Origin of the sequence: Streptantibioticus rubrisoli, from assembly GCF_024436055.1 — a bacterium.
Lineage (GTDB): Bacteria > Actinomycetota > Actinomycetes > Streptomycetales > Streptomycetaceae > Streptantibioticus_A > Streptantibioticus_A rubrisoli.
Map to the genome: position 1 here is coordinate 1 of NZ_JANFNH010000020.1, position 99644 is coordinate 99644.

Sequence of the window (99644 nt, forward strand, 5' to 3'; positions counted from 1 at the left end):
GGACGAGTACGTCCAGCACTACAACGGGCGAAGACCCCACCGCGGACAACAGCTGCACCCGCCGCGGCCCGACCACCCCACCGCCGACCTCACCCAAGAAAGGATCAAGCGCCGCCTGGTCCTCGGCGGACTCATCAACGAGTACGAGCGAGCGGCGTAGCGATGCAAGTCATCGCAGGCGGCCGTGTTCTGGAACCCCACACGCTCCGGCGCACGCCGCCTGCAACCGGGCCAAGAGCGATCGGCTGCCCGCACAGGCCGAACTCGCCCGCCTGGCCGCCCGCAACGAAGCAATCATGCAATCGCCCCATCCACTGCGCCGCACCCTGCAACTCAGCCTGAAGAGTGCCCTGACCGGCCGGAAGGTGTCTTCCTGGTCAGATTTCTTGAGGGCAGTGCAGACGGCTATCTGAATTGAGCGCCCCGCCGTGAGACCGTCAAAGTTGTACAGCGACCGGCGAACACGACTGCGGAGAGCCTTCGATGAGGTTTGCTTCACTGTGAGTCGGGTTCGCGATGCTCCATTGCGACTGGTCTGCGCTCGGTAGCCCACTGGGAAATCGAGCGATATGGTCTGTGGCGCTGAGGAATTGAGGGCTTTTAGGTCGCTATGTCAGTTTCGGTGAAAGTGTTGAAGGATGGCTCGCTGGTTGGATGAACATGCAGGTCAGTGAGTCTGCTCCCCGCGCACGCGGGGATGGTCCCGTCGTCACCACTCGCCGAGCTGGTCCCCGTGCACGGGCCGGTCCTGGCGTACCTCGGTGGTGTGCTACGGCAATTCCCGCGGTGACGTAGTTACGGGCGGCTGGCCCGGCTGTGGGCGTGTCGGACGGCTGCGGTTATACCGATCATGCCGAGCATCCACATCTGGCATCCGGCTTTGGGGTTTCGGCCGCTGACGTTGGTGCCTCGGACGAAGGTGCCGTCTTTGCGCCGGTAGCTGCGGCGGTGGTGCCGTGCCATGGTTCCCCCTCGTGTTGGCGTGTTCGGTCCACGATCAGGTCCGGCCGCCGGGCTGGGGTAGCTGTATTCCGGCCGGGTGGCGCAGGCCGGGGTGGTGTCAGGGGGGTTGGAACGTGTCGGCAGGTGGTCGTGCGCCGAGCTGGGCGATCGGCGCGGGGCACGAAGTTGCTTCGTGTGTGGCAACGAACCGGCCTGAGCGATGGGCTCCTCTCGCTACGCTGCGGTGCTAGGACCCGGCATGGAGGTTGTGCGATGGCTGATCTGCGGAGTAAGCAGGAGTTCGAGGTTGGCGTCGAGTTCTACTCGTTCGCCTTGCAAGAGGCCGACGATAGTCTCGTTCCTGTGGCGTATCCGGAAAGAGCTTCGGACGCCGATGAGTTCGTGTCTTTCTTTCAAGGGCGGGTTGACATCCGAAGTGGCGGTCATACCCATACAGCCACCCTCGCTGCAGAAGTCTGGGACGCCGCTCCGCCGGAAGACCACAGTAGGGACTGGGAGGTCAAGGGCGAAGGCGAGATAGCGTCCCAAACGGGAGAGCTTTCCATCTGCGAGATGGGCGGAAGCCCTGGAAACTACATTCAGCTCGGGGAAACCGAAACCCGCTGGAAGTTGCGCGTGTACTGCTCAGGGCGCACGGCTGTACGCGACCTTGCTCAGGTAGAAGTTCCCAGTTACGTCGAGCACTACCTCGTCCAGCTTTGGCCCGCTGACTAAGGGTGTGCGGAGTGGAGTCGGTGTCGGCTCCACTCCGCAATAGTGTCCTCCTAGCTGATGGCGACGATGAAAGCGTCTAGTTCCTGCCCGTTAGCGTCTCGCCCTTGTATGATGCGGTTTTTGTCCATGAACAAGGACAGTATGGTGCCGGCCGCGCCGTTGTCGGCCTTCGCGAGAGCCATCGCTGAAAAGTTGTCTTTAGGGGCTGACGGCTCGTAAATCGATTGTGCAGCCCCCTCATAGGTTGAGGCGAAGGGGTACTCGTCGCATTCGCGTGGTCCCGAAGGGTCGCTCTTTGCGTAGTCCTTCCCCCAGTACTTAACGCACACACTGATGGCCTGCGATCGGTTCTTGCGGCGACGTTTTGTGTCGTAGAAGAGGCGATGGAGGGGGTGGTTGTAGTCGAAGCCCGGGACGTTCTTGTGGGGGTTTGGCGGCTTGGTCGCGCCGGGCTTGGTGTGAGCGAGTAGTAGGTGGTCAGCCACGGCCTTCTCTGGCGATCCTTGCTGTGAGCTGTAGACCAGGGTCGGCATGATTGTGAACGCTGCGCCTCCTCTCTTCTTTGGGTCGCTTGCTTTCGCGTTTGCAAGGTATGGGGCTGCATCCCAGTTCATGCCCGCGAAGGTCACTCTCTGCGGCCCCGGAACAGTTCCTACGACGTACTGCGGTGGGTACTTGACGGACAGGTAGGGAACGTAAGCCATCGTGATCAGGTCGTCGGGCTTAGTTCCCTGACCGGCATCGAAAACGACGGTGTGGGTATAGCTTGGTTCGCGTTCGAGTGCGTCGAAGGACACGGTGGGCGGGATACTCCCGCCTTCGCGGTCCTTCGCATGTGATATTAGGACTCTCTTGTCTACCTCGGTCTTGACGGTCAGCTCACTGGTCTTGGTCTCCCCGCTCGCCGAGAAGTGCGAGAAGTGATAGTTGAACCGCACGGTGCGGTCTTGGGGGTCAGGGATGGTGCCGAGCACGGTGAGCGCGAAGCCGGACTCGCCTACCGGTTTTCCGTTGTCGCCCCAGACTTGAAGAAATTGCATGGCGCCGCACATGGCGAAGCGTGATTTTGCCCAGAACAGTGCGTTGTTGAGGTTCCTTTGGCACTCGTCATCGGTGATGGAACGCGGCGGGTCCGGGTACGTGGGCCCCGATGCGGCTTGCGTCGGAGGATTTGCGGGCGTCACTTCTGCCTGACGTGACTTGGGCAGAAGCGAGGCAGCTGCCCCTACCACCTGGCTGCCTACTGCGCTTTGGGGCTCCTCAGCTTTGGCCGCGTTGAGCAGTCGTGCCATGCCTCTGGGGCGCTGGAGTTCGTCCAGCGTTGGCACCTCGGCGTTGATGGGGAGAGTGTAGGTACTGATGGTTAGGCGGTGAGTCGTGGCGCTTGCTGGTGCTGGCGCACTTGAGGCTGCGATGAACCCGATCGCAACCAGTGCGGCGCAAGCCCGACCTCGACCGATAGGCCTTGACATGCTTTCCCCTCTGCTGCCGCGGTTCCCCCCTCCGGGCCCCCTGCCCGGGGTGTGGCGGCAGTTGCGAAGTGACGCTATGGCAGGGGGCTGACAAGCCGGCTTTGGCGTAGGCGCGTTGACTAGATCCACTGGTATGTCTGATTCCGCAGCAGTCACTTGCTGCTCACTCGTATAGCGCCCCAGACGAGGTTGAAGCTGGCCTGTGCCGCGTAGAAACCTCGGTTCGCTGGGATGACCAGGGTGTTCGCTGGGGGTGGTCAGGCTGCAGATTGGTACTCGTTGATGAGGCCGCCGAGTACTTGGGTGCGCCGGATGCGGTTCCCGGGCGGGATCACCCGCGCTGTCTCGGCGGTTCCCACGGCTTGAGGAGGTTGTTGGTGGAGAGACTGGTGGGGGCGGTGCCGGTTGTAGTGGTCGGTGTAGGTGTTCAGAACGGTTTGCAGGTGCTGCTCGTTGAGGATGAGCAGGCGGTCGGTGCACTCGCGGCGGACGGTGCTGACCCAGCGTTCCGCGAAGGCGTTCGCCTTCGGTGATCTCGGCGGTGTGAGGAGGACCTGTACGCCCGCGCCGACGAGGACCGCATCGAAGGTGTCGGAGAACTTCCCGTCCCGATCGCGCAGGAAGAACCGGAACTGGTCGACCCGGTCATCGAGATCCATCATCAGGTTGCGGGCCTGCTGGGTCGCCCAGTCCCGGTTTGGGTGCGCGGTGATGCCGAGGATGTGCACCCGGCGAGTTGGAATTTCCATGACGAACAGCACGTACAAGCGGCGGCAGAACGCGGTGTCGACGTGGAAGAAGTCGCACGCGAGTAGTCCGGAGGCTTGGGCGCGCAGGAAGGTGGCCCAGGCGTCACGTGCCCGCTGGGGCGCGGGCGGGATGTTTCCCTTCCGCAGTACTGACCGGACGGTAGCGGCGGAAACGGTGATGCCCAATCGGGCCAGCTCGCCTTGTACGCGCCGATGTCCCCACATCGGGTTCTCCCTCGCGAGGCGTAGGATCAACTCCCGCGTCTCCTCTGATATCGGTGGTTGACCCGGTCTCTTGTGAGGGTAGGTCCACTTGTCGGCGATCAGCTCCCGGTGCCAGCGCAGCAGTGTCGCCGGGGTGACGAAGAAGCTGTTCCAACACTCCCTGGGCAACAGCCTCGACAGTGCCGCCAGCAAAACCCGATCATCTGGTTCCAACTGCGGTCGGCCGACTTGTCGTTGGAGCACGGCGAGCTGATGCCGCAGCACGAGTAGTTCGACGTCTTTGGCCGCGCTGCCCATCAGCCGTAGGCCTGCCAGCTCCAGCGCCCTCCGTGTCAGCAGGTAGATCCATGACCACCGTATGGAGTCCGATCATCCTCGGTCTGACACCGCTCCCGCAGAAGAATGCACCAGCTCAGTGGCCCGAACCCGAATTTTCACGCGGCACAAGGTTGCTCAGGCAGGTGAGCGATGCGGGGGGTGCCTCTATAGTCTTTCGTCAAGCGAGGTGGGGGGTTCGGGGTTCGTAGAAGGTGCCGTCGCGGAGCATCGCGAAGAGCACGCTGATGCGGTGCCTGGCGAGGCGGAGAAGGGCCTCGTCGTAGGCCTTGTCGGCATGGAGACGTTGGGGCTTGAAGTGTCGGCCGCGGTGGGGTCGTGTTTCGTTTGGTGCCCGGCCACCATCGGCTTCAGCGCTTCGCTGTCGTGGACGTTGGCGGCTGAGACACCGACGAGTAGGGGCAGCCCGTTCGCGTCCGACAGGACGTGCATCTTGGAACCCGGCTTGCCCCGGTCCACGGGGCTCGGACCTGTGTGTTCGCCCCCCTTTTAGCCCTGACATGGGCGGAGTCGAGGACGACGCGGGTGACATCGACCAGGCCCGCGTCGTCGAGCCGGTGCAGCACGGCTTCGTGTAAGCGGCCCCAGACCCCGGCTCTGGACCAGATGAGGAACCGGCGGTGGGCGGTCGACTTGGAGATACCGAAGCAGGGTGGCAAGGCCCGCCAGGCACAGCCGCTGACCAGGACGTAGATGATGGCTGCGAAGAGCGTCTCATCAGGCGTGTCCTGCGTCCCGCCGCCCTGCGGCCGCGCCTTCGACGGCGGGATCAGCGGCTTCGCGATCTCCCACAGCCCGTCCGGAACAATCCAACTCCACGTACCCTGCCCCATGCCGAGACCAACGACCGCCTCACCACATAGGACACGGTCTTAGACCGTGTCCTACATGGTCAGTTGTCAGTTGTGCGGGATATGGGGAGTGGGCGGTGGGGATGGATTGTTCCGGACGGGCTGTGGGAGATCGCGAGGCCACTGCTGCCGCCAGCGCGAGTGCGTCCGCAGGGGGGCGGGGTCGCGAACATCGATGACGAGGCGGTCTTCGCCGCGATCATCTACGTGCTGGTCAGTGGCTGCGCCTGGCGGGCTCTGCCGCCGTGCTTCGGGGCGTCGAAGTCGACCGTGCATCGCCGGTTCCTCATCTGGTCCCGGGCCGGCGTGTGGGGACAGCTGCACCAGAAGGTGCTCCAGCTCCTGGACGGCCAGGACCTGGTCGATTTATCGCGCGCGGTCCTCGACTCCGCTCATGTCCGCGCTAAAAAAGGGGCGAACTTGCAGGTCCGAGCCCCGTGGACCGGGGTAAGCCGGGTTCCAAGGTGCACGTCCTGTCGGATGCGAACGGATTGCCCCTACGCGTCGGACTCTCCGCAGCCAACACCCACGACAGCCTTGCTCTGAAGCCGATGCTGTCCCATTTCCACATGGGACACGAATCCCATGCGACCGATTCCAAGCCTCAACGCCTGCACGCGGACAAGGCATACGACATCCCTCACCTGCGACGATGGCTATGGGGCAAACGCATTGGCGTCCGCATCGCACGCAGGGGAATCGACTCCAGCGAACGGCTGGGCCGCCGACGGTGGGTCATTGAACGCACCATGTCCTGGCTAACCGGCTACCGTCGACTCAACCACCGCTACGAACGGCAACCAGGCAACTACCTGGCCTTCCTCGGACTCGCCGCCGCCCTGTGCTGCTACAAGCGACTCCTCAAACTGACCAAGTAGGACACGGTCTTAGTCCGAGGGATGCGGCGAAGGCTTGGGGCGTGCCGCCGGAGGGGCTGAGGAACGCGGCGGAGCAGATTAGTCAGATCCGGCCCGGCAGTCATCGGTCGCTGGCCAAGGACCGTCCGGGCTGCCCGGAGCCGGTGACCTCGTTCTACGGCTTTCCGTGCAAGTACCCGGTGGAGGAGGGAATGGACGTCTGCGCGATGCATCGGCGGGCCAAGGCACATCCGGATACGGACAGCACCTCCTATGCCCTCGCCGCGGTTCAGATGCACGAGGGCTGGGCGGAGCTCCGCGCGCGTGTCTGGAACTTGGACAAGCGGGCGCTCCAAAGTGAGCGACTGCGCTTGTTTCCGAGCGCTCGAAGCGCGGGCCACCCGGTGAGCGCGGCGTGCCAGATCGCGGTACGAATCCCGGTCCCGTACGACGTGCGACACATCTAAAAGGTGAACTCCACCCAGCAGACCGTCGGCATTATCCGGCAGCGCCATCTGCTGCCCGCGCGGCTGCCGGTGTCGTCGGCTTGCCCGTCCCCGCGGGCGGGCGCCCGACGAGCCATGAAGCGGTTCGGTATGTCACCTGGCAGTCAGTTGTTGCAGCGGTACATCCGGGTCGGCGAGCCTGTCCCGGTCGATCTGCTCGCCGGAGCGGACCAGGTGCTGGATCGCGTCGTTGACGTCCCAGAGGTTGACGTTCATGCCGGCCAGCACGCGACCGTCAGCCAGCCAGAAGGCGATGAACTCCCGGCTTGCCAGATCGCCGCGCACCACCACGTCCTCGTAACTTCCGGGCTCGGCGTAGCCCGCGTACTCCATGCCCAGGTCGTACTGGTCGGTGAAGAAGTACGGGAGACGGTCGTAGAACGCACGCTCGCCCAGCATCGACCGCGCGGCCGTCCCAGGCTGGTGAAGGGCGTTGGCCCAGTGCTCCACGCGGATGTGCTTGCCCAGCATCGGGTGAGGCGCGTTGGCCACATCGCCGGCCGCGTAGATGTCCGGGTCGGAGGTCCGCAGGGAGGCGTCGACCACGACGCCGTTGTTGATCTGGAGGCCGGATTCGGCGGCCAGTTGGGTGTTGGGAGTGGCGCCGATGCCGACTACGACCGCGTCCGCGTCGATGCGGGTTCCGTCGGCCAACCGTACGCCCGCGGCCTTCCCGTTCTCGCCGACGATCTCGGTGACCCGCGCACCGAGCCGCAGGTCCACGCCGTGCTCACGGTGCAGGTCGGCGAAGACGGGCGCGATCTGCGGGCCCAGGACGCGCAGCAGTGGCGACTTGCCTGCCACCAGCACGGTGGCCTCGACGCCTGCCTCCCGTGCGGCGGCGGCCACCTCCAGGCCGATCCAGCCACCGCCGACGAGGACGATGCGGGAGGCGGAGCGGAAGGTGCGCTGGATGCGCTCGCAGTCGCCGACGCGGCGCAGGTAGAGCACGCCGTCGAGGTCCGCACCCGGTACGGCCAGGAGGTGTGGGGAGGCGCCGGTAGCCAGCAGCAGTTTGTCGTAGCCGATCGTCCGGCCACCGGCGACGGTGACTGTCTTCCGGTCGCGGTCGATGGCCGTGACGTTGGTGTCCAGCCACAGATCGATACCCTGATCGGCGTACCACTGCGACGGGTGGACGAAGATCGTTTCGCGGTCCTGCTTGCCCATGAGGTAGCCCTTGGACAGCGGCGGACGCTCATACGGTGGGTCCGGCTCGTCCCCGATGAGCAGGATCCGGCCGTCGAAGCCGTTCTCGCGTAGCGCTTCGGCGGCCTTGGCTCCGGCCAGACTCGCCCCCGCGATCACGAATGTGGATTGCGCCATCACACCTTCTCCCTGCTGTGGTCTGTCTGACTGCCGTCGGGTTCGTGCGGGCTGACTGCGAGTTTCTGGGCCAACTCGTTCCAGCTGGCGTCGAACTTCTCCACGCCCTCGTCCTCCAGCACCTGCACGACGTCGGCGTAATCGGCGCCGAGTGCGGGGATTTCCCGGCCGTCGCAGCAGTCGCTGGTTTCGATGGCCGTTGTGAAGATCGCCGGGTGGGTGGTGGCGCTGGTGACGTGCCAGTACGCGGCGAGCCTGCCCAGACTGGCGTCTACCAGTCGCCGTCGGCTCAGCTCGTCCAACCAGGTCGACACCCCGGACGTGGGGAGCCGGGCGAGGGTGTCGGACATCATGTGCCTCCTTACCCGGGCAGGAGCGTGGCAGCCGCGAGGGCTCCCTGGTCCAAGGCTCACCCGTCAAGCGGGGGGCCGCAGGTCGATAGATGCGTGCTGGCGATCCTCTTTCCGGCACTGCTGTGCTCCATCAGTTGCCGCGTCGAGGTGTCACCGGCAGGGTGGCCGGCACCGCGGTGGGCGCGTCGTGGGCGGCCCGGCGGACGTGAGGGCCCACGTCCGCGGACCGTGGATCCGCCAAGACGGCCCCGTTGGGACGTTGCGGTGCGCCGCTGCGCCGATTGACGGGGGAGGGCAGCGGTTCAAGTGGGTGACGGTGGATGTGACAGCTCTGATAGATGACCAGGACCACGAGCAGAGCGAAGAGCGCCACCGAACCCCACAACGTGCCCCAGCCGAGACCGCCTTGGTTCACCGGCTTGACCAACGAGTCGCCCCCGGCGGCCCCGAGCGGACGGGTCAGGATGAACGCCAGCCAGAAGAGAACCATGCCGTTGACGCGGGTGAGATAGCGCGTGACCACGATGGCGACCATGACCCCGGCTATGACGAGGAACGCACCGCGGAAGCCCAGCCCGGTGCTCTGTGACAGCCAGTCACCGCTTGCGGTGCCCAGCGTGTTCGACACCAGAATCGCGAGCCAGTAGAGGATTTCTCCCTTGCGGCTGGAGATTCTTTCAACGTCGTAGGTCTGCCCGGTGCGCCACCACACGACGAAGATGACTGCCAGCAGGCTGGTGAGGATCACTGCGCCCCAGCCATAGCCCACCCCGTTCTCGGCGCTGCCGGAACCAGGTCCGCGGTCGAGGAAGTCCGAGATCTCGGTACCGACCATGCTGGTGCCCAGGACCACCGCCCAAAAGACGGCTGGGTAGAAGCGCTTGGCCGTGACCTGGACCACCAGGACGATCAGGAAGTACGCGAGGAAGATGAACGCGGTGTCGACATAGCCGATTCTGAGGGTGATCCCGAACAAGTCACCCGCGGTTTCCCCCAGGGTCACGGCGGTGATTTTCAGTATCCAGAACAGTACCGTTACGTGCGGAAGTTTCCGCATCACGTAGTGGGCCGGGTCATCCCGAAGGTCCATGCGGTGCGACCGGGGCAGTATTGATTGCATAGTTCTCCCCTTCCTCGTGCCGAGCGGCGACGCCCGGTGCCGCGGCCGTGCTCACCAAAGGCAACGCCACGCTGACGGCGCGACGGAAGTTCCGGCGTCGGTGACAGCGATGTGAAATGTGTGGTGATCGAAGGTCAGCAACAGCGTCGGGTACTCGTGGCCGGGCACTGCGGGGTTCGTCGTGAGGTGAAATGACGCGCCGTGGAGAGGTGCGTCTCCCGCGCCGACAGGGTGACCAGCGTCTGGAGAGAGGTCCGCGGACGCGGGCGGCTGGTGATTGCTGAATCGGTGACGAACATGTCCTTCTGCTCCTCCGTGGAAATAGGGGGGGCGGGGGATGAATTCTGACGCTCACCCCCTTTCACGGGTGACGGGCGCCGTGCGGTTCGGTTTTGTGCTTTTTACTTGACAGGCCGCGCCACGCCCTGCACCTTCGGACCGCTACCGATGCCCCGGACATCATTCGTCCGCTTCCCGGCACAGCGGACCCAGCGCCATGACACGCTCGGCCGACTCATTCACGAGTACCGCAGCGCCTGACGATGAATCAGTCAGGATCCCGCGAACACGCGGCCCAGCGCCCGTGCGGGACTTTTGGACCACACAGGGATGCCGACCGATCAGCACGATGCCGACCACGATCGCCACGAGTCCGACGGCCTGCACGGCAAGCGAGCCCGGTGTGACCCTGAGGCGGTCGCCGATGATGCCGATCCCGCACGCGATCCCGGCCAGCGGCTGCGCAGCGGTGAGTGCGGGCAACGAGGAGCGCAGCGGCGCTGTCTCGAAGGCGATCTGGACGAGCACCAGACCGGTCACGCCGAGACACACCACCACGTAGGGTTGCCAGTGCGCGAACAGGGCCGTGATTCCGTGCCTGCCGACGATCTGGCTCGCGATACGGGTGAGGGAGTCCTGAAGCCCGTACAGGAGTCCGGCGGCGCAGGCCAGCACGGTCGCCACGAGCGTCGGCCGCACGCGTCGAGAGAGCACGATGAGCAGCCCGGCCAGTCCGACGACGATGCCGAAGAGGATCCAGCGGCGCAGCGGCCCGGTCAGGTGCCCGCCCTCTGACGGCTGTCCGGCGACGATGAACGCCGTCACGCCCAGCGCCAACAGCAGCACCCCGCCCCAGCCGCCCCAGCCGAGCGGCTGGCCGGTGAGCCAGCGGGACAGCGCCATCGCGAAGAGCAGGTTGGTCGCTGTGAGGGGTTCGACCAGCGACACCTCGCCGTTGGCCAGGGCGATGGTGCTGAGTGCCATGCCCGCGGTCATGGCGGCGATGCCGACCAGCCATTCCGGATAACGCATCAGGACGAGAAGCAACCGGAAGGAGAGGAGGTCGGCAAGGGGCGCCCGCTGGGCCTGCCGCTGCTGGAGGACGAAGCCGACGCCGAGGCAGCAGGCTGCACCGACCCCCAGCACGAACACGCTCACTTCGTCACCTCTTTCGTGTCGGCGCCGTGCTCTCGAACCCGGGGCGTCTGCGTGCTGCGCCCGGCGATCGAGGTGGACTCGGTGGTGCCCGGCGTGGGTGAACGCGGACCGCGCCTCCCGGTGCGGTCGAGCCTCCGTCGGGCACGCCTCGCCCGTTCGACGGCGCAGGCTTCGGCGTGCGCGGTGGGGGCGGGTGTCGCGGGCGCCATGGGTGCTTCCTGCGAGTGGAGCGTGTCCGTCATCTCTGCTCGCTCCTTGCGTGGGTGCTGGGTGAGGAGGGCGGATCTGGTGGTTGGTAGCGCTTGTCCATGTCCACGGGCGGCGGACGGCGCACGGTTCGGCAGATACGCATCTTTGTGCGGCCTCTTCGCGGGCGGGCCGTTCGAAGGGATCCGGGCCCGCCTTCCTGCCCTCGACCACCTCGATCGCGGCTTCTCGGTTACCTAGTGGCCAAGCCGTATCGCGACGCACCGTATTCGTCTGCTTACGTTTCGTGCCTTCGCGCGGTGGAACGTTTCCCGGGTACGGCGTTTTGTGCTCGTCCCCTCCTCGGCGAGCCACGGAATCGGAGGAGAGGACTTTTGTAAAAAGTGCCGATGACTGAGCCGAATCGCTCCCGGCAGCCGTGTCACTTGTACGGGGGACTGTGCCGAGCGCAGAGCCGAGGAGGAACGTGACATCAGGAAACAGGCAATGGACCGAGGGCGCCGTGCAGGAGACGCTGCCGCGGGAGTGGCAGTTCCCCGCCACGTTCGAGCCCGCACGCGGTTCGGCATCCCAGGCACGGCTGCGTACGGGGCCCGCCCCGACGACGTCATCCGGACACTGTCCCCGGACCACCTGCGCCGTGCTGCCGGAGACGTACTACCGGGGCCGGACGACGATCAAGGCCGCACGGCGCACGGCATCCCAATGGGCACCGTGACGGCGCATGGAGGAGGTGCACAGCATGAATGCGGACCATGAGGCCATCCGGCTGTCATTGGGCGGATACGTGCTGGGGACGCTGTCGCCCGCGGAGTCGGATCGGGTGTGCGGCCACCTCGAGGAATGCGCTGAGTGCCGGGCCGAACACGCCAGACTGGCGGGGCTGCCAGCCCTGCTCGCGACGATCACCGAGGCCGAGGCCGCGGGCCGGGCCGCGCCCGCGGCCGGCGAGGATTGGGCCGACCGGTTGCTGCGGCGGGCCGCGCACCGTGTGCAGCCCAGCCCACACATCGCTGCTCCGCCCGCTGAGCCGTCGATGCCGAAGGTGCCCGAGCCCAGCCGATTGGAGCAGTTGCTCCAACAGACCGCGGCCCGGCGTCGCACGACCCGGCGGCGGCAACTGGTCAGCGTCGCGGCCGCCTTGACGCTCATGGCCGCGGCCGCCTCCGGCGGCACGTTGCTGGCGACCCTGGGGTCCGCCGGCAGTGAAGTGGCGCAGTCGGGAACGACCTCGCCCGCCCCGGCCCGCACCCTGTCCGCAAGCGACCCCACCACTGGCGTGTCCGCCTCGGTGAAGGTCTCGCCCGCCGTCTGGGGCAGCACCGTGCAGGTCTCGGCCGAAGGAGTGCCTCCCGGGATCACATGCAGGCTACAAGCCGTCGGGGTCACGGGGGCCACGGCGACCGCAGCGACCTGGCAGGCCGGCACCTACTCGGGTAGCGCCACGATTTCCGGGACGGTACCCATGGCTCCCGGATCCATCGGTCACTTCGACATGTACGCGACCAACGGCCAGAAACTCCTCACGATTCCGGCGTAGGACGAACTGGGCCCCGCCGCGCGGGAGACCGCTGTTGACCGTCGGGGGGGACGCCTCACGGCCTGCTCACAGGCCGGGGGCCTGGAAGCCGTTCAGGTACCAGAAGGCGGCGGCGTACCAGATCAGAGCGATCGCTGTGACGAGGGTGCCGCCAGCCAGGGGGAGCGCCCAGCCGGGCCAGCGGCGGTGCCGGACCACGATGACCTTGGTCACGAAGGCCCCGTAGAGGAAGCAGCCGGTGAGCGAATGCAGCGCCACGCGGGTGTCGGTCAGTTGGACGCCGTAGGCGGTGATGCAGTGCCGAGCGATGGGCAGGGACAGGAGGAACGCGATCAGGCCGATGAGGCGGTGCGTGGTGTGGACCCGGTGAGGTGCGGCGCGCAGCGCGGGCAGGTGACCGTAAATCCACAGGGCGAGAATCAGCTGAATCAGCGCCAGGCCCAGGAGTGCGGATCCCAGTTGGGCTTTCAGCAGTCTTGCGTCGTCGCCGCGCTGCCCGAAGAGGCTGGTCTCGTAGTTGGGCGTGTGTACCCGGCCGTACCAGTAGAGGCCGACCACCACCGCCACGGGCAGGAGAAGCCACAGGACGCCGTGGAGCCGTCGGTGGTTGGCGGGGCGAGCGGAGCCGTCCACGTGATCAGCCGCCCCAGCTCTCGATCGTGCCGCCCTGGGGCTTGACGGCACATGATGTGGTGCCGGGCGCGACGCTGGGAGTCGAGGTGGTGCGGGCCGACAGTCGGGGGGAGAGGCGAGGGTTGGCGCGGGCTGATGCGACCGCCGCCGCTGCGGGCTGCGGAAGCACGCCGATCGTCGTCCCTCCAAGGCCGAAGCAACCGCTCGGGGCTGTGGCGGGCGTGGCCTCAGCGGCGACGGAGGCGGCTGTGAGGCGAAGGCTTCTCAAGGGGTTCTCCAGCCAGTGCGGGCTGATTTCACCAGTAGGTTCGACGAGTCCTGCCGGTTCCGGCCAGCGCGCCCGCAGGTACGGGAATCCGGCAGGCGGCCGTGCCGGGTGGTCTCCGTTGTGCGGGAGGCGCGTCGGTGTCGGGATCATCTGTCGGGTGCCGTGATGTAGGGCTCGGGTCGCACCCGGCTGGTCCCGTCGCGGTGCGGCCGGGTGCGGCGGTGTCGCCGGACCTCTGATGCCTGCCAGGCTGCGACGATCAGCAGGGTGAGCGTCTCGGCGATGAGGCTGAGCAGGGCCTGGGGGGCGGGCTGTAGGCCGCGTTCGGAGAATCCGAACAATCCGATGGTGCGGGATGTGGCGAACCCGGCGAGCGCCCCGACGGCGATCGCGGCGGCGGCGATTCGCAGGAGCAGGGGTGCCGCCCACAGCAGGAGTGCGGCCACCGCGAAGGCGGCGCTGGCCTGAAGCAGGAACAACGGGCCGATGACTTGGATGAAGCGGTATCCGGCGACGTAGAGCTGGGCGTGGATGTATCCGCTTGCCGCGAGCGTGGCGGCAAGCACGAGGCGCAGTGCGAGGGCGCGCAGGCTCCGGGTGCTCATACGAGTTTCTCGTCCTTGACGGCCAGCGCGTGGCTGCCCTGCCGGTAGTTGACGGTGCGGATGCCGAGTGCGTCCTTGAGGCGCCCGGCGGGCAGCACCTGTGGAATGGGGCCGGGGCCCTGGCCGGGTTTGGGAAACGGGTAGCAGGTGGGTGCGGCCGCATGGAAGGTGATGTTGCCCTCGGTCTTGGTGAACAGCTGGTGGACGTGCCCGTTGAGGCACGTGACCGAGGAGAAGCGGCGCAACATCGACAGCACCTGCACCGCGTCGTCGGTGCCCCAGCCCCACTTCGGATACATCGCGAACAACGGGATGTGACTGAAGATGACGATGGGGGTGTCCGACGACAGACCGGCGATGTCCTTGCGCACGAAGTCGATCTGGTCGTTGCCCAGGTGGCCCAGTTGCTCCAGATGCAGAGTGTTGACCAGCGCGATGAAGTGCACACCGTGGGTGTCGAAGCTGTACCAGCCGTCGCCGAGGGTGTTTTTGGCGAAGGTCTGTCGGTAAGCGACTCCGTTGTCTCCGATCGAGTCGTGCTCGCCCGGCACGGTGAAGACCCGGTCCGTGCGCACCTGCGACAGCATCTGCTTGACCTGGTCGAACTGCGCGGGCGTGGACAGGTGTGTCAGGTCGCCGCTGTGCATGACGAAGTCAGGCCGGAAGCCGAGGGAGTTGACCTGGTTGAGCGCTGAGGCGAACGTCCCGGCGACGTCCATGTTGGGCGGGCCCTGGAAGCCGATGTGGCTGTCGGAGACCTGCACGAACCGCAGGTCTGCGCTGCCTGCCGGGGGCGCGTCCGACGAGCCGGGGAGATGGCTGATCACCTCTCCTCCGGTGACTGTCAGGACCACGGCACCACCGAACCAGGCGGAGTGCCGCATGAGCTGGCGGCGGGTCATGCCGTGTTCGCCGTCGCCGTTGGAGTCGTGTGTGGGCCGGGTCATGGGGTCACCTCCACGGTGGCGGTCATGAACGGGTGGATGGTGCAGTAGTAGGCGTAGGTGCCGGGTTTGGTGAACGTGTAGCTGTAGGTGGCTTTGGTGGCCAGACCCGGTGACTTCAGCGGCCCGCCCGATCCCTGCTTGCTGGTGACGGTGTGAGTGTCGGGGTCGGTGTTGGTCCAGGTCACCTTCGTGCCCACCTTGACCGTCATTTTGGCCGGGGAGAACGCGAAGTTCTTGATCGTCACCGCGTTGGGGGCAGCCGGAGCGGTCGGCTGGCCGCTGGTGGGTGAGGTCGAGGGGGTGGCTGCTGGTGGGGTGACCGTGCCACCCGTTCCGGAGGCACCAGGCATTCCCGGCAGGGTCTGGCTGGGTCCGGGACTCAGCGCGCCGACGGGTTTGGGGTGTGACGATCCGCCGCACGCGCTGAGCAGTCCCAGTGCTCCGGCAACGGCGACAGCGGCCAAGCACGCCGTACGCGACCGCCGGAGCGGCGAAGAGGAGTTCGCATTCATGGCCCTCGTTCCTTCTACGCGTCCCCAGCCGCACGGGCGGGTGTGATCCAAGACCGATGGGGGATCGTTCTTCTCAGGCAGACAGGCGACCGCGTTACACCTGTTGGGGAATGCTGGAAGGGGTGTAACCCGGTGGCTCACCTTATGTGGGCGGACAGCGCATTCCGTTCCACAAAACGAATTCCGCAGCGGAGCCCCCCGTTGTTTCACCGTGGCGGCGGGTAGCGGCACGCCGCGAGCAGGGAAGTTGGTGAACTCGCAGGGCTGGGCAGAGGCCGTTCGACAGGTCCAGTGGCTGGTTGAAGGAGCCGTGGCAGAGGTGGCGGAAGACAGCGGCGGTAGTGCGTATTCGTACTGGGCCGCAGGCGGCCGCAAGAGCCGGTTCTTGAACGACAAGGGCCGCAGCACCGACATGTGACCCGGCACGACGCTGCGTGAATTCCGAAGGCGGACATCGCACTTCGACTCGACCGAACACTTGTCGCGGCGTCAGTTCCCTCTTCGTCCACCGTGGTCGCTCACCAGCCGCCTCAGCGCCAACCGACCGATCGAACGGGGTCGCTGCTGCCCCTGCTGGCCCTCGCCCGCCGGCCCTCCGGGGTGCGCCGTCGGTGGGAGCGCCCGGAGGGAGCGCTGCCCGGTGCCGCGACCCTAGCCGACGACGCGGACCGCCCTGAGGTACGGGGCCTCGTCCTGGCCTCCTGACGTGGGCGGTGTCGCAGGGAGCCGGACCGTGCGGGTCGCCACGTCCAGCAGCGCCGGGCGGTGCGTGGTCATGACCACCGTCCGGCCGGCGACCAGTCGCTGAAGGGCGCCGATCACCAGCTGCTCGGCGTCCGCGTCGAGACCGGACGTCGGTTCGTCCAGCAGCACGATGGGCGCGTCGGCGAGCAGCGCGCGGGCGATCGCCACCCGCTGGCGCTGACCACCCGACAGTCCGGTCCCGCGGTCACCGACCCGGGTGGCGAGACCGTCCGGAAGGTGCTGCGCGAAGTCGGTGACGAGCGCGGCCCGGGCCGCCACGGCCACATCGGCGTCGTCGGCGTCCGGTCGGGCATAGCGGATGTTCTCGGCCAGCGTGCCGGGGAACAAATACGTGTCCTGTAGTACGACCGCGACCTGCCGGTGCAGCCAGGGCTCCGGGAGTTCGGTGGTCGCTCGGCCGTCGATGGCCACCGAACCGAGGGTGGGCGGATACAGGCCCGCGATCAGAGCGAGCGAGGTGGACTTGCCCGCGCCGTTCGGGCCGGCCAGCGCGACCCGTTCGCCGGGCAGCACGGTCAGGTCCAGCCCGCGCAGCGCGAGCCGGGACCCGTAGGCCATCGAGACGCACCGGAAGTCGATCCGGCCAGCCGTTCGAACGGGCAGCCCCGCCTCGCTCCGCGCCGGGCTGCGCGGCTCGTCCAGGATGCCCAGGATGCGCTCGCCGGAGGCCTGGCCCTGGGCGAAGGTGACGGAGAGACGGGAGAGTGATTTGATCGGCGAGACCATGCTGTTGAGGTAGCTCACCGCCACCACCAGCTGGCCGATGCTCCACCAGTGGTTCAGTACCCCCGATCCGCCGATCCACAGCAGCAGCGCGGTGCCGCCCGCCGTCGCCAGCTCCAGCAACGGCACCCGGAGCGCCTGCACTCGGGTCGTCGCCAGCCCGGCCTGCAGGGCGCCCTCGCTCTCCACGGCGAAGCGGTGGTCGTGCAGGTCCTGGCGGCCGAAGGAGTGCACGGTGCGGATGCCGTGCAGGGTTTCGGTGACCAGCGTGGCGAGCCGGCCCTCGGCCTCGCGTTCACGGCGTGCCGCCCGGTGGCCGAGCCTGCGGTTGTGCGACCCGATGACGTAGACGAGTGGGATACAGCCGATGCCGATCAGGCCGAACCGCCAGTCCAGCCACAGCAGTGCGATGGCGAAGCTGCCGGCCGAGAGCATGCCGGGCAGGAGCGTCGCGAACAGGGCGACCAGGCTGTCCTTGATGCGGGCGCAGTCGGTGATGATCCGGCTGGTCGACTCGCCCACGGCCTGTCGGTCGTGATAGCTCATCGGCAGTCGTTGCAGATGTCCGTAGGCGTCCGCGCGGATCGCCACGCTCATTCGTTCGCCGACGCCGTTCATCACGCGGTCGCCGGCGTAGTCGAACGCGCCGGAGACGGCGGCGGTTACCACCACCGCCCCGGCCGCGGTGGCGAGCATCGTCGCTTTTCCGGTGCCGAAGACGCCGATCAGGTGGGTGAGCGGATTGTGCGCGGAGGCTGCACCGAGGACCCGGTCGACCACGGCGGCGATCGGCCACGGCGCCGCGAGGTCGGCGGCCATCTCGCAGATCCGCAGGCCCAGGCCGAGGCAGAACATGCCTAGGTACGGCAGGCCGTAGCCGCGGAACCGCCACAGCACCTGCCCCTGGTCCGCGCTCCGTATGCCCCGGTTGCCGGTCACGGCCGGATCGCCGCCCCCGGCCACCGTGCGGCCTCCTGCGATGCCTCAGGCAACGGCGTCCGCGCATCCGGCGATGCGGCTCGGGTCTGCATCCGCACCCGCAGTTCCCCGTTGTCGCCGTAGGGGAGGACGCCGTGGTCGGCCATGGCGCCGGCCACGACCCGGGCGCTGGCCGGATCGGCGGCGAGGAGCTCGCGCAGCAACTCGGCGAAGAGGCTGCGACGTTGCTGTTCCTCGGCCACATCGGTCCCGCGGCTGCCGAACCGGGTCATCGCGGTGAGCAGGGTGCGGGTGATACCGGCACCGTCGGCCTGTCGTACGCGCTCGTGAGCCGTCCACAAGGCGGACGCCCACACGGTGCCGTTGGCGTGTGCCTGGCCCCTGCCCGGGCGCAGGCAGGCGGTGGTCCAGCGAGCGGCGAGCCGCCGGCGGCGCTGGTCCCACGGCGGGATGTTGCCGCGGTGCCAGCCGTAGATGTCGGGGGTGCCGAGGAGGACGGCGGTGAGGAAATCGGCCGTGCCCTCGTCGAGGGCGACCTTGCCGTTGTGCTGGTCCAGCGGCGGGCGCAGGCGGTTCGCCCGGAAGTCCGCGGTGTGGCGGCATATGTGGTGGCCGACCTCGTGGTAGATGATCGCCGCGTTGTGCGCGGGCGCGTGGAAGTAGCGGGAACTCCCGGGATCAGGGCGCTCGATGAAGCGGCGACCGGTGCCCAGATGGATCTCGCCCGACCGGGCCGGCGGCTCGGGCTCCGGCGGTGATGCCTCCCCCGGCAGCCGGTAGTGCCCTCCGCTCCAGGCCCGGCCCGGTACGGAGTGCGTGCCGATCCGGATGACCAGGGGCGGCAGCGGCCGGTCCAGCAGCCGGGCGGCGAGGTTCAGCACGCGGGCAGCGTGGTACGTGGTGTTGGTCACCCCGAAGCCGCGGGCCTGGTACTGGGCCTCCGGCCCGGCGAGCGGACCGCCGCCCGCCGCCGGGTCGAAGAGGTACGCGTGCTCATCCCGATCACGGAACAGGTCGCCGTCGCGCTCGTCCCGTACCGTCAGTCCGGCCAAGCTCAGCTCGGCGGGTCCGGTCACGGTGGCGTCGAGCTCGACTTCACACAGTCGTCCCGGTCCCACAGGCCGGTCTGGGCCAAGATGATGATCCATCAGGTAAGCGGTGACCCTCATATCGCCGGGACCCTTTCGGCGAGCAGGTCCACAGCCGCGCCGCCGGCCAGCTGGGCGGGTGACAGCACCGGCAGACCGGTGGCCGCCGCCGCCTCCCGGGACGCCAGCGGGCTTGCCGTGATCAGCCCACTGACCGCCAGGACCGGCACCCCGACCGCGTAGAGCAGATCGACACCGGCGTGAGCGGCGAGAGCATCACCCACCGCGAGGACCGCCCCACGGCAGATGCCCGGCAGATGGCGGGTCAGCCGGCGCGTCTCCTCCTGCAACAGACCGTCGGCGATCTCCAGCACGATCGCTTCGGCACCGTCGTGACCGAGCGCGTCACGCATCGCCACCATGGTCCGCAACAGCCGTTCGGGCGGATAGCCGAAGGTCGAGGACATCCCGAAGTCGATGAAGTCCACGACATGCCGGGCACCGGCGTCGACGTAGGCCCAGCGGTCCTTGCCGCTGCCGGAGCCGGTGACCTTCGCCGCTCCGGCGGCCAGGCCCGCGTGCGTCCAGCCACTGATCAGCCCGGCCGCTGCGGTCGTCTTCCCCGAGTTCATCGATGAGCCGACGACCGCTACCGTCGGCGGTTGTGTGCCCGACCGCGACTGCGGCAGGGACGGAGGCCGCGGCCGTGCGAAGTGTTCCAGTGACAGAGCACGCCCGTGATCGTCCGTCAGCGGTCCGAGCACATCCAGCTCGGTCGGCGGAAGGCAGTCGGTGTGCCAGGAGACGGCGATGCCGACCACCCCGCCCGCGGTGAGCAGGTGCGCCTTCGGCTCGTGCCGGTGGTAGCCCTCGTAGACGTCGGTCGCATACCGGTTGCCACAGGCGCCCACCACCAGGTCGCCCCTGTGGAGCCGCACCCTGCGGCCGTGTGCGTCCTCCAGATGGTCATGGGCTCCGACCCTGGTGACCTGAGTCACCACCAGATCGCCGAGGCGGAGCGGCACGGACGGTGCGCCGAGTCGGCACTGCCTCGCATCGGGCACTGTGCGCGTGACATGGCTCCACTTGGCGGTGAACAGCTCTCTCATTGCTACTCCTGGCAGGCCCTCAGCCTCGGCGGACGAGCGGCCCTTTCGTTGGGATCTACGGAATGTTGGGATGTCTACGGGACGCTGGGGGCTGCGGGACGACGGCCTCGCGCGGTTGCCTGCCAGGCAGCGAGGAGCAGCAAGGTCCCGGTCTCCAGCAGGAGGCTGAGCAGGGCCTGGGGTGCAGGCGTAAGGCCGTGTTCGGTGAAGCCGAAGACACCGATCGTGCGGGAGGCGGTGAACCCGGCGAGAGCGCCGAGCGCGACGCCGGCAGCCGCGGCCCTGAGCAGCACCGGTGCTGTGAACAGCACCAGGCCGGCGACTGCGAAGGCGGCGCTCGCCTGAAGCAGGAACAGGGCGCCGACGACGTGGATGAAGCGGTACCCGGCCAGGTAGAGCTGCGCGTGGATGTAGCCGCTCCCGGCGAGCGTGGCGGCGACGGCCAGGCGTACCGGGAAGGCCGGACGTATCGCGGAGCCGAGTCTGTTGCTGGCATTCATGCGACGTTCTCCTCCGAGTCGATGCCTTGTGATGCCGTGTCCGTCAGCTGGCTTGTCGAGGTCCATGCCTGGCGCCTCGTCGTGCGTGTACGGGTACTGGTTCATGGGGTCACCACCACGGTTGCGGTCATGAAGGGATGGATGGTGCACAGGTAGGCATAGGTGCCGGCTTTGGTGAACGTGTATCGGTAGGTGGCGCCGGTCGTCAGCGGTGCCGAGTGCAAGGGCCCGCCCGATCCGGAGCTGGTCACGGTGTGGGCGTCGGTGTCCTTGTTGGTCCAGGTCACCGTCGTACCCGCCTTGACCTTCAGGCTGGTTGGTGCGAACGCGAAGTTCTGGATCGTCACCGCGCTCCCGGCGACGGGTGCCGTTGCGGCCGGCGAGCTTGCCGGTGCGCTCATGCTGGGCATCGCCGGGGAGCTCGGGGCGGACCTCGAGGCACCGCCGGAACCAGTGGAGGAGGAATGCGGTGATGCGCCGCAGGCGCTGAGCAGCCCCAGCGTGCCCGCGGTGGCAACAGCCAGCCCAGCTGCCACCAGGGACCGTCGGGGTGATGGAAGTGAGTTCAGGTGCATGGGTGCGTGCTCTCTACTGATCAGCCCACGGATGGGGCCGGGCGGGGGTCGGTCATCCGGTCGGTGTTCCGTGCTCGGACGCGGGATCGAAGAGGTGCACGGCTTCCAGGTCGACTCGGCCGCCGTGCTGCCGTGCGCGGATGGCCCGGATGTGGGGGTGTCGGCTGAGCAGCAGGTCGATGGCGTAGCGGAGTACGGCGAACGGGGCCTGCGCCGGAAGCTGGACGCGGGCGGCGTCGGTTGCGACGGCGTAGCCGCTGTGCGTTATGACGAGCGCGTCCGGCAGGACGCGGGCGGTGAATCCGCTGTGCTCGCGGAGCGCGTCGTAGAGCCGCAGTACGTGGTCGGGCCGCGTGTTCGGCCGCGCGGTGGGGGAGGCCTCGAGGGGCGGCGGAACCATCTCGGTCATCGCGGTTCACTCCTTGCGGTTGGGGGAGGTGGGGGATGATCCCGAGGATCAGTGCTCGTCGGGTTTCACGGGTGCCGGGGCCCGTGCGGTTCGGTGTGTAAGCACCTTTTGTGAGATTTCGGAGTTTTGCGGAATATGCAATGATCGACTTATGCCGTGGAGTCTTCGGAAACGCGGTCCATCGAGTGAGCCGGATCGCTCCGGGAACCGTGTCTCTGATACGGGGACCGTTTCCCGCGCGGACGAGGAACTGCTGCGCGCGCTGTACGCGGAGCATGCCGGACCGCTGCTTCACTTCGTTCTGCGGCTGACCTCAGGAGACTGGCAATGGGCCGAGGATGTCGTGCAGGAGACACTGCTGCGGGCCTGGCAGCACCCGGCGGCGTTCGACCCCGAGCGCGGACCGGCCCGGGCGTGGCTGTGCACGGTCGCCCGGAATCTCGTCATCGACGCCCACCGGGCCCGCCGGGCCAGGCCGCCCGAGGCCGATGGGGAGGCGCTGGAACGGGTCGCGGAGCAGGCACCGGGAGAAGACGAGATCGAGCAAGCGCTGCAAAGCTGGGCGGTGGCCGAGGCCATCCGGACCCTCTCCCCGGAACACCGGGCCGTGCTGCTGGAGACGTACTACAGAGGCCGGACGATGGTCGAGGCCGCGGAGGTGCTGGGCATTCCGGTAGGCACCGTGAAGTCGCGCACGTACTACGCCTTGAAGGCGCTGCGGCTGGAGCTGCAGGAACGGGGCATCGAGCCGTGACAGCGGTGTGGAGGAGGTGCGGACCATGAATGGCGACCGTGACGCCATCCGGTTCTCCCTGGGCGGGTACGTGCTGGGAACGCTGACCCCGGCGGAGACGGAGCAGGTGCGAGCCCACCTCGCGGAATGCGACGAGTGCCGGGCCGAGCACGCCGAACTGGCGGGGCTGCCCGCGCTACTCGCGACGGTCAGCGAGGCTGAGGCCGCGGGCGCGGCAGCGCCCACGGCCAGCGAGGAGCTGGCCGACCGGTTGGTACGGCGGGCCGCCGAAAGCGCGGGAGCGCAGTCGGAGCCGCCGCAGCCTGCCGCTGCTCACGTGCTGGGGGTACCGCGGCGACCCCAGCGAAGCCGACTCGACCGGCTGCTCCAGCAGGCCGCGTCCCGACGGCGTACCGCCGTGCGGAGGCAACTGGTCGGGGTCGCAGTCGCCACGACGCTCATCGCCGCGGCAGCGTCGGGCGGTACGTGGCTGGCTACCATCGCTGCCACGACCAGCCAGGTGGCGCAGCCCGCACCGACGTCACCGGCCCCGGTCCGCACTTTCTCCGGAACCGACCCCACCACCGGCGTGTCCGCCTCGGTGAAGGTCTCGCCCGCAGCCTGGGGCAGCGCCGTGCAGGTCTCGGCGCAGGGAGCGCCCCCCGGGATCACATGCAGGCTGCAAGCGGTCGCGGTCACGGGCACCACAGCGACCGCCGCCACGTGGCAGGCAGGCAAGTATCCGGGTGGTGCCAAGATTTCCGGGACCGTACCCATGTCCCCAGGAACGATCAGTCACTTCGACATCTACGCCGGCAGCGGCCAGAAGCTGGTCACCATCTCGGCTTGAGACCTCGGCCTGGTCGGCATCTCGTGGCCAGCGGTGATGGGTCAGCATCGGCGTTCGTCGCCACCGAGGCTTGCGCGGAAGACAATGTGCGCGGATTCGAAGCGTTGGCGGCTCGGAGCCTGGCGGGTGCCTCGGCTTTGACGGCGCCTCGGCCAAGTGCGACGCGGCGGCGGTGTCCGCGGGGAGTCCCTGGGTGAGAAGCCCCCGGTACGTCGGTTGGCGTCTGGTCAGCCCGAGGGGGCCCGGCGTGCCTGCTCGACCGCGGGCCGCCCGCCCTGCGCTTCGGCGACGACATTGGCGGGGTCCCCCGGCGATCAGGCTGGTGATCGCATGGCCATGATGGTGGGCTACGTAGCAGACGGGGTGAAGGCACCGCCCGACGTCGGACGAAGACGGCCCCTCGTCCCGAAGGCCTCAGCCTGGGGCAACGCACCGAGTAGTGCGTCACGGTTTCCGTGTGGCGCGACGTTCCCCGCGGGACAGGGAAGGCGGTTTCGGGCGACTGCGGTCATCCCCGCCCCATCGCCGACGGCGGAAGGGAAGGCCATGACGTGCTCAGCGCGTCGCCATGTGAGCGACGCGCTGACGTAGTGGCCGAGGCCTCACTGGGTTCGGTCACGCCGAGCACTGAAGGCAGGCGTGGACTTCGCGGCCGTCCGGAGCTTGGTGGACCTCGGTCGACTGCGCGAGGAACTCGACGATGCCGTTGCCGCGGCCGTGTTCGTCCGGGGCGATGTCCTGGCGGGGGCGGTCTACGTCGGCTCCGGAGTCGACGACCACGATGTGCAGCGTGTGGTGGTCGAGGGCCAGTTGCAGCGTCATGTACTCGTGGCCGTACCGGGCGGCATTGGCGGCGAGTTCGTCGACGATGAGGATTGCCGAGTCCCGCTCGTCCTGGGGAATGCTCCAGCTCTCCAGCAGGTCCGCCGTGAAGTGACGGGCGGCGGAGACATGTGCTTCCTGCGCTGGCAAGGTGAGCAGCGCCTGGCGGCGGCAGCCTCCCGGGCACAGCCCACCCGTGACGGGCGTGAACCGGCGACGCTGCGGGCTACGGCGTGTGGTGTGCAGACGAGCGTCGCGGACGCGGCGGGGGTCTGTGGGGAGTAGCTGTGTCATCTCAGCTCACTCCTTGCGGATGGAAGGGGGAAGGGGAGGAGATCTCGTGAATACCAGCGCTTGTTTACTTTCACGTGCGGCAGGCGCCATGCGGTTCGGCCCTTTCACGTCTGTGCCGATAAATACGTCCGCACAGGTCGGACGGTGATGCCGTGGAAGGAGGAACTGGGGAGCGATGGGCGCGGACGGCTGATCTGCTCGGCGGTGTGAGGGCTCTTGACGGAGGCTTGGGGCACGGCATGAGTCGCATCGCGCACTGCGGCTTCCGCGGCTTCCCCGAAGAGTAGGACAGAGTGAGGCACGGGCGCCGGGCTCCAGATGCGGCTGGACCCGGACACCGAAATGGCGACTGCGTAGTGGAATAGCTCCCTTACCTGGAGTAGGTACCGCCCGCCGTCACCACGTTCGGGCGACCCGCGGGAGGCCGGTCCCGGGCATCCCGCAAAGACCCGTCGGCGTTCGCGGCTCGTGGTCGGGGATCAGGTCAGCGCGTCGGCCACGGGACATGGAACGGCGATGTCAGGGACGAAGGGGGCAACGTCACTGTGTCCGGGGTCGTGCCGACCGGGGCCGGACGCGGCGGGCCGGAGGGGGTGACTTCCAGTCGGCGCATCTGTGACTCCAGGTGGGACTTCAGCCGAGAGCGGTATTCGCGCTCGAATGACTGCAACGTGTCCACGTAGCCCTCAAGCGCTGCCCGCATGGAATCCAAAGGAGCCATCAGAACCCGGCATCTCGCCCGCGCATCCCGTTCCAGGGCCTCCGATCTGTAACGGGTGGCGTACTCAAGGCTCTCGGCACGGCTGTGCGCCTCGCTGACAATTCTGTACGCCTCCGTGCGTGCCGCCCTGACCATCTGGTCGGCGGCGTGGCCAGCCAACTCCAGTACGAGAACGGTGCCGCCATCGCCCGGTGACTGTGGAGTGAAAGAGTGGCTTGCGCTCACGGGTACCGTCGGTGGGAAGGCCGGGGTGCCTATCTGCTGTCTTACAGGAGGAGTTGGGTCGGAGGCGACCACGGGGAGCCCGGCGGAGTGCCGCTGCTGGTTCTGTGTGGCGACGCGGCTGGCTGCGGCCAGCTTGTTTCGTAGTGAATCGTTCTCCTTGATGAGCCGGTCCAACTCCACCTCCACTTCGTCGAGGAAGGCGTCGACCTCGTCCGCGTCATAGCCTGCACGGAGGCGGGCCGTGGTGAACTCCTTGTTCCGCACCTCCTCGGGGAACAGTGACATCTCTTCACCTCACGTGATCGTCGAATGGCCCCGCGCCTTGTGAGGTGTGACAGAGGCGCCATGGGGGAGCGATCAGATGGCTGATGGCGGATGTGGAGTCGGGACAGGCAGGAGCATCACGCACGCGGATGTGGTCGCGCACTCACTGACGCGGCTATGTGAAGCGCGGGTGAAGGCAGTGTATGTACCCGACGGCCTCCTTCCGCAAGACCTGTCGAGCCGCATGTGTGGCATGGCTGTCCGGTTCGACCACAGTGGCCCGCGATATCCGCAAGGGGCCGACTGAGGTGGCGCGGTCCGGGTGTGGGGGCGCGCCTCCTCGACGGCAACTCCCACTGGCGCCCGCAATCCATACTCCTCAGGCCCGATGCCTTCCCCTGTACCCACATCGGCGAAGTCGAACCAGTTCAGGACACGTTGAACCCCGCTGGCAAAGCACCTGCGACGTCAGGGCTGGCACGGCACCCTCACCGCCACGCGAGAAAGCGCAACCCCACTACCGCTCTCGCTCGCACGGTCGGGCCCGCAAACGGTACGCACAGTGGAGAACGGCCCCCGTTGCGACGCGGTGAGCGGCAACGGAGGGTCTACCCGGTGCAGTCGTGGGCGAGGTGCCCCGACTTGCCGTGGCAGTCGGCGTCCGACCAGGGGAAGATCCTGATCATGACGCCGACGTCCGGGCTCGGTAGCCGACGACAGCCGTGTCGCTGGAGGCTTGATGGTAGGTCAGTCAAGGCCGCTGGCTGGCACTGAGGACTACCTGTTCTCGTTCACGTTCGGGCTGTGTCAGCCGTCGTTGTCCGACGACGGGATGTAGGCGCCGGGCACGTCGTTCGGCGCGTAGATCTTGGTCTCGCCGGGGTACGGCGCTTTCCAGTTGTGCGTCTCGTACCACGTCAGGTGGTTCATCTGCGCGGGGTTGGCGTAGTCGGGCACCGCGTTGGGGCCGGTCAGCCGCTGCTTCGACTTCCACCTGGCCCACTGCGCCGCGACCGACTTCTCCGCCGCCGGCACCCCCGTCGTGGACGGCACGAGAGCCGCCTTCGGGTCCTGCGCCGCCGGGGTGTCCACGCCGCAGGAGGGCGGGGTGCTCAGACCGTCGGTCAGCGAGGTCCGGTTGGGCACCGCAGTGAACGGCGTGAAGTTCGGGTTCCTGGTGAACGCCCCGAACATCGGGGTGGCCGCGCTGTCCTTCTGGTTCATCGGGTGGATCCCGAGGATCTGCTCGATGGTGCGGATCATCGTGATCTGCGAGTAGTAGTGGTCGTCGACGACGCCGTGCCGCGCCCAGGGGCTGATGATCTGGATCGGGGCGCGGTGGCCGTCGACATGGTCGAGGCCGGCCTGGGAGTCGTCCTCGACGACGAAGATCGCCGAGTCCTTCCAGTACTTGCTGTGCGAGATCGCGTCAACGATCTTGCCGGTCGCGAGGTCGTTGTCGGCGACCTGGGCAGCCGGGCTCGCCGGACCACCGGTGTGGTCGCTGGAGAGCCAGAACATGTTGAGGTTCGCCGGACCGTTCTTCTCGAAGTCCTGCTTCCAGATCTCGTACCGGTACTGGTCCGGGATGCTGGTGTCGAACTTCGGGAAACCGGGCACCGACACGCTGTTGAGCGACGGGATGGGCGAGGACGAGTTCAGGGTGTAGGCGGTGCCTTGCCCGGTTGTGTCCATGTTCTTGGCGTCGCAGTACAGGTTCTGCCAGCTCGCGCCGGACGGCTTGGTCAGGAACTGCTGGAACTCGCCGAAGTCCCGCACGGTCTTGCCGGCCGCCTGTGCGCCGGTCCACAGGAAGCCGGACTTCTGGTGGCCGAGAGCGTCGTCCTCGGTGTCGTAGCTACGCACGTACTCACCGGCCGAGGACTCGGTGTACTCCGGATCGTCAGCCTGCATCAGCCAGTTGTGGCCCTCGGCGGAGTTCGTGCCGATGTCGTAGGTGTTGTCGTAGAGCCCGAACTGCTCGGCCATCGCATGCTGGTTCGGCGTCACGTTCTCGCCGAACTCCGCCAGCGACGGGTCGCCGTTGCCCTTCGAGATGTCGCCGAAGAGCTGGTCGTAGGTCCGGTTCTCCTTGACGATCAGGAAGACGTGCTTGATCGTCGAGGGGGCACCGAGCCGCGCCGGGACCGGCACCGGCGTAGCCTTGCTGTTCTTGTTGGCCAACGTGACCGCGCCGTTGGTCCAGCCGTTCTGCTGGAAGACCTTGGCCGTCTCGGACCTGATGACACGGTCGCTGGGCAGTGTGAACTGCGTCAGGCTCGACGTCGTGTCGTGGGTGTCGTGGCCGGCGCTGCTGGTGGGTCGGCGGGCGTCGATACCACGGGCGTTGGAAACGACCACCTTCTTGCCGACGGTGGTGATCTCCGCGGGGAAGTAGTCCGTAGGCAGCAGGCCGACGTAGCTGACCGGCTCCTGCGGGCTGGTGTACCGGTAGACGGCGACGGCGTTGGCCCGGCCGAGCGTCACCAGCAGGTGGCCGTCGTCGGTGAGCGTCACCGCGTCGGGTTCGTAGCCCACCGACGCCTCCGGCCACGGCTGGGTGGAAATGGTCTGTACGACCTTGTCGCGGGTGGGGTCGATGACCGACACGTCGTTGGTGGCGGTGTCGGTGACGAAGACCGCCCCCTTCCTGGCATACACGGCGGTCGGGTGCAGACCGACGTGGATGCTGCCGACGGCGGCGGAGGGGGCGGCCAGGTTGATGACGCTGACCGTGCCCGTGGTGGTGGCACCGGTCACCGGGCTGGCCGGCACCTGGGTGTTGTAGGAGTTGAGCGTGGAGTCGCCGGGCTTCGCCGGACGGCCGCCCTCGTTGCTGACGTAGAGCTTGTGGCCGACCTGGACCATGTCGCGCGGGGCGCTGCCGACCGCCCAGCTCTGCTCGATGGCCCCGGTCGCCGTGTTGATCGCGACCACCCGGTTCTGGCCGTTGACCGCGCTGTACACGGTGGAGCCGTCGGCCGAGAACACCGCCGCACCCACCAGTGCGTGCTTGGCTCCCTCGGCGGGGATCGAGATGGTCGTCGGGTCGGAGAGGGTGCCATCCGAGTTCACGGTGAACTTGGTGTAGCCGTCGCTCTGGCCCAGCCACAGCTGCGAGCCGTCGGGCGAGTACGTGGGGCCCTCCTGGCCGACAGCGCTGCTGCTGATGCGCAGGTCGTCCGATGCGGCACTGCCGACACGCTGCTTCACCTGCCCGGTCGTGAGGTCCACGACGACCAGCGCCGCATCACCATCGGTGACCGAGGCGGCGAGATGGCTGCCGTCCGGGCTGACCGACGACGACATGATCTTGCCGTCGTTGATGATGAGGCGGCTGCCGTACGGGGCTATGTACTGGTCGCTGGAGATGACCTGGCCCTTGGCGGTGACCTGGCCGACCTGTTGGGTTCCGAACTGGTGCGTCGAGGCGATAGCGGTGCCGGTGGCCAGGGCGACACCGGTGATGCACGCCGTGACCAGCATTGCCCGGCGGCTGGTACGTCTGCCGAGAAGGACGACGTGCTCCTTCTTGGCATGTCGACGGAGACGCGTTACCTGCATGGAGGCATCCCTTCAGGGAGTGGGAAGCAGTTCGACATTGCCGTCGAACTGCCAGAGCGGGTTCGGTGCGTCGCCGGTCGGGGTTCGCACCAGGAAGTAGCCGTTGACTTCCTTCGGCCCGTCACCGTCGGCCTCGAACCGCCCGGCCGGGGCGACATCGAGCTGGTAGATGGCCGTCCCCGCCGCCGCAGTGCCGGGGAGGTGCCAAGTGACGACGCAGCGCCAGTCGTTGCCCGGCCCCTCGGCGTCGACCTGGCCGTCGCTCCGGTCGCACGCCGCCGTGACCCGCAGCTGCGCCTCGGTGACGGCGGGACGGTGGAACTGCTCGGTCTGGATGCGATAGAGGTGGGCGAACGCGGTGGCGACCGACCGCTCCACCTTGGCCTGCGAGATCCCGGAGCCCATGGAAGGGGCGGTCACGGCGACGGCCCCGAAGGCCAAGGCGAGCAGTCCGACGAGCGGCAGCAGCCCGATGGTGATCGCGCGGCGCCCGATGCCGTCGTTGGTCGCGTCGGTGAAGTCCCGCCGCACGAAGAGTAGGTAGGCCAGGGTGGTCGCGACCACGACCCAGCCCAGGCTGACCGCGACGGCGATCAGGAGCTCGCCGAGTTGTGCCGGGCTGGCGAACAGCCCGTTCCAGGCGATGAAGGCATAGCCGGGCAGGGCGAGGCGTACCGCTACCGGCAACGGCAGCATCTGGGCGAACTGCATCGCGACCGCCACCAGTGCGGGCAGCAGCAGTCCCATCGGGGAGCGTCCCAGCACGACGGACCCGAGCAGACCGATCGCGGCGAGCGCCAGGGTGGGGGCGAGCGCGCAGACCCAGGCGAGCACGACGTCTCCGGCGGCGTCCGACGGCGTCAGCAGGTGGCCGTCGAGTCCGACCAGCGGCTGGTTGCCGACCGTCAGGAGCCCCCCGGCCGCGCTTGAGGCGACCAGCCCGGTCACGAGCAGCAGGATGACGGTGAGGCTGGCCAGCGCCTTGGCCGCGAAGATCCGCCGAGGCGACCGGACCGCCACCAGCAGATGACGCCAGGTGCCGAGCCGGTCCTCGGCGGCGAAGACGTCCCCGGCGACCACCGAGGTCAGCAGCGGGAGCGCCCAGGAGCCCGCGAACCCGAGGACCACCAGCGGGCCGGCCCATGCCGTGGCGTGCATCCAGCGACCGAAGAGGGTGTCGGTGGGGAGAGTGCTCTGCTGGCTCACCGCGGCGACGAACAGCCCCGGCACGACCCAACAAGCGAGCAACAGCAGACGGATCCGCCACTGGGAGACGAGCTTGACCACCTCGAAGCGGTAGCCGCGCGTCACCGGGACGCGCTGGGCATGGGGGTCGGCACCGGCAACGTTGCCGTCGGCGACGGTCACGGTCATCGGTCGGCCTCCCGCTGTCCCTGCTGTTCGGTGAGCGCGAGGAACGCAGCCTCGAGCGGCGACACCACCGGAGCGAGCTCGCGCACCGCGATGCCCACCTTCACAAGTCCCGCCACCAGTGCGTCGAGAGCGGGCACCGGCGCGCGCACGACGAGCGCCTCGGCGCCGCGCCACGCCCCGGCGTCATCCAGGACGCGAATCCCGGCCGTGTGGGCGGCCAGTCGGCGCGCGGCCTCCGGATCGGAGGTCAGCAACCGGTAATCCAGTTCACGGCTTTCGGCCGCCAACTTGCCCAACGGGCCGGAGAAGCGGACCCGTCCGGTCGCGAGAATGGTGACCTCGGAGCACAGCGCCTCGAGGTCGTCCATCCGGTGGCTGGAGAGCACGACAGTGGTGCCCTCCTTCGCAAGCCGCCCGAGCACGCTGTGCACGTGCTTCTTGCCCGCCGGGTCGAGACCGTTGGCGGGCTCGTCGAGTACCAGCAGCCGGGGCTCGGTGAGCAGAGCGGCGGCCAACCCGAGCCGCTGGCGCATGCCCAAGGAGAAACCGCGGGCCCGATCGTCGGCGACCTCGCTGAGCCCCACCTCGCCGAGCACATCGTCGATCCGCGTCCTCCGCGCGTCCTGGCCACGCAGAGCAGCCAGCGCGGCGAGGTTCTGCCGTGCGGTCAACGAGGGGTACAGGCCGGGCCCGTCCACGAAACCGGCGACACCACGCGGAGCCGGCAACGCCCGCCCAACCGGCATGCCGAGGATCTCAAGGGCACCGCTGTCGGCGACGGCCAGGCCGAGCAGGAGGCCGAGCAGCGTCGTCTTACCGGCGCCGTTCGGCCCGAGCAAGCCATGGACCTGCCCCTGCACCAGATCCAGATCGACGCCGTCGAGTGCGACGACGTCACCGAAACACTTCGACAGCCCACGAGCCTGAACCGCAAGTTGTGTGTCCATAGCCCCTTCCCGCAAACCCGAAGAGAATGTAGGACCCGCCCATGGGACAGTCAGGAGCGCCCGGTTGAACGCTCGCGAAACGGAAGAAGACCGACTCGCCGAGGCCGTATCTGTCCGAGCAGCTGATGGCTCGTCACCCATGGGCCCTGACCGGCTGGCACTCCGGTCGTACTTCGCTATCGCTGCGCCTCAGCGCTGCGTTGTGGATTGCACGCGGGTTACTTGGCGTTGCCGCCGACCGGGGCGGCCGGAGCGTCACGGACACTGCGGGCGGACTTCCAGGTGCCTGCTCTGGCACGCTGATCGGTTCGGGTCGTGGGCGAAGCGGTGCGGCTTGCTTCAGTGTTCGGTGCGGTTGACGCACGTTGTAGAAGGACTCGAACTCGCGGACCGCGTAAAGAAGGTGGCTCTGGTTCCAGATCAAAGTGCGGTGCAAGAGCTCGTCAGCGATCAAGCCAACGACCACCGCGGATGAATTACCGGCACCCGCGGTGCCCCGGTGGCGGCCATCCGCACCCTGGTGGGGCAGCCTGCGGCCAGCGGGCCATCAGGCGGATGCTTCGGTGAGCCTCGCGAGCTCAGCCTCGCCCAGCTTGAGGCCAGCCACCGCTGTCAGCGCGGGCAACTGCTCCACCATGCGGGCGCTGGCGATCGGCGCGGCGACCGTCGGCTGAGCGGCCAGCCAGGCCAGCGCCACGGTGGCATGCGCGACACCGTGCGCCGCGGCCACTTCGTCCAGCGCCGCGAGCACGCGCAGCCCCCGCTCGCTGTCCAGGTACTTCCCGGCCCGCTCCACCCGGGCGCTCTCCACCGGCTTGCCTGGGCGGTACTTGCCGGTCAGGAAGCCGGCCGCGAGCGCGAAGTACGGCACCCCACCATCCTGCTGGCCCCCCTGCGCACCAACCACCCGCTGTTCGCCAAGGCCACCGCCACACTCGACCGCCTTTCCCGCGGCCGGCTCGTGCTGGGCCTGGCGCCCGGCGGCCGGGAGGACGACTACAACGCGAGCGGAGTCGAATTCGACCAGCGCGGCAAGCTGTTCGACGCGCTGCTCGAACGGGCCGTCCGGCAGTGGCAGGACGACGGCGGTATCGGGCCGCACCCCGCCACGGGCGGCGGCCCCCCGCTGCTCTTCGGTGGGTTTACCGAACGCGCGCTGCGGCGTATGACGACCTATGGTCGCGGCTGGATCGGTGGCGCCCAGGGCGTGGCGAACTTCCGGACCATCCTCCCGCGTGTCCGGCAAGCGTGGCGGGACGCGGGCAAAGCTGGGGCGCCCCGGTTGGTGGCCACCGCGCACTTCTCGCTGGGCCCGGACGCACAACAACGCCTGCACAGCCGCCTTGCCAACTACTACACCTCCGGCACGTACACCAGCGAAAGCATTGAAGCCGGTCTGTCCACACCCGATGAAGTAGCCCGCGAGGTCGCCGCCTACGCCGAAGCAGGCTGCGACGAACTCATCCTCTTCCCCCACGGCGGCGGCCAGGAACAGGTGGACCTGCTCGCCGACGCCGTCGGGCTGTGACTCCCACGGGGAGGCGCACGGCCCGTCGGTGCCCGAAACCCTGCCTCAACGGGCGTGCACCTCGCCGCGCTGCACCGGAGGAACCCCCTACGGCAGGGGAACTCGATCAGTGGCCACCACGAAGTGTTCCTCGACCGGCACCTCCAGGCTCAGCCCGTGCGGCACGTTCCCCGGCACGACCTCGTGCTGCTGGGTTGGGTGGGTCCGAAGGCGGGCGTTCGAGCTCCCTGCCGACCTACGTCGCAGTGTGCGGAGCGTCCTTGTTGTCGGTAGGTGTCCGGCGGTGCAGTTCTGGGAGCAGGCCACCGGCGCGCCAGAATCCCTCGTTGACCTCAAGTGACATGGCGCGTCGCCAGCCTGCTCAGGGTGGGTGGTTCTATTGCGCCGCTGGCTGGTGGAGCCAGGGTGCGCTGGTGGCCCAGAAGATGCAGTTGGCTCCGAGGGTGTTCGTGCCGAAATCGGTGAACTCTTGCCGGGTGTATGGTTTTTTCGTTTGCGGGTTGGTGTATTGGAAGTCGGGTTCCTGTACGGCCATGGCTACGATTGGGAGTTGTCCTCGGTACCGCTCGAAGAAGGGGTACGAGTTCTGCATCTGCGCCGGCCGGTTCGGCAGGACGTCGGGCCCGCCCAGGCCGATGCCGCGAGACTTGGCGAATGCGAAGGTTCGCCCCATGTAGTTGTGGTCGTTGTTCCATTCGCCCGGCCAGAAGTTGACGTACTGGACGAACGGCGTCCTGGTGAAGACCTTCTTGCCGTAGGCCATGTTGTCGAGCTCTGCGTTGAAGTAGGAATCGTCGCTGAACCCGGTGTGGTCCTTGCTGGTGTCCACTTCGGTGGAAGTCTCCGGAAGGTTCACTCTGGCGAGACGACCGTCGAACCGCTGTGCCAGCGCCTTCAGCAGATGCTGGAAACGGTCCCGCACCTGCGGAACCCACTGCGCCGCGATCGCGCCGGGCTGACCGGGGCCGAGGCCGTTTTCGTTCTTCGTCGGAGCCGCGCCGCCGTGGTACTCCGGATCGGTCAGCAGGTAATTCGGGAGCCTGGCCGGCAGCGTGAAGAACCGGTCCTGGACCTGGACGAACAGCTTCTTGTGGCGCGGCTGTAGATAGTTCAGTGCCTGCTCGATCGACGAGAAGTCTGGAGCAGCCGACCTGGGCTACTCCGCGGTGCGCTACCGGCACGCCGCGGCCGACATCAGACACGAACGGCTCCGCGTCGCTGGCCGGACCGCAGGACCACTGGCAGCGGGCGTCGTACTGGCCGTCGCGCTCACCGCTTCCCTGCTGCTGCTCTGGTGACCCGTGTGCGGACGGGGCCGGAGCCACGGCCCGCAGACGGGTCAGGTCGGAGGCCGCCTCAGGAAGTCGACGGCGGCGAGGTCGTCGCTGTCATGACCGGCTGCGGCGGTAGCGGTCAGGCGGTCTCGGACGGTTTGGAGGAGGGGGCTGAGGGTGGCGGATGCCGCGGCCAGTTCGATGTCCTTGAGGGCGAGTCGCACCGCGAAGCCGGGTGCGTATGAGGCGTTGTCCATGAGGCTCACCTTCTGCAACTCGTAAGGCATGGCGAGCGGGCCCGCCTCAAGCACCCGGACGAACGTGGCGTGGTCGACGCCGAGTGTGTCGCACAGGGAAAGAACGTCGCTCATGGCGACCGTGGATGCGGCCATCCAGGCATTGACGGCGAGCTTGACGGCACTGCCCTCGACCCCTCTCCCGACGTGGAGCACGGACGAACCGAGATCGTCGAGCACAGGGCGCACCCGCGCGAGGGCGTCCTCGGGACCGGCGACCAGCCAGACGAGCTTGCCCTCCCGAGCGGGAGCGGTGCTTCCCGACACCGGCGCGTCGAGGTAGGCGACACCGTGATCACGAGCCATATCAGCCAGGGCGCTGGCGTGCCGTGGCCCCACCGTGCTTGCCTGCACCCAGACGGCGTCGCTGTCGAGCCGACCGATGGCATCTGACATGACATCCGTCACCGCTTCGCCGTCACGCAGCACCGTGATGACGACGGACGCACCCGAGACCGCATCGCCGAGCACCCCAACGGCCGTGACCCCATCCGCGTGCTCGGCCGCCACGCGGGCCCTGCCCTCCGTGCGGTTCCACAACCGCACCTCGTGTCCGGTGTCTCCGAGTCGCGTCGCCATCGCGGTGCCAAGTGCGCCCGCTCCGAGCACAGCGACGGTGGAAACCTGAGCCATGGAAACCCCTTGCGGACGGCGGACGCAGGCGAATACCTGCTGAACGCGGAAGATCCGCGCCCTTTGCACGAGCTAAACCGAGCCCGGGGCCCATCGCAGCTTGAGGCCGTTCTCCGAGCGCCCCCGAGTCACCCGACCCGAGCAATCCCGAGCCGTTCACGCGGGCCACCCGGACGGCGAACTGAAACTGTTCACCCCGTCGGTGGGACGCCGACGCAATGCTCCGACGGCGCGTCGATTCTGCATGTTCCCAACGACGTCCAAGCGGCTTCAGCCAGTGTCCGCACAGCCTGGTAATGCCAACGCCCTGTGGGCCCCGCCAGTATCAGGGGAGCCACCGAATCGAGTGGCCCGATCCCGAGATGATGTGTTGCCGTGGGGCCATACGGGCAATCAGGTGTCCCCGTTTGATGGATGCCGCGCTCAGGTCCGACGCGGCTGTCATCCGTCTGGGCACCCTCTTGTGTGGGTGCAGGGATACGCCCTGTCCGAAGAGGAACCTGGTGTCCGTAAGGGCTTCGAACCGCTTGCCTGTCGTGCACCTGCGTGGTTGCAGGGAGGACCCTCGACATGTCTGATCCCGTCGTGCTGATCACGGGTGCGCTCACCGGTATCGGCCGAGCCACCGCCTTCGCTTATGCTCGTCAGGGCGCGAACCTTGTGGTCTCCGGCCGTCACGAGGACGTGGGTGAGCAACTTGCCAGGGAGCTGTCCGACCACGGCACTTCGGCCGAGTTCGTGCGTGCCGATGTCCGCTTCGACGGCGATGTGAAGGACCTTGTCGACCGGGCGGTCGAGCGGTTCGGGCGGATCGATGTCGCCTTCAACAACGCCGGCACCGAGGGAACACCCGGCCCTGTCACCGAGGTGACCGAAGAGGGATATCAGGCCACCTTCGATACCAACGTCAAGGGGACACTGCTCTGCCTGAAGCACGAGTTCCGGGTGATGAGAGAACAGGGCGGTGGCAGCATCGTCAACGTCAGCTCCTGTTACGGCCTGATGGGTTACCCCGGGGCGACCTTGTACGTCGGGAGCAAGCACGCCGTTATCGGCATCACCAAGGCGGCCGCACTCGAAGGCGCCTCTCACGGTATCCGGGTCAACGCGGTCGCGCCCGGCTACACCCGGACCGCTATGTACGAGCGGTTCACCGGCGACGACACGGCGCGTGACGCGGTTGATTCGGTGCTGCCCATGCACCGGGCGGGTACCCCGGAGGAGATCGCCGAAGCCGTCCGGTACCTGGGTTCCGACAAGGCGAGCTACGTCACCGGCCACGTTCTCCTCATCGACGGTGGCCTGATGGCGGGTGGGCCCCTGTTCCCGAACTCGTGAGGTGGCCGGGCAGCTCAGCTGACCACGAACAGCCACCACACCGTGCGCATTACCTTCCCCAACGGCGGCGTGGGCCTGGATAGTTGGGCCAACTGACCGTTCCGGTTCCGGTCGCTGTCGGGCCCGCTCCGCGTTCTGGTGCGCTGGGGTGATGCCCCTGCCTCAGCGGCGGGTTCCAGGCGTGGCAACGCATGTGATCCACCGGCTGTGGCCAGGAGCTCAGCAAGGCGCTCGGTTGGGGTTGCCCAGCCGAGCGTTTCGTGTGGGCGGCTGTTGAGTTCGGCGCCATGACCCGTGTGGCGAGCAGGTAGCTCTGCCCTACGAGCACGAGCCCAGACGGCCTGCCCGAGGAAAATGTCCCACGAGCAGCCAGCGCTGCATGCGTAGCGCCAACGGTCGAGGGAGTCGTTGAGTGCTCGCGGCCGGACGCCCCAAGGTCGCTCCGCCGGGAAGGGCGTAGCCCAAAGCCCTGGAGCAGGTCACTTGACGATCTCCATCACCGCCATCATGCCTGCGTCCTCGTGGTTGAGGATGTGGCAGTGCAGGACACTCTTGCCGGTGTAGGTGTTGAAGCGGATCCGGACGACGATCTGTCCTTTGACGGGGACGCTCGCGGTGTCCTGGAGGCCGTGGCCTTGGTGGGGACGGCCGTTGATGCTCATCAACTGGAACTTGTTGACGTGGGTGTGGAAGGAGTGTTCCTCGTTGCTGTCGTTGCGTACGGTCCATTCCTCGATCGTGTTCAGCTTGGGCCGGATGTCGACCCGGTTCGGGTCGAACTGCTTGCCGTTGATGTAGTACTTGCTCCCATCGGCGTTCTCGGAGAACACGATGGTGCGCCGCGCGGCGATCGGCGCGTGGCTGAAGTCCAGTCTCGGGGCGAAGGACGAGGTAGGCAGCGGCGCTGGCCGGGCCGAGGGTCCCTGGGAGTCCAGGGTGGCCAAGGTTGCCTGCGGGAAGGAGTTGCCGCCCGGCCCGGTGTTGTAAGCGAGTGTCTGGAGTTGGGTCCGGCCGGGCGGACCGCCCTGTACGAGCACATCGAAGCGGGTGCCGGCCGCAAGGAGGAGGGAGTCAGCCGTCCAGATGCGGTCGGACGGAGCGCCGTCGTGGGCGACCACGTGGAACTGCTGTCCCTGGAGGTGGACGTTGTAGTAGATGTTGGCGCTGACGTTGGCGAGCCGCCACAACTGGGTCTCGCCCGGCCGGATGCGGATGGTGGGATTGAGCTGACCGTTGACCGTGCGGTTGGTGGGTGCGCTGATGTGCAGGCCCTGGGTCTTGACCGCGTCGCCTTGGAGCTGGAAGTCCTTGAGGGCGATGACGTGTTCGGTGATGTTCCGCAGGTTCACGGGCAGGTACTGCTGGAGGCCATCGACGATGATGACGCCCGAGAGGCCCCCGGCGACCTGTGGTGCGGAGATGGGGTCCGCGTGTGAGTGGTACCAGTAGGTGCCGGCTCGCAGGGTGTCGGGAAACCGGTAGACGTAGTGGTGGGTCTCTCCGGGATGGATGTGGATGAAGATGTTGTCGGAGTCGCCGGACGGTGAGACATGAAGTCCGTGGACGTGCAGATTGGTGTCCTGGCTCAGCCTGTTCGTCATCGTCAAATAGAGCGTGTCCCGGGGCCGGATCCGCAGGGTGGGCGGTACGTACCGGCCGTTGTAGGTGAGGGCCCACAGCTTGCGACCGGCCACGTCCACCTGCTTTCTCTCCACGACGAGGTCCACCCGCAAAACGCCGTTGCGGCTGACCACCTGCTCCGGATCCCGCAGGGGGGCACCTGCGGGGAACGACGGGGCGGGCGACGGGGAGGATGACGGTGGCTGCGACGCTGCCTGGCCGCCGGTGCACCCGCTCACCAGAGCGGTGACGGCGAAAGTCAGCGCAACAGCCAGCCGACGCGCCCTGCACAGCGGATACCGCATCAGGTCCTCCGTGGCCTCACGTGGTCTGGTCTCTTGACTACGGCCCAGCACACCCCAGGTGGCCCGCCCGCGCGAGGCGGACGGGACCGTTCGCGCGAAGCCCGAGGTAGGGTTCTGGGCAGGCCAGGCAGTTGTCCGGTCAGTCGGCGCCCTGGCCTTCGTCCTCCGCGGGACCGGGCGGCGGCGAGCCAGATCGGCAGCATGATGGCCATGGACGATGTGCGCGGCGTCCGGTGACCGCGACGCTGGATGGGACACGGACGACGAGTACGAGTGGGTGCGGTGAACGTGGCCAGGCGCCCGGGCGGGGCCGTCACGCTCGCCGGCCGGGTACCCGGAAGTCTGCGCCACCGTCAGGGGCTCACCACCTCCCGCAGAACAATGTAGGGATCTCTTTCACGGCGCCTCCGTTCCTGGTGCCCGATCGCAGCCTCGTTCCGGCCCACCTGCGCGTTCTCGAACGCCGTTGCCCGCTGGATCTGGTCCCGACGGAGTAGCCGGGCGAGCGCCTGGCGCATTGAAAGCCTAGAAAGAGACGGTGAGCTCAAGGCGGCGGAGGGAGAGGCTTGGGATGCGGCTCGTCGTGGACCTCACCCGCTGCCAGGCGTACGCGCAGTGCGTGTTTCTCGCACCGGAGATGTTCGAGCTGCATGGCGAGGAAGCGCTGCTGTACCGCCAGGAAGTCCCGGACGAGCAGCTGGAGCGCGTGCGCCAGGCTGCTGCGGCGTGCCCGGTCCAGGCGATCCCCGTGGGTGAGGCGGTGAGCGCCCGTGCCCGGTGACCTTCGGGAGGGCCCCATCGTCATCGTCGGCGCGTCGCTGGCCGGGTTGCGGGCTGCCGAGAAGCTACGCGAGGAGGGTTTCACCGGCTCGCTGACCGTGGTCGGGGACGAGCCCCATCCGCCCTATGACAGGCCGCCGCTGTCCAAGCAGGTTTTGCTCGGCATGTCGGCGGCGGACACCACCGGGCTGCCGATGCGCCGCGACCCGGACGCCGACTGGCGGCTCGGAGTGCGTGCCACGGGGCTCGACCTGGTCGGCCGTCAGGTCCTGTTGGCCGACGGCGAGTCCCTGCCCTACGACCGGCTGCTGATCGCCACCGGAACCCGGGCGCGCCCGTGGCCCCAACCGGAGCAGGCTGCCCTGGACGGAGTCTTCACCCTGCGCACGCGTGAGGACGCCGGGTGCCTGGCCGAGCGGCTGGCCGCCGGGCCGCGCCGGGTGCTGGTCATCGGCGCTGGCTTCACCGGTTCGGAGATCGCCTCGGCCTGCCGGGAGCGGGGCATCGAGGTCACGGTCGCAGAACGTGGTACCGCACCGCTGGTGGGCGCCCTCGGCGGCACGCTGGCGAGGCTCGCGGCTGGCCTGCAGCGGGCCCACGGCGTGGACCTGCGCTGCGGAGTGACGGTCACCGCGCTGTGCGGGAACGACGGCGGGCGGTTCACCGGAGCCGATCTCTCCGACGGCAGTCACATCGACGCGGACGTGTGCGTCATCGCCATGGGTGCGGTCCGCAACGTCGAGTGGCTGGCGGATTCCGGGCTGGCGGCGGGCCCGCACGGGGTCGCCTGTGATGCGGGGTGCCGCGCCTTCGACATGTACGGGATCGTCACCGACGACGTCTTCGTGGCAGGTGACGTCTCCCGCTTCCCCCACCCGCTCTTCGACTACCAGATGCTCTCCTTGGAGCACTGGGGCAACGCGGTCGCGCAGGCCGAGGTGGCGGCCCACAACATGATCAGTTCCGGGCCGCCGCGGCGTCCCCACCTCGCGGTTCCGGTCTTCTGGTCGAGTCAGTTCGGGGTCAACATCAAGTCCGTGGGTGTCCCTACCTACTCCGACCAGGTGGTCATTGCCCAGGGCTCGCTCAGTGAACGCCATCTGGTGGCGGTCTACGGCTACCGGGGCCGCATCACTGCCGCCGTCACCGTCAACATGGCCAAGTGGCTGGAGTACTACCAGGGCCTGATCGAGGCCGCCGCCCCGTTCCCGCCCGCGCCCGGCGCGGCCGACGGCCATCCGCTGGTGACCGAATTCGCGCTTCCCTCCGACGTGCCGGATCCAAGGGGGCTGTCCCACGGCCCCACCGTCGCGCTGACCGGTCACCTGCCGGACCGCCGGCTGACCGTGGTCCGGCCCGCCGGCTGACCCTTCCGTTCTTCCCTGTCACGAGGAGCCCGTCGATGGCTGTCGACACCCTGCTGGAGCGGATCACCGACTACGCCAACCGCCCCGACCCGTACCCGCTGTACGCGGAACTCCGCGAGGCGGGCGTGGCGCGGCAGACGGACGGCAGCTACCTGGTCGGCGGGTACTACGACATTGTCGCCCTGTTCCACAACCCACGGCTCAGCTCGGACCGCCGCAACCGCGCCGGCGCCTACAGCGGCTTGCCCGCGGATGAGGAAGAGCCCCGCCCTTTCATCCGGCTCGATGACCCCGAACACCGCAGGCTGCGCAGCCTGGCCACACGGCCGTTCGGGCCCCCGCACAGTCCGGGCCGGATCGACGCGATGCGAGACGAGATCACCCGGATCACCGACGAACTGATCGAGTCGCTCCAGGGCCGTACGCGAGTCGACGTCGTCGACGACTTCGCCTATCCCCTGCCCGTCTCCGTCATCTGCCGACTCCTTGGTGTTCCGCGCGAAGACGAGCCGACCTTCCGCGAGTGGTCCAACGCCATCATCGACTCCAGCGACATCCGGCCCGGTGAGAACCTCGGCACGAGCCAACGGGCCGGCAACCAGGCCCGGGCGCAGATGGGCCGCTACCTGGTGGACCTCGCCGAGCAGCGCCGCGGCCACCCGGGTGACGACATGCTGTCCGCGTTCGTCAACGACCCGGACCCGACCGGAGGGCTCACCCGCGAGGAACTGGCGGCCACCGCAGTGCTGCTGCTCGTCGCCGGACACGAGACCACGGTCAATCTGATCACCAACGGCGTCCTCACCCTGCTGCGCCATCCCGACCAGTTGGAGCGCCTGCGCCGTGAACCCGACCTGCTTCCCGGCGCAGTGGAGGAACTGCTGCGCTACGAGCCCCCCGTCCACTTGCTGGAGCGTATTCCCCTCACCCACGTCGACGTCGCCGGCACCACCATCCCCAAGGGCGTACCCGTGGTGCTCGTACTGGCCTCGGGCAATCGTGACCCCAAGCGGTTCCGCGACCCCGACCGGTTCGACCCTACCCGCCGGGACAACCAGCACCTCGGCTTCGGCAGCGGCGTCCACATCTGCTACGGCGCGCCCCTCGCCCGGGTCGAAGCCCAGATCGCCCTGGGAGCGCTTCTGCCTCATCTCACCACCGCAACCCTGGTCGAAGACCCTCCTCCCTACCGGAACAGCGCCGTGCTGCGTGGCCCCCGGCACCTTCCCATCGAGCTGGCTCCGTCGCCGTAGACGCAAACCGCCTCGCCGCGGCGATGGAACCGAGGCGGGCACGCGGAACGGAGCTGCTCAGTCGCGGTCGCGCTGGTAGACGGTAGCCAGATCTCGCTGACGGTGGCGAAGCAGGCGATCGCGTGCCGGTGCATGTAGGCCCCCGGTCTCCTGTCCCTGCCCCAGGATGCAAAGTAGAGCAGCGCCGGTCGTTCGTTCGGTTGTACCTCAGCCGGTTCGGAGCGCCGACGAGCCACAGGGCAGGGCGCGGCGGAGCGAACTCGCCGAGTGAGGTGCCGCTATAACGAACGGCAAGCCAATCGACATGGAGCTGACCGTATTGCTCAGCCCGTGTCCTCCATAGCTATGGGCCGTTTTGAGATGAGAGAGCAGGCGACCGCGAACGCTGGGGTGCACATGACGTCCACTTCCCCTCATCGGGAGCCGATCCGCGTCGGTGTCGTAGGTCTGAGCGCGAGCGGCGGGTGGGCGGCCACCGCCCATCTGCCGGCACTGGCCGGGCTCGATGGATACGAGTTGCGGGCGCTGAGCGCCAGCAGCGCAGAATCCGCGCGTGCGGCCGGCGAGAAGTATGGGGTGCCGCTGGCCTACGGCGGCGCGGAGGAACTGGCCCGCAGTGAGGAAGTCGATCTCGTGGTGGTGACGGTGAAGGTTCCGCATCACCTGGAACTCATCCGACCCGCGCTCGAAGCAGGGAAGATGGTGTTCAGCGAATGGCCGTTGGGTGCCGACCTCGCGCAGGCCGAGGAATTGGCCGACCTCGCACACCGCAGGGGTGTGCTCACGGCCGTCGGCCTGCAGGCCCGGTCGGCTCCGCCGCTTCGGTACCTGCGGGACCTGGTCGCCGACGGCTACGTGGGGCGGGTGCTGTCGACCAGCATGCTCGGGTCGGGCTGGATCGGCGGCGCCACCTACGACGACCACTATGCGTACGTGCTGGACGTCACCAGCGGCGGCACGCTGCTATCGATCCCCTTTGGGCACTCGGTCGACGCGCTGGCCATGGTGCTCGGGGAGTTCCACGAGGTGTCGGCTCTCATCGAAAACCTGCGCCCGGAGGTCGTCCACGTCACGAGCGGGGCGGTCGCGGCCAAGACTGCAGAGGACCAGATCGCCGTCATCGGTGTGCTGGAGTCGGGGGCCGTAGCCGCAATGCACATCCGTGGTGGGACGTCCCGCGCCGCCGCGTTTCACTGGGAGATCAACGGCACGGACGGCGATCTCGTCGTCAAGGCCGACCAGGCGCTGTGGTTCCAGGGGCGGCTGCAGCTGTACGGCGCCCGGGGAAAGGACCGCGCGTTGACCGAACTTCCGGTTCCCGCCCGCTATCAGCGGTCGCTGACGCAATGGACCGAGCGATCCGCCGAGCCCGCCTGCAACGTCGCCCACGCGTACGCGCTTCTGCGCGACCAGATCACCGGGAATCTTGCGCCGGATGAGGACGGTGTTCCCGACTTCCGGCACGCCGTCCGGCGACACCGCATGCTGGAGCGGATTCGAGAGGCGGCGTGCGCGGGCCGGAAGGTCACACTCGCAGAGCAAGGCTCGTAGGCCCCGAAGTGAGTCAGGTCGGGAGCTCGACCGTTTTGCCCTCGGCGAGGATGACCACGGTTCCGGTGTTCCCCGAGGCCGTTATCCCAAGAGAGAAGCGAGCCTGCGCCATTCCTCCCTCGGGAGCTTGTCCCTGTGGGTGCCGGTGACCACCTGGAGGGCCACGTGGTCCCCGCCTGCCTGGTGGAAGGTGTCGATGCGGTCGCGGATGCGGTCCTCATCGCCCCAGGCGAAGACCGCGTCGATCAGGCGGTCGCTGCCGCCCTCGGTCAGGTCGGCCTCGGTGAAACCGTGCCGCAGGAAGTTGTTGGTGTAGTTCGGCAGGGTGAGGTACATGGCGAGGGCGTCGCGGGCCAGGGCGCGGGCCCGGGCTGGGTCGGTCTCCAGGACCACCTTCAGCTCCGGGGCGAGCAGCGGGCCCTGACCGAGGATCTCGCGGGCCTGGGCGGTGTGTTCGGGCGTGACCAGGTAGGGGATGGCGCCGGCCGCCCGCTCGCCGGACAGCTTCAGCATCTTCGGGCCCAGCGCGGCCAGCACCCTGCTGTCGGCGGCGACGCCGGCCTCGTCCAGCTCGTCGAGGTAGCCGGTCATCGCCGCGTACGGGCGGCTGTAGTCCTTCACCAGCGGGCCGTGGCTCACTCCGAGACCCACCAGGTAGCGGCCGGAGTACGCCGATTCCACCTCGGAGAAGGCGGCCGCGGTCGTGGCGGCCTCCTGCTGCCAGATGTTCAGGACGCTGGTGCCGACGACGATGCGGCGCGTCGCCCCGATCAGCGGGGCGGCGTGGTCGGCGGTGCTGTTGTTGCCGAGCCAGACGGCGCCGTACCCAAGTTCCTCCAGTTCGGCCGCGGCCTCGTCCAGTTCGCCGCGCCGGGCCGGGTCCTCCGAGCGCAGTTCGACGCTCCAGGCGCCGTACCGGCCGACTCGCTGCTTAAGGGGGACTGTGGTGTCGCTCATCGGGTGTTCCTCCGGGTGGTGGGCTGTGCCGTGATCATCACGTCTGCAGCCACTGCCGAACGGAGGGCTTCCCGGGTCGATTCCCGCCGTTCCCTCAGTTGGTCGAGCGGACCATAGGACGTCGAACACTGCGGGTGCCGATTAATCATCTGTGCAGGTCACGCGGCATGCTGATACTCATGTAAGACGCCGCCGGGTCGGTTGAGTCGGCAACGAATCATGGTGCTGCCCGCCCCTGCCCACGTGAAGACCGCGATCACGCAGCCATACCTGGCAAGACGCAGTGATCAACGATCAAGGCGCCCACCTGCCCGGATGATTTATCGGCACGCGCACTGTTGACCAGGTCGTTTGTCTGGGTGCAGTTAGGCTGCTTGGTGGTACTCGTTGATGAGGCTGCCGAGCAGTTGTGTGCGGGGGATGCGGCCTTCCAATGGGATGACGGGTGCCGTCTGGCTGGTCTGCACGGTGTGGGGAGGTCGTTGCTGGAGGGATTGATGGGGGCGGTGCCGGTTGTAGTGGTCAGTGTAGGTGTCCGGCACAGTGCGCAGGTGGCCCTCGTTGAGGACGAGGATCCGGTCGGTGCACTCGCGGCGGACGGTGCCGAGCCAGCGTGCCGCGAAGGCGTTCGTCTTCGCGAGGATTTCCACTTCCCTGTCGTGGTCGCTCATCGCCAGCAGCCGCAGCATCGCGAACGCGTCGGCCACACTCAGGGACGTCAGTCGCAGCAGCATGGATGATCGTCATGCCCGGCGACCCCGACCGCCGGTGGCGAGACGGCGCAGTCCATCCGCTGACTCGCATGGATGGACTTCTCGGCAACCACAAGATCGGCGTAGCGTAGTGAGTCACCGTGAAGGTACGCGTGGTGAGCAGATAGATCATCCTTACGATCACGATGACGGATCATGCCCGGACCACGAACAACGCCCAGCCCGGCAGCAGTGAAGGAATTTCGGAGCGCTACGCGCCGGTCCGATTCCGACTACCGCTGGACACAGTCAGGCTCCGGCCCCCGGGGCACGCATGGCCGCCGTCAGGATGCGTGTGAACGCCCTGCGTGTTCGCATTTGACCAACGGTTATCCGCGGGTCGTTGCGAGAGGGAGAGCATGAGCGAGGGGAAGGGTTCGGCCTTGGCGGACGGGTGGGGCGGCGGAGGGTGCCCGGTGGGGCTCTTCGCCCGGCGGTCGGTGCTTCAGGGTACGGCCGCCGGGCTTGTCGGAGCCGCGGGCGGGAACCTGATCGGCGGTGATTCGGCCGTCGCCCAGAGTGCGGGCGGCGGGGATCGGACGACCGGGAAGCTGATTCCGTTTCACGGCTACCACCAGGCGGGCATCGCCACTCCGCCCCAGACGGTCGGCGCATTCTCCGCCTTCGAGGTGACCGCCTCGAACCGCGCGGAACTCATCGAACTGTTCCGCATCCTGACCGCGCGAATCCGCCTGCTCACCTCGGGCAGGACCGAACCGAACGCGCCGGACGCACCGCCAGCGGACAACGGCATCCTGGGCCCTGGTGTCGTACGGGACGATCTCACCATCACTGTCGCCGTCGGCGCGACCCTCTTCGATGAGCGTTACGGGCTGCACGCACGCAAACCCGTCCAGCTCAAGACCATGACGCCGTTCCTTCACGACGACCTGGACCCCACCATCTCTCAGGGTGACCTGCTACTGCAGGTGTGCGCCGGACACCGCGACACCACGGTGCACGCGATGCTCGACATCCTCTCCCACACCAAGGGCTTGATGAAGTTGCGCTGGCGCTTCCACTGTCAGCGCAATCCGCCGCGTCCCACCGGCATCCCCCGCGACTGGTTCGGTTTCAAGGACGGCATCACAAACCCCGACACCACCAACACCGCCCAAATGGACAAGTTGGTCTGGGTACAGCCGAACACCGCTGAACCCGCATGGGCGGCGGGCGGCACCTATCAGGCGGTGCGCATCGTCCACTTCTTCCTCGAGGCATGGCAGAAAGTGCCGGTCGCCCAACAAGAGCGGATCTTCGGCCGTCGCAAGATCAGCGGCGCCCCCTTGTACGCCGTCTCCGACGACGCACCGGACACCTTCGATCCCATCTACACCAATGACCCGCAGGGCCTGATCACCCCGCTGAACTGCCATGTCCGATTGGCCAATCCGCAGACCCCGCAAACTGCGTCGACCAGTTCCATCCTGCGCCGCAGCTACGACTACGAGCGCAGTCCCGACATGGACGGCCGCCCGGATCTGGGGCACGTGTTCTGCTGCTTCCAACGCGAACTCAACACGTACATCGCCATGCAGACCCGGTTGGAAGCCGAGGCGTTGGTGCCGTACATCACTCCGCGCGGCGGAGGCTACTTCTTCGCGCTTCCGGGAGTGCGAGACCACCGGGACCATCTTGCCCGCACGCTGCTGACCTGACTGCTGCCCACCGGCCGTCGCGAGACGGCGCCCGGGCGACACACCGACGTTCCACCAGTATCCAGGAGCCGAGATGCGTTTTCCCCGGGGAATCCGAACCCCCAACGACGGCCGTCGGCACGGGAAGGCACTCCGACGGGCGCTGGCCGTGGGCGCGGGACTGCTGATCGCCGCCGGTCTCCTCGCCGCCTGGCTCATCCCGGTGTCGTCCCCATCGTCCTCCGCCGCCCCGCTCGCGGGCACCGGGGGCCGGGTGTACGTCACCAACCAACTCGACAACACCGTCTCCGTGATCGATGCCGCGACAAACAAGGTCCTCACGACCGTCCCCGTGGGCACGGCGCCGGAAGGCATCGCGGTCACCCCCGATGGCAGGCGCGCGTACGTCGCCGACAACGGATCGGCTGCGGTCTCGGTGCTCGACACCAGGACCGGCCGGATCGTGGCCACCGTAGCGGTCGGAACCAAACCCACCGGCGTCCGACTAAGCCCGGACGGAACCCGGCTGTACGTGGCGAACGGCGGCTCGAACAGCGTCTCCGTAGTCGACACCCGAGCCAACCGTGTGACCGCGACTGTCCCGGTCGGCGTATCCCCGGTGAGCGTGGCCGTCAGCGGTGACGGTGCCGCGGTCTACGTCGCGAACCTTGGGTCGCGCAATGTCTCGGTGATCGACACCCGCACGCATCGAGTCACCCGGAGCCTGCCGGCCGGTCGCTCTCCGGCGGGTGTCGCCGTCGCACCGGACGGCGGGTCGGTATACGTGGCCGATGAGACGGCGGCGAGCGTGTCGGTGGTCGGGCTGGGTTCCCGGTCGAGTGCGGCCACCGTGCCGGTCGGCGAAGGGCCTTTCGCCGTGGCGCTGGCTCCGGACGGCTCGCGCGCCTACGCCGCTGCTCTTGGACCAGGCAAGGTATCCGTCATCGATACCCGAAGCCACCGCGTCTCGGCCACCGTCACCGTTGGCCCTCCGGGCACCGACCCGTTCAACCTGGCGGTCACCTCCCGCGCGGTCTACGTCACGGAGCAGGGAGCGGGCACACTGACGGTCATCGACCCCAGAAGCCTCAAGGTCACCGCAACCATCACGGTCGGCACCAGTCCCTATGGGGTGGCCGTGTCCTCATGACCGCATTCACATGGCGTGGACCGGAATGGCCGATCAGGGAATGCGCGTCCAGCGGGGCGCGGTGTGATGGCGGTGTTTGGCTGCGTCGGCAGTTGGTAAGCCCCCGGGGGCGCCGCGTCCAAGGCCATGGCCAGCGGCTCGATACCCCAATGGAGGACGGCATAGCACGTCGTCGATCGGTCGCGGCCCGGCACGTGATCGTGTTGGCCATTCCTTTGTCATTGGTCGCCTTTGCCGTTGGGGCGCCCCCGCCAAGGCGCCGTCATGGTGGGCGCCGCGGAGCGCGGCGGATCCGTTCTCCTCCGCGCACGTTGGGCAACCGCTGCACGATCCCCCAGAGCTGGCCAGCCGTCACGGTGTTTTCACCGCAGGGATCGTCGTGGAGCGGCGGAAGGCCCAGGTAGGTTCCCGCAGATTGTTCGCGCCCACCTGCAACGGCTCCTACCTGCCGCCTACCCTGCGCCTGAGACCCGGCGACCGGCTGGACCTGGCCATGACCAACCGGACAGGCGAGGGCACCAACCTGTACGTCCACGGGCTCCATGCGTCCCCGCGCAGTCCCGCCGACAACATCTTCATCACCATCAAGCCGGGCCAGACCTACAGGTACTCGTACCGCCTCCCGCCCCCCCGCCACCCGGCACGTACTGGTACCACTCGCACGAGGACCAGCGATCCGCCCCGCAGGTGGCCGGAGGCGAGTCGGGCGTCGTCGTCGACGGGCTGAGTACGTATCTGCCGACGTCACTGCGCCACATCACCGAGCACGTCATCGCGCTCAAGGGGCACGCCAGGATCACCGCGCGGCACACCGTGGTCTATACGGAGAACGCCGCGGGCACCGAGTTCTACATCAACGGCAAGCAGTTCGACCCGAACCGGGTGGACTTCACCTCCCACCTCAACACTGTCGAGGAGTGGACCGTTCGCAACGACACGGACGAGGAGCACTCCTTCCACCTGCACACCAACCACCTCCGGGTGATGAGCATCAATGGTGCCCCCGCGCCCCGCGGACACGCCTGGTACGAGACGTTCAACATCCCGGTGCGCGGCAGCGCGGTCATCCGCACCCGTTTCACCGACTTCGTGGGAAAGACGGTTCTCCACTGCCACCTGCTCAATCACGAGGACAAGGGCATGATGGCCGTCCTCAACATCGTTCCCAGCCACCAACCCATCACAGCACGTCATGGCGGTACGTGACGCCCGGTGAGTCACGTTGAGCCAGCGCAGTCAGGGCGGTTGCCTGCTGTTCATGGGCTCCAGGCCAGGGTCCGTGGGGCCGTGTCTGGCAGGTCAACCACGCAAGACCCGGTCCAGTGGGAGTGCTCCGTGTGCATCGGTGGCCAACTCCGTGACACGACGGATTGGGCCAGGTGAGGGTGACCAATGCGAGCCGCGGTCAGCAGGTCCATCGACACAATCCTGTGTCAATCAAACGGCCGCGTCACGGACTTCCGTGTGGATCCGGACTGCCAGGTCGAGGAGTTCGTCGGCATCGCCGATGTTCCACTGGAGGTCGAGCAGCACCTCTTCGGCTCCGACGGCGGCATGAGCGGCCACGTCTTCCACGATCTGCTCGACTGTGCCGGTGAACGGCTGGCGCTCGGCATCGCTGATCGGGGAGCCGGTGAGCTGTACGTTGCCTCTGACGCACAGGGTCAGCGCCTCAGCGCCGCGGCCGTGCGAGGCGGCCAGCTCCTTCACCGTCCGCCACTGCGTTGCCAGGTCAGCCGCTGAGATGCCCGTCGGCATCCAGCCGTCGGCGCGGCGCGCCACGCGGTCCAGCGCTCTTCCGCCGGTCGCCGCCAGATAGACGGGGATGGGGCGGGCGGGCTTCGGCCCGACCTCCGCCTCGTCGATCACCGTGTGAGCGCCACGGTACGACACCGGGTCCGGACCCCACACCGCGGCGCAGACGTCCAGGAGTTCGTCCATCACCGCCCCGCGTTCCTCGAACGGAGCGATGGATGCCGCCGCGTATTCGTCCAGCGACCAGCCCGTCCCGAACCCGGCCACCACCCGGCCACCGCTCACCGCATCCAACGTGGCGAGGGCGCGGGCGAGTTGGACCGGCACGTGCAACGGAGCGATCAGTACGCTGCTCCCCAGCCGAGCCCGTTCGGTCACCGCGGCGGCGAGCGAGAGCACCACCAGCGGATGGGCCACCGAACGGTAGGCGTCCGGCCAAGCTCGCCCGGGGATCCCGTACAGCCCCTGGTGCGGCCGCTCCGGGACGAGCAATCGTTCGAACACCCACAGGCTCTCGTAACCGATCTGCTCGGCCGCGCGCGCCACCCGTGCGGGATCGCGCGCCAGATCGTACCGATTGTTCTGCGGCAGCCCGAGGCCCAGCCTGATCGCCATGGTTCAATCCTCTTCCACCGCCTCGTGCGGCGCATCCCGAACGAGTCCTATTTGGCCCCACTTCGTCATGCCTCTGTTGAAGCCGTCATGGACCGCCCACCGGCCCGAAGTGTCCAGGCGCGGGCCCGGATCCCCAGTGCTCCGTCAAGACGACCGTGCAGTGGCCGAGTAGCCAGCAGCGATGCCTTCATCTCGCGCCGACCACCACCCAGACCTCCGCACAGACGTCAAGTAGTCCGTCCAGTACTCGCCTGCGCCTCTCGAACGGAGCGATGGATGCCGCTGCGTACTCATCCAGCGAGACGAAGGCCGCCTCCCGGTGCGGACGTGGACATCCTTCTTACGGCCTTGTGCGCGAAATCGGTCGTGTGCCGCGCGGCGAGCCTCAGTGGCTAGAAGGCCGAAGTGCCCGGTCAGGGGCGGACGATGACGTGCGGGCGGGCCCAGGAGTTGTTGGCGTAGCCTCGGGGGTTCCAGACGGTCGCCGGTGATTCGGGTGGTACGGCCGCGGTGTCGTCCCAGGCGCGGGCGATCAGCTGCGCGCCGCCCGGCGGCATGATGAGTGCGGCGTGCCAGTGCTGCCACGTCCAGGGATTTTCGGGTTCGTCCAGATCGGCATGGACCCAGGTGCTGCCGCCGTCGGGGATACGTCCACGCGTGCCACGGTTCGGTCTCCTCCCTCGAGGGCGGAGCCGGTCACCTCGGTCGGGCCGGACGGGAGCTGGGCGCCCTTGTCGGGCCGCAGGATGGCGCGGTGGATGCCGAGCGGGCCGAGAGGTGATGCCATCGCTTGGTGCGGCCTTGTGGGGGTCGCCTTCGGGCGGCAAGATGCTGTACTCGGTTTGGAAGTGGTTGTCGGTTGCTTCGGCCTGTGCGGTGAGGCGTTGGAACCATTTGACGCTGCGGGCGCCGATCCAGCCCCGGAGCACCACGCGCAGCGGGGCTCCGTGCGCGGTGGGCCGGGCCTGGTCGTTCATGGCCCAGGCCAGGAGCACCTCGCCGGAGGTGGCCTTCGTCGTCGGGATGGAGGCGCCGAAGGGCTGTGGCGGGTCAGCGGTCTGTGAGACGTCGGCGCCAATGCAGGCGATGTGGGCCGCTTCCGCTCGCAGTCCGGCCTCGCTCAGCACATCTGCCAGGCGCCCTCCGCCCCAGCACGCGGTGGTGACCCGCCTGCGGTCGGGATTGGAGCCACGGCCCGCAGACGGGTCAGGTCGGAGGCCGCCTCAGGAAGTCGACGGCGGCGAGGTCGTCGCTGTCATGACCGGCTGCGGCGGTAGCTGCCAGGCGGTCTCGGACGGTTTGGAGGAGGGGGCTGAGGGTGGCGGATGCCGCGGCCAGTTCGATGTCCTTGAGGGCGAGTCGCACCGCGAAGCCGGGTGCGTATGAGGCGTTGTCCATGAGGCTCACCTTCTGCAACTCGTAAGGCATGGCGAGCGGGCCCGCCTCAAGCACCCGGACGAACGTGGCGTGGTCGACGCCGAGTGTGTCGCACAGGGAAAGAACGTCGCTCATGGCGACCGTGGATGCGGCCATCCAGGCATTGACGGCGAGCTTGACGGCACTGCCCTCGACCCCCCTCCCGACGTGGAGCACGGACGAACCGAGATCGTCGAGCACAGGACGCACCCACGCGAGGACGTCCTCGGGACCGGCGACCAGCCAGACGAGCTTGCCCTCCCGAGCGGGAGCGGTGCTTCCCGACACCGGCGCGTCGAGGTAGGCGACACCGTGATCACGAGCCATATCAGCCAGGGCGCTGGCGTGCCGTGGCCCCACCGTGCTCGCCTGCACCCAGACGGCGTCGCTGTCGAGCCGACCGATGGCATCTGACATGACCTCCGCCACCGCTTCGCCGTCACGCAGCACCGTGATGACGACGGACGCACCCGAGACCGCATCGCCGAGCGCCACAACGGCCGTGACCCCAGCCGCGTGCTCGGCCGCCACGCGGGCCCTGCCCTCCGTGCGGTTCCACAACCGCACCTCGTGTCCGGTGTCTCCGAGTCGCGTCGCCATCGCGGTGCCAAGTGCGCCCGCTCCGAGCACAGCGACGGTGGAAACCTGAGCCATGGAAACCCCTTGCGGACGGCGGACGCAGGCGAATACCTGCTGAACGCGGAAGATCCGCGCCCTTTGCACGAGTTAAACGGAGCCCGGGGCCTATCGCAGCTTGAGGCCGCCGAGTCGACCGGGCCGATCCCGAGATGATGTGTTGCTGTGAGCCATACGGACCATCAGGTGTCGCCGTTTGATGGATGCCGCGGTCAGGTCCGATGCGGCTGTCGTCCGTCTGGGCACCCTCGGTGTGCGGTGACAGGGATACGTCCTGCCCGATGAGGAACCTGGTGTCCGTACGGGTTTCGGACCGCTTGCCCGTGGCTCACTTGTGTGGTTGCAGGGAGGACCCTCGACGTGTCTGATCTGGTCGTTCTCATCACGGGTGCGCTCACCGGTATCGGCCGCGCCACCGCCTTCGCTTACGCCCGTCAGGGCGTGAACCTTGTGGTCTCCGGCCGTCACGAGGACGTGGGGGAGCAGCTCGCCAGGGAGCTGTCCGGCCATGGGGCTTCGGCCGAGTTCGTGCGTGCCGATGTCCGCTTCGACGCCGAGGTGAAGGACCTTGTCGACCGTGCGGTCGAGCGGTTCGGGCGGATCGATGTCGCGTTCAACAATGCCGGTACCGAGGGAACACCCGGCCCTGTCACCGAGGTGACCGAAGAGCAGTACCAGGCCACTTTCGATACCAACGTCAAGGGAACGCTGCTGTGCCTGAAGCATGAGTTCCGTGTTATGAGAGAACAGGGCGGCGGCAGCATCGTCAACGTCAGCTCCGGCTACGGCCTGATGGGTTACCCCGGGGCGGCCTTGTACGTCGGGAGCAAGCATGCCGTCGTCGGCATCACGAAGGCGGCCGCACTCGAAGGCGCCGCTCACGGTATCCGGGTCAACGCGGTCGCGCCCGGCTACACCCGGACCGCTATGTACGAGCGGTTCACCGGCGACGACACGGCGCGTGATGCGGTCGATTCGGTGCTGCCCATGCATCGGGCGGGCACCCCGGAGGAGATCGCCGAGGCCGTCCAGTACCTGGGTTCCGACAAGGCGAGCTATGTCACCGGGCACGTCCTGATTGTCGACGGTGGCCTGTTGGCGGGCGGGCCCCTGTTCCCGAGCTCGTGAATCAAGGGGCTGGCAACGGTGTGGGTGCCGGAAAGTACATCCACGCTGGTCAAGCTGCATGTCGGTACTCGTGGAGAGTTCCGCCTACCCGGTCGTGGCGGCGTATGTTCAGTTGGGCGATCCAGTCCGGATCGTTGATCGGCGTGGACCGTGCTCGCAGGGGTGAGCCTTGGTTGAGGCGCGCCGACACCGTTGGGGCATCGCTGTCCGAGTGGTCGGTGAGGTCGATGTTCATCGTGGTCGATGCGGCGCTTGCGACCAGCGCGCTTGAGCACGGTAGCGATCTGCATGCGCGTCAGCCGAGCCGGCCTTGGTCGGGATCGGGGCGGATTTGAGGGGTTCGCGGGCTTCGGGGCGGCACAGGTCGTTAGCCCAGGTGGCGGAGGCCGCCAGGGCGGCGGGATAGTACTCGCGCAGCAAGAACCGAAGTTGGTTGGACAGCTGCTGCCGGTTCCAGATCGCACCACGCGAACGGCACTTTCGCGTCCCGGGCGCGCTGGAGCATCGCGCAGTAGTAGCCCTCACTCGGTTGGGGCCGCTGATGCACCCGTAAGCGGCCCCGTGCGGGTTCGGCCAGCGCTTCAGGGGTGGTGCGGAGGCGACGCGACTGGCATCAGTCTCCAGCCCGACACATTGAAAGGATTTCCCGCCCCCGCTCCTCGGTGATCATCTCGGCGAGTACGGGGTCGGCGAACAGCACCACGGGAACTATGTGGTCGTCATGCAGCGGGCGCCATAGCCGAATCGCCTCCTTCAGCTCGGGCCAGGCCGCGTCAATGAGCCGCCGCTGACGCTCCCGTGCCCGATCGTAGTCGCCGAACGGGTCGGGCACTTCGAAGTCGGCGGGCATACCGTCTTCCGATTCCTCGCTGATGAAAACCGCAGAGGCGGTCAGGGGTGGCATCTCCACGCGAACGGCGAGCTGGCCGTCCACCCACACCTCTTCGTGGGTCGTGTTCCGTCGCTGCTCCTCATGCGGGTCCCGGACCTGGAACGCGGGGTCAGCGGTCAGCCGGTCCACGAAGTGGTGGACGGCGGCGTCGAATTCCGGTTTACCGAAGGAGAGTTGGAAGTCGGGAGCGGCGCGGCGGGCTTCATGGTCGGCGATGAGTGACTGCAGCCATTCCGGGCCGTTCTCCTTGGAGAATTGCAGCGTCGACCATCCGTGTGGCAGATCGCGAGTGCGGTCCTCCTCGAAGACAAGAGGCAACAACTCTGACAAGAACAGGGGGTGTTGCAGGATGCCGGGATGGTGCGCGTAGTTCACGACATGGCTGATCTTGGCCTCGTGCTCGCCGCCGCCGAGCATGGCCAGCATCTGGAACCGCAGAAGCAGAGCCCGCTCGTTGCCGAATTCCTCTGCCTCGGCCAACACCTCCAACGGCCCCTCGATCTCGCCTTTGAGGGCGGGGCCTCTTCCACCTTGGCGTCCCAGCGGTCCTTGGTCTCCCCTGCCGGTTTCCGCAAAGCATGGAACGACTTGTACTGGTGGTACATCAACTCGTAGAAGGAGTCGAAAGGCTCCAGCCCGCACCCGGACCATGAAGCGAGCCAGTAAGCGGTCCACTCCCCGCGCCCATTTACCTCTCCGGGGTCAAGGAAGACATCCGCCGCGTCACCGTCGAGCGAGACAAGCAGAGAACGCCTCAGCACCTCGGCCTCGTTGATCACGTCAGCGTCCTGCTGTTCCTCCTCGCTCCCTGCGTTGCCCTGCGCGAGTTCGTCATAGATCTCGATCAGGTACGACCGGTCGGAATCGGCCAGCCACTCCAGCTCGGCCGTTCCAGCCAGCCGGTAGATGAAACAGCCCGCGTCCCGCCACCCGTTGGTAACCGCCAGGAATTCGCGCAGCGACGGCGGCAGGGTGCGGCCCAGTCGGGCCTCGGCCGCCGCGATCTCCTCCTCGCTGGCCTGGGCGAAGCCGAGCCAGCGGTCACGCACTACCGCCTCGTCCAACTCGCCGTCCTTCTCAGGGTCATGGCTGTCGATCCACTCCTCGCTCCACCGCTGGAGGAACGGACGCCACTGCTCACGGTTCACTGGTGTGCTCCCTCGCCTCGAGGCCACTGCGACAGGGCAAGGACAGCACAGGGGTACGACAACGCCCGGGCACGGATCAGCCCAACGGCCTCGCCCGCAACGGATATGCGATGGACCCACGCCGCGTGCCGTGGCAAGACTCACCTGTGACGACAACAGAAACGGTACGCCTGAGCCCGTAACCGAGGAGAACCTGCCGCGCCTGCGCGAACTGGCCATCGCCGAAGCCGAATCGGAGCAAGCGATGCCGCCCGTGCCAGACTCAGCGGCGGGCTGATCGGGTGCGCCTCACCGGCACGTTCCGTCAGCGACCAGGCGATCTTTCGCTCCAGGGGCGCGATCAGCCCGGCCATGTACTCCAGCGCCCGGACCTGCGGCTCGGATCGGGAAAATGGCGAGGCGAGCCGCGCGCGCAGTTCAAACTGCCGGCCAAACCGGCGTACAAACGTTGCTGCTGGACGTGAGCGAAGCCAACCAATGGCAACTCGTGAAGACTCTTGACTGCGGCGTGTCCAAGACAGCGTCGAATCCCGGCCTTTTGAGGTGTCAGCTTGCGCAAGCGGAAGCACTCCGGAGGAGAGCAACGTGCGCCTACTACGCTACGGTCGCCAGGCCGCCCGCCCCGCCAACCAAAGGGGAAGCTCGCCAGACATACGACGAGAGCGGATGTCTCTGGCGGAAGACCGTGTACCTATTGCGACGCGCGCGACGTTCGGGCGGACCGTAACGACGCAGGCGACGTGGTCCGCGGGGATCGAAGAGATCTGCCGAAGGCATGTAGGAAGCGGGACGGCCTCAATGGCGGTGCGAGAGAAGCCCATGTGCACAGACTCCTTTACTCGGCGGAGTACGCTTGAAACTGACCTCGAAGAACGACCTGGAGCACGCCGCTCAGACGCACTTGAGCTGGGGGTCAAGGGGTCGCAGGTTCAAATCCTGTCGTCCCGACTTGCGAAACCGCAGGTCGAAGGCCGTTTCCGTGAGTAACGGAAGCGGCCTTTGTCGTGTTTGCGGTGGGAGCGAACGGGGAGCCCTCTGGGAGCGCTCTTGCTCCCAGCCTCAAGTGGTGTCAATCGGGGGCGATTTGTCCGTCGTCCGGTCGGGTGGATGTGGGGCGCGGTACGGGGGCGTTGCGCGCGGTCGTCAACCGTTGGGTGGCGAGGTCACCCGGGATGATGTTGATGTAGCGGGCATCGAGAGGCCTAAACGCCCCTTGGCGGGTTCTGGCCGACCTTTGGCCAAGGGAGCGGGGTGGGGTGCTCCCCGTGGGGCGGGGCAGGGACATTGCCCGAGGTGCCCAGATCGTTCGTCCGCGCAGGTGAGCCCAGGTCCTGCCACTTCGGCGTCACGGTCATCGCACCGCAAAGCCGAGGCAATGCCCCTTGGCGCCGTGCCGCAGACGGGGCAATCCCAGGGCGGGCGCGCGGTACGACGCCGCTGCGCGCGGTACGGAGCGTCTGGCTTGGCCATGGGACGACCAATACGACACGTCCGCGCGAACGCAGTCAGAGGGCATGGCGGGACCGGGGCGGGCTTGGGGTGGATGGACCTCCAAGTCGGCCGGGCGGGTGGCGGCGGCTCGTCAGTCCTGACTGCCGCGGTAAAAGTCCAGAGGAGAGAAGACGACCGCCAAGTTGAGCAGGTCATGCTCGCCAGCGGCGTGAGCTCCGCCTAGGCAACCGATGAGAGGAGCGATGGCCCGTCAAGCCAACACGGGCGGACCTGTTGATGGTTGGCCGCAGGTTCGAGCCCCCGGCAGGAGCCACAAAACATGGCTGGTCGGGTCGGCGGCGCTGATCTGGTCATTCGGGCCCGGGTGGCGGTGGAGGGCCGGACGCGGCTGGTGCCGCTTCCTCCCGGTGGGTGACGGGACTCCGTGGTGCGCAGGTTCGAATCCCCAGGGGGAAGGTGCTCCATGCGTCGATGCCCGGCTGGGTGGCGTAGAGGGTCAGGCCGTAGGCCGAGCCGGAACCCGACCACGCCGATGAGGTCGGCGAACCGGCGATTGAGGCAGGAGGTGTTGCCGACGTTGATGGGCGCAGGTGCCCTGTGCCCATGAGTCGTCGATCCGCCGTAAGGATCGATGGCGATGTGAGTAATGCCACAGTAGTGACTTATCGTGACACCTGCAGACTGGTTTGCCAGTGGGAACACCTTGGCCAGAGCTGTGAAGAGCGTGTGAACGTTGCGGTCGGTAGCTGATGCATGATCAATGCGTGGTCAGTACCCGTCATATCGCTGTTCACTTCACCCTCTCCGCGCATAGAGTCCTCTGTGATCGCGAGGGCGACCTGCTCGCGTGAACCGGGGGGTTCGAAGCAGGAAACTTCCTTGCGATCTCGACCATGTCGCACGTATCCGGGGGGAACCTGCATGACTAAAAAGATCAAAAAGGCGTTAGGCACTGCGGCGGCCACGGCAGCGGTCACCGCGCTCGGCCTGGTCGCTCCACAGACATCTGTGGCTGAGACTGCGGCTATCTCACACGTCAAGCTCTCCTCCAAGGCAAACGCTGCTACCCGCGCCATCGCGGCGGCCGATCCACAGGCGGCGAAGGCCGCAGCCACGCTCTGCGGAGCGGGCTACGAGCTCTACAACGCCGAACGCCTGCCTGACGCGCGGCGGTTTGCAACACTCTTCACGTATGACAACGGGGGAACCGGCCCACGCAACTGCGAATGTGCCGTCTTCGACAACAATCTGGGGATCAGCCAGTACATGAAGCTGAAGATGTGCGAGAACCAAGCGAGCAATCCCCGCTGCTCCGTCGATGCGAATTACTACACCCAGTACGCAGGACCGGTTCGCATGAACAACTGTCCGACTGTGACGGCGATCATGGCAGACACGCCGAGTAGCACGGCGTACATCAACGCCGTCCGCGGCTTCTGCGACTGAGACGCCTGATGCTTCGTAATGCGGTAGGTGACTGGGCCGGGCAGCGGGCTGCCAGGGCGTTGGCGCCGGTGCTCCTCGGTTGCGTTGTGCTTCTAGCAGCGTGTAGTGCTGGCTCCGACGGCCGTCCATCGCCGGTCGCCGGACACTCCACTGCACCTGTCGTAGCGTCGCAGGCTGCGGCCGACGGATCCAGCTCCCCGCAGCAGCCGGACTCCTCTGGTTCTCCTCGAAGAGAGGAGTCCGGACCGCCACTCGACGGGAGTGGGAGCATCGCAACCGCACCGTCCGGACCTGACGGCCCATCGGGCGACACAGGGGGCGGCGCGATATCCCCCCTCGTCGCCAGCCGCCAGGGTGTCACGGTGCGGGATCCCCGTCGCCGACCGTCAGGCAACGGGATGTGGCTCGCGGTCGACGTTACAAACCTGGGGAATGACCCAGCCAGCTATCGCATCGTGATCGAGGTAACCGGGCCCGGAGGCTTTTCGGCGACTGTGAAAGCCCAAACCGATGTGCTGGCTCCCGGCCGCGAGGCATCCCAGGCATGCACCGCGCTCGGCAAGTCAGGCGTTCCCACTCCTGAACACGCGAACGTCAGCATCATCAGCGTGACACGCACGCCCGCGTAGGGCGGGTGGCCAGCCGCCCGGGCTGCTGCCGACTGGCTCGATTCCTTGTTCACTGCGACTCTCGGGGGTCGAGCCAGTCGGACATCAGTGACGTGGCACAGGTATGACCCCCGACGCTGTCATGGCACTTCCCTTAAAGCACCAGACCTCTGACCGATCGGCATCTGCAACGGATCAGCGCATCTCACTTCTCCTGAGAAAGGACAAATGATGTCCTTCGGCCGCAGGCGGGTGGTGGTCCCGCTTCCCGCCCTCGGCGCGAGCGTGTCTCTGGACCTCGGCAGCCGTGGCTCCCGCCCCAGCGATTCCTGCACCCCGCGCGGGTGCAGCCGCTCCGAAGGCCCTGGGCCGGATGATCCACGCGGACCGGGATCTCGCTCTGGGGCCGAAGAGAGCATCGGTAGCGTGAGCCTGGCAGTCGGGACCATCGGACATGTCTTGCTGACCTGCAACCCGGCCACCATCAACGCACGTGCCCGACGTCAGGCGCGTTCCCCCGCCGGTGAACATCGACATCTCTGCCTAGCACGAACTCGCCGTCAATAGGTGACGCCACCGGAGCTTTGCTGCCGACGACCCCATGTTCACGGCAGCGGCGTACACGCTCGCCGTAGTCGAGGTGGAGGAGCGGTGAACGCCGAGCCATTCTGATGCCGTCGCCGACCGTGCAACCCATCCCTTCGGCCATCCCCAAGAGGGTTCCCTTTTAGGTGCCAGCCTCTTCCTGGCGAGACGCTCTTGCAGCTCCCGGCTGCACTCCGTGCCGCTCCATGCAAGTGCATACACGACTGAAGTGACGTCACTGTGCCTGAGCCACCTCACGAAGGAGAGTTCGTGCCACCATCCGACAGACGAATACGCCCGCGTCGCGGGCTGACCGCATTGGCGGCCACCACGGCGTTATTGTCCCCAGCTCTTGTACAAGCCCACGTCGCCATGGCGAACGTTCCACATGCGCGGCCGACGTCTGCTCCTAGGCAGGTCAGCCGCGCCGAAGTAGCCCCCGAAGACCGGGAGGCCGTGCTCGGCAAGCAGTGGCAGACGTCATCAGACTATGCGGTCACCACGGCGGGCGACGCCACGGGGCTGCACGTCCTCACGGCCCGTCAGGGCGAAGGTTACGCGTGGAAGACCATCGCCACGCTGTCCGAGCCAGGTGTCACCACAGATCGATGGATCGGCAATACCTGCACCACAGGCGATGGTAAGTACCTCGTAGCCGTCTACACTCCCCGCCAGGCGGACAACAAGCCTCAGTTGGTGGAGCGGGGTGGATTTACTGCCACCGTGAACCTCGCCACCGGAGAGGTCACCAAACTCCCCATCAACGCCTCACTGGCCTATTTCGACCCGAGTTGCGGAACCGGTCACACGGCGGTGTTCACCCAATCCGGTACCGAGGGCGACAAGGTCCTCACCAAGTTGGTGACCGTGGACGCGGCCACCGGGAAGGTGACCTCCTACGTCAGCGAGCCGGGACAGGTCACCTCCGCGGTACCGGTGGGTGACGGCCTGATTGCCGCCGAGGGCAATACGCTCATTCACATCGACGACGACGGCAAGACCGCTCGCAAGGCCACCACGCAGGGGACGGCGTTCCATCTGCACCCCACCGGCTCCGGCGTCGTCTTCGCCGATCACGATGCCAGGAGCGGCAGTGAGAGCGTCAAGGAGCTCTCACCCTCTGGCAAGACCATCACGTTGGCCACCGCCCCGTTGGGCAAGGTCGGCCTGGCGGCAGGCGCCGACGGAAGGGCATTCGTCACCGGCGAGGGTGTACGTACGGGTACGTTGCCAGGCGACGTGAGGCGCGTCGACGCGCCAGCCGACGCCGAGATCTCCAGCGATGGCGAGTTGGCCATCACCTCGGCCACCGCGCAGGACTTGGCGGATGCGGTCACCAACGCCAGGCGCTACGAGCAAGCCCATCCGCAGGGGCGGCCTCCGGAAGTGGCGCCCAAGCAGACCCGGCAGGGTCCCCCCAGCAAGTCGGACAGTCAACCGCCTGGCAGTCCGCAGCCGGTCGTCATCGTGGCCAGGGCCCTGCGGACCGGGCACGCGGTCACGTTCACTGCGAGCCCCACGGTCGTGGCCGCCAAGGACAAGGCCGCAACGGGGGGCCGGACCTCTCCGCTGCTGGCGTTCATGGCTGAGGGCGCCAACCGCCCCTCGACCATGGCTCCTCGGGATACGGATCCGGCCAACGATCCGGTCGACGCGAACCGGACGTGTTCCATTCCGCGCAACGACCCGCACACCATGGTCTACCAGCCCACTCCCAACCAGGTGGAATGGGCTGCTGATCTCGCTGTGCGCGGTCTGCTCGACTCGGCGCATGTCCAACGCCCTGGGAACTGGAAGGACTCCGGGCTGTCGGATTCCTGGGCTCCGCAGGACCTGTTCCCGCTGCCGACCTTGGTCACTGGTGGGCGCATCCCGGCGCAGGTGTTGCTGGGCATCCTGGCGCAGGAGTCGAACCTGTGGCAGGCCAGTTCACATTCCGAGCCCGGTGAGTACGGCAACCCGCTGGTTTCCAACTTCTACGGTACCTACGTCTACCCGAGCCAGAAGGGCTACGACCCTAAGCTGATCTGGAAGGTCCACTGGGACAGCGCCGACTGCGGATACGGCGTCGGGCAGGTCACCGACGGCATGCGGCTCGCGGGCAAGCAGAAGCCGGGCGAAACTCCTTTGTCGCCCACCCAGCAGCGGGCCGTGGCCGTGGATTACGCGACCGGCATCGCCGGCGCCGCGCAGATACTTGCCAGCAAGTGGAACGAACTCCACGCGTCCGGCACCACGATCAAGCTGAACAACGACGACCCGTCCCGGATCGAGAACTGGTTCGCCGCCGCCTGGAACTACAACGAGGGCATGGGGTACCACAACGGCAATTGGGGACTCGGCTGGCTCAACAACCCTGCCAACCCCAGCTATCCGCCGGACCGCAAGGCATTCCTCAACCTCGATGAGGACCCGCTCGCTGTCAAGGACGCGGCTCACCCGCAGTACTGGTCCTACGAGGAGAAGGTCATGGGGTGGGCGGGATGGTCGATCGACACCGGCCGCTCCTACGACAACAACGGCAACCAGCAGCACAAGGGCGATTCCGGGTTCAACACCAACGGCTTCATCCCCTCCTGGTGGGGCGGGACGCAGGCCGTCCTCAACCGCGAGAACGTCGAACCCCCGCTGAGCACGTTCTGCTCGGCCGCCAACGGCTGCGACCCGAACAACGTCCCACACTGCACCACCGAGGACTGCTTCTACTCCCACCTGTGGCACGCCGATGCCACGTGGAAACCGGACTGCTCCACCACCTGCGGATACGAGTACCTGACGCACAACAAGAACCTGGCCGAACCAGGCGATGCGAAGCTCCTCTACGGCTACACCGACCCGGCCAACGGATACTCGAGCTTCTGCAACGGCCCTGGCGGCGCGGGTGTGGTCGTGGTCAACGACATCCCAGGCAGCACATCGACGCCCACCTGTCGTGACGGCTCCGACGGCCAGGGGACGTTCAGCTTCTCCTTCCCCGCCGACGAGCACAATGACTACGAGGCGAAGGAAGACCTCGAGCAGGACTCGTCCGGCTACGGCGGCCACTACTACTTCTCCCACGGACGCCAGCCCAACAACTGGGACAACCTGCTGGAGACCACCGGCACCTGGACTCCCAGCGGGCTCTCGAAGCACGTCTACCTGATCCAGGCGTTCGCCCCCTACCTGGGCAACAAGACGCACACAGCCGACTACCAGGTCTACGACGGCTTCGGGAACAAATGGGACTCGGTCGTGGACCAGTCCCAGAACAACCAGCTGTTCGGCTGGATCACGGTCGGGTACTTCTACCTCCAGCCCGGCGCCAAAGTCGTCCTCACCAACGTCACCAACGACGGCTCATCCGGAGACACCGCCGTCGCCTACGACGCGCTGATGTTCACTCCGATCGAGGGCACTTTCCAGCACCACACCTTCGACGCGGCGTCGATCTTCCCCAGCAACATCAATCTCGACACAGTCGCTCCGCCCTACACTGCCGGGCCCATGCGCAACCGGCAGACGTTGTACGGGTGGGCTGACGCCCGAATCCACGGCGGCACCCCTCCCAACCAACTGCCGCCGCCATTCGGCTCGGGCCCGTTCAAGGGCTTGGCAAACTACCCCGCGTGCACCGCCGCGCCCAGCTCCGACTGCATCGGGGCTACCGTGAAATCGGCAATCCAGGCGTGGGGGCAGGATGTCACAGCAGCCGGAACCGACGTGAACAGCCACCCCTCCATCCCTGATTGGCTTGCCTTCACCAACCCCACTCCTCCGCCCGCGACGATCGACCCGGACCATTCCTTCACAGACGACCACTCGTACAAGATCAAGACTCACATCGACGTGCGCTGGGTCAGCGGCCCGGACGGGAAGGTCATCCCCGGCAGCCAGCTGGTCACCTATACGCCGCACACCTCGGACACTCCTCTTGCTCCCTTCGTGGTGTCCTTCGCGAAGGCCATCGCCAAGGACTACAACATCCCCATACCGGACGTGTCCTTCACCGCCCAGGACGCCAACGTCTACGGCAGGCAAGTCGCTGTTCCCAATCCGATGAAAACCGGAATCACGCCAGGAAAGGCGTACCCCTCAAAGGAGGATCCGGCTACCGTCGATTCGAGCGGCAAATGTGTCAACACCAAGGTCGTCAGCGGTGGAGTCCTCGGCTACCGCATGCTCGATGGACAACAGAGCACTGACCTTGCCATGCAAGGCTGGCTGAGCGACCTCAACTCCTTCGTGAAGCAGGGAAAGCTGCCAGAGGAAGTAGCAGGAACAGCCGGCGACTTCTACAGCCTGTTCTTCCGTCACGGGGGCATCAACAACGGAAACCCGGAGGGCTCCCTGTTCAACTTCGCCCCACCGATCTGGCAGAACGCCTCGATCGCCTTCTGTTCTGACGGAACGATTCACGACACGCAAAACGCCATCAACACCGACGACGGAAAGGGTACCGGGCTGGTCTACCAGAGCTACATGCCTGACCTGTACCTGTACTACGACGGGAAGATGGTGGACGAGTACGGCAAGCCGGCCTCCGGCCCCGTCCAGCGAGGGGACTTCTACGACTTCACCCTCCACGGATACGGAGGCTGCCAGTCCGCGGGGCGGGGCAACGGAGGCAACCCGTGGGACATCGCCCTCGACACCGGCGATGACGCACGCCCATCCGGGGCTGGGTTCTGTGACCAGAACCCGCCCCCGCCCGTCTCCTGACGCACCACGAGTGGTCTGATAGGCGCCGGGGCCCTGGACACCCAGGGCTCCGGCGCCGCGGTATCCAGAGGGGAGCACTCGAAAAGATGCTCGTTCCGATACGTGAGAAGAAAGCCCGACGCAAGATTGCGTCGGCAGCCGCGGCTGCGACGGCGGTCCTGGTCGAGGGCTGGGCATTGTCAGTATTCCCATCGGACAGCTTATGGCCCGCCGCCGTCGCCGCCGCGATGGTGATTCCCGCCCTGCTCGTCTACCGGTTGACCGATCATGTGCTGGCGACCGCGACGTGCGCCCCCGCCCGGTATGCGGCCCTCTTTGGAACTATCCCCGCGGCGATGACCAGCCTGCTCCTCGCACCGGCCATCGGGCTCATCGCCGTCGGCTGGTTCTTCACAGTCATTGGATGGCTCATCCTCCTCCTGGCCGCCCCGGCGACGTTTTTCGCCTACCGTGCCACCCAAGCCACAGCCCGTGGCCGCTACTGGGCCGGGCCCACCGCATGGCTGCCGACAGAGGCCGCCGCCCTCGCGACCGTGGCAGGCTACGAACCTTTCAGCCATGGAGTGCTCCTAGCCGGGATGCTGCTGTTCCTCGCTGTGTGCGCCGCCGCCAACCTCGCCGCCGGATACGGAGCGTTGGCCACCGGGCTGCCCCGTAACTGAGACATGTGCCGCGCGCTCTGGTTCATCCTCCCCGCACCCTTGCGGGACTCTGTCGCTCGATTCACGGGTGGCGTTTGCGGGGTTTGCGGGGTGGCGGATCGAGGTCGAGGTCGGCGAAGTGGGTGTGCCGTGTCGTGCCGAGGGGGCGGCCGGTCAGGTGGGCGTCGATGCGGTGGAGGTTGAGTGCGGCGGCGCTGAGCACGTGAGCCAGGCCGGTCTTCGCCTGGCCCCGATAGCGGCTGCGGCGGATGCTGGTGGTGCGGACGGCTTGGGAGATGGTGCCCTCGGCGCCGGCGCGCTTGGCGTATCGCTGTTTCCAGGCGTCGGTGTCCTGCTCGGCGCGTTGGCGTTGGAGGAGTTCGTGCTCGGCGCGGGGGTGCAGGGTCAGGCGCCGGGTGGAGCCGTTGGTGCATGAGGTGCGGACCTTGCAGGTGCGGCAGCCGTACTCAGGGAAGATGACCACGATGCGCGGGTGTCCGTCCATGCGGGTGGTGCCCCAGTAGCGGCTGGTCTCCCCACGCGGGCAAGTCGCGGACTTCGCGTCCCAGTCGATGGTGAAGTCGGTGAGCGCGAAACCCTTCCCCTCACGGGTCTGCCGGTCGCTGGCGGGCGGGAGGGGGCCGACGAGGTCGATGTTCTGGGCGCGGGCGGCCAGGATGATCGCGGCGGAGGTGTAGCCGCCGTCGACCAGGTGCTCGTCCGGCGTCAACCCTCGCCGGGCCAGGTCGTCGTGCACGAGCTGGACTTGGGTGGAGTCGTCGACGGCCGCGCTGGTGGTGGTCACGTTCACGATCAGGTGGGGCAGGTCGTCGTCGCAACTCTCGCTGTAGTGGACCTTGTAGCCGTCCCAGAGCATGCCGCGCTTGCCGCCGCAGCGTGCGTCCGGATCGTGCGGGGTGACCACCCGAGATATGCCTGGCGGGAGGTCTTTGCCCTCCCGCCAGCGCACCCCCTCACCGTGGCCGCTGTCACTGCGGTGTGCGGGTGCCGGAAACCCCATCCATGGCCTGTGACGTGCAGGTTCTTGCGAACGGCCGATGGTCGCTGTGTGGGCGTGGCGGGCTGCTGGATCGTGCTGTTGCGACTGGCCTTGTAGGTGCCGAGAACCACATCCGTGCTTGGTCATGCGGCATGTTCTCGAGGCGGGCGAGGCGGTCTGGATTGGAGTCGGCTGGGGGAGTGGCCGCAGGGGTGTCGCTGCGTTGAGTGGGTGCTGAGGTCGTGCCCGTTGTGGAAATTGTCCATAGGGTGGGGCCGCGGCCTCCGTAGCGTCAGCTGGCCGTCTCCGTTCACGGGCGAATCGGACGGAGGTTTTCACGCGGACGAGCAGCGCGCGACGCCCCCTTGCATTCCTACCGGTGGTAGGATTGGGGGTATGAGTAGTAGCAAGAAGTATTCGGTGAGCCTCCCTGAGGACCTCGCCGAGACCGTGCGCGCCCATGTTGGCCCTGGGGGCTTCTCCGCCTACGTCGCAGAGGCCCTCGAACAACGAGTCGCCATGGACAAGCTGCGCGAGATCGTCACGGACTTCGAAACAGATAGTGATCCGCTGACCCGGGAGGAGGTCGAGGAGGCCCGAGCCGTCCTGCGTCATGACCATCGCAGTGCGGGCGGAGCCGCCGCCTGATGCCCGGCGCACTGCTTTTGGATAGCGAAGGCCTCTCGAAGCTCTATCTCAAGGATCGCCAGGTCGCTGCATTCGTCCAAGCCGCCATGGAGGAGGGGGTGCGCGTCGCCACGACCGCCATGACGACCCTGGAGGCTGACTTCGAGCGCATCCACCCGGCCCGGATCAGCTGGGTCCTGTCCCGCATTGACGTCCACGAGATCACCAAACGCCTGGCGGGTGACGCCGCCGCCCTCTTGCGTACCCATCACCTGCACGGCCACAAGTACGCCATCGATGCTGTCCTGGCCGCTGTCGCACGTGCCGCTCAGGGACCCGTGACCGTCCTCACCTCCGATCCGGAAGATCTCACCCTCTTGTGCGGGCCGACCGTCGAGATCATTAAAGTCTGACTACTCGGGTCATCTGTCCCGAGCCGGCCCGTCGCCCCGAGCGGCAGGATTGATTGGGGGCGCTGGTCCTGACGCTTGATGGCTGGGATGTAGGGCGTCGTACGGGCCTTGACGGCCGCTCAGGGCTGCGAGAGTCTTAAAGTGGCGTAAATGAGGGGGATTTGGCGCGCGACTGGGGGTCAAGGGGTCGCAGGTTCAAATCCTGTCGTCCCGACGGTGCAGTTGGGCTTCGAGCCCAGGTCAGGGCCTTGTTTCACTTCGGTGAGGCAGGGTCCTTGATTGTTTTCAGGGGCCGTCGTCTCACAATTTCTCACATACGGTGTTGATCATGGCTAGCTGAGCAGCTCGCCCAGCTTGTCCGAACCCGCCTTCAGGCTCTGCGGATCCGGGTGAACGTACACCCTCTTCGTGAACGACAAGTCGCTGTGACCGGCCCACGCCGACACCACCGTGTCCGGCACCCCGGCAACGTTCGCCATCCAGCTGAGACATGCGTGACGGGCGTCGTACAGCCGGACCTTCCGCACTCCGGCCGCCTCCATCAGCTTGTACGCCTCCCGGCGGAGCTTGTCCGTCTTCCACGGTCGCCCCAGCTCGTCGACCAGCACATAGCCGCTGCTCTCGTACCCCTCGCCGGCCGCCAGCTTCTCCTTCGCCTGCTGCGCCCGGAACGCCCTGAGTGCAGCATGTACCGGCTTCGGCAGAGGTAGTGTGCGCTGCCCGGCCTCGGACTTGGCCTTCTTCTCGACGACCTTGTTCCGCTGGCCCTTCTCCAAGCTGCGGTCGTACACGATCGTCCGGGTCTGGTCCACGGTGATGGTTCCCTCGCCATCGAGGTCGACGTCCTCTTCCCAGCGGACTCCGCACACCTCCGCAGGCCGCTCGGCGATCAGTGCCAACAACATGGCCGCGTACAGCCGGTGGCCCTTGGTGGCGGCGAGGAACGTCTTCACCTCCGACTCGTTCCACGGCTGCCGCTTCGCCTTGCCCTCCTCGGCCTTGCGCTTCGCCTCACGGGACACGGTGACGTGCTCGGCGACGTTCCGCACGACCAGGCCGCGGCGCACCGCAAGGTTCAGCGCCGACCGCAGACGGCCGAGCGTGAGCCGCACCGAGCGAACTCCCAGGCCGGTACCGGGCTTTCCGCCGCGTTGCCGACCGCTGGTGAGCATCCAGTCGATCAGACTCTCGATGTCTTCCTCGGCGAGCTGCTGAAGCGGCTTGTGCCCGAGGTGGATACGGACGGGGCGGACGGCGTTGTCGTAGTTCGAGCTGGTGCCCTCCTCGACATCGCGCGTCGCCGACTTCAGCCAGGTGTCCAGCAGCTCGTTCACCGTCATTTTGGTCGGTGCGACGAACGTGCCGGTGCTGCGCTGGTGCCGGATGCGGGCCAGCTCGGCGGTTGCCTCCTTCTTCGTGTCCTTGGTGATGGTCAATTGCTTCCGCTTGCCGTCGGCATCGCGCCCGATGTCGACGACGAACCGGTACCTCGTGGTGCCGTCCTTCAGCGTGATCTTCTTGATCGGGTCAGCCACCTGTCTCCCCTTGATGTTCGTCCTCGCTCGGAGGGCTCCCGGTGGACCCGCCCCTCTCCTCCAGGAAGGTCTTGATGGCCCCCAACTTCTCTTCCCCCTCCTTGAGGTCGCGGAGGATCGAGCCGATGAGGCTGTCTTGCTCGCGGGCCTCAGCTTCGTCCTGCTCACGCACGGAGGGATCGAGGAACAAGTCGCGCAGGGCGCTGTACAGCAACTGCGTCGTCCATGCCTGCTGCTTGAGGGTGGGAATCAGAGTGCGCAGGGTGCGAATGTCAGCCTGGCGGAGTACTTCTTCGGCGTCGGCCTGCTCTATGACCTGCGCGTACCTGCCGAGTTGGATCACTGATCCTGGAAGTTCAACGCGACGATCCCCGAGTTCCGCATAGCTGGGCGCCAGCAGGTCAAAGAGGGTCACGTCGAGCGCCAACGCGAGTGCCACTAGCTCCGACACCGCGAAGGCGCGTCGCCCCTTCTCTGCTGCCGACACCGCCTGCCGAGCCCAGGGCTTGTCCAGGTGTTGCCCGAGCAGTTCGCCGAGTTCGGCCTGTGACAGCTTCCTGCGCTCGCGGGCCTCGGCAACGTTCGCCCCCACGATCTCTTCGAGCCTCACATGGATTCCCTTCTGTCCGGATGAGCATTACATGGTTGACAGTCGTTGACAAGGCGCCGCAAGGGATGTCAACGTGGGTGAGACAGGAACTCTCATTCCGACATGGGGGGTGTTATGTCCGGTCCCGCTTCGGTGTCGAAGCAGGAGAACGGCCAGACGGCGCATGCCTGCCCTCACAGGCGGCTAGCCAACATCGACGAAATCGCCGAATACCTCGACGTGCCCAAAGGCACGATCTACCAGTGGTCAAGCCGTGGGAACGGTCCGCGACTGATCAAGGTGGGCCGCCACATCAAGGCTCGCTGGTCTGACCTGGACGCATACCTGGACGCGCACACAGTCGGAGCCGCGTGATGGACGCGCCGACTCTCGACGAGATCCGCAACTGGCCTGCCACGGTGCCCGTTCCGGACGCCGCGAAGGCCATCCGCTGCTCGAAGTCCCACCTGTACGAGCTGATCAAGCGGGGTGAAGCGCCGGTCAAGGTGCTGCCCCTCGGACGCCGGTACGTCGTGGTGACCGCGTCCCTGGTCCGCCTCTTGGAGGCCGCCTAAACGCGGTCGGCCCCCGCTTAGGCGCCGGTGTTAGCCGCACCGACGACCAGCAGGGGCCGGACGCCCACCACTTCCCGTAACAGCGCGATGCCCCGCCTCAACCACCACAGCCGAGCGGGGCAACGCATCACACAGAGATGAGGGGACGTTCATGTCCACTTTGCCACAAGCGCTCGCCGGAAGCGACGCCGCCACCGGTGCCTGCCTCGTGTGCACCACCCCCGGCGACTACGGGCCGCCGAGCCCGAAGGGCGGCACCTCCGGCGTCTGCCCCAAGTGCATCGCCGCCGACCTGCACCACTACCGGCCGCTGAACATCAAGCTCAGCCCGGCCATGTGGATCCGCGACATGCACCGCAGCGCCATCCAGGCCCAGCCCGACCAGGCGATGCAGATCACCGACGAGCACATCATGACCCTCATCCGGGTCAAGGCCGAGCGCTCCGCCGAGTTCAACGGCTGGTCCCTCGACAAGGCCGTCGCCGACGAGACGCTCTCCGCCGCCATCGGCCTCGTGGCCCAGGCGATTGCCCTCGCCGACGACAAGTCCGGCACCTTCAATGCTCTGTTGGTCGCCCTCACCATGCAGGTCGGGGAGTGATGGCGGTGGCCACGACGCCCCAACTCGCCACCCACGAGATCGCTATCAGCCTGAGCGCCGAGAACACCACAGACCCCGACACCGGGCGGGAATGCCTCATCGCAACCATGGACGGCGGCATGCCCGAGGAGACGACCTCGACCGGCCTGCGCGCCATGCTGATCGAGGCCCGGCTGCTCCTCGACCAGGTCGAGCACCTCGCCGCCCGGTACGAGGCCATCGAGAACCTCCGCGCCCTCGTCGCCGAACACGACGCGGAGATCGTCGAGATGCCGCCGAACATGGTCGCGGAGTTCGGCCAGCGCGCCATCTGGTCCGGGTACGTGGACGGCCGCCCGTACCTGGTGATCCCGCAGGGCCTCGACCCGGGCCACACCCTCGCCGTCACGCGAGAGCTGCTCCACAAGATTCACGAGCGCAGGCAGAACCGGGGGCAGGCGTGACCGACCAGCACACCGCCGCGGAGGTCGGGGCCCAGCGCCCCGGCCGCCCGGCCAACCCCTGCGGCCACTGGGACGGCCCGGAGCGCCGCTACTGCGGTGCCACTGACGGGGTGCGCCGATATGTGATCGGGCACCGCTGCCCGCTCCACACGCCCGCCGCCCTGCAGGGCAAGCCCGAACCGCCCGAAGGGCCCGGCTGGCCGGCTCACGCCTGGACGACGCCGAGCCCGCAGAGCGCCTCCGCGCTCATCGACAACCGCGCGGTCGCCTCCGGCAAACGCCGCTCCAGCCCGCACGTCTACCGCGCGACCCAGGCCGCCGTCGCCGACGAGAAGGAGGTGAACCGGTGACGTTCAAGCAGGAGTTGCATGACGCCATCGGCAGGTTCAACTCGGCCGAGATCGCCGAGTTCTCGCTGGAGACCGGCACGCGCTGGCTCGGCGACAACGGGCCCACCTACATCGTCGGCGATGTGCGGGCCAAGGGGCTCGCCGTTGACGAGCACGGGCGGCACTGGGCCGACGGCGCCCTCGTCGCTGAGTCCCTCGCCCACCTCACAGGCTCGTCGGCCACCGGCGAGGCGTACCGCCAGGCTCTGTGTCTGCCCGAGGTCGAATGCCGGGACCTGATCGTGTTCACCGACACCCGAGGCCGGTGGAACGCACTCATGGCCCCCGTAGAGGCGATGGCCGACGCGTTCGGCTACCCGCCGCCCGCGCGGCTGCCCGACGGCAACTGGGCCCGCACCTGGTGGGACCTGCCGGAGCGCACGGATGAGGAGGAACTCGCCTGGATCGCCAATGGCGGCAAGCCTCTCAACACCTACCGCGGGGGCCTGTCATGACCGAGCCTCGCGTGTTCGTCGATCGTGCCAAGTTCCTCGCTGCTGTGCAGGACTTGGCCCAGGGCGACGAGATCGCCCGAGCTTCCGTCGACCTGATGGTGGAGATCGAGTCGCAGATCCCGGCGCCCTGGGCCGAGTCGGATCCGCTGATCGCCGAGCGGTACTTGGCGGCCCGCGGAGCCAGCCCGACCGCCGCAGCGGCCAACGCAGCCGAGTTCGAGCTGCACATGCGCGCCCTAGTCGCCCTGGCCACCGGCAAGCCCGTCACCGAGTTCAGCCAGATCGCCGAGTGGATCGAGCAGAACATAGACGGAGGTGCCCAGTGACCTGGCAATCCACCCTCGTCGAACCGGTCAGCGCCGAACGGCTGCACTTGGTGCAGGTCACCTGCCGCTGGTGTAAGTGGCGGTCGGTCACGGTCGACGCCAGCAGCGAACTCGGCCAAGCCCAGGTGCGATCCCTCCGGCTCCGGCACGAATGCGCGCTCACCGATCCCGAGGCGGCGTTCGACGACATCGTCGCCGGGTACGAGCAGGCATCCCCGCTGTACGCCGCCGTACTGGCGATGGAGCAGCAGCACCCCGGCGACCTGCCCGTGACCATCGGCCTCAAAGCCTGGTCACAGCTCGACGAACACCAGCAGCGGCAGTGCTTCAACGACCTACTGCAGGCGTATGTCGAGCTGGTCCGACGCGAACGCACCGAAGACGAAGGGGCCGAGTGACCCCGATGAAAACCGCCGCCGCCCCGAACCGCTCAACCGCCCGCAGGGGCGGCGGCACCCCCACCCCACCTGACTCGCGAGGTGCGGCCATTCGGCCGGGCACCCTCCCCCTCGCCATCGCGAACAGGAACACGCACGTGAACACCACCACCGCCGTGTGTGCGGAACAGGCGGACCCCCAGACGCACCGCGAGGCCGTACTCGCCCAACTCCGCCGCGAACACGCCCGCCGCCAGTTCGCACTCGACGCCATCGAGGCGAACCTGCAGGAACAGCCCTCCGCCCGCAGCATCCGCGCCTGCGCCCGCCGCTGGTGCACCGCCATCACCTTCCTTGCCGACGACCTCATCGCGGCCCAGAACGGCACGGAGAACCCCGAGTGAGCGACAGCCACGCGCCCGCGGCCATGGACCGCCAGGCGGCGAAACCGCGCATGATCGTCGTCGCGCAGCAGTACGCGGCGCGCGGCTGGCGTGTCCTCCCGCTTCGCTACGCGGTCGACGGCCGGTGCTCCTGCGGGAACCCCAAGGCGATCGCCGATCACGACCACAGGCAGGGTGGCAAACACCCCCGGTACAAGAGCTGGACGGAGGACGCGAGCACCGATTGGGCCGTGATCGCCGACTGGTGGCGCAACGAGCCGAACGCGAACATCGGCATCGCCACCGGTGAAGCCTCCGGCATCTTCGTCCTCGACATCGACCCCGACAGCGGCGGCCTGGACAGCCTCCGCGCGCTTGAGGCCGAACACGGCCCGCTCCCGAAGACCTGGACGGTCGAGACCGGATCCGGCGGGCAGCATCGCTACTTCGCGTGGCCCGGCTTCAACCCGCGGAACAGTGCGGGCAAGCTCGGCCCCGGGCTGGACATCCGCGCGGACGGCGGTCAGGTCGTCGCGGCTCCATCGGTGTCCGTGAAGGGCCCGTACAGCGTGAAGGACGACACCGATCCCTCGCAGGCCCCCGCATGGCTCCTTGACCGCCTACGGCCCGCCCCTCCTCGGCCCGCGGCCCCAGCGACGTCGATCCCCGTCCGGTCGGAAAACCTCGACTCGTACACCTGCAAGGCACTTCAGGCCGAATGCGACGCCATCACGGGCGCAGCTGACGGCGAGCAGAACAACACGATCAATACCGCCGCCTTCAACGTGGGCACGCTCGTTGGCGCGGGAGCGCTCAGCGAGGCCGATGCCCACGAAGCCCTGTTGTCCGCGGCCCTTGCGGGAAACCACCCAGAAGGCCGGGCCCGGCCAACGATCGAGTCCGGGCTGAAGGCGGGCATGGCGCAGCCGCGGCACCCGTGGCCACCAGCATCCCGCCGCGACGATACCGCCAGCCTCCGCGCGCTCATTGCCGAGCCCGCGGAACCCGCTGCAGCACCCCGACCTGGCGCACCGGCTGAGGCGCCAGCACCGGAGCCGGAACGTGGTCGGCGACGCGGACTGCTGCCCGAGGAATTCTGGGCAAAGAGGGAAGTCTTCCGGAAGATCCGGCAGGCGGCACACTCCCAGGGTTGCTCCGGTGACGTGCTGATCTACAGCATCCTGGCGCGACTGTCAGGGATGATCTCGCCTCACATCCGCGCCGTCACCGGTATCGGCGGGCGCGCATCCCTCAACCTCTTCGTCGGCATGGTCGGCGCACCCGGGACCGGCAAGTCCGCCGGCTCGTCACTGTCCCGCGACCTGATCCCCGCACCGGACGACCTCGACTTCCGCGACGGCCTGCCGATCGGCACCGGCGAAGGCATCGCCGAGACCTTCATGGGCGTCGTCGAGGTCGACAGCGGCGAGGTCTACCAGCGCGGCAGGAACCAGGGCGAGCCCATCATGGTCAAGCGGCGCCAACAGGTCCGCCACAACGCCTACTTCTACATCGACGAGGGCCAGGTGCTTGCCCAGCTCGGGCAGCGCACTGGATCCACCCTTGCCGAGGCGATGCGCCGAGCGGCGATCGGCGAAACCCTCGGCCAGACCAACGCATCCGAGGAACGCACCCGGTATGTCGCCGCGGGCACGTACTCCCTCGGTCTGCTCGTCGGCTTCCAGCCCAGCACCGCAATGCCGGTCATCGCCGACGGCAGCACCGGCACCCCCCAGCGGTTCCTATGGTGCTGGGCTGACGACCCATCTATCCCCGGTGTCCCGCCGAAGTGGCCCGGGTCCCTCGACAACCACCCGGGGCACAAGCGGCCGTCCGGCCCGATCGACATCGAATTCCCGCAGCGCATCAAGGACATGCTCTGGAAAGAGCGCGTTGCCCGAAACCGCGGTGAGATCGAGGTGCCCGAACTCGACGGACACGCGGGCCTCATCAAGGTCAAGGTGGCGTCACTATTCGCCCTGCTCGACGGCGGCCGCGAGACCGTCACCGAGGACGACTGGGAGCTCGCCGAGATCGTCTGGCAATCGTCCTGCACCGTCCGCGAGTCCCTGATCATCCGGGCGCAGCGGGAGGCAGCGGCCGAGCGGGAGCGCCAGGAGACCGCGAAGGTCGAGGAAGCGCTGCGCGCCCACTCCGCGAAGAGGGACGTGGACCTCGCCCTCGAACGCGTCGCCCGGAACGTCCGCAAGCACGCCTCGCAGGTCGGCGGCATCACCTGGGGCGCGTTGAACCGGGCCCTCGCCAGCCGCGACCGGCCGCTCGCCAACAAGGCCGTGGCACTCGCCATTTCCCGGGACTGGGTCTACGAGGAGGGCGACCACATTTGCGTCAAAACGGACTGAGGGCATGTGGACACGGGAGGAGCGGCGTCCACGTGTGGACATGTGGACGCGTGTCCACGACCCCCCGTCTCGTGAACGCGAAGCCTCCTTAAAACACTAATAAAACAAAACAAAACGGACATGTGGATGCTTTCGCGTCACGCGCGAGAGGGGGGTGTGGACACGTGTCCACGTTGTCCACGTCCACATCGCCCACGTCCACCCGTCCACGGCCGTCCCCAACCGAAGGAGAGCCCCCATGGCTGCGACTGCTACACCCGCCCAGCCGACCCCAGTGATCGAGGTCGGACCGCCGCTTCGCCAATGGCTCACATCCGGCTGGCGCGACCTCTTCGACCGGCACCACTGGACCACCCCCCGCTGGCTCGCCTTCCGCATCCGCAACGGGCCGAACTGGTGGGACCTCGATGAACTCGCCGTCCGAGCAACCGGCCGGCCCGGCCTCTCGGTCGGCGGACGCTGGCGCCTCGCACCCGCCGCCCGTGCGCAGAACATCCACGACGCGCTCGCCGCCGTCAGCCAGGCCCAAAGGCTGGAGTTCCGCCGGCTCCCCGCTGCCCGCTCCGTACAGCCCCAGCACGCCCGCTGACACCACGAAGGAGAACCTGATGCACACACCCCACCCGCGCCGCGTGCAGGTGACCGGCGACATGTTCCACCCCCACCTGCCCGACCGCGCCCACTGGGCCGGACGTCAGCGACCCGGACTGGCGAAGTCGCCCTTCGCGAACCCGCACCCCGTCGACGCCGGCCGCAAGACCCCCTGCCCCATCTGCGGAATACGGCACACCCTCGCCGAAGCCATCAGCCTCTACCGCCAGCACCTCGACCAGAACCCCGACCTCGTGTGCCTGGCCGCCGCCGTCGACGTGCGATTCGCCTGCCGCTGCCCCCTCGACCAGCCGTGCCACGTCGATGAACTCCTGGCCCGCGCCGACCAGGTCACCGTCATCGCGCTGGGCGACGACCGCGACACCAAGTTCATCGTGCAGACCATCGCGGTCAGCACCGGCGAGTGCAGCCACGGGCACGGCAGCTGCCGCAAGCCTGGCGTCATCGCAGTCCGCAACACCATCGACCAGCAGCACCCGACCGAGGTCAGCACCTTGCGGGTCACGGTGTGCGCCGACCACCGGGACGACGCCGTTCGGATGCGCGCCGCGTGGGAGGCCGACGCGCGCGAACTGCAAGACCCCATCAAGAACGCCGAGTTCCTCGCCAGCGTCGGCGTGACCGACTAACCCGCACAACTCCGGCCGGGCCCGCGGCATTCGGGCTCGGCCACTGCCCAGCACACCAAGGAAGGAGACCCCGTGGCCACCAAGACAGTCGCCAGGGCCATCAACCGGCAGATCCGAGAACTGCAGCGGGAACGAAAGGCGTGGCTCGCCGGCGAGTTCCTGCACTGGGGCATGGCCTGGTGCACCGGGGGCGAGCTCTGCCGCAAGCCGGACCCCTGCGAGGGCTGCATGAACGTCGCCGTCTGCCGCGAGAAGGCCCACCGGATCGGCGAGCAGATCACCGACCTGAAAGCCCAACTCCCCGGCGCCCGGCGGATCTTCGCCCAGGTCGCCCTGTTCTGACCACCCGGCCCGGCTGTCACCACCGGCGGCCGGGCCCACCGGAAGGCCACCCGATGACCAACGTTGACGACATAGTCCGCATTCGGATCGAGGAAGCCCGCCGGAAGGTCGAGGCGGCCCGTAAGCGTCGCGCCGAACTCGGCGCCGCCCGCCAGGCCGGCCTCGCCCGACGGCACGCCGCCAAGCTCCACCGCCAAGCCGAGCAGCAGGCCGACGAGCAGGGCGTCATGACCAACGGCGAGGAGGCCCAGGCGTCATGACCACCCATGACCCGCTCCTACTGCTGCTGGGAGCCTGCGCCAGGCTTCTGCTCGCCAAGCCCCTCACCCTCACCAGCCAGGCCCCCAGCCCCCGTTGCAACCGCTGGCGTAGGCCGGCCGCTGTGTCCGTAGTGCTCTTGGAGGCGCGCGGCCCTCTTCGCCCGTGCCCTTTCCATCACCTCGGGGTGCCGGTCCAGATACGTCCTCCACGCCGTCACCGCCACGGTCAACCCGAAGAACGCACCGAAATCGATCAACGAGGCGGTCCACGTGTGACCGCCAGCGCGCCACCGGTACAAGCCGAAAAGGTTCATGGCGAACAACCACACGGCTATCCACTTGGTTCTGCCAGACATGGCCGCACCCTAATCAGCCGCAGACCAAACGCGATACAGGCGTCGATCAAGGATGCCCAACCGTGACCGTGACAGCACCCGGTACCCGCTGCCTGACCCTCATGACCATCACAAGGGAGACCCGACCGTCATGACCACCCACGACCTGCTGCTCATCTCCCTCGGCGCATGGCTCGTCCTCCTCGCCCTGGCCACCGTCGAGCTTGCCGCCGAGATCCGCTGGCGCCTCCGCTACCGGCGCCGCGTTCGCGATGCATCACGAACGACCGCGGCAGCCACCGCGAGGGAGTCCTGATGGCCGCCACCAAGCCCGTCTTCGTCTCGCTGGTCTGCCCAGCGTGCCGAACCCAGCGTCGTTGTCGAGCTGTTGGTGTCGCCACCGTCGGGAAGCGACGGCGCGAGGTCGTCGAGTGCGGCGAATCGTCGTGCGGACTGCAGTGGGTGCCGTCCCGCCGGCACCTCGCCATCGCCCCGCCCGCGGCCTGACACGCCGCCATAAAGATCCGCCGCCCCAACCGGCAAACCCGGAAAACCGGAGAACCCAATGCCGACCACTACGAAGCCGCCCCAACTCACCGGCAGACGGCCCAACATCGTCTGCCGCCGCCCCGACGACACCCAGCACCTTCCCGAGCCCGGCACGATCATCGAGACCGCCAGCGGCGAGGCAATGGTGTACGTCGGCGACTGCTGGCCCGACCCCCACCTCGATCTGTCCCGGCTCGCCGCACGCCTGCGCCCTGCCCGCAAGGTGATCCTGATCGGCGATATCTGGGCTGTCGGGCGCCCGCTCAAGTACGCACTGTGTGAGGAGTGGCTTCGGCAGAAACGGGAGGCCAGGCTGGCCGCGCGGCCGCCCCAGCTGCCCAAGGCACCGGCGCCGCGCTGCGGCCAGGCGCGCCAGGACGGCAAGCCGTGCGGCCTGCCAGCGGGTTGGGGGACCGATGGCGCCGAGGGGCCGTGCAAGCACCACGGCGGGCTCTCGGCCGCGCGGCGGCTGGGCGAGCACGCGCTGACGGTCAGCCGACTCGCCCAGAAGGCCCGCACCACGCAGCTGACGCCCCGGGAGCGCCTTGAGGGTGCCATCGCCCTCCGCGCCGTGATCGTCGAACTCCGCAAACCGCGTCGGCGGCGCTGAGCCGACCGAGCTGCCGTCGAACCTCCCCTGCTTGAACCCATAGCTGAAGCTGATTGGAGAACCCGCGTGATACCCAACCCTGAGCCGCCCGTGGTGGTCGGCACGCTGCTGCGCACGTCTGGCGCTGTTCAGGTCGCTGTCGTCGACTGCCCGAACTGTGGCGCTGCGCACCGGCATATGGCCGCTGGGTTGCGTGTACCAGCCTGCGGCGCGCCGCCGTACATCGTCCGTCTGGAGCCTGCTGAAGGCCTCGACGAGGCTCCGGCGCCCGCCCGGCTCGGCGTGGCTGTCTGACCGGGAGGCAGCCGTGACTCGTCCCACGATCACCCGGGAGGCGCTGCGTGCGGCCGTTGCCCTGGCCAGTGCCCAGGTGTTCGACATCGACATACCGCTCGACGAACTGCTCGATGGCGTACCGCCAGAAGATGCGGCGCAGGCCCTCGCGTTCACGTTCGGCGTCGTCCTGGACGTCCTCGCCCGTAAACACCTGCTGCGCACGATCGGCGCTGTAGCGGCCCGGACGGAGGCGGCCGGGCCGTGATGCAGACACCATCCTCAACGGCCCGTAACCAGCGTCCTGGGCCCGTGCTGCTGCCGGACGGCGGCATGGTTGTCCCCGGTGCTTCGGCGGCTGATCTGGTCGCCTCGCTGGAGTTGTTGGCCGCGTTCCTGCGCGGCACGCCGCCGCCGACCGCCTGTAGGGCGCCGAGCCTGCCGAGGTCGGTCCTACTCATCCTCGTCGCGTCCCGTGAGGCTGCCGTGCAGCACCGGCAGGGCGAGAACCGGCGCACTTCCGCAGCCCCAACTGTCACATTTCTTCCGCCTGCCCAACTCCCGCCACTCTCGGACGAAGAGATGATCCCGACCCGCAGGGCCGCGGACATCGCCGGAGTGAGTGTCGAATGGGTGCGGCGGCTGGCGGCCTCGGGAAAGATCCGGGGCCACCAAACGGACAGGAACACCTGGCGGGTCCACCTCGGCGACGTCCGCGCCTACCGCGACGGACGGACGAGGAAAGGCGGTACCGGTGGCGGCGAAGACCGCGCCCAGCCTGGACGACAAGCTCATCCAGGCGCGGCTTGAAGCCCAGGAATTGAATCGGCGACTACACAAGGCGGAGGCTGATCTGGAGGCTGCGGTCAGCGAGAAGCGGTACGCCGACGCCGAGGAGCTGAAGAAGGCGGCGGACGAGATCCGCGAGCCACTGTTGATCGCCGAAGCCCAGGTGACCGCCCTTGAGGCCGGGGTACAGGCGTTCCGGGAGCACCAAGAGGCCGAGGAGCGCGCCCTACGGGAACGGCAGGCTCGCGAGAAGGCCACAGTTGACTATCAGGCGGCGGTCGAGGCCGAGCAGGTTGCGATCGAGCAAATGCAAAGCCACCTCGCCGAGGTGGAGCCCGCCTTTCAGGCGCTGCGTCGGGCACTGAGCGGCGCCATGGAGGCCGAGGGGCGCGCTCACTATGCCCGGGTGTCAAAGCACGCTGCCGGGATCGCCGCCGGGACGCTTCACCCTGACCATCCCCGGCCGACCCCGGTGAACTCGGTCGCTGCGCGGATCCAGACGAACCATCTTCTGTCGCTGATCTGGCGCACCGAGAGGCTTCTCTGATAGCCGCCGCCTCATGGGCGTCAAAGCCTACTTCGTCGGATCTGTCGGGAGCCGGTCGGAGAGCCAAGGGCACAGAGCGGGGCTTCCTCCTTTCACCCGCGGTGACGTGTCCCTGCGCCACTGAGGCGGCACCCCTCTTTTTCTTCACCGAGGAGTCGGACATGAACACAACTAGTTCCCGTGACGCCGAATGCCGCTGGTGGGCGTTCCAGACTCGTATGGACGCCCTGGCGGCCCGGCGGCACGCCGTCCGCGTCGCCGAGTCCGCGAACGATCCGCAAGCCGGGACCCTGCGTGACGCCGTCGCTAGAGCCGTCACCAGGGCACTGCGTGGTCTGACGGAGACCACGGCCGCGGATGCGCAATTCCAGCGGCTTGCACCGCCAGCCGACGACCCACCCGTCGAGCCTGCCAAGCCGCTGCACCAGATGAACTCCCAGGAGCTGCGGGCCCGTTCGCGGGAGTACTGGAGCCAGCGGGGCGAAGCCCTGGGGTCCCCGTCCTGGCGCGGCTTGGAGTAGGCGACCGTTGGTGGCAGTGGCACGGCAGCGGCGTACCCCGCCGCCGGAGTTGGGGCCGATGCTGGGCGCGGCCCGGATGCGTCGAGGCCTGCGGCTGCGTGAGGCGGCGCGGCTCGCCAGCCTGAATCCCTCGTACTTGTTGAAGCTGGAGACAGGTCAGCGGGTGCCGTCCCGGACGGTCGCCGGAATCCTCGCCGACGTTCTGCAGCTCGACGACATCGAGCGGGAACAGCTGCTCGCCGTTGCGGTCGACGACGCTGGCCGCGACCATCCGGCAAAGCGCTCGGCGTGACAGGCTGTGCCTCCAAGCCGCCCGAACCCAGGAGGTCACTATGGCTGCTGAGTCTCAACCGCACGAAGGCCGCGACGCAGCTGATGCCGAGAGCGTCGATCTGTCGCCAGACGAGGACGGCCAGTACGACCTAAAGCGCAAGTTCCGGGAGGCACTGGCGCGCAAGCGAGGTGCACAGACGGACGCCACTGGAGGCGCCGCAAGCGCGGACTCGTCAAAGATCCACGGTACTCATGGCCCTGCCGCGAGTCAGCGGTCATTCCGACGTAAGAGCGGTGGCTGAGTTCAGATTGACCGTCTGATTGGACTCCGCCGGACGTCTCCCTAGGGGCACAGTCTGACCCTCGATAAGGAAGGTTATCGAGGGTCAGAAACGGTAGAATGGCGCCATGTCGAGCGAACTCGTACCGGCGCCCTCATCGGAACTGGCCGCGGACGTGGAACTGTCCGACGGCACCCGGGAACGTCTTCAGCGGTCAGCACCCGAGAACACGAAGCGCGCCTATACCCGGCAGTGGCAGACCTTCGCCAACTGGTGCTCCGAGCAAGGCCGCACGCCGATGCCCGCCACCCCGCAGACCCTCGCCGAGTACGTGAGCCATCTCGCCGACCTCGACCGCGCGCCGTCGACGATCGAGCAGGCGATCGCCGCAATTCGCACCGCGCACCGGTTCGCCGGACACCGCGGACAGCCCGAGACCGATGCCGCCCTCGCCGTCCTCAAGGTGCACCGCCGCGACCGAGCCGCCGCCGGCAAGCGCAAGCGCAAGGCGCCCCCGGTGACGCTCAAGCCGCTCCGAGCGATGATCGAGGCCACCAATCCTGAGACGCTCGCCGGGAAGCGCGACCGGGCTCTGCTCGTCCTCGGCTTCGCGCTGATGGCCCGCCGCTCCGAACTGGCCGCCCTCCAGATCGAGGACATGAAGTTCACTGACGACGGCCTGACCGTCCTGATCCGCGCGTCCAAGACCGACCAGGATGCGGCCGGCGCCGAGGTCCAGGTTCCGAACGGCGTCCACCCCGACACCGACCCAGTCCGCGTCGTCCGGGCCTGGCTGACGGCGCTTGCCGAGCACGACGTCACCGACGGGCCGCTGCTGCGCCGGATCAACCGCTGGGGCCAGCTACAGCCGGGCGGCATGTCCGGCGCCGCAGTGAACGAGGCGGTGCAGCGGGTCGCTGCCGCGGCCGGCCTGCCGAACGCCGTCGACTTCACCGCCCACGGCCTACGGGCCGGTGCACCGACCGAAGCGGCCAAGGCCGGGCATCCGACGTCGTTCATCGCCGAGCACGGCCGCTGGTCGAAGACCTCGCCGCAGGTACTGGAGTACATCCGGCCCGTCGACCGCTGGCGCGACAACCCCATGCGCGGCATCGGTCTGTGAAGTTCGGCTCCTGGGCGTGGCCCACTCCGGTAGCGTCCGCTCATGATCCGCGCACTTGTTGCCGCCTTGACTATCCTCGGTGCTGCGCTCACCATCGGCGGTCTGCTGTGGGGTGCTGGTCTTCTCCGTAAGGAGTACCGGCGTCTCGTTGCTGACCTCGATGAACTGGAGCGCATAAGTCGAGACGAGTCGCTTACCGCAGAGCAGCGGACGGCGCAACGACATGCGGTCCGGTACCCCACATCCACGTGGGGCGATATCGAATACTTCCGCGAGTGGATTCGGCGTTCGATCCTTGAACAGGCTGTGGACAACCTTGGAGCGCCAGCCGTTCTGACCGGTGCTGGCATCCTGTGTAGCACAGCGGCAGGCGTCTGGTCTCTCTACGTCTAGCTGTCGATCGACCGCGTGGGCAGGGGCTTCCTGTCAGCGCGGCTGGATGAGCCGCGGTGCTGTCACGGTCCGGCAATGTCGACCCGTAGCTGGCGCGGTCCTGTCACAGTGGTCAGCATTCAACTGCCGCGCCAAGGGGGGCCCGTGCGTCGAATCGACTACCGATCGGACGACACCCACGCCCGTGGCTATGACAAGCGCGGCGCCGACGAAGGCCCTGGCGGAAACGGTGCCGGGGTTGGCTGCCTCCTGATCGGCCTGGCACTCCTGCTCCCGGTCGCGCTCACTGCCTGCGCGGTGTACCTGGCTCGCCCTTCCGAGCGCTGGCGGTGTGCGATTCCCGCAATCATCGCTACCGGCGTCACCGTGACCATGTTTCTCATCGCCGAAGCCGTCATCGGCTGGTCGAACGACCCCTCCGACCCGGACTTCGACTCGTCGGTGGCCAGCACCTACCACGCCATCGTCGTGACGGCGATCATTATCGGTGGGATCGCAGCCCTCGCAGCTGTGCCGCTCTGGTTCAAGGCGTCCCGGCTGATGTACGAGGCGGACATCGCCGCCCTCGCCCGGGAGGAAGAGGAGGACAGGCGCCGGGGCGAAGCGGACGCCGTTTTCGCGCTCGCCCGGGAGCGGTACGACGCCCATATGGCCGTCTACACCCCGTTGCTGCTGGCCTACATGCACTACACCCTGCCGGAGGAGGACGAGCGGCGGTGGGGCGAGATCGAGGCTGAGCATGATGGGGAGGAGGAGGCTTTCTGGGCGGCGGAGCGGGCCCATCGGGCCGCTCTCGGCAAGCAGGTTGATCCATTCGTACCGACCGTAATGGCCGTGCGGTCTTGGTCTCCCACGTGTGCAATCTGCGGCAGGCCCCTCAGCGACCCTGTGTCGATGGCCCGGGGCATCGGCCCAAGCTGCTGGGCGAAACTCTGAGCCAACCGCCAGTGCCCGATCGTCCGCACCAACGAGCAGCCACGGTATAGCCCCAGTCCGCCGCGCCCTGCACCGGTCGCCCAGCTACCGCCTCGCCGAGTCCCTGACGCAGGCCATGAACACGACCGGGTGAACGACGCCAGAGCGCTGTCACGGTCCGGCAACGTCCCTGCGCGGTCCGTCATAGCCCTGGCACAGTGACGGCACTCAACTGCCGCACCGAGGGGGGCCCATGCGCCGTACCGTCCTACCTATCGCCGCCATCCTGCTGACCGCCGCCTGCAGCGGTACGGGCGCTCCGTCGGTCAACGTCAGCGCGAACGATCCTGCGGCATCCCGTCCAGCGGACAGCCTCGACGCCGCCGGAGCGTTCAAGGCCCTCGCCGCCGCAGTGCCGTCTGCGAAGCTCACCGGCACCGTGACCGCCGAGAATGACCCGAACAAGCTGCTAGGACGGCCGAACCAGTACACCTCGAAGGTCACGTTTTCGGACTCGCGGATCTCCAAGTCCGACACTCAGTTCCTCAAGGCCGGTGACGTCGAACTCGGTGGTGCCATTGAGATGTTCCCCGACCCGGCCGCCGCGAAGACCCGCGCCGACTACATCCAGTCCGTCACCAAGAGCCTCCCCGCCCTGGCCGAGTACGACTACCAACACAGCACCGTCCTGGTGCGCGTCTCGCACTACCTGACGCCGGACCAGGCCGCAGCGTACAAGGCGGCAGCGGACAAGCTCGGCTGAGCTCACGGGAAGGCGAATCCGTGATCGGTTTGCTGTTCGGCTCCATTCGGCTGGCCTTCTGGCTCTGCTTCGGAATGCTCGACGCCATGGTCTACATGTGCACTCTCGGCAAGGTTGACCTGAGGACGCGGAGGTTCTTCTGATACGCAGAGAGGGCCGGACGTGCGTAACACACGTCCGGCCTTGGTGATCAGATGCGGGACGTCGTCCACGAATAGCCGGGCCCACTGACACACCGCCGTGAGCGCAGGCGTTCCAGTGGCCGAGGACCCCCGCCCGGTGTAGCGTCAGGATCAGTAGTCGTGGTTCCGAAGTCCCGTTCGCCCGTGACACGCTCGCGGGCGTTTTTGCTGTTCAACGCCTCTCCGGACCAGGGCGATCACCTCCGGATCCCGCACGGTGCGGGGCCCGGTACGCATTTCCTTGAAGGAGAAACAAGCATGGCCAGCGGTACGGTCAAGTGGTTCAACGCAGAAAAGGGCTTCGGCTTCATCGAGCAGGACGGCGGCGGCCCCGACGTCTTCGCCCACTACTCGAACATCGCCAGCCAGGGCTTCCGTGAGCTTCACGAAGGCCAGAAGGTGAACTTCGACGTCACCCAGGGCCAGAAGGGCCCGCAGGCGGAGAACATCACCCCCGCGTAACAACGCACGGAGGGCCCCGGCCGGATCAACAACCGGTCGGGGCTCTTGCTATCTGGGTGACACGACCCCGTAAGTCCGACTGTCCCGTCCGGTCGTGACGACGCGCTGACGGAGAGTCGTCCCGAGCCCTACGCTGAGCGCCTCCACAGCTCTCAGGGGGCCCATGTGAACGATGAGACGCCGCCTCAGCGTCCGCCAAGACCGGACGAGGACCTGGAACGATTCCACAACGGCGACACGCTCGACAACATGCCCGTCATACGGGAGCGGCGCCGGATCCCGTGGGCATCCATAGGCGCCACCGGCTTCGTCGCTGTCCTCGCGGTCTGCGCGACCCTGATCGTCACGCGCCCGGCTGGTCGGCCGACTGCATCACCATCGACACAGACTCGCACACGGCGGACATCGCCACCGCCATCACCGTCACCGTCACCGACGCCGAGTAAGCCGCACCCGACGCTGTCCGCGCCAGCCTCAAGCGGACAAGCCACGCCGGGCACGCGCTCGACCAGCCCGGCTGTGGCCGAGGCACCCACGTGCGTACCCGTCACTTTCAAGGGAGACAGCAGACAATCAGGTTGTCAGCCCCTCACGGCTGTGTGTGCCCTGGGTGCCCCGTGGTACACCGTCGACCTCCCCCAGATCTGCGGACCTGCGCCGGTACCGCACATCACGCTGGACAACAGCCGCATCATCTATGACCAAGCGTGTCTAAAACTGGAAGGCGGTTCGACCTGGGCCAGTGGCGCGGTATCCCTGATTCAGGGCACCCCGCCTGCTGTCGACTGCGACGGCTACGTGGCCGAGACCTCAGTCGACACTGGCGGTACTCCGATCGTGGTTTGTCGAGATGCCTCCATCTATATGCGGGAGACGTTCATGGCTGTGCTCACCGGGACCGATGGCGGTTCGGCGACCGTGTGCATCATGGAGAACACCGGGGCCTGATACCGCCAGTCGCGCGCTGCGGCCTGCTGAACTCAGCAGTGTGGCGCGGCAGAGTCCGTGACCCAGTCCGCCCTGCAATGAAGAAGCCCCGGCCGGCGACGTACATCCGGCCGGGGCTTCGTGCTACCTGGCGACCGCCTCCACCAGCTGGTCACCGGGCAGTTCCCGCCGCCCCTACAAGGGGGGTCCACCGAGGCTAGGAGCGGCGGGAGTTGTACCGCCTGCGGCCCGCTCCCCACGGGGAAGGGTGCCGCGGACCGCAGACGGCGATCAGGAACTCGGCCAGGTGACAGTCTGGCCGTCGGACGTGACAGCGATCTCGAAGCGATCCAGGGCGGGCGCACCGTCCGCGCGCCAGCGGCCGAGGTGGTCCTCGATGGCGTCCCAGATCCGTACCGTGCCGCCCTGTCGCACCATCCACTGCTCGCCGTCTTGCCACAGAGCTGCCCACGCCTCGCCGGCCACGTCGAGGAGGACGTGTTCCGTGCGGTCGTCGCGGGGCAGGCTGATCCGCTGCGCGCGGGGTGCGGCGATCTGAGCGACGAACCGTGCCGTCCAGTCGTCCAGCACATCCACACCAAGCCGCGCCGGGCGCTCGTCGCCGTCGTCCAGGTCGGGCAGCATCCCCAAGGCCGGGGGCAGTTGGGGGCGAGCGAGCATGAACGAGATCTGACCGCCCAGGAATCGCCCCCTGGCCGTGCCATCCTCCGCCACGGTCAGCCGCGCCAGCTCGGAGGCGTACAGCCAGCCGCACACGGTGGCGAGGACGATGCCGCCCGGTCGGGTCTGCTCGATCCACTGCCGCGGTACATCGAGGACACCGCACGTAGCGACCACCCGGTCATACGTCGCGCCGTCCTTGTAGCCGGCCAGCCCGTCGCCTACGACGAGGTTCGGGAAGTAGCCGCAGGCGCCGAGGGCGGTGCGCGCCCGTGCCGACACGTCCTGGTCGACCTCGATCGAGGTGACGCGCTCGTCGCCGAGCCGATGGCACATCAGCGCCGTTGAGTAACCGGTGCCGGTGCCGATCTCCAACACGCGCTGGTCGTCCCCGACCTGCAGGTCTTCCAGCATGCGCACGACGAGGTTCGGCATCGTGCTCGACGAGGTCGGGGCGCGCATGATCTCGCCGCGAATGTCTGTCGGCACGATCGTCCCGGCGATTTGCGTCACCAGCGACTCGTTGGTGTAGCAGCGCTCAAGCCACCCGGGGCTATCCGGCAGCACCGGCCGCCATGCGGTGGGCACCGAGCCGGGAACCTGCTCGAAGTAGCCGCCGCGCAAGAACTCCTGCCGCGGGACAGCCTCGACAGCGTCCCGCCACGGCCGGGTACGCAGATGGCCCCCTGCCTTTAGCTCGTCGGCGAGCTGGCGACGCAGCTTCTCGTCAGTGGTCATGTTGCATTCCTCTCCAGCAGGTCGGCCATCGCCGCCAGCATGGGCAAGCCGGTCTCCGGCTCCAGCCACGCCCATTGGCCCGACGGGTTGCACTCCAAGAACCACCATCGGCCCTGGCGGTCGATCGCGAAGTCGAAGGCCCCGAAGACCAGCCGGAAGTGGGCCAGGTAGGCCAGCAGCGCCTCGCGGACGCTCCGCGGCGGCTGCACCACCGAGTACGTGTGGCGGGCGTAGTCGGTGCGCCAGTCCAGCAGACCAGAGTCGATGCGCACGCAGAAGACCTGCTGGCCGATGACGGTCGCTCGCACGTCGGCGACCTTGTCCACCCGCGTCTGGAACAGGTGCATGGTGCCGCGGATGTCCTCGTCGATGTCCTCGGCCAGCACCTCGGCGACCTCGACCGTCTGCGCCACCCCGTCGACCAAATACAGCGGTACGGATAGCGGCTTGTAGATCACCGGCCCGTGTTCCTTGGCGAACGACCGTGCGCCATCAGGGTCGTTGGTGACCAAGGTTGGTGGCACGGTGAAGCCAAGGGATGCGGCGGCGGCCAGGCCGGCGGGCTTGTACTCGGCGTCGCCGATGCGGTTCGGGTGGTTGACGTACAAGCAGTCGGGCAGGGACGTCAGGATGCCGCCGAGACCGTAGCGGGCCTGGGCGATGGCGAAGCGCGCCGCCTGCTCGTCCAGGTGCGGGAAGGTGAATCCGGACGGCCGCCGGTAGTACAAGGACCGCACACCACCTAACTCGGCAACCCGGGTTGGGGTGTGCACGCTTCCGCTCCACCGGGTTGTGCTGCCGCCGATTTGGGCGGAGCACGACAAGGTGGCGGGGAAGTCACCGGAGTCGAACCGCACGACCGGGACGCCCCGGCCGTGCAGCTCGTCAATCACCAGGTCCGCGGTCGGGTCGTCGAGGTTGGTGACGACCAGCACCGGGCGAGGATCGTCGGTCACTGGTCGGTGTCGTTCCCCGTGTCGACGTCACCGCCGCCACCACCGCCGGGACCGGAGCCGTCGCTGGGATTGCCGGTGCCGGTGGAGGGGTTCGTGCCGGACGAGGTGCCGTGACCGGGTGCCATGGCCAGCGTGCCGTCAGTGTTGTAGTAGCGGGCGGTCTGTGTGTCCGCGTCGAGTTCGACACGGGCGTACTGGGGCGCCGCAGCTCCCGGGTACGGGGCGATGTGGCGCAGGCCCCAGGGTGCGGGCGTTACGTGGCCTTGCGGGAGTGGCGTTCCGGTGGGGAACCGGTCCGAGTAGTTGAACATCGGTCTTCCCTTTCTCTCGCAGTTCCAGCGAACCGGGATACGGTCCGCTCATCGAGGGCGCGGCGACAAGACCGCGCCTGGTTGTGGTGCGCTGAACCCGTCCCGGCCGCTCGACCTGTCCAAGGTTGCCCGGCTGGGACGGGGGTTCATGGGGTGCGATTCGCCGTCACGCCGACGTACAGGACGAACGCGATCGTCCCGACCACCGCCAAGATGTAGAGGGGCGTGGCCAGCCGGCCCACGAGCGTGGCCGAGCGCTTCGCCGTCTTCGTCACGGCGGTCCGTAGGCCGTTCATGGGAGCATCGGGGCCTGCGTCAGCCGGCCTTTGTGCGGGTCCTCGCCGCCGGGGGTGCGCTTCTCTCCGGCGCAGGTCTCCACCCAGCCGTCGAGTAGGAGTACGCGGCGCGTCATCAGGCCGCGGGCCTGCATGTCGCGGCTGAGCCGGTCCCAGTCGTGAACCAGGCACACCCGCGGGCCGGTTCCGGCGGCGCGCATCGTGCGGAGCAGGGTGTCGAGGGCGGGGCGGCGGTCGTTCGTGAGCGCGTAGTCGCCGTTGTCGACCCACCAGCCGCCGAACCCCCAGCCATGCGCGATGACGTACTCGCCGCACGCGTTCAGGCGGCGCTCCAATTTCGTCGTGTCCCGCGTCGCGCAGCGGTCGTAGATGAACGCGAGTGGGCGTGGCTCGTCCACGGAGAAAACCCCCTGGTCTGTGGCATCGGCGACTACTCAACCGACGCTAGAGACCAGGGGGTGACGTAAGGGCTACAGACCGTATCCCTTTAGACCACGCCGAGTCGGATGCCCAACTCAACGAGTTCACCGCGCTTCTGAGTACGGATCATCGTCCCCACCGTCTCCCGGACACCCGCGTGCATCCGGGTGGCCTGCGGCGCGAACCGCTCCGCCTTCAGGAACGCGCCCAGCGCAAGGTCGCGCTGCCCGTTGTAGAAGTACGCGCGGCCAACGTCGATGAAATGGTGAGACCGCCGTTCCGGTGAGTACTGCGTCGGCAACTGCACACCGCTGGCCCGCTCGACCGCGAGGCGCCCCTTGCCCATCTCCACGGGCAGGCTCACGCCCCAGATAGCCACGTTCGTCGGCCCGAACTGCAGCTGGTAGTCGTTGCGGTCTTCGCCGAGTTCCTCGGCAGCGGCCTTGGCCTTCTTCCAATGCTGCTCAGCGCCTCGACTGTCGGTCGCACGGGCCGAGTTCAGCGCGGCCTTCAGGTGGAACGCGCCGCGCAGCGATACAGCCTCGGGTACGCGGTCGCGGAGGGCGCCGAGTTCGGTCAGCGCTGCGTCGATGATGGCCCCGGCCTCGTCGTGCTCGCCGATCGACAGGAACTCGCCTGCATCGAACCAGCGGGCAGCCACCATGCGCAGCGGGTCACCCGTCTCCTGGGCGGACCACACGACACGCTCGGTCGCCAGGGTGGCGTCGGAGGAGTGGCCGAGCTTGTACAGGTATTGCATGGCGCACTCGTAGGCCGAGGCGAGCAGCCCGAACGCCTCGCGGCGCTGGTCTCCTTGGCACAGTTCGGCAGCCACCTGCAGATCCCGCAGCAGCGCGGGCAGAACGTTGCCGGACTTGGCCAGGGATGCGGCCTGGCGGTACTGGTTGGCCGCGGCGACGCGTAGTCGCAGCTCGGGCAGGTCGACGGCGGCGGCTTCGTGTTCTGCGGGCCGAGTTGGACGGCCGTGCCGGAGGAGGGCGCGGCGCACGGCGGCGATGGAGGCGACGGCGTCCTGTCCTTCCCTGTCGTTGTGGACCGGCGTGTAGGGGCTGCCGGTGATTTCGGTGGGGTGGCAGTCGAGGGCGCGGGCGAAGGCGAGGATAACGGCGGGCCGGTCGAGGCTGCGGCGCCCTTGCTCGAAGGCTTTCACGGCTGCGAGAGAGTACCCGGCCTCGGTGGCGAGGCGCTGTTGTGTCCAACGGTGGCGCGCGCGAATCCGGGCAAGGCGCTGCCCGTTGCTCTCTGCGCTGCCCCCAATGTCGCTGTAGTGGGGCATACTGGCTCCATTCCTAGCGTCCACTGGGAACGGTACCCCTGTCGCGCGGCCGGGAGACTGGCAAAGCCCCTTACGGAATTCGTAAGGGGCTTTCGCATGGGGGCAGTTACTTCTCGCTGCCCTTGATGGCCTTGAACTTGTTGGCGGCCCATCCGGCGGCGAGGACCAGGCCGACGAGGGTGACGCCGATGAACGGCAGATTGGCGCCGAGGGTGCCGATGATGCCGATCAGGGTTCCGCCAGCGACCACGACGACCGCGCACACTCCGGCGGTGCACACGGCGACGACCGCCAGGACCAGGATGGTGACCACGATCATGTCGCGGAGCCACTGCGGCATCGACGGCTGCGCCGCGGGCAGTTGCACGGTGACGACCTGGGGCTGCGGCTGCGGCGCGTACACCCACTGACCGGACGGCAACTGAACCGGCTGGAGCGGGGCGCCGGGGACGGTGCCGGGGATGACGTTGGCGTGCCGCACCTGGTCGGGCAGATGGTTGTCGTTCACGATGGTGGTTCCTGCTCTCTTGAAGGGGTGTGGGAGCTCGGGGCGGCCGATTGCTTGGCCGCATGGCGGCCGCCCCGGGGCGGCTTCACGTGCTGTCTGCGCGCTCACGGACGCGTATCCGCACGACCGTCACCGCGCGATCATGTGGTTGGGGTGGCCGTTGACCATGTGGTCCACGCACGCCGGGCAGGCCTCACGCGGGCCCAGGTGCTTGTGTGCCTCACGGCTGGCGTAGGCGTGGTACCAGCACTGACGGCACTCGCCCTTCGGAGGGTTCAGAGCCTTCTGGCTCGCCATCGTCACCACCGTCACAGTCCGGCGCGGCGGATGGCCCGCTCGGTGGCCCGCACGCGCTGCTCGGCCTGCCTGCGGGCATCGCGGGCGGCCCTTCGGTCCTCGCCCCGGGCGGCGCGCTCCCGGGCCTTGGCAGCGGCCAGCTCGTTCTTCGCGCGGTCGTCCTGGGCGAACAGGGCGTCCGCTTCACGGGCGCCGCGGTCGGCGGCGACGGCGTCGATGCGCTCGATGCGCTTCTCGATCCGCGAATCAACGGCACTGGCCGCAGCCTGTTCGACGCCGCGCAGGACCAGCCGGGCGCGCTCGGCGCGCTCGCCGCGGGTGTAGGACCGGTACTCGGACATGACGGTTCTCCTATCGCTGTCACGGTGCGTGCAGGGGAGGGAGGCGGCAGGAGGCCCGAGGAGGGCCGTTTTCCGGGGTGTTGAGGCTGCTGTACGGCCCGCCTCCCTGCCTCCCTCACGTGGTGTCTGTGCAGGTCAGCGTGAGGGACTGGGGCGAGAGAGGCGGTGAGGGAGAACTCCCTCAACTCCCTTGCCGCCTCCCTTCACTCTCCGTCGATCTCTGCCTCTTCTGCGCGCCGTTCGAGGGCTGCCAGGACCCGGATACGGGACACGCACATGACGCCGCTGGAGCCGTCGTCCGCCCGGGTCTGGTACGCGGCGGCCCCCGCCTCATCCAGCACCCGTTTCAAGTCCCGCAGTTCCCAGCCCTGATACACCGACGGCGCCCGGTCGATCAGTCGACGCAGAACCTCTTGGGTCTGGATCCGCTCGCCTCCTTCGAGCACGGCGGCGATGTCGGCGAGGTGGTCGATTTCCTCGGCCGGGGCCTGCGTGCCGTCCCGGGTCTCGACGCCCGCCCGCCGTGCCTTGGCCCGCTCGGCGATCTCCGCGGCCTGGTCGCCGTCGATGAAGTGCGTCCGCACGGTGACCGACGCCTGGCCAGGCTCCAGCTTCACCCCGTCCCCGGCCACCACCAACGTGCCCTTGTCGAGCCCCTGGCGGAGCTTGTGCGGGGCGGCGCCACCGGCGAGCGCCTGCGCGCCCAGCGCCATCTCCGCCTGCGACTCCGTGCCGACCACCAGCGACGCCCGGATGTGATTGCCCTCGCGGGAGCGCTTCGGAAGGTTCTCGTTGGTCGGGTCCTGCGTGCCTTCCCAGGTCGTGACCGAGACAGCACGCCCCTGATCGTGGATCTTCTTGATGGCCTGGAAGTACCGGCTGGTGGCCTTCGACCCGCCATAGGGCCGCTTGTCCTCGCCAACGGCACCCGACCCGTAAGCGACCTGCGCCTCATCGACGATCAGCACCAGGGGACGGAACCGCGAGTCCGCCAGGATCTTCTCCTGCGTCCAGCCCTCGGCAGTGAGCTGCCGCATCAGGGCGATCCGGCGGCCCATCTCGTCAACGCCCGCTTCCACCATGTTGGTTGCGGCCATGACATGCTCGTCCGTGGGCCCCTGAATCAACACAGATGCTAGGCCGTTGAACATCTGCCAGTCGCCGACACCCTTCAGGTCCGCGATGCGGAACTCGACGCGCGGATCGAAGGCCAGCCACAGCGCCAGCGCCCGCAGGCTGGCGGTCTTCCCCTGATTCGACAGACCGGTGATCAGCATGTGCCGCTGCCACAGGCTGATCAGTACCGCATCGCCGCGCAGGTCTTGCCCCCACGGTGCGCGGCCTTTGCGCATGTCGGCCGTCACGTCCGGGTCGAGCACCAGTGGGGACGGGCCGATCGGCTCATCGAGGGCGCCGGAGTCGGCGATCCACATCCGCACGGTACGAGGTGCGGGCGGAATGCTCATGTGCAGCTCGTGCTCGTGCCGGTGCAGGTTCTCCGCCAGTTTCCGGCGCCTGGCCAGCACTTCCTCCGTGCTGACGCCGGATGGAAGCGTCACGTCCACCTCCGCGCCGCAGCCAGCTCGGGTGATCGGCCCGAGCATCCCGGCCGCCCCGTCAGTCATGTCCTTGATGGACTTCTTCAGCGCCGCTATGCCCAGGTCGGAGAGGGCCTTGACCACGATGCTCGGCGTGATCGGGACATCGTCCGCCGTCCCGGAAGCAGGACGGGCCCAGACCGGTGCCGTCCCGTGCGCCTGGCCCGCCCGCCACAGGTGGGACAAGCCAGCGAGGACCAGCAGCGCCAGCGCCGGGCCCCACGCCACGCCCACGAACCAGCAGACGGCCCGCACTGCATCGACCGCGGCCATAGTCGGCACCACAACGTCGTGAGGGTCGTGGCTCGATGCGGCCATGCAGATGCCGAGCAGCAGCAGGGCACCTTCCGCCCCGGCCAAACCGATCGCCGCGCTCTGCACCACGTGCGGAGCTTTGGTCAGCAGATCCATACGCCGCTGGTGGCGGGCCTGGCGGAACCGGTCAGCCTTGTCCTGCCACTCAGCCGCGCCCGCATGATCTCCAGCGGCGACGGCGGCCTGGCGCATCTGGTGGTGCACGGCCACCGTTCGGCCGTGCCAGACGCGTTTGGCGACGACACCTGTGCCGCCAATGAGGTAGGCACTGTGCCGGGCTGCCAGGCGCAGCGTCTTGCGGGTCCGCTCGTGCGTGACCGCAGCCTGTACCCGGCGCGTGGCGCGCCTGATCCTGCGGGCGCGCTGACGGGCGGCCGGGGCGTCGACCGGCTCGGGTGCCTCGGCCGGCCGGACGAGCGGCGGCGTGTCCTCGGGCTCGCGCGGCTTGGTCAGGTCGACCGGCTGGCCGATCGTCACCGTGCTCGGCGGAGCCGGACGGTGGTGACCGTTCACGGCGGTACTCACGCTGCTACCTCCTTGAGGGTGGTGGTGGTCGGGTTTGCGGCAGTGGGCCGGTAGCCGTCAGCGAGCAACTCGGCAGCCTCCCGGCGCCGCTCCGATGCGGTGGTGGTCGACACCCCGAGGGCGTCCGCGATGGTCTGCAGCTCGACCGCTTCCGGGTCGCTGCTGCCGGTCGCGAGGATCATCCGGGCGACCTTGCGGGCGGCCCGTTCCCGGGGCGTGAGGCGGGCAGCGTCCTCCGCTTCGACCGCGCGCAGCTCCATTCCGGCTACGCGGGCTCGCGTTTCGGCCGCGCGGAGCCGAGCAGCCTCGGCGGCCTCCTTCGCGGCCTCCGCCTCCCTCTCCGCGACCGCCGCGGCCCGCTCGGCGTCGGCAGAGCGACGCCGCGTCTCGGCTGCCTCTCGTTCCATTCCGGCCGCGGCCCGGTCCGTTTCGGCTGCGCGCCGTCGCGTTTCGGCAGCGGCCTCCTCCGTTTCGGCCGCACGCTTGTTCGCTTCAGCTGCATCCAGTGACTCGAACGCTTGAGCCTCCTCGGCAGCAGCCCGCGCACGAGCCTGAGCGGACGCCTCCGCCGTCTCCTTCGCGGCGCGGGCCTCCACCGCAGCGACCCCGGTTTCGGCGTCGATCTGGTGCCGCGCGGCCTCGACCGTGCCGCGGGCGCGCAGACGGGCGACCTCCGCCTCAGCAGCCCGCTCGGCGCTCCGCGTCTCCGCCTCGACCTGCCGCGCCTGCTCGGCCTCGGCCCGCAACCGCTCGGCTTCCTCGGCCTTCTGAGGCAGCGCCAGCGCCTCGTCAACGGACAGTCCGAAGCGGGCCATTGTGAACGGCAAACGGGCGTCGGATGGGGCCTTGCGCCAGTCCCCGTACCGGCGGTCGAGCAGCGCCCGGTACACGATCCGCTCCCGCTCCAGCCCCACGGCCTGGGCGTATGAGCCGATGTCCCACAACTTCATCCGCCGGTACATCCGCCACGACGGGACCGGCGCGAGCAGCCAGCGGTGCAGCGGCACCCCGGCCGATTCCCGCCCGGCTTCCAGGTCTGCGGCCTTCACCACCAGGCGGCGGCCGGCCTCGACGCTGGCGACGAACAGCAGCGGCAGCACGGCGTGCATGGCCGCGCCGACGGTGTCGTTCCGCCCAGCCGCGGACGCGTTGAAGTAGACCGTGCAGCCGGTCAGCAGGTGCGCCAGCAGCCGCAGCATCGGCCAGGGGGTTTGGCGGCGGATCAGGTGCAGGTCGAGCGCCAGCAGGACCACAATCCCGGCGTCGATCCCGATGGGGAACACCCGGCTGAACCAGCCGAACCCGTGGGCGAAACCGAGATGGACCAGAGCGGAGTACGAGCCGGTGAACCCGATCCCGGCGAGCACCGCGCCACCGACGACCGCGACAACGGTCAACAGCATCATGGCGCTCGCGGAACGGCGGCCGGTCGTACCCGAAACGGATCGGGGCGTACCCGGAACGCCAGTCGGCTGGCCCGGAATGGACTCGTTCACGGTCGCCACGGCATCCCCCCGACGTCGATGACCCCGGCGTGCTCGGCCTGGATCCGGTACGCCTCGCCCTCCTCGGCCTGCTGCCGCAGGTCCTCGGCGTACAGGTCCTCCTCGTCGACAGCGGCCAAGCCGAGGTCGAACCTGAGCAGCTCGGTCATTTGCTCGCGTCGACCGGGACGGCCGGCCTGGACGGCGTGCACGAACTCGTGCACGAAGTAGTCGGTCAGCCACCTGTCATCGAGGGCCCGGCGGGTGACGACGATCAACACGCCCGTGGGGGACAGCGCAGTGCACGCCAGCCCGGTACGGGCCTCGCGCCACATGGCGAACCCGTAGCGGAGCCGGGCCAGCCACGACGGCCGGCCACCCGCAACCGCGGTCGCGGCGCGCACGGCGTACATAGCCAGTTGCACCCGGTTGGCGACGACGATGGTGGTCGGCGGCAGGAACGTGGACAGGCGACGCTCGACGAACACGGCAGCGCCCGCGGCTACTTCGGCGAGCGGCGTGGGCAGGTCGGCGGCGTCCAGCATCACAGCCACCCCCAGCGGCGGGCAGCCATGCGCCAGCTGACGGCGGCCAGGGCGGAAGCGAGCAGCCAACCCTGACCCAACGCCCAAGCAACGGCGTGCAGCCCGAGGACGGGCGCCACGGCGGCCAGTCGGCCCAGGAACGGGAAGTGCAGGAGCAGCGCGATCAACAGCGCTACGGCAAGCCATTTCACGGAACGTCCCTTTCACGGGGAGAGGGCCCCGCCCGACACGCGGGCGGGGCACGGATTCAGCGGAGCGGCGGGGAACCGGCGGCGCGGGCGATGGCGTGGCCGAACAGGTTCGAGCCGTGCTGGTCGCCGACCGCCTGGGCGGTCACCAGCCGGTCGAACAAGGCCTCGACGGGCGGAAGCGGCGTGCTGCTGTGCTCGGCGGCACGGATCGCCGCGTGCTCGGTCGGCCGCGGGATCGGGAACTTCGGCTTCATGACCCGTCACCGCCCCGCCGCAGCCATTCGAACGGCCGCAGGTTCCCGGCCGCCCTGAACACACGGCTCGCCGCGCCCTCGGGCGCATCAGGCAGCGGGTAGACCCGGCCGCGCTCCAACGAGGCCAGCAGCCGGGCCGCGTGGTGCTCGCAGCCCTTCGCTCCTCCGTCGCGGGTATCGAGCACCGTTACCACGACCGGGCCGCCGCACGGCGTCGCGTCGTCAGGGTGAGCCGCAGGGCAGCGGTCGGCCGCTGCCTGGTCGGTGTCGGGCCAGATCATGCGAGTGAGTGCCTGCTCGAACCGGACGAGGCGCTGCAAGGAACCGGTGGCGGCGTACAGCTCCATCCGCGCGGCCCGGCACAGGTTCCGGAACTCCGCGTCGTGCTGTACCGACAGCCGCGCCGACCGGTCGGCGTCGAGCGCGCCGAGCAGTTGGTGAAGGACGTCGGCCAGCTTCTCGTGCGACTCGGGGATCTCAGGGGCGTTCAGTTCGAGAGCGTCGGCCGCGGCCAGTGCCTGGCGCGCTGCGTCGATCGCGGTGTGCAGCTGCGGGGAGAAGTCCGCGCGGCTCATCAGACCGTCACCAGCTCGGCGGCCGGGACACGCTCGACCTTCAACGACGGCGCGCTCGGCTTCATCGGCACCGGGCCGAGTCCGTGCTGCTTGAAGATGCGGCGGATCTCGTCCAAGTCCGCCGTCTGACGGGTCGAGGTGACACGGGAGACGACCCATCCCCCGTAGATGCCAGCCGGGAGCCGGTCGAGAAGGCGCTTCGCCTTCCGCTTACCGCGATCGGCAGCGCGGGCCTGGTCCGCGGCCTTCGCGAACGATGCAGCAGCGGCCTCGATGTCCTCGACGTCGGGCAACTCGTCTGCAGTGAACAGGCCGGTCGGCTCCGGAGCGGCGACAGGCGCCGGCTGCGACGGAGCGGAGTGGCGGGTCAGCGACGCGGGGGCGATCAGCGAACGGACCGCGTCGGAGACGGTGGAGAGGAAACGGCGGGTGGTCTGGCGTCCGGTCTGGGGGCGCATGAAAAGGTGAAGCACAGCGGACTCCTGGTCAGATCAGGGGTTCCGTCAGGCCCTGCCTCGGTGTGTGAGAGCCCGAGGTGGGGCCGTTCTGCGTTGGAAGGTCGATTAACCTTGTGGGAACACAGTAATCCCTAACCCTGTTCCCACACAAGCGGTTCGTGTCAGAATCCCCGTGGGAACACGAGAGGGAGAGTCATGGGAGACAGTGCCGACCACACCCACCACACGCGCTTCCGTATCCCGCGCGTCATGTGGGAGGCATACGGCCGAGTTGCCGAACGGCTGGGCACCGACCGAAGCGCGCTGCTTCTCGACCACGTGCGCGCGGACATCCGAGAGTACGGCGACGAACGGGACCTCGCTGACCTTGAGGCGGCCGAGCAGGAACTCGCCGAGCGCAGAGCCCGCAAGGGGGGTCGGCCGCGACGTTCTGCGCAGGCCGACAGTTGAGGGCCGATCAGCTTCGTGCCGTCTCACACTCGTCTCACAAACTGCCCCTAAGGGGCTGGTCGGTGAGCCGCTGACCTGGGTAAAACCCGCTCTGCATGGACCCGTTGGACGTCACGGACGCCCGGCCGAACACTGGGGGTCAAGGGGTCGCAGGTTCAAATCCTGTCGTCCCGACTTGCGAAACCGCAGGTCGAAGGCCGTTTCCGTGAGTAACGGAAGCGGCCTTTGTCGTGTTTGCGGTGGGAGCGGATGGGGAGCCCTCTGGGAGCGCTCTTGCTCCCAGCCTCAAGTGGTGTCAATCGGGGGCGATTTGTCCGTCGTCCGATCGGGTGGATGTGGGGCGCGGTACGGGGACGTTGCGCGCCGTCGTCAACCGTTGGGCGGCGAGGTCACCCGGGATGATGTTGATGTAGCGGGCATCGAGAGGCCTAAACGCCCCTTGGCGGGTTCTGGCCGACCTTTGGCCAAGGGAGCGGGGTGGGGTGCTCCCCGTGGGACGGGGGTGGCGGGGCGGCCCGTGTGAGCGTGAGCCTCTGTTCTCGCAGGTCAGCGCTCCTCACCTGCCTTGGTTGGCGTGCTCGCGGTGCCGTAAAGCCGGGCAATACCCCTTGGCGCTCTCCCGCAGACGGGGCACTCCCAGAACGTAAGCGCGGTCGGGCGCCGCTGCGCGCGGTACGGAGCCCCTGGCTCGGTCATGGGACGACCAACTGGACGCATCCGTGGGGCGGACGTCGGCGGCGTGGAACCCGGTCCGTCGCAAAGGTGCACCGGTCTCCATGCTGCCTCCCGGGGATTCCGGTTCTCGGCGACGACCATGCTTGCCTCGGCATGCCTGGCGCGTGTCCCCGGTGGTCCTTGAGGTCCGGGGGAGAGGAGGTGGCCACCGCGGTTCGAACGTGGCCAGCCTGCCAATTGCGTGAGCCCGACGAAGCCTTGGGCAGGAGATGATGCGGCGTCAGCAGTGCTGACTAGGAGGGCGGTCCGTGGTTGGCCGCAGGTTCGAGTCCTGGGTGGGAGCAGCAAAACAAGGGAAGTCGGACCGTTGCCGGGCAAAGTCGGGTCGTTGGTCGTCACTGCGGCCGTGTCGTTCTGAATGCGAGTCGGTCGGGGGGTCGGGGGGTCGGGGCTCTGCGCAGGTTCGAGCGCCCTTCGGGATCCGCAAAACTTGGTCGGTCGTGCGCGGAGCGCTGTACTGCGTATTGATGCTGTCGGGTTCCAGAACTCGGCTTGGCCCGGTGACCAGCAGCGATGGATAGAGCAACGCGCGCCGGGAAGGATCTCATGCTGTGTGGCTACGTCTGCTCTACCTGGTCTTCACCCGGCTGCTGAGCTGGTTGGTGCTTCTCTGCCGTTCCTCAGCGTCCAAGAACATCGAGCTGCTGGTCCTGCGGCACGAGGTCGCGGTGCTGCGCCGCGCGAACCCCAAGCCGCGCTTCGACTGGGCCGACCGCGGCTATCTCGCCGCGCTGATACGGCAGTTACCCAGGGCGCTGCGGCAACACCGTCTGGTCACACCCGGCACGATTCTGCGGTGGCACCGTCGGCTGGTGACGAA

At 67.9% G+C, this 99644-nt stretch carries 103 protein-coding genes and 4 pseudogenes; 53 read left to right on the plus strand and 54 right to left on the minus strand.

Annotation, left to right across the window (positions count from 1 at the left end; translation table 11 throughout):
• Positions 1-1215 precede the first annotated feature (1215 nt).
• Positions 1216-1677, plus strand: a complete 462-nt coding sequence (locus tag NON19_RS17635; protein ID WP_255929183.1) for a hypothetical protein — start codon at positions 1216-1218, stop codon at positions 1675-1677.
• Positions 1678-1727: 50 nt separating this feature from the next.
• Here the strand turns inward: NON19_RS17635 and NON19_RS17640 are convergent, their stop codons facing one another.
• The 3 genes and pseudogenes from NON19_RS17640 to NON19_RS33710 form a co-directional block, all read right to left on the minus strand.
• Positions 1728-3005: a NucA/NucB deoxyribonuclease domain-containing protein gene (locus tag NON19_RS17640; RefSeq protein ID WP_255929184.1), complete on the minus strand. Its 1278-nt coding sequence runs from the start codon at positions 3003-3005 to the stop codon at positions 1728-1730.
• 401 nt (positions 3006-3406) lie between these two features.
• Positions 3407-4420, minus strand: a complete 1014-nt coding sequence (locus NON19_RS17645; protein ID WP_255929186.1) for an integrase core domain-containing protein — start codon at positions 4418-4420, stop codon at positions 3407-3409.
• A 671-nt stretch (positions 4421-5091) separates the two neighbouring features.
• A pseudogene (locus NON19_RS33710) lies at positions 5092-5292 on the minus strand (transposase); the annotation flags it as partial.
• A gap of 81 nt (positions 5293-5373) precedes the next feature.
• Between NON19_RS33710 and NON19_RS17655 the strand changes: the two are divergent.
• Positions 5374-6188, plus strand: a protein-coding gene (locus NON19_RS17655; protein WP_255929187.1) for an IS5 family transposase whose coding sequence is annotated in 2 segments (ribosomal slippage) — positions 5374-5722 and positions 5722-6188 — 816 coding nt in all. Because the reading frame shifts where the segments join, the coding sequence is not laid out codon by codon here.
• Between the two features lie 578 nt (positions 6189-6766).
• On the opposite strand, the gene NON19_RS17660 is transcribed toward NON19_RS17655, so the two are convergent.
• The 5 genes from NON19_RS17660 to NON19_RS17680 all read right to left on the minus strand — a co-directional run bounded on the left by NON19_RS17660 (position 6767) and on the right by NON19_RS17680 (position 11151).
• Complete coding sequence (locus NON19_RS17660; RefSeq protein WP_372514173.1) at positions 6767-8002, minus strand: NAD(P)/FAD-dependent oxidoreductase; 1236 nt, start codon at positions 8000-8002, stop codon at positions 6767-6769.
• Positions 7999-8349 carry a beta/alpha barrel domain-containing protein gene (locus tag NON19_RS17665; RefSeq protein WP_255929190.1) on the minus strand — a complete coding sequence of 117 codons (351 nt, stop codon included), beginning with the start codon at positions 8347-8349 and terminating at the stop codon, positions 7999-8001. The genes NON19_RS17660 and NON19_RS17665 overlap by 4 nt, the downstream gene beginning before the upstream one ends.
• 133 nt (positions 8350-8482) lie before the next feature.
• Positions 8483-9442, minus strand: coding sequence for a COG4705 family protein (locus NON19_RS17670; RefSeq protein WP_255929192.1), 960 nt, complete (start codon positions 9440-9442; stop codon positions 8483-8485).
• Between the two features lie 489 nt (positions 9443-9931).
• A complete protein-coding gene (locus NON19_RS17675) occupies positions 9932-10909 on the minus strand; it encodes a DMT family transporter (protein ID WP_255929195.1) in 978 nt (325 codons plus the stop codon).
• Entirely contained in the window at positions 10906-11151 is a 246-nt protein-coding gene (locus NON19_RS17680) for a hypothetical protein (protein ID WP_255929197.1), read from the minus strand. The genes NON19_RS17675 and NON19_RS17680 overlap by 4 nt, the downstream gene beginning before the upstream one ends.
• A gap of 431 nt (positions 11152-11582) precedes the next feature.
• On the opposite strand from NON19_RS17680, the gene NON19_RS17685 reads away from it, so the two are divergent.
• Together NON19_RS17685 and NON19_RS17690 are read left to right on the plus strand one after the other, a co-directional pair.
• On the plus strand, positions 11583-11834 hold the full coding sequence (locus NON19_RS17685; RefSeq protein WP_255929199.1) for a hypothetical protein: 252 nt from the start codon (positions 11583-11585) through the stop codon (positions 11832-11834).
• A gap of 24 nt (positions 11835-11858) precedes the next feature.
• Positions 11859-12656 carry an anti-sigma factor family protein gene (locus tag NON19_RS17690; protein ID WP_255929201.1) on the plus strand — a complete coding sequence of 266 codons (798 nt, stop codon included), beginning with the start codon at positions 11859-11861 and terminating at the stop codon, positions 12654-12656.
• Between the two features lie 66 nt (positions 12657-12722).
• Here the strand turns inward: NON19_RS17690 and NON19_RS17695 are convergent, their stop codons facing one another.
• From NON19_RS17695 to NON19_RS17740, 10 genes are all read right to left on the minus strand, one after another.
• On the minus strand, positions 12723-13289 hold the full coding sequence (locus NON19_RS17695; RefSeq protein ID WP_255929203.1) for a DUF6529 family protein: 567 nt from the start codon (positions 13287-13289) through the stop codon (positions 12723-12725).
• A 414-nt stretch (positions 13290-13703) separates the two neighbouring features.
• Positions 13704-14162, minus strand: a complete 459-nt coding sequence (locus NON19_RS17700; protein ID WP_255929205.1) for a hypothetical protein — start codon at positions 14160-14162, stop codon at positions 13704-13706.
• On the minus strand, positions 14159-15109 hold the full coding sequence (locus tag NON19_RS17705) for a metallophosphoesterase family protein (protein WP_255929206.1): 951 nt from the start codon (positions 15107-15109) through the stop codon (positions 14159-14161). Before NON19_RS17705 ends, NON19_RS17700 begins: the two co-directional genes overlap by 4 nt.
• Positions 15106-15459, minus strand: coding sequence for a cupredoxin domain-containing protein (locus NON19_RS17710; RefSeq protein WP_255929208.1), 354 nt, complete (start codon positions 15457-15459; stop codon positions 15106-15108). Before NON19_RS17710 ends, NON19_RS17705 begins: the two co-directional genes overlap by 4 nt.
• 813 nt (positions 15460-16272) lie before the next feature.
• On the minus strand, positions 16273-18072 hold the full coding sequence (locus tag NON19_RS17715) for an ABC transporter ATP-binding protein (protein WP_255929210.1): 1800 nt from the start codon (positions 18070-18072) through the stop codon (positions 16273-16275).
• Entirely contained in the window at positions 18045-19124 is a 1080-nt protein-coding gene (locus NON19_RS17720; RefSeq protein WP_255929212.1) for a hypothetical protein, read from the minus strand. Before NON19_RS17720 ends, NON19_RS17715 begins: the two co-directional genes overlap by 28 nt.
• 89 nt (positions 19125-19213) lie before the next feature.
• Positions 19214-20245, minus strand: a complete 1032-nt coding sequence (locus NON19_RS17725; RefSeq protein WP_255929214.1) for a DUF1611 domain-containing protein — start codon at positions 20243-20245, stop codon at positions 19214-19216.
• A gap of 74 nt (positions 20246-20319) precedes the next feature.
• Positions 20320-20745: a hypothetical protein gene (locus tag NON19_RS17730; RefSeq protein WP_255929216.1), complete on the minus strand. Its 426-nt coding sequence runs from the start codon at positions 20743-20745 to the stop codon at positions 20320-20322.
• A gap of 101 nt (positions 20746-20846) precedes the next feature.
• Positions 20847-21146 (minus strand): plastocyanin/azurin family copper-binding protein, encoded by a 300-nt coding sequence (locus NON19_RS17735; RefSeq protein ID WP_255929218.1) that lies wholly within the window; start codon positions 21144-21146, stop codon positions 20847-20849.
• A 226-nt stretch (positions 21147-21372) separates the two neighbouring features.
• Positions 21373-21729 carry a hypothetical protein gene (locus tag NON19_RS17740; RefSeq protein WP_255929220.1) on the minus strand — a complete coding sequence of 119 codons (357 nt, stop codon included), beginning with the start codon at positions 21727-21729 and terminating at the stop codon, positions 21373-21375.
• Between the two features lie 151 nt (positions 21730-21880).
• Here NON19_RS17740 and NON19_RS17745 point away from each other — a divergent pair, with 151 nt between their 5' ends.
• Both NON19_RS17745 and NON19_RS17750 read left to right on the plus strand, forming a co-directional pair.
• Entirely contained in the window at positions 21881-22483 is a 603-nt protein-coding gene (locus tag NON19_RS17745) for a sigma-70 family RNA polymerase sigma factor (protein WP_255929222.1), read from the plus strand.
• A gap of 25 nt (positions 22484-22508) precedes the next feature.
• Positions 22509-23312: an anti-sigma factor family protein gene (locus tag NON19_RS17750; RefSeq protein WP_255929224.1), complete on the plus strand. Its 804-nt coding sequence runs from the start codon at positions 22509-22511 to the stop codon at positions 23310-23312.
• Between the two features lie 615 nt (positions 23313-23927).
• Here the strand turns inward: NON19_RS17750 and NON19_RS17755 are convergent.
• The 6 genes and pseudogenes from NON19_RS17755 to NON19_RS17785 all read right to left on the minus strand — a co-directional run.
• Positions 23928-24428: an ATP-binding protein gene (locus tag NON19_RS17755; protein ID WP_255929226.1), complete on the minus strand. Its 501-nt coding sequence runs from the start codon at positions 24426-24428 to the stop codon at positions 23928-23930.
• A gap of 484 nt (positions 24429-24912) precedes the next feature.
• Complete coding sequence (locus tag NON19_RS17760; RefSeq protein ID WP_255929228.1) at positions 24913-25659, minus strand: DivIVA domain-containing protein; 747 nt, start codon at positions 25657-25659, stop codon at positions 24913-24915.
• 786 nt (positions 25660-26445) lie between these two features.
• Positions 26446-29202, minus strand: coding sequence for an alkaline phosphatase family protein (locus NON19_RS17765; RefSeq protein ID WP_255929230.1), 2757 nt, complete (start codon positions 29200-29202; stop codon positions 26446-26448).
• A gap of 12 nt (positions 29203-29214) precedes the next feature.
• Entirely contained in the window at positions 29215-30576 is a 1362-nt protein-coding gene (locus tag NON19_RS17770; RefSeq protein WP_255929232.1) for an ABC transporter permease, read from the minus strand.
• Complete coding sequence (locus tag NON19_RS17775) at positions 30573-31523, minus strand: ABC transporter ATP-binding protein (RefSeq protein WP_255929234.1); 951 nt, start codon at positions 31521-31523, stop codon at positions 30573-30575. Before NON19_RS17775 ends, NON19_RS17770 begins: the two co-directional genes overlap by 4 nt.
• A gap of 547 nt (positions 31524-32070) precedes the next feature.
• Positions 32071-32397: pseudogene (locus NON19_RS17785) on the minus strand (aldo/keto reductase); the annotation flags it as partial.
• A gap of 36 nt (positions 32398-32433) precedes the next feature.
• On the opposite strand from NON19_RS17785, the gene NON19_RS17790 reads away from it, so the two are divergent.
• Positions 32434-33051, plus strand: coding sequence for an LLM class flavin-dependent oxidoreductase (locus tag NON19_RS17790; protein ID WP_255929361.1), 618 nt, complete (start codon positions 32434-32436; stop codon positions 33049-33051).
• 376 nt (positions 33052-33427) lie between these two features.
• On the opposite strand, the gene NON19_RS17795 is transcribed toward NON19_RS17790, so the two are convergent.
• A complete protein-coding gene (locus tag NON19_RS17795) occupies positions 33428-33973 on the minus strand; it encodes a hypothetical protein (protein ID WP_255929236.1) in 546 nt (181 codons plus the stop codon).
• Between the two features lie 417 nt (positions 33974-34390).
• Complete coding sequence (locus tag NON19_RS17800; RefSeq protein WP_255929238.1) at positions 34391-35254, minus strand: NAD(P)-dependent oxidoreductase; 864 nt, start codon at positions 35252-35254, stop codon at positions 34391-34393.
• A 570-nt stretch (positions 35255-35824) separates the two neighbouring features.
• On the opposite strand from NON19_RS17800, the gene NON19_RS17805 reads away from it, so the two are divergent.
• Positions 35825-36592 (plus strand): SDR family NAD(P)-dependent oxidoreductase, encoded by a 768-nt coding sequence (locus NON19_RS17805; RefSeq protein ID WP_255929240.1) that lies wholly within the window; start codon positions 35825-35827, stop codon positions 36590-36592.
• Between the two features lie 479 nt (positions 36593-37071).
• On the opposite strand, the gene NON19_RS17810 is transcribed toward NON19_RS17805, so the two are convergent.
• A complete protein-coding gene (locus tag NON19_RS17810) occupies positions 37072-38307 on the minus strand; it encodes a multicopper oxidase family protein (RefSeq protein ID WP_255929242.1) in 1236 nt (411 codons plus the stop codon).
• Between the two features lie 781 nt (positions 38308-39088).
• Between NON19_RS17810 and NON19_RS17815 the strand changes: the two genes are divergently transcribed.
• The 4 genes from NON19_RS17815 to NON19_RS17830 all read left to right on the plus strand — a co-directional run bounded on the left by NON19_RS17815 (position 39089) and on the right by NON19_RS17830 (position 43468).
• The gene (locus NON19_RS17815) at positions 39089-39298 is read left to right on the plus strand and encodes a ferredoxin (protein ID WP_255929244.1); all 210 of its coding nucleotides are present in this window, start codon (positions 39089-39091) and stop codon (positions 39296-39298) included.
• Complete coding sequence (locus tag NON19_RS17820) at positions 39288-40664, plus strand: NAD(P)/FAD-dependent oxidoreductase (RefSeq protein WP_255929246.1); 1377 nt, start codon at positions 39288-39290, stop codon at positions 40662-40664. Before NON19_RS17815 ends, NON19_RS17820 begins: the two co-directional genes overlap by 11 nt.
• A 35-nt stretch (positions 40665-40699) precedes the next feature.
• A complete protein-coding gene (locus NON19_RS17825; protein ID WP_255929247.1) occupies positions 40700-41917 on the plus strand; it encodes a cytochrome P450 in 1218 nt (405 codons plus the stop codon).
• 345 nt (positions 41918-42262) lie between these two features.
• Entirely contained in the window at positions 42263-43468 is a 1206-nt protein-coding gene (locus NON19_RS17830; RefSeq protein ID WP_308213704.1) for a Gfo/Idh/MocA family oxidoreductase, read from the plus strand.
• An 81-nt stretch (positions 43469-43549) separates the two neighbouring features.
• Here the strand turns inward: NON19_RS17830 and NON19_RS17835 are convergent, their stop codons facing one another.
• Positions 43550-44425: an LLM class F420-dependent oxidoreductase gene (locus NON19_RS17835; RefSeq protein ID WP_255929248.1), complete on the minus strand. Its 876-nt coding sequence runs from the start codon at positions 44423-44425 to the stop codon at positions 43550-43552.
• Positions 44426-44790: 365 nt separating this feature from the next.
• Entirely contained in the window at positions 44791-45159 is a 369-nt protein-coding gene (locus NON19_RS17840) for an integrase core domain-containing protein (RefSeq protein WP_255929250.1), read from the minus strand.
• Positions 45160-45536: 377 nt separating this feature from the next.
• Between NON19_RS17840 and NON19_RS17845 the strand changes: the two genes are divergently transcribed.
• The 4 genes from NON19_RS17845 (at position 45537) to NON19_RS17860 (ending at position 49170) form a co-directional block, all read left to right on the plus strand.
• Positions 45537-46835, plus strand: a complete 1299-nt coding sequence (locus tag NON19_RS17845) for a Dyp-type peroxidase (RefSeq protein WP_255929251.1) — start codon at positions 45537-45539, stop codon at positions 46833-46835.
• A 73-nt stretch (positions 46836-46908) separates the two neighbouring features.
• Complete coding sequence (locus tag NON19_RS17850; RefSeq protein ID WP_255929252.1) at positions 46909-47964, plus strand: YVTN family beta-propeller repeat protein; 1056 nt, start codon at positions 46909-46911, stop codon at positions 47962-47964.
• Between the two features lie 379 nt (positions 47965-48343).
• A complete protein-coding gene (locus tag NON19_RS17855; protein ID WP_255929253.1) occupies positions 48344-48691 on the plus strand; it encodes a multicopper oxidase domain-containing protein in 348 nt (115 codons plus the stop codon).
• Positions 48652-49170 carry a multicopper oxidase domain-containing protein gene (locus tag NON19_RS17860; RefSeq protein ID WP_255929254.1) on the plus strand — a complete coding sequence of 173 codons (519 nt, stop codon included), beginning with the start codon at positions 48652-48654 and terminating at the stop codon, positions 49168-49170. The genes NON19_RS17855 and NON19_RS17860 overlap by 40 nt, the downstream gene beginning before the upstream one ends.
• A gap of 231 nt (positions 49171-49401) precedes the next feature.
• Here the strand turns inward: NON19_RS17860 and NON19_RS17865 are convergent, their stop codons facing one another.
• From NON19_RS17865 to NON19_RS17880, 4 genes and pseudogenes are all read right to left on the minus strand, one after another.
• Entirely contained in the window at positions 49402-50334 is a 933-nt protein-coding gene (locus NON19_RS17865) for an LLM class F420-dependent oxidoreductase (RefSeq protein WP_255929256.1), read from the minus strand.
• Positions 50335-50747: 413 nt separating this feature from the next.
• Positions 50748-51161, minus strand: coding sequence for a molybdopterin-binding protein (locus NON19_RS17875; protein ID WP_372514176.1), 414 nt, complete (start codon positions 51159-51161; stop codon positions 50748-50750).
• Between the two features lie 33 nt (positions 51162-51194).
• Positions 51195-51500 (minus strand): annotated as a pseudogene (locus NON19_RS33715) (molybdopterin-dependent oxidoreductase); the annotation flags it as partial.
• Positions 51501-51540: 40 nt separating this feature from the next.
• Positions 51541-52404 carry an NAD(P)-dependent oxidoreductase gene (locus NON19_RS17880; protein ID WP_255929257.1) on the minus strand — a complete coding sequence of 288 codons (864 nt, stop codon included), beginning with the start codon at positions 52402-52404 and terminating at the stop codon, positions 51541-51543.
• A gap of 342 nt (positions 52405-52746) precedes the next feature.
• On the opposite strand from NON19_RS17880, the gene NON19_RS17885 reads away from it, so the two are divergent.
• On the plus strand, positions 52747-53514 hold the full coding sequence (locus NON19_RS17885) for an SDR family NAD(P)-dependent oxidoreductase (protein WP_255929258.1): 768 nt from the start codon (positions 52747-52749) through the stop codon (positions 53512-53514).
• Positions 53515-54127: 613 nt separating this feature from the next.
• On the opposite strand, the gene NON19_RS17890 is transcribed toward NON19_RS17885, so the two are convergent.
• Positions 54128-54832 carry a hypothetical protein gene (locus NON19_RS17890; RefSeq protein ID WP_255929260.1) on the minus strand — a complete coding sequence of 235 codons (705 nt, stop codon included), beginning with the start codon at positions 54830-54832 and terminating at the stop codon, positions 54128-54130.
• Positions 54778-55554, minus strand: coding sequence for an SMI1/KNR4 family protein (locus NON19_RS17895; protein ID WP_255929262.1), 777 nt, complete (start codon positions 55552-55554; stop codon positions 54778-54780). The genes NON19_RS17890 and NON19_RS17895 overlap by 55 nt, the downstream gene beginning before the upstream one ends.
• A gap of 2373 nt (positions 55555-57927) precedes the next feature.
• On the opposite strand from NON19_RS17895, the gene NON19_RS17905 reads away from it, so the two are divergent.
• The 3 genes from NON19_RS17905 (at position 57928) to NON19_RS17915 (ending at position 65008) form a co-directional block, all read left to right on the plus strand.
• Positions 57928-58452 (plus strand): hypothetical protein, encoded by a 525-nt coding sequence (locus NON19_RS17905; protein ID WP_255929264.1) that lies wholly within the window; start codon positions 57928-57930, stop codon positions 58450-58452.
• Between the two features lie 1649 nt (positions 58453-60101).
• Positions 60102-64346 (plus strand): SMP-30/gluconolactonase/LRE family protein, encoded by a 4245-nt coding sequence (locus NON19_RS17910; protein ID WP_255929266.1) that lies wholly within the window; start codon positions 60102-60104, stop codon positions 64344-64346.
• An 86-nt stretch (positions 64347-64432) separates the two neighbouring features.
• Positions 64433-65008, plus strand: a complete 576-nt coding sequence (locus tag NON19_RS17915; protein ID WP_255929268.1) for a hypothetical protein — start codon at positions 64433-64435, stop codon at positions 65006-65008.
• A gap of 61 nt (positions 65009-65069) precedes the next feature.
• Here NON19_RS17915 and NON19_RS17920 read toward each other — a convergent pair whose 3' ends face one another.
• Positions 65070-66008 carry a transposase gene (locus NON19_RS17920; protein ID WP_255929270.1) on the minus strand — a complete coding sequence of 313 codons (939 nt, stop codon included), beginning with the start codon at positions 66006-66008 and terminating at the stop codon, positions 65070-65072.
• A gap of 375 nt (positions 66009-66383) precedes the next feature.
• Between NON19_RS17920 and NON19_RS17925 the strand changes: the two genes are divergently transcribed.
• Positions 66384-66635 carry a hypothetical protein gene (locus tag NON19_RS17925; RefSeq protein ID WP_255929272.1) on the plus strand — a complete coding sequence of 84 codons (252 nt, stop codon included), beginning with the start codon at positions 66384-66386 and terminating at the stop codon, positions 66633-66635.
• Positions 66635-67027 carry a DNA-binding protein gene (locus NON19_RS17930; protein WP_255929274.1) on the plus strand — a complete coding sequence of 131 codons (393 nt, stop codon included), beginning with the start codon at positions 66635-66637 and terminating at the stop codon, positions 67025-67027. The genes NON19_RS17925 and NON19_RS17930 overlap by 1 nt, the downstream gene beginning before the upstream one ends.
• A 332-nt stretch (positions 67028-67359) precedes the next feature.
• Here the strand turns inward: NON19_RS17930 and NON19_RS17935 are convergent, their stop codons facing one another.
• Both NON19_RS17935 and NON19_RS17940 read right to left on the minus strand, forming a co-directional pair.
• Positions 67360-68562, minus strand: a complete 1203-nt coding sequence (locus NON19_RS17935; protein ID WP_255929276.1) for a site-specific integrase — start codon at positions 68560-68562, stop codon at positions 67360-67362.
• A complete protein-coding gene (locus tag NON19_RS17940; RefSeq protein ID WP_255929278.1) occupies positions 68555-69172 on the minus strand; it encodes a helix-turn-helix transcriptional regulator in 618 nt (205 codons plus the stop codon). The genes NON19_RS17935 and NON19_RS17940 overlap by 8 nt, the downstream gene beginning before the upstream one ends.
• 114 nt (positions 69173-69286) lie before the next feature.
• Between NON19_RS17940 and NON19_RS17945 the strand changes: the two genes are divergently transcribed.
• The 29 genes from NON19_RS17945 (at position 69287) to NON19_RS18080 (ending at position 85870) form a co-directional block, all read left to right on the plus strand.
• Positions 69287-69526 (plus strand): helix-turn-helix transcriptional regulator, encoded by a 240-nt coding sequence (locus tag NON19_RS17945; protein ID WP_255929280.1) that lies wholly within the window; start codon positions 69287-69289, stop codon positions 69524-69526.
• Entirely contained in the window at positions 69526-69726 is a 201-nt protein-coding gene (locus tag NON19_RS17950) for a helix-turn-helix transcriptional regulator (protein ID WP_255929282.1), read from the plus strand. The genes NON19_RS17945 and NON19_RS17950 overlap by 1 nt, the downstream gene beginning before the upstream one ends.
• Positions 69727-69877: 151 nt before the next feature.
• Positions 69878-70327 carry a hypothetical protein gene (locus NON19_RS17955; protein ID WP_255929284.1) on the plus strand — a complete coding sequence of 150 codons (450 nt, stop codon included), beginning with the start codon at positions 69878-69880 and terminating at the stop codon, positions 70325-70327.
• A 5-nt stretch (positions 70328-70332) separates the two neighbouring features.
• Positions 70333-70770 (plus strand): hypothetical protein, encoded by a 438-nt coding sequence (locus NON19_RS17960; RefSeq protein WP_255929286.1) that lies wholly within the window; start codon positions 70333-70335, stop codon positions 70768-70770.
• Positions 70767-71120 (plus strand): hypothetical protein, encoded by a 354-nt coding sequence (locus NON19_RS17965; protein ID WP_255929287.1) that lies wholly within the window; start codon positions 70767-70769, stop codon positions 71118-71120. The genes NON19_RS17960 and NON19_RS17965 overlap by 4 nt, the downstream gene beginning before the upstream one ends.
• Positions 71117-71614 (plus strand): hypothetical protein, encoded by a 498-nt coding sequence (locus NON19_RS17970; protein ID WP_255929288.1) that lies wholly within the window; start codon positions 71117-71119, stop codon positions 71612-71614. Before NON19_RS17965 ends, NON19_RS17970 begins: the two co-directional genes overlap by 4 nt.
• Positions 71611-71940, plus strand: a complete 330-nt coding sequence (locus NON19_RS17975) for a hypothetical protein (RefSeq protein ID WP_255929289.1) — start codon at positions 71611-71613, stop codon at positions 71938-71940. Before NON19_RS17970 ends, NON19_RS17975 begins: the two co-directional genes overlap by 4 nt.
• On the plus strand, positions 71937-72338 hold the full coding sequence (locus NON19_RS17980) for a hypothetical protein (protein ID WP_255929290.1): 402 nt from the start codon (positions 71937-71939) through the stop codon (positions 72336-72338). Before NON19_RS17975 ends, NON19_RS17980 begins: the two co-directional genes overlap by 4 nt.
• Positions 72339-72475: 137 nt before the next feature.
• Positions 72476-72721 (plus strand): hypothetical protein, encoded by a 246-nt coding sequence (locus tag NON19_RS17985; RefSeq protein WP_255929291.1) that lies wholly within the window; start codon positions 72476-72478, stop codon positions 72719-72721.
• On the plus strand, positions 72718-75063 hold the full coding sequence (locus NON19_RS17990) for a bifunctional DNA primase/polymerase (protein WP_255929292.1): 2346 nt from the start codon (positions 72718-72720) through the stop codon (positions 75061-75063). Before NON19_RS17985 ends, NON19_RS17990 begins: the two co-directional genes overlap by 4 nt.
• A 238-nt stretch (positions 75064-75301) precedes the next feature.
• Positions 75302-75652, plus strand: coding sequence for a hypothetical protein (locus tag NON19_RS17995; RefSeq protein WP_255929293.1), 351 nt, complete (start codon positions 75302-75304; stop codon positions 75650-75652).
• Positions 75653-75671: 19 nt separating this feature from the next.
• The gene (locus NON19_RS18000; RefSeq protein ID WP_255929294.1) at positions 75672-76304 is read left to right on the plus strand and encodes a DUF4326 domain-containing protein; all 633 of its coding nucleotides are present in this window, start codon (positions 75672-75674) and stop codon (positions 76302-76304) included.
• A gap of 72 nt (positions 76305-76376) precedes the next feature.
• Complete coding sequence (locus NON19_RS18005) at positions 76377-76646, plus strand: hypothetical protein (RefSeq protein WP_255929296.1); 270 nt, start codon at positions 76377-76379, stop codon at positions 76644-76646.
• Positions 76647-76699: 53 nt separating this feature from the next.
• Positions 76700-76906 (plus strand): hypothetical protein, encoded by a 207-nt coding sequence (locus NON19_RS18010; protein WP_255929298.1) that lies wholly within the window; start codon positions 76700-76702, stop codon positions 76904-76906.
• Between the two features lie 486 nt (positions 76907-77392).
• Entirely contained in the window at positions 77393-77557 is a 165-nt protein-coding gene (locus NON19_RS18015) for a hypothetical protein (protein ID WP_255929300.1), read from the plus strand.
• A gap of 249 nt (positions 77558-77806) precedes the next feature.
• Positions 77807-78400, plus strand: a complete 594-nt coding sequence (locus tag NON19_RS18020; RefSeq protein ID WP_255929302.1) for a hypothetical protein — start codon at positions 77807-77809, stop codon at positions 78398-78400.
• 307 nt (positions 78401-78707) lie between these two features.
• On the plus strand, positions 78708-78941 hold the full coding sequence (locus NON19_RS18025; RefSeq protein ID WP_255929304.1) for a hypothetical protein: 234 nt from the start codon (positions 78708-78710) through the stop codon (positions 78939-78941).
• Between the two features lie 314 nt (positions 78942-79255).
• Positions 79256-79483 (plus strand): helix-turn-helix domain-containing protein, encoded by a 228-nt coding sequence (locus NON19_RS33720; protein ID WP_372514177.1) that lies wholly within the window; start codon positions 79256-79258, stop codon positions 79481-79483.
• Entirely contained in the window at positions 79428-80009 is a 582-nt protein-coding gene (locus tag NON19_RS18030; protein WP_255929306.1) for a hypothetical protein, read from the plus strand. Before NON19_RS33720 ends, NON19_RS18030 begins: the two co-directional genes overlap by 56 nt.
• Positions 80010-80170: 161 nt before the next feature.
• Positions 80171-80530: a hypothetical protein gene (locus NON19_RS18035; RefSeq protein WP_255929308.1), complete on the plus strand. Its 360-nt coding sequence runs from the start codon at positions 80171-80173 to the stop codon at positions 80528-80530.
• A 10-nt stretch (positions 80531-80540) separates the two neighbouring features.
• Positions 80541-80822 carry a helix-turn-helix domain-containing protein gene (locus NON19_RS18040; RefSeq protein ID WP_255929310.1) on the plus strand — a complete coding sequence of 94 codons (282 nt, stop codon included), beginning with the start codon at positions 80541-80543 and terminating at the stop codon, positions 80820-80822.
• 40 nt (positions 80823-80862) lie between these two features.
• Positions 80863-81105, plus strand: coding sequence for a DUF5302 domain-containing protein (locus NON19_RS18045; protein WP_255929312.1), 243 nt, complete (start codon positions 80863-80865; stop codon positions 81103-81105).
• A gap of 106 nt (positions 81106-81211) precedes the next feature.
• Entirely contained in the window at positions 81212-82207 is a 996-nt protein-coding gene (locus tag NON19_RS18050) for a tyrosine-type recombinase/integrase (protein WP_255929314.1), read from the plus strand.
• 42 nt (positions 82208-82249) lie between these two features.
• Positions 82250-82600 (plus strand): hypothetical protein, encoded by a 351-nt coding sequence (locus NON19_RS18055; RefSeq protein ID WP_255929316.1) that lies wholly within the window; start codon positions 82250-82252, stop codon positions 82598-82600.
• Between the two features lie 108 nt (positions 82601-82708).
• The gene (locus NON19_RS33430; protein ID WP_255929318.1) at positions 82709-83536 is read left to right on the plus strand and encodes a DUF6011 domain-containing protein; all 828 of its coding nucleotides are present in this window, start codon (positions 82709-82711) and stop codon (positions 83534-83536) included.
• A 232-nt stretch (positions 83537-83768) separates the two neighbouring features.
• Complete coding sequence (locus NON19_RS18065) at positions 83769-84278, plus strand: hypothetical protein (RefSeq protein WP_255929320.1); 510 nt, start codon at positions 83769-83771, stop codon at positions 84276-84278.
• A 20-nt stretch (positions 84279-84298) separates the two neighbouring features.
• Positions 84299-84421 (plus strand): hypothetical protein, encoded by a 123-nt coding sequence (locus NON19_RS18070; protein WP_255929322.1) that lies wholly within the window; start codon positions 84299-84301, stop codon positions 84419-84421.
• A 297-nt stretch (positions 84422-84718) separates the two neighbouring features.
• Complete coding sequence (locus NON19_RS18075) at positions 84719-84922, plus strand: cold-shock protein (RefSeq protein ID WP_255929324.1); 204 nt, start codon at positions 84719-84721, stop codon at positions 84920-84922.
• A 597-nt stretch (positions 84923-85519) separates the two neighbouring features.
• Complete coding sequence (locus NON19_RS18080) at positions 85520-85870, plus strand: hypothetical protein (RefSeq protein ID WP_255929326.1); 351 nt, start codon at positions 85520-85522, stop codon at positions 85868-85870.
• A gap of 270 nt (positions 85871-86140) precedes the next feature.
• Here NON19_RS18080 and tgmC read toward each other — a convergent pair whose 3' ends face one another.
• The 16 genes from tgmC to NON19_RS18160 all read right to left on the minus strand — a co-directional run bounded on the left by tgmC (position 86141) and on the right by NON19_RS18160 (position 97654).
• Complete coding sequence (tgmC, locus tag NON19_RS18085; protein ID WP_255929328.1) at positions 86141-87268, minus strand: ATP-grasp peptide maturase system methyltransferase; 1128 nt, start codon at positions 87266-87268, stop codon at positions 86141-86143.
• Positions 87265-88224, minus strand: a complete 960-nt coding sequence (gene tgmB, locus NON19_RS18090) for an ATP-grasp ribosomal peptide maturase (protein WP_255929330.1) — start codon at positions 88222-88224, stop codon at positions 87265-87267. Before tgmB ends, tgmC begins: the two co-directional genes overlap by 4 nt.
• A complete protein-coding gene (tgmA, locus tag NON19_RS18095; protein WP_255929332.1) occupies positions 88221-88535 on the minus strand; it encodes a putative ATP-grasp-modified RiPP in 315 nt (104 codons plus the stop codon). The genes tgmB and tgmA overlap by 4 nt, the downstream gene beginning before the upstream one ends.
• Positions 88536-88681: 146 nt before the next feature.
• A complete protein-coding gene (locus tag NON19_RS18100) occupies positions 88682-88831 on the minus strand; it encodes a hypothetical protein (RefSeq protein WP_255929334.1) in 150 nt (49 codons plus the stop codon).
• Positions 88828-89229: a recombinase family protein gene (locus NON19_RS18105; protein WP_255929336.1), complete on the minus strand. Its 402-nt coding sequence runs from the start codon at positions 89227-89229 to the stop codon at positions 88828-88830. The genes NON19_RS18100 and NON19_RS18105 overlap by 4 nt, the downstream gene beginning before the upstream one ends.
• 89 nt (positions 89230-89318) lie before the next feature.
• Positions 89319-90548 (minus strand): helix-turn-helix domain-containing protein, encoded by a 1230-nt coding sequence (locus NON19_RS18110; protein ID WP_255929338.1) that lies wholly within the window; start codon positions 90546-90548, stop codon positions 89319-89321.
• 106 nt (positions 90549-90654) lie between these two features.
• Positions 90655-91056, minus strand: coding sequence for a hypothetical protein (locus NON19_RS18115; protein WP_255929340.1), 402 nt, complete (start codon positions 91054-91056; stop codon positions 90655-90657).
• Between the two features lie 129 nt (positions 91057-91185).
• Entirely contained in the window at positions 91186-91353 is a 168-nt protein-coding gene (locus NON19_RS18120; protein ID WP_255929342.1) for a pRL2-8, read from the minus strand.
• A gap of 11 nt (positions 91354-91364) precedes the next feature.
• Complete coding sequence (locus NON19_RS18125; RefSeq protein WP_255929344.1) at positions 91365-91694, minus strand: hypothetical protein; 330 nt, start codon at positions 91692-91694, stop codon at positions 91365-91367.
• Between the two features lie 203 nt (positions 91695-91897).
• Positions 91898-94084, minus strand: a complete 2187-nt coding sequence (locus NON19_RS18130; RefSeq protein ID WP_372514178.1) for an FtsK/SpoIIIE domain-containing protein — start codon at positions 94082-94084, stop codon at positions 91898-91900.
• Between the two features lie 44 nt (positions 94085-94128).
• On the minus strand, positions 94129-95529 hold the full coding sequence (locus tag NON19_RS18135) for a DUF2637 domain-containing protein (RefSeq protein WP_255929348.1): 1401 nt from the start codon (positions 95527-95529) through the stop codon (positions 94129-94131).
• Positions 95530-95624: 95 nt separating this feature from the next.
• Positions 95625-96161: a hypothetical protein gene (locus tag NON19_RS18140; RefSeq protein ID WP_255929350.1), complete on the minus strand. Its 537-nt coding sequence runs from the start codon at positions 96159-96161 to the stop codon at positions 95625-95627.
• Complete coding sequence (locus tag NON19_RS18145; RefSeq protein ID WP_255929351.1) at positions 96161-96352, minus strand: hypothetical protein; 192 nt, start codon at positions 96350-96352, stop codon at positions 96161-96163. The genes NON19_RS18140 and NON19_RS18145 overlap by 1 nt, the downstream gene beginning before the upstream one ends.
• 56 nt (positions 96353-96408) lie before the next feature.
• A complete protein-coding gene (locus NON19_RS18150; RefSeq protein ID WP_255929353.1) occupies positions 96409-96606 on the minus strand; it encodes a hypothetical protein in 198 nt (65 codons plus the stop codon).
• Positions 96603-97181, minus strand: coding sequence for a hypothetical protein (locus NON19_RS18155; RefSeq protein ID WP_255929355.1), 579 nt, complete (start codon positions 97179-97181; stop codon positions 96603-96605). Before NON19_RS18155 ends, NON19_RS18150 begins: the two co-directional genes overlap by 4 nt.
• Positions 97181-97654 (minus strand): hypothetical protein, encoded by a 474-nt coding sequence (locus NON19_RS18160; protein WP_255929357.1) that lies wholly within the window; start codon positions 97652-97654, stop codon positions 97181-97183. The genes NON19_RS18155 and NON19_RS18160 overlap by 1 nt, the downstream gene beginning before the upstream one ends.
• A 180-nt stretch (positions 97655-97834) precedes the next feature.
• Between NON19_RS18160 and NON19_RS18165 the strand changes: the two genes are divergently transcribed.
• Together NON19_RS18165 and NON19_RS18170 are read left to right on the plus strand one after the other, a co-directional pair.
• A complete protein-coding gene (locus tag NON19_RS18165) occupies positions 97835-98089 on the plus strand; it encodes a hypothetical protein (protein ID WP_255929359.1) in 255 nt (84 codons plus the stop codon).
• 1286 nt (positions 98090-99375) lie between these two features.
• Positions 99376-99644 (plus strand): annotated as a pseudogene (locus NON19_RS18170) (helix-turn-helix domain-containing protein); the annotation flags it as partial.

Excerpts from the sequence above, each read along its gene's own strand:
- NON19_RS17635 (WP_255929183.1), top strand. The coding sequence starts at position 1,216 with ATGGCTGATCTGCGGAGTAAGCAGGAGTTCGAGGTTGGCGTCGAGTTC.
- NON19_RS17645 (WP_255929186.1), bottom strand. The coding sequence starts at position 4,420 with ATGGGCAGCGCGGCCAAAGACGTCGAACTACTCGTGCTGCGGCATCAG.
- NON19_RS17665 (WP_255929190.1), bottom strand. The coding sequence starts at position 8,349 with ATGTCCGACACCCTCGCCCGGCTCCCCACGTCCGGGGTGTCGACCTGG.
- NON19_RS17670 (WP_255929192.1), bottom strand. The coding sequence starts at position 9,442 with ATGGACCTTCGGGATGACCCGGCCCACTACGTGATGCGGAAACTTCCG.
- NON19_RS17680 (WP_255929197.1), bottom strand. The coding sequence starts at position 11,151 with ATGACGGACACGCTCCACTCGCAGGAAGCACCCATGGCGCCCGCGACA.
- NON19_RS17690 (WP_255929201.1), top strand. The coding sequence starts at position 11,859 with ATGAATGCGGACCATGAGGCCATCCGGCTGTCATTGGGCGGATACGTG.
- NON19_RS17700 (WP_255929205.1), bottom strand. The coding sequence starts at position 14,162 with ATGAGCACCCGGAGCCTGCGCGCCCTCGCACTGCGCCTCGTGCTTGCC.
- NON19_RS17705 (WP_255929206.1), bottom strand. The coding sequence starts at position 15,109 with ATGACCCGGCCCACACACGACTCCAACGGCGACGGCGAACACGGCATG.
- NON19_RS17710 (WP_255929208.1), bottom strand. The coding sequence starts at position 15,459 with ATGCCTGGTGCCTCCGGAACGGGTGGCACGGTCACCCCACCAGCAGCC.
- NON19_RS17725 (WP_255929214.1), bottom strand. The coding sequence starts at position 20,245 with ATGAGAGAGCTGTTCACCGCCAAGTGGAGCCATGTCACGCGCACAGTG.
- NON19_RS17730 (WP_255929216.1), bottom strand. The coding sequence starts at position 20,745 with ATGAATGCCAGCAACAGACTCGGCTCCGCGATACGTCCGGCCTTCCCG.
- NON19_RS17735 (WP_255929218.1), bottom strand. The coding sequence starts at position 21,146 with ATGAGCGCACCGGCAAGCTCGCCGGCCGCAACGGCACCCGTCGCCGGG.
- NON19_RS17740 (WP_255929220.1), bottom strand. The coding sequence starts at position 21,729 with ATGACCGAGATGGTTCCGCCGCCCCTCGAGGCCTCCCCCACCGCGCGG.
- NON19_RS17745 (WP_255929222.1), top strand. The coding sequence starts at position 21,881 with ATGCCGTGGAGTCTTCGGAAACGCGGTCCATCGAGTGAGCCGGATCGC.
- NON19_RS17750 (WP_255929224.1), top strand. The coding sequence starts at position 22,509 with ATGAATGGCGACCGTGACGCCATCCGGTTCTCCCTGGGCGGGTACGTG.
- NON19_RS17755 (WP_255929226.1), bottom strand. The coding sequence starts at position 24,428 with ATGACACAGCTACTCCCCACAGACCCCCGCCGCGTCCGCGACGCTCGT.
- NON19_RS17760 (WP_255929228.1), bottom strand. The coding sequence starts at position 25,659 with ATGTCACTGTTCCCCGAGGAGGTGCGGAACAAGGAGTTCACCACGGCC.
- NON19_RS17765 (WP_255929230.1), bottom strand. The coding sequence starts at position 29,202 with ATGCAGGTAACGCGTCTCCGTCGACATGCCAAGAAGGAGCACGTCGTC.
- NON19_RS17770 (WP_255929232.1), bottom strand. The coding sequence starts at position 30,576 with ATGACCGTGACCGTCGCCGACGGCAACGTTGCCGGTGCCGACCCCCAT.
- NON19_RS17775 (WP_255929234.1), bottom strand. The coding sequence starts at position 31,523 with ATGGACACACAACTTGCGGTTCAGGCTCGTGGGCTGTCGAAGTGTTTC.
- NON19_RS17800 (WP_255929238.1), bottom strand. The coding sequence starts at position 35,254 with ATGGCTCAGGTTTCCACCGTCGCTGTGCTCGGAGCGGGCGCACTTGGC.
- NON19_RS17805 (WP_255929240.1), top strand. The coding sequence starts at position 35,825 with ATGTCTGATCCCGTCGTGCTGATCACGGGTGCGCTCACCGGTATCGGC.
- NON19_RS17815 (WP_255929244.1), top strand. The coding sequence starts at position 39,089 with ATGCGGCTCGTCGTGGACCTCACCCGCTGCCAGGCGTACGCGCAGTGC.
- NON19_RS17825 (WP_255929247.1), top strand. The coding sequence starts at position 40,700 with ATGGCTGTCGACACCCTGCTGGAGCGGATCACCGACTACGCCAACCGC.
- NON19_RS17830 (WP_308213704.1), top strand. The coding sequence starts at position 42,263 with ATGGGCCGTTTTGAGATGAGAGAGCAGGCGACCGCGAACGCTGGGGTG.
- NON19_RS17835 (WP_255929248.1), bottom strand. The coding sequence starts at position 44,425 with ATGAGCGACACCACAGTCCCCCTTAAGCAGCGAGTCGGCCGGTACGGC.
- NON19_RS17840 (WP_255929250.1), bottom strand. The coding sequence starts at position 45,159 with ATGCTGCTGCGACTGACGTCCCTGAGTGTGGCCGACGCGTTCGCGATG.
- NON19_RS17845 (WP_255929251.1), top strand. The coding sequence starts at position 45,537 with ATGAGCGAGGGGAAGGGTTCGGCCTTGGCGGACGGGTGGGGCGGCGGA.
- NON19_RS17850 (WP_255929252.1), top strand. The coding sequence starts at position 46,909 with ATGCGTTTTCCCCGGGGAATCCGAACCCCCAACGACGGCCGTCGGCAC.
- NON19_RS17865 (WP_255929256.1), bottom strand. The coding sequence starts at position 50,334 with ATGGCGATCAGGCTGGGCCTCGGGCTGCCGCAGAACAATCGGTACGAT.
- NON19_RS17880 (WP_255929257.1), bottom strand. The coding sequence starts at position 52,404 with ATGGCTCAGGTTTCCACCGTCGCTGTGCTCGGAGCGGGCGCACTTGGC.
- NON19_RS17890 (WP_255929260.1), bottom strand. The coding sequence starts at position 54,832 with ATGCTGGCCATGCTCGGCGGCGGCGAGCACGAGGCCAAGATCAGCCAT.
- NON19_RS17905 (WP_255929264.1), top strand. The coding sequence starts at position 57,928 with ATGACTAAAAAGATCAAAAAGGCGTTAGGCACTGCGGCGGCCACGGCA.
- NON19_RS17915 (WP_255929268.1), top strand. The coding sequence starts at position 64,433 with ATGCTCGTTCCGATACGTGAGAAGAAAGCCCGACGCAAGATTGCGTCG.
- NON19_RS17920 (WP_255929270.1), bottom strand. The coding sequence starts at position 66,008 with ATGGGGTTTCCGGCACCCGCACACCGCAGTGACAGCGGCCACGGTGAG.
- NON19_RS17925 (WP_255929272.1), top strand. The coding sequence starts at position 66,384 with ATGAGTAGTAGCAAGAAGTATTCGGTGAGCCTCCCTGAGGACCTCGCC.
- NON19_RS17930 (WP_255929274.1), top strand. The coding sequence starts at position 66,635 with ATGCCCGGCGCACTGCTTTTGGATAGCGAAGGCCTCTCGAAGCTCTAT.
- NON19_RS17945 (WP_255929280.1), top strand. The coding sequence starts at position 69,287 with ATGTCCGGTCCCGCTTCGGTGTCGAAGCAGGAGAACGGCCAGACGGCG.
- NON19_RS17950 (WP_255929282.1), top strand. The coding sequence starts at position 69,526 with ATGGACGCGCCGACTCTCGACGAGATCCGCAACTGGCCTGCCACGGTG.
- NON19_RS17955 (WP_255929284.1), top strand. The coding sequence starts at position 69,878 with ATGTCCACTTTGCCACAAGCGCTCGCCGGAAGCGACGCCGCCACCGGT.
- NON19_RS17975 (WP_255929289.1), top strand. The coding sequence starts at position 71,611 with ATGACCGAGCCTCGCGTGTTCGTCGATCGTGCCAAGTTCCTCGCTGCT.
- NON19_RS17995 (WP_255929293.1), top strand. The coding sequence starts at position 75,302 with ATGGCTGCGACTGCTACACCCGCCCAGCCGACCCCAGTGATCGAGGTC.
- NON19_RS18000 (WP_255929294.1), top strand. The coding sequence starts at position 75,672 with ATGCACACACCCCACCCGCGCCGCGTGCAGGTGACCGGCGACATGTTC.
- NON19_RS18010 (WP_255929298.1), top strand. The coding sequence starts at position 76,700 with ATGACCAACGTTGACGACATAGTCCGCATTCGGATCGAGGAAGCCCGC.
- NON19_RS18015 (WP_255929300.1), top strand. The coding sequence starts at position 77,393 with ATGACCACCCACGACCTGCTGCTCATCTCCCTCGGCGCATGGCTCGTC.
- NON19_RS18020 (WP_255929302.1), top strand. The coding sequence starts at position 77,807 with ATGCCGACCACTACGAAGCCGCCCCAACTCACCGGCAGACGGCCCAAC.
- NON19_RS33720 (WP_372514177.1), top strand. The coding sequence starts at position 79,256 with ATGATCCCGACCCGCAGGGCCGCGGACATCGCCGGAGTGAGTGTCGAA.
- NON19_RS18035 (WP_255929308.1), top strand. The coding sequence starts at position 80,171 with ATGAACACAACTAGTTCCCGTGACGCCGAATGCCGCTGGTGGGCGTTC.
- NON19_RS18045 (WP_255929312.1), top strand. The coding sequence starts at position 80,863 with ATGGCTGCTGAGTCTCAACCGCACGAAGGCCGCGACGCAGCTGATGCC.
- NON19_RS18050 (WP_255929314.1), top strand. The coding sequence starts at position 81,212 with ATGTCGAGCGAACTCGTACCGGCGCCCTCATCGGAACTGGCCGCGGAC.
- NON19_RS18055 (WP_255929316.1), top strand. The coding sequence starts at position 82,250 with ATGATCCGCGCACTTGTTGCCGCCTTGACTATCCTCGGTGCTGCGCTC.
- NON19_RS18065 (WP_255929320.1), top strand. The coding sequence starts at position 83,769 with ATGCGCCGTACCGTCCTACCTATCGCCGCCATCCTGCTGACCGCCGCC.
- NON19_RS18075 (WP_255929324.1), top strand. The coding sequence starts at position 84,719 with ATGGCCAGCGGTACGGTCAAGTGGTTCAACGCAGAAAAGGGCTTCGGC.
- tgmC (WP_255929328.1), bottom strand. The coding sequence starts at position 87,268 with ATGACCACTGACGAGAAGCTGCGTCGCCAGCTCGCCGACGAGCTAAAG.
- tgmA (WP_255929332.1), bottom strand. The coding sequence starts at position 88,535 with ATGTTCAACTACTCGGACCGGTTCCCCACCGGAACGCCACTCCCGCAA.
- NON19_RS18100 (WP_255929334.1), bottom strand. The coding sequence starts at position 88,831 with ATGAACGGCCTACGGACCGCCGTGACGAAGACGGCGAAGCGCTCGGCC.
- NON19_RS18110 (WP_255929338.1), bottom strand. The coding sequence starts at position 90,548 with ATGCCCCACTACAGCGACATTGGGGGCAGCGCAGAGAGCAACGGGCAG.
- NON19_RS18120 (WP_255929342.1), bottom strand. The coding sequence starts at position 91,353 with ATGGCGAGCCAGAAGGCTCTGAACCCTCCGAAGGGCGAGTGCCGTCAG.
- NON19_RS18125 (WP_255929344.1), bottom strand. The coding sequence starts at position 91,694 with ATGTCCGAGTACCGGTCCTACACCCGCGGCGAGCGCGCCGAGCGCGCC.
- NON19_RS18140 (WP_255929350.1), bottom strand. The coding sequence starts at position 96,161 with ATGCTGGACGCCGCCGACCTGCCCACGCCGCTCGCCGAAGTAGCCGCG.
- NON19_RS18150 (WP_255929353.1), bottom strand. The coding sequence starts at position 96,606 with ATGAAGCCGAAGTTCCCGATCCCGCGGCCGACCGAGCACGCGGCGATC.
- NON19_RS18155 (WP_255929355.1), bottom strand. The coding sequence starts at position 97,181 with ATGAGCCGCGCGGACTTCTCCCCGCAGCTGCACACCGCGATCGACGCA.
- NON19_RS18165 (WP_255929359.1), top strand. The coding sequence starts at position 97,835 with ATGGGAGACAGTGCCGACCACACCCACCACACGCGCTTCCGTATCCCG.